We start from the raw sequence: 115,343 nt of genomic DNA, 5'->3' as shown, positions 1-115,343 counted from the left end.
CAGGACAACCCGGCTCGCAGGGACAGACAGGTTTGATCGGGCCGGGCCAGCCCTCCTATCGTGATCTTCCCAGCCAGCCAGCGGCGTCAGGGACATCCCTGGCTCCGCGTACTCTCAACGAGTTGTCTTCGCCAGCCCATTCACAAATCCCTCAGTCGGCACCGGGCCACATCCACTTACAATACAGATCTGGTGGTGAATCTTCAGGAGGTAGCCGTGGGGTTGGCGGGCCAGAAGCTCCGGTTCCTCACGCGGCCCTGCAGATGATTCCTGTGGTTTGTCAATTGGGCAGCCGGGGGGCTTGCCTGATTGAGGTGAGAAACACGGGAGTCGGAGCCGCCACTGGCCTGATTCTGGAAGTGGAATCCACACCGGCACTCCCGATTGGACTGTCCCAGGATTCCATGGCAGATTCCACGGCCCGGCACAATCACCGGGAAGATTCTCGGTATGATGCCTCTCAAGCAACACGACGCCTTTCCATTCCGGTCAACAATTTGAGTTTTGGGGAAACGCGTGAGATCCCCCTGCCCATCGATGCACAGACACTTGGCGATCATGTTCTCCGCTGCTCCATTACGGCTGGTGATCAACAGTTGGACGCGGTTTCAGGAACGGTGCGGGTCATCCCTCGCCATCTGGAATTTGAACTGATTGCCGCTGATCATCGCCTCACGGATTCTCCACTGGGAACATCCATTCGCGTGAAGAATGTCACGTCACAACCCATCACGGGCATTGGGGTGAAACTGGCTTTCGATGACGCTTTTGAAGCGACACGCCCCGGAGCCGCTCAGCAACGGGAACCCGGCGTGCTGGAATGGAAGATCGAACAGCTTCAGCCCGGTGAAGTGGCTTGGCTTCCTGCAGAATTTATGGGGCGTCGCGCCTCGCAGGAATGCTGCCTCCGAGCCAAGTTAAGCCGGAATGACATTCCGCTGGATCAACTTGATCATGTGGTGACATTAACCGATGAGCGTCTCCCCATGACGCTCGATATTCTGGATCGCAATGAACCGACAGCAGCCGAGAGCAGCCGCCCCGTGGTGCTGGTGGTTCGTAATCATGGCTTTGAACCCGCTCAGCCAGCCATCGGTATCGTGATTCCTTCAGGCTGGCGGTTGGCGGGTGTGACAGACCCCAAGCCAACCCGTCAATGGAATGTCAGATCCCGTTCTGGCGAGTTGCTGCTGATTCCGTCCACCACGATTGAGGCGGGAGAAGCCGCTGTCATTGGCCTGGATCTTGTCCCCCATGCACCGGGAAATGCAGATCTGGTCGGCAGGCTCTATATGGACTCCCGTCAGACGCTTCGTCAGGGAAATGGTGCAATCGCGCCGGATCTGGAAATCCATGAAAAACTGGCCGTCCATGCCGCTTCGCGTTAGACCCGTTTCCGGGTTAGTGTGGCGGCGTAGGGACGTCATTTGCTGTTGCCAACACGTTTTTCGCTGGAACCAATCCGTATTCCAACAATCAATTACGCTTCGTGTCATGCTTGCGTATTTAAGCATTTCACGAAAGTAACGCATTCTGGCGGCGTACTTTCCCATTCATTTTTGAACAGATGTCGTCCATACGCCGCCACAATCCCCCGAACGGGGGGTTAAGCGGCTTCAAGCTGTTGTTTCGGGCCGAAGAATTCGTAGTGGATTCGGGAATCTTCCACGTGATGTGACTTCAGTCCCCGTTCAACCTGCATCATGAATCGGGCAGGGCCACAAAAATAGAACTCCGTATCTTTCGGACTACGGGACACCAGTGATTCCAGAAACTCCTGATCAATCATCCCTTCACTATCACAGTGAGCCAATTGAGCGTCGTCGGCCAGCGGCTGACTATAGCGGATGTGGGTCGACAGATGGGGACTGAGATCCGACATCGCTTTGAGTTCGTGCCGGAGGGCATGAGACTGGCTGTTGGTCGCTGCATGCACGAAATGAATGGGCTGGTGCGGGCCATGATGCACCACGCTTTTTGCCATGGAAATGAGAGGCGTTACTCCGATTCCGCCAGCAATAAAAACCAGTGGTTTTGTAGCTGCGACAGCCGGATCGAGCGTAAATTCCCCACAGGGCGGGGCGAGCTGAATCACATCTCCGACATTCACCTGATCATGAAGGTGGTTGGAGACCAACCCCGCCGCAGTCACGCCATTGGCGGCTGGCTCGCGCTTCACACTGATCCGATAATGGCCCAATCCGGGACGATCAGAAAGACTGTAGTTACGGGGGGCAATCAGGTTCGTCACACCAGAATGTCCCTGTGCTTCCGGGTTTTGAGAGCGAACCACCTGAGCGGGATCAATCTTGACGGTGATGTATTGCCCAGGAAGAAAGTGGGCCAATGGCTGGCCATCCACAGGTTCAAAGTAAAACGAGGTGACGGTTTCACTTTCAGGCACTTTTCTTGTCACAACGAAGGGACGATATCCCGTCCATCCGCCAGCTTGAGTGGCCAGTTGTTGATAGATTTCTGCTTCCCGACGAATCAAAATCTCAGCCAGCACGCCATAGGCATCGCCCCAGGCCCCGATAATATCGTCGGTCGCTGCTTCGCCCAGAACATCTCGAATGGCGATCAGCAGATATTTTCCGACAATCGGATAATGTTCAGGCTGAATCCCCAACGAACAATGCTTCTGAGCAATCAGTTCCACCGCCGGAAGCAATTTTGAAAGCTGATCAATAGACGTCGCATAGGCAATTACGGCATCTGCCAGCGCCCGCTGTTGTCGGCCCGATTGCTGATGCGCCGGGTTAAAGAAAGCAAACAATTCGGGATGAGCCGTGAGCATCAAATGATAAAACCGACGGGTAATCGCCTCGGCGTGTGTCGCCACAACCGGGGCTGTCGCTTTCACAATTTCCAAAGTGCCAGGAGCAAACATGAGAGCGCTCTCCTTGAAGAAATTTGCTGTTGAAGTTTCCTGAACGAATCACGGGAAGTGGCAGGGGCTGACCAACACCAGAACAATACCCATTGATTTCTACATGTCAAGGTGTAGAATCAAGCATCGACGACAAATGAGGCTTTCATGATTCCGAAAACAGCGGAGTACGCGCTACGTACTGTGGCTTGTCTGGCGGGAGCTGCCGATCAGGTGGTTTCTGCCGATGAGCTGTCGTTGCGCACGCAGGTTCCTCGCAGGTATCTCAATACGGTGTTGCAGGATCTTGTCCGGGGCGGAATCGTCCGATCGAAATCGGGGCCGGGCGGGGGGCACACATTGATTGTTTCTCCCCATGAGTTATCGATTCTCGATGTCGTGAATGCGGTTTCACCTCTGGAGAGGATCCGGAGTTGTCCTCTGGGTCTGCCATCTCACACCCATCTTTGCCCTCTTCATGAGCAATTGGATAAGGCTTATGCCGAGACAGAAAAAGCTTTTGCAGGAGTGACTCTGGCCCAGATTCTGGATTCGACCAATGGCGTTATTCCGCTCTGTGATGTGCCACGTAGCGCGTAAGCGCGTCCTCTCTGGACTCTTCAACTTTGGCAAGCTCCACCAAGGCTCTGGCACAGGCGGCTTCTGAACCACCCGGTGGCCAGGAGGCTTGCAGAGAGACTTGAGCATCGAGAGAAAAGCCCAGTTTGGCGGCCACACTCCGCCCGATGAATTCCCCTTCTCCCGCCAGAACAATCAGGTTCAGGGGCCTGTTCTGCCGGGCGAGCACAGCGCGGGCCGCCTGTTCGATCTGCTGGCACTGAGACTGTGCCGCCTGCTCTGCGATGATGAGCAGATTCTCTTCGCCCAGTTCTTCGACATCGGCACACCATTGCCGGGCAATACGGGCCAACGCCCATTCACGGGTGGCGGGCCGTCCGTCGGCCGTTTCACGATCAGCGGGATTATCTGCACAGACTTTCAATGCCAGGTAAACATCATGACTTGTGGCGAAGAATTCAGCACTGGCGGGTATTGAAACCTTCCCCCATCCGCTCAATTCCCCAGAAAAGACTGGCAACATCGCCCCCAGGGGAGTCCGTCGGCTGCCAGTGTAAACCAACTCACCCGCTGCCAGTCGCGTCAGGTCAGTTCGTCCAAGAGAACAGGGCTGCCCATTGCAAACGGGGATGAGATCAGCCGTGGTGCTGCCGATATCCAGCAGGAGATGAGGCTGTGTCGGGAACATCATTCCCGACAGACTGGCCAGCGCATGCCAATTGGAAGCGGCTGTCAGCAGAGGCTGGGCAACGGCTTCGTGGTGACTGACAAACCGGCCGGTCGTCTGCCAGTATTTCACGGGCAGCGCATGAGCCTGCTGCAATGCCACTTGCTCTGCAACCTGTTCAATCGCCTGACAAATCGCATTCACACCCACGGTTTTCGAGGAGTAGCAATCCGCCAGTTCCCCGGTCATTGTCACCAGTAATTGCCGGGCGGGTGGCAATCGCTTCAACAGTCCAGCCAATCGGCTTGCCAATTCTTCCGGCGATTTCCATAACGCAAAACGTTCATGCAGGCTAAAGCCCGATGAATGATATGCCTTGAGATTTGCCCCTCCGATATCCAGCCCGATACTAGCTGAGATAGGCTGTCTATCTGGCGGATGGATCGCCTCATCACCCCGCATTATTGAACAAGGCCGCGCGTCAACGACAGGAAGGCCGTTTCCAGATTGACTTCCTCTTCACGGAAGAGAGTCAGCTTAAAGCCATTTTCAATCAGCGCTGAAGGAATGGAACTGTAATCAAGAATGTCCAGTGCCAAAGTTGCCTGGATGGTTCCTTTGACGATTTCGATCTGAGAAATCTGGGGATGCTGTTCGAGTAATTTGGCGGCCGCTTCGGTTCTCTCCAGCACGCGAATTTGCAGGAGAATCTGCTGGCGGGCTTTGCGCATCACTTCATCGACATAGCCATCAACAATCAGATGGCCTTTCTCAATCATTCCGACCCGCGTACAGACATCCGCCAGTTCAGGAAGAATGTGGCTGGAGACGATGACCGTTTTATTGAGTTCCCCCAATCGCTTAAGCAGGTTACGGATTTCAATTCGGGCGCGAGGATCAAGGCCACTGGCCGGTTCATCGAGCAGCAGCACTTGCGGTTCATGAAGCAGCACGCGAGCCAAACCGATCCGCTGTGTCTGACCACGCGAGAGCTGGTTGACCATGGCATCACGCTTGAAGCTCATGTCGACCAGTTCCAGCTTTTCTTCGCAGATTTTGCGACGTGCCGGCCCGGCAATCCGGTAAGACGCGGCAAAGAATTCGAGATACTCCAGCACGGTCATGTCATCGTACACGCCAAAGAAATCGGGCATGTAACCGACCAGCCGTCGAATTTCTTCCTGATGGGTATAGATGGATTTGCCGCAAACGTAAGCTTCGCCGTAATCGGGATTGAGCAGCGTGGCCAGCATTCGCATGGTGGTCGTCTTGCCGGAGCCGTTAGGCCCGATGAAGCCGAACACATCCCCTTCGCTCAGGCTGAGATTAATCTCATTGACGGCGATCAGATCGCCGTATCGCTTGGTCAGTTGCCGGGTTTCAATCACGGAACATTCTCTTTCAAAAAGCCAGCCGCAAGTTCTCGGTCAATGTTGCGGAGAGATCATTCTCGAACCGTCATGCCGGACGACCTGCGAGGGCCAGTCTGGCGATTTCTAAGTCATCGAACCGGATTAAGGTTTGAATTTGGGAAGTGGTGCGAGATCACCCGTATTGGCTGCCACAGGAAGCAGGCAACGAATGACGGTTTCATGCCCCGCCGAGGTGACTTCAATTTTTGATTCCCCCACCGATTCCAGTTTGAGGGATGTTGCGGGGGCTGCCAGCCGCCCAATCAGAATCGCCCGGCCCAGCCGCAACTGTGCGGAAAGATCGGCCTGAGGCATAAGTTGATTGGAAAGCCCGGTATAAGACGTTCCACCAATGTCTTCGTGGAATGAAATCATCCTGAGAATGTTGACCGAATCGAGATCCAGAGGATCATAGGCGGTCTGCTCGACAGCAATTGTTCCGCCAGCACTGGAAGACGTATCCGCTTTCACCGTACGAGCACGGGCACCGGTCAGAAACCCGCGTAATTCACGCTGGATCACACCGGGCTGATCCACACGCCATAACGCATTGGGTTTCAACGGCACAATGCCATTATCGCTTTTCGAGTCCACCGCACGATAAAGCCGATTTCCATGCACAATGACCCAGTCGGTCAATTCCGTGGGAAAACGGTGCTGTATGGTTCCTGTCAATTTCCCCAGGCCGGTCGTTGCCAACTGTGCTTCAATCAGCGGTTCCGTCAATTCAAAGCGGCTGATGCCCGTCAACATCCGCACGCCCCAATGCTCCAGTGGAAGCCCGGTGACGGTTCCCTGAACAAGGTTGACCTGATAAGGAGCATTCGCAAAGAACGTTCCCGCAGGTCGCAATAAACCTCCTAATGTATCTTCCGGTGGTGCCCACCATGTGATCACCGGCTTCTGCGCAAAAACGGCAGGCATCTCATTGATGGCCTCCTTGCTGGAAGTCGCCCCCTTGTTGGAAGACACTTCTTTGGTGGCAGATGCTTCATTCGGAGTCACGTTTTTCCCGACTGGCCAGGTTCGCTCTCCCTCGACATTGAATCGGCCTGAGCGATCACTATAGACCGCGTAAAGGCTTGAAATGCGTCCCACGCCAGACACTGCATCGTAGTCCACGACATCCAGGCCACGGAAGCTTGAAGGAAGAGCATTGGTGCTGCTGGCCCAGGCAAAGATTCCCAGCGACGCCAGCACCACCAAAGTGGGATAAGTGATCCATGTCAAAACGGGACGCTTCAATATTCTATGCACAATCAGGTAATCGATCGGCCCCACCAGCACAATCAGGCCCAGCAGCAAGGCCAGGAATACGCCGGTCGATGTCCGGTTCACCCCCGGGAACTGCTCAACACTAGCCCCCAGTTGAGTCGCCAGATCTGAAATTCCCGTTGTGACAAGCTGCCGGGAGGTTGTTCGTTCATTTTCCGCTCGAGAAACCGACTCAGTGGCCAGATGCTGCCAGAACTCAGGCTGTGCCGTCCACTGCGCCAACGGAGGAAGGGTGGGATCGAGAGCCAGCACGCTGACGATCCCCAAGCCAAACGGAATGCGAGCCAGCAACAGATCATCACGACTCGCCGCCAGAGGTTCTCCTCGCTTGGCCAGAAAACGGACGATTGATGTTCGGCCTGCTGTCGGAATCCGTGAGTCCCGGGAAGCCAGCTTTTCTAATGAACCCAGCTCTCGGACGATGGCGGTTTCTGTTGTCAGCTCAATGGGTAACCATTTCTCCAGCCCACGGGAGATCATGGCTTGCCGGGTCTCGGCGGGAGCATCAGCGGGAAGAGCATTTCCCGCAGCGAGTGAAAGCGTTGTCCACAGGGAACCTCCCATCTCGACCCAGGATTTCAGCAACTGGCTGGATTGGGGCGAAAACTGGGCATTCCCCGCCGCCAGCAGGTAACGAACACTGGCGAAACCTTCGAGCGTGACAGGCAATTCGGAATCGTCATGGAGATGAAGCACAAAGAGCGGCCCCCGGCTGCGGGAACTCCCTGCACCATTCAGGGCATCCAGCATTTTTCGCGAAGCCTCCGGCAGCCCCACCGTCACGACAAACCGGTCAGTTAGAGGTAAGCCAATCGCAAACTGGGGTGATGACCCCGCATCAACGCGAAAGGAGGGCAGCCGCTGTCCGTCAGCTCCCTTTGGCTCCACCACAATGAATCCATCAGGGCGAGAGAGCCGGACAATCCCGCGCCACTTCTGATTTGAATCCTGAAACATCGGCGTCGAGACCAAAGAGCCATCAACGTCGGCCGTCGCGAGGGAAATGGCTGTTGTCCCCTGCGGAACATAGCTGTCAGTCAGGCGGCATTCCGTCCACAACCCCGCTTGCCAGGCCCCATCGATCCCCACAATCAGTGGGGGCGCGGCCTGGGGACTCTCGGGCGTTAGCTCAGATGCCGATTGTTCGGCCATGAGTGTCAATGGAAATGCGAATAAGCAAATCCCAGTCATCATGGCAAGCATTAAGCAGCGAGCAGCCAGTCGCAACGTCCTCAGGGAGTCATCCCCCGGAAACAGCTGTTCGTGATCTTGTCGACGCAAGCGGGAAGGTTCGCTCAAAGGCATCAGTCAACTCGGTAGGAACCGACTTTCACTCTGTAGTAACCGAAATCAATGCGGCTATCTCAGGAATCACATTGAATCAGCATAATTGAGACCAACGAAACAGGAACACTGCGGCCCCCTCGTCAGGAGGGGCGAAACATAGCTCGTGCCGTGTCACGGCTTTATCTTGGGGTTTCATGCTTAGTAGCGTCCTCCGATGTCGGACTTGACTACCTGTTCAACCCCGCTTTTAAGCTTTGACGCAGCACTCGGTTGTAAACCGAACTCAGGTGGAAAACGGAACTCACCGTATGAATACAGTCTGAATACGGTGAGACCCCTTAAAAAACAAAGATCATTCTGTAATTCTCCTGGCATCTTTCCTGCAGATTGTCTTTAAAGGGATTTCCCATGAATCCAATCGTCAAGCACTGTACCCAGTGCGGAAAGCAAATGGGAATCGAACAGCTGGCAGGTGGTCTGACTTCGCCAAATTTTCGCGGAATCCACCCACATGATCGAAGCCTGCTGACTCAGGAAGCCATTGCTGGAAAATCCTCATCGAGCTGGCGATTCCTTGCCGTAAAGCTGACTTGCGATCTGGCGTGAGTTGCAGATCGATCTCAGGGAAATTACACTTCTCCATTCCTCGGCAGCCTCACTGAAATAGTGACGCTTCCCATCGCTGACGCCAGCGGCACTTCATTCGCCGTAACGGTTTGATAAATTTGGAGTTAGATTGTGTCGATCGACAAAAGTCTTAAACGCAAGGGGCGCCTGGCCCGCACACGAAATGTGTTGAAGCGGAGCGAACGCATCCTTCAGATGATCGGCGAAGAAAAGCTCAGCACGGAAGAAAGCCCATTCGGTCTTCCTAAGCTTCGCATTGTGAAGATGGTCATCGGCAAGAAGAAAAAGAAGAAGACAGCCGAAGACAAGAAAGACGACAAGAAGAAGACCGCCAAGAAGAAGTAACACTTCTTTCTTGCAATTCGCTGCGTAAGCGGTTGACACAAAACAGGTTCCGAGTTCTAGACATTACTGGAGCCGGGCTGGTTTGTGAAAGCCGCTTATCGACGATCAGCATTAAAAAGCCCCGTCTGGCACCCTGCCCAGATGGGGCTTTCTTCATTCCACCACTGCCAGCTCACTTTTCTGCTAACCCGCTTTTCTTGTCACTCGCTTTTCGTGTGGGGGCCTTTCGCCGCACTTCTGCGAAAATGGATTGGCAAATTTCTTTAACCTGGAAATCTCTTCGCTTCATTCGTTTCCATCACTCAACTCAACGGGAGATTGCTCCGATATCCAGAAGACAGTCAGCCCCATTCAGGCCCCATTCGAGAGCCAGGAGGGCTGAAAACCGATCTGGAGTGAGCCATGCTACGAACAATCAGATATGTGGGCGGAAAATTCGTTCGTAGAAAATTGCAGAAGGTTGCCGATCGCTATCTGTCTCTCTGCAATGACTGTGCCCGCACGCAGCAGGAGACGCTTTCCCGCATTCTTTCGTTAAATGAAGCCAGCCAGTTTTCTAAAAAGTTTGGGCTGACCGCGCAACTCTCGCCGTCTGAGTTTCGCCACCGCTGGCCTGTCGGCGATTTCGAGAGCATTCGCCCTGCTGTCGAACAATTGAAACTTGGCCGACACGATGCCTTGCTAGGCCCGAATAATCCCCTGCTCATGTTCGCGCTGAGCAGCGGCACAACAGCAGAATCAAAATACATCCCCATCACCCGGCCATTTCTCGACGATTACCGCCGGGGATGGAATATCTGGGGCCTCCAGTTCTTCAATGAACATGAAGCGGCTAATCGCCTGGATATTGTGCAGCTTACCAGCGACTACGACCAGTTCCGTACTTCTGGGGGAACCCCCTGTGGGAACATCAGTGGTTTAGTCACGAGCATGCAGAGCCGGATCGTCCGGTCGATGTACACCGTCCCGCCAGAGGTCGCCAAAATTCGCGATATGGAGGCGAAAAGCTACATCGCGCTGAGGTGCGCCATTGCCAATCCTCATGTGGGAATGGTCACGACAGCCAATCCGAGCACACTCATTCGCTGGGCACAACTGGCGGACGAACACCGTGAAACGCTGATTCGCGATATCTATGACGGCACCGTTCATCAAATGAGCGCCATCCCGACTGAATTACGGCCTGCCTTCCGTAAAGGATACTTCCGTCGCAACCCCCGCAGAGCCTTGGAACTGGATAAGCTCGTCGCCAATTCAGGCACGCTGATTCCCGGAGAATTCTGGCCTGAGTTGCAAGCCGTCGCAGTCTGGACGGGCGGCGCCGTCAAGCATTACCTCCCTGCGATGCGGAAGCTCTATGGCAACGTCTCTGTCCGTGATCACGGACTTTCCGCCAGTGAAGGCCGCATGACCATTCCTCTCGCTGGGGAAACCAGTTCTGGTGTGCTGGATATCGGCACGCACTATTTTGAGTTTATTCCCGAAGCCGAATATGGCCGTCCGCATCCCGTGATTCTTGAAGCCCATGAACTGGAAGAAGGTCACAACTACTTCATCCTGTTGACGACCACCTCGGGCCTCTACCGCTATGATATTCGGGATGTCGTCCGTTGTACGGGGTTCTATCGCCAGACACCGATGCTGGAGTTCCTGCACAAGGGAGCTCACATCTCGAATCTGACCGGCGAGAAGATCTCTGAATCACAGGTCGTAGATGCCGTTCATCATTCGGGCAAGAAACTGCAAGTCGATGTGGGCTGCTTTACGTTGTCTCCCGTTTGGGGATCACCACCCCGTTATCGCTTGCATGTGGAGCAGAACGAGGTCGGCGCCCATCACCTCGATCTGGTCAAAGCCATCGACGAACAACTGCAGGAAAGCAACTGCGAGTACCGGGAAAAGCGCCAGTCAGGCCGACTTGATCCTGTGGATGTTGCACTTCTGCCCACAGGAACCTGGCAACGGTTTCGTCGCGAACGGCTCAAGCGACCGGGCGGTTCCGCCGAGCAGTACAAGCACCCCTGCCTCGTCCCTGACCTGGCTTTCAGCGAGGGGTTGGTGAGAACAGAAAAATTGAGCCGCGATAGCTAAAAGCCAGCCCGCAAGCACTCCAATCCTTCTCCCTGAGGGAGAAGGTGGCCGCAAGGCCGGATGAGGGGGGGGGCGCGTGGCTCGCGATGAAAGAGTGGCACGTTGCTATTGGCGAAGTCTGATTGATAGCTATCTGAAATATAGAGGCTAATGACCCTCACCTCGGCCCTCTCCCGCAAGCGGGAGAGGGAGTTCAAATCCTTCTCCCTTGAGGGAGAAGGTGGCCGAAGGCCGGATGAGGGGGAGTCGCGTGACTCTCGATGAAAGGGAGCCACATCGCCATCGACGATGTATGATCGATAGCAATCTCAAATGCAGAGACTAATACCCCTCACCCCAACCCTCTCCCGCAAGCGGGAGAGGGAGTTCAAATCCTTCTCCCTTGAGGGAGAAGGTGGCCGAAGGCCGGATGAGGGGGGAAGCGTGTGGCTCTTGATGAAAGGGAGCACATCGCCATCGAAGATGCCTGATCGATAGCAATCTCACAAGCAGAGACGAATACTCCTCACTGAGGTTGTCGATGAGAATCTCGAAATTCTGGAGAATCTGAAACCCGGAAGCCACTGCCATGGTAAAACCGGTTAGTCTTTTGCCTTCCCTATTCGCCGATGTGCCTCTAGTGCCGTGTCACGGCTTTGTCTTCGGGTTGATGTCGCCGCAACGTCCTCCGTTGTCGGACTTAACAACACAAGAGACCCGAATTTCATGCTTTGACAATGCACTAGGGAAGGCCCTGGTTTTACGCCTCCTCAATTTTTGAAGACCGTTTTTGAAGACCGCGTGAAACGGAAAGACACTACCGAGCTTGCCTGCTTCTGAGGGTTTGTGACATGCCGCGCTCCACTGTTTCCGTAATCCCTGCAACCATGATTGCCGTGCCCATGGCTCCTGTGATCCACCGGGCATCTCAGCACCGCCGCTCGTGGGGCCAGAGGCTGGCCTTGTTTCTGTTGGCTGCCGGGGTTCTGGTCAGTGGAAGCCTTTCGGTCTCAGCTCAGGAAGAACGGCCAGGAAAGTCTTCAGGCACATCAACCCGTGTCGACCAGCCGTTAATGCTGTTGCAAATTGCCAGCATCGATCGACTGGAACAGAATGGGCAGGCCCTGTTCACGAAGTGCGAACGGCTCGACATGATCGAAGCCATGACCCTCTGGATCAAAAGTGATCTTAAAGAGCTTAAGGGGATTGACCGCACGAAACCATTGGGAACGATGTTCTATCTGGGCGACACATTGACCGATCCCATATGGCCAGCCATGTATGTCCCTATTACCAATATTGACGAGTACCTGAGTTGGGTTGCCAGCCTGGGGATACCGGGCACGACTATTCGGAAAGCGGAAAACCAGAGTTATCACTCGGTTTTTGAATTAGGCAACAGTACCGATGAGCTTTATGTCATTGAAAAAGACGGATATATCATTCTGGTGTCTGAGGAATTTCAAACAACTCGCAACTTCCCTGATCCACTGAAACTGACTGACCCCTATGCCAGCCGTTACGACATCAGCTTTAGTGCACTGAGCAAGAATGTTCCTCCCGGCCTGAAAAGTGTCTTTGTCGAGTTTCTCAAAGGAACCGTTCGCGCCAGTCTGCAACAGCGTGACTCTGAAGGCGAAGCCGAGTACAAGCTGCGCCGGCTCGCTGGAGAAGGTGGCCTCAAGCAGCTTGAGCGATTTATTAGCGACACCGAAGAAGTCACTATCGGTGCCAAACTCGATCGCGACACATTGGTTGCTAAATTTGAACTCGATATCGCCGCAGTTCCCGATAGTAAACTCATGAAAGCCTTTAACGCCTTCCCTGGTCGGCATAGCCAGTTTGGCCGCTTACTAAATAACAACACCACATTGACAGTCGGCGTCTCAACCATCCTCGAGCCTGATCAACAGAAACTCCTCAACGAAACCTGGAATACGGCTGAGAAGGTCATTGCCAAAGAAATTGCTAAAGCTGTCGCTGAGGGTAAGCCCGGCCAGGCTCCCGGCGATGCTGAATACTTTAACCCCGTCTTTGCGGCACTGCGCCGCGGAACAGAAGCCGGGCTGGTGGATGTCTTCGTTCAGATGGTGGGCGATAAACGCCAGAATTATCAGATCACCGGTGGTGTTCGCCTTCCCGGAGGCGAAGAGTTTCCCATGGCGTTTCAGCGGCTGGTCAAGATGTTCAAAGAACGTCAGCCGGAAGATCAAAAACTGCAGGCTCTGGAATTGGATGTGGCCCGCATCCTCGAATTTCCTGTTCACCGGGTTCCGCTCGACAAAGGGGGGGCCAATCGCCGCCTCTATGGGGAAGATGGTGGTGAACTCGCCTTCATGGTCACACCTGAGGCTCTCTGGTTCGCAACCGCCAGTACGGGCCAGTCCATTGCCGTTTTAAGAAAGACCGTCGAAGAGTCCGCTCAGCCAGCAACGAACGCAGGGCCAGCAGAGCAAGCTCCGATTCTGGTTTCCGCCGATGTTTCCCGCTGGGTCGATCTTCTTGAACGACGGGGAAAACGCGTCGATGAGTTCAATGAGGAAGCCGCGATCGCCTTTGAAAAATCAGGCCGGAATGTCCAGTTCCGCATGCGCCCCACTGGCAATTCACTCAAGCTGCAACTTGAAGTAGACAACGGACTGGTGAAGTTATTTGGTCGAGTCATCGCCCGTCGAGTCAAAGGGGCTGAACTCTAATCGGCCCCTCAGGAATAAACGGTGCCTGTGGTGGCTGGCCTGTTGCGTTATCACCTCTAACCACGCGGGTGGCATTGCTTGTGGATCGTCTTCAATCGCGAATGTTCCACATGCGTGTAGATCTGAGTGGTGCGGATACTCGCGTGCCCCAGAAGTTCCTGCAAAGCACGAATCTCGGCTCCATGGGCCAGCATGTGTGTCGCAAACGTATGCCGTAGTGTATGGGGCGTCACATCCTGGCTCATGCCGATCCGTGCCGCATAGCGTTTCACCAGTTTCCAGACGGTGATTCTGTCGATGGATTTGCCGCTGCGAGACGTCAGCAGCGGGCTGTCGGGAGCAGTCCCTGCCCGTGCTGGTCGTTCGCGTGCCAGATAGACTTTCAAGGCTGCGACCGCGACCGGATTCAGCGAGACAATCCGCTCCTTATTCCCTTTTCCCCGGCAGCGGCAATAGCTCTCATCCAATTGCAAATCCCGCAAGGTGAGATCACAGACTTCGCTCGCCCGGCAACCCGTCGCATACAATAGCGCGAGCAGGGCACGATCCCGATAAGGACACGGATCTTGTGGTGAGGGAGCATCCAGCAGCCGATTGATGGCATCTTCACTCAAGACTTTTGGCAGATGCTCCCACAATTTGGGAGAGTTCAGAAGATCGGCAACGCTCTCCTTGAGCACCCCTTCGAGCATCAGATAGCGAAAGAACATTTTCAACGAAACAAGGTGCCGGGCAATTGTGCTTGTGGCCAACTTCATCTCATGGAGAAATCTCAGATAACCTGAAAGATCCTGCAACGTGGTATCGGTAATACGAGCGACGCCCGAATCTTGAAACCATCCGCCAAAACGGATGATGTCCCGCTCATAAGCCAGAACCGTGTTGCGAGCCAAGCCGCATTCGCCCTGTAAATAAGCGACAAAACCTTCGATATGTGTCGATGGCTGCGTGGTCGGGATCGCGCGGGCGGCAGAGTTCTGAACAGGCTTAAAGCGTGGCGGCATGACAAACTCCCCGGTGATCGCTGCTCTGCTCCCACCAGTATCGACCGGAGAAGCTCACGGAATTCGGGAAAGCCGCTCATTGAGGCCAGATGGCAGGCCATTTTTGCGGTTTTGGCGATCAGAGAGACTCTTCCGCATCGGAAGCTGTGGCACACTTCAATCGAAACCAGATGCGTAACACCGCTTTGGTAAAGGATTTGATGTGCGGCAATTTTTTTATGCCGGCATGGAGCAAAGGATTCAAACATCGCATCACCACGACGAGCCACTTGCGTTCGCCGCAATGCGACACCAAAGGCGAGGGAGGTTCTTTCCCTCAAATTCAGCGGATCTTGTACAAAAAAACAGGATTTCTCACGATGGGGGGTGGCGAGGTGTCAGTTGATGTTGCCAGCATGGACTTTCCCTGCGCTTGTTAAATTTTGTATACTTTGGTTTGTGAATTTTAGGCATGGATGCCTCTCCCTGAGTGGAGGCTATTTCGCCCATGCAGGCATCGCTCCGACTTCTGCACAAAACCGCGAACATTCAAGAAGTCCGGTTATTCGCTGAGACGGTGATTGGGCGTGCGCCTGACTGTCAGTTGAAAATTGCGTCGGCACAAATCAGCCGGCGACACTGCCGGATCATCATCCAGCGAAACCAGGTGAGTGTCGAAGACTTAGGGAGTTCCAACGGGACTCTCGTCAACGGAGTGGGCATTTCACCCGGAGAAGCCGTAATTTTGCAGCCAGGTGACGAAATCACGATTGGCCCGGCTCAGTTTGTTCTCCAGATTCAAGGCATGTCAATTCCGGTCAGGAAGGCCCCACTGGGCGAAATGCTGGTTGGTGCCCTGAGTTCTCTCAGTTCGACAATTCTTGGCCCCCCCAAGACGCAGCCAGCGCACCCGCCATCCATCGGATCATCTGCTGACGTATCCCAGAGCGCGGGCCATGACCGAGAATTGGGCATGAGTCTGTTAACGACTCCCGTAGCGCAAGATGTGAACGAGCAGGAAGCTGAAACGACCATCCCGAGTGAATCGATTAAAACTGATAAAGCTCAGGCTCTGGATGAACCGCCCCCCCTCAGTGGGGAAGTTCGTTCCACCTCAAGTTCAGCTCCTGCTGAACGAATGGTCGATCCTCCCGCCCGCCTTTTTGATTCCAGTTCATCGGGTTTTCATGACATTAACAGTGAAAAACCGCTCGATACCGAAGCGACTGATCACCAGCATCGGCATGCTTCTGAAGAGTCTCCCGCTGCTCCAAAAAATTCCCAAGAAACGTTCGACGACAATTTTGCCCAGTTTTTAGAACAGCTCGATTAGCTCGCACACTCAGAGTCTATCCGGGAAGACTCCCTCTCGCGGGAGAGGCCAAGGATGAGAAGGCTGGGGTGAGGGCCGATGAACCGGTCGTGTTTCCAAAGCCAATACCAATCCCCTCATCCGGCCTACGGCCACCTTCTCCCTCGAGGGAGAAGGGTTTGAGCGTTTTCGGATAGCCTCTCAGCATGCCATGCTTGCTGCTCTGAGCTGTCTATTACACTGCCTTTTCAGCATAAAACAGCCGGGGCCTTTTTCAAAAAAAAGAGAAAGGCCCGGCATCAAAACGGCATCTCTCCGGAAGCTTCAAACCTGTTTTGACAAGTGAAGCAACGAGTCATGAGCAGGCCAACGAGCCTGCGGACGAGTTGAGTCACCTACCAAGGCAAAGTGGCCATGCCACTAATCCCAACTGAGAGTTGAGGCGCTTTGATATTCCGTCACTCGCGTTTCAAAGAAGTTTTTCTCCTTGGAGAGATCCATCGTCTCACTCATCCAGGGAAATGGGTTGGATGAACCATACTGCGTTGGCAAACCAATACGTTCCAGCCGGCGGTCGGCAATAAATTGGACATAGTCGCGGAAGAGTTCAGAATTCAAACCCAGAATGCCGCGTGGCAAAACATCCATGGCATATTCAATTTCCAGTTCCACAGCATCTCTCACCCGCTCGATCATCGACTGCTGGAATTCTGGTGTCCATAAATCGGGGTTTTCATTACGAATGCCATTGATTAAATCGATCCCAAAATTCAGATGGATAGTCTCATCGCGGAGAATGTACTGAAACTGCTCTCCAATGCCCGTCATCAGATTACGACGATGGAACGAAAGCACCATGACAAATCCTGTATAGAAGAAAATCCCTTCCATAATGAGATAGTAACCAATGAGATTTTTCAGGAATGCCTGAGCACCTTCAAAAGTTTCTGTCGTAAAGGATGGGTCGAGAACCTCTGCCGTCAACTCCATTTCTAATTGATCTTTACGGGCAATGGCAGGTACCTCGTGGTACATATTAAAGACTTCGCCTTCATTCAGTCCCAGGCTTTCCACAATATATAAGAACGTGTGAGAGTGAACAGCCTCTTCAAAGGCTTGTCGCAACAAATACTGGCGACATTCGGCATTGGTGACATGCCGGAAAATTGCAAGCACCAGATTATTGCCCACCAGGCTCTCTGCTGTAGAAAAGAACCCCAGGTTCCGCATGATGACCCGACGCTCGTCAGCCGTCAGCTTGCTTGATTTCCAGGTCTCAATATCTTTATTCATTGGCACTTCGGTTGGCATCCAATGATTGGCGCAACCATTGAGGTAGTGCTCCCAGGCCCACTGATATTTGAGCGGCATCAACTGATTCACATCAACTTGATGGCAGTTAATCAGACGTTTTTCCCGAGCACTAATTCGCGAACTGGGAATGGAACCAGGAGCTTCTGGTGTAAGAAATGCAGCATCATTAAAAGACATCGACAACTCCGTCGTCATTGGTAGGGATGAATATAAAGGTCTGCAATGTCAGGACAGCCAGGCGAAGAGGACGAAAAGGCGGCCATACCCGACTACTGGCATGATTCGCAAGTCGGATCATCGATAGGGCATGTCTGAGCAATCGGTGCAGCTTCCAATTCCCGATGAATTTCTACATCACTGGAACTGCTGCGGTTCTTCATCCACTTCGGCTGAACCCCAAAGCGATTCACATCAAGTGTCGACTTCTCCACTTGAGTTGCTGCCAATGTGCGGAGGTAATAAGTCGTTTTAAGACCTTTCTGCCAGGCAAGCATGTACATTTCATGCATCTTACGTCCGCTAGGCTCTGCCAGATAAAGATTGAGCGACTGTCCCTGATCAATCCACTTCTGTCGACGGGCCGCACACTCAATCAGCCATTTCGGCTCAATCTCGAAAGCCGTTAAATATCTCTGTCGGATTTCTAAAGGAATGCGACCGATGTTTTGAATCGAGCCATCATAGTATTTCATCTCATCCAGCAGTTGAGCATCCCACAGGCCTAGTTGTTTCAACTCTGCCACAAGGACTTCATTCACTTGTGTGAATTCGCCGGAAAGGTTGCTCTTGGCATAGAGATGTTTATAAGCAGGCTCAATGGACTGGGAAACACCGATGATCGTTGAGATAGTGGCTGTCGGAGCAATCGCGAGAACATTGCTGTTTCGCATCCCGTATTGAGCTACTGCATCCCGTGCTGCCTGCCAATTCAATGTTGATGACCGATCAACAGGCACGTGCTCTTGGCGTTCGTCATCAAGAAACGCAAGCGTGTCGATCGGCAAGAATCCCCGCTGCCACTTGGAGCCAGCATATGTTGAATAGGTGCCACGTTCTTTGGCCAGCATGGCCGACGCTTCAATCGCAAAACAGGAAATCGCCTCCATGCTGCGATCCGAGAATTCAATCGCATCATCACTGGCAAAGCTGATGCCCAACTTGCACAAGGCGTCTTGAAATCCCATTAAACCCAACCCGATCGGACGATGCCGGCGGTTGGAGGTGCCAGCCTCAGCGGTCGGATAAAAGTTGATGTCAATCACATTGTCCAGCATTCGCAATGCGACCGTCACAGTGGACTTTAACCGTTCCAGATCGAGTTGGCCGTCCACAATATGGTTAGCCAGATTCACTGACCCTAAATTACAAACCGCTGTTTCGTCGGCTGAGGTATTAAGTAAGATTTCCGTACAGAGATTACTGCTATGAACCACACCGACATGGTCTTGTGGCGAGCGAATATTTGAGGGGTCTTTGAAGGTGATCCAGGGGTGCCCCGTTTCAAACAGCCGGGTCAGCATTTTTCGCCATAATTCAGCCGCTGAGATTCGCCGGAACAGTTCAATCTCACCTTCATCGGCCAATCGCTCGTAATGCTCGTAGCGTTCTTCAAAAGCTCGGCCATAAAGGTCATGCAAGTCAGGGACTTGATCGGGACTGAATAGCGTCCACTGCCCGTTTTGGCGAACTCTTTTCATAAAGAGGTCGGGAATCCAGTTAGCGGTATTCATATCATGAGTGCGTCGCCGGTCGTCTCCAGTGTTCTTTCGCAGATCCAGAAACTCTTCAATATCCAGATGCCAGGTTTCCAGATAACTGCAAATCGCACCTTTTCTCTTGCCGCCTTGATTAACGGCGACAGCTGCATCGTTCACCACCTTGAGAAACGGGATCACCCCCTGGCTTTTGCCATTTGTCCCATGGATGTGGGCGTTGGTCGCACGAATATTTGTCCAATCATTTCCCAGTCCACCCGCCCACTTGGAAAGCATGGCATTGTCAGAAACCACTTTGAAAATGTGGGAAAGATCATCACTGACCGTGCTCAGATAGCAAGAACTGAGCTGAGGATGTGGGGTTCCGGAGTTAAACAGAGTTGGTGTGGCGGATGTGAACCGAAATGTCGACAGTGTATTGTAAAATTCAATCGCGCGGTCTTCTCTCGCCTGCTCCTGCAGCGCGAGACCCATGGAAACACGCATCCAGAAATACTGAGGCGTTTCAATCCGGCGACCATTGACGTGTAGCAGGTATCGATCATAGATTGCCTGGAGTCCCAGGTAGCGAAACTGACTATCTCGCTGAGGCTGCATTGCCGCCGCCAGGCGAGTCAGATCGAACCCTCGAAGCTCAGGCGTCAGGCGACCGGCACGAACGCCATCAATAATATAATGCTCAAACTGATCTTGATGAAGACGGTCGAGAGTCTTTGCATCCGGGGTTTCCCCCAGCGACTCCTGATAGATCACATTTAACATCAATCGTGACGTGAGGATATCAAAAGCGGGGTCGCGCTCAATGCGAGACCGGGCGGCAAGGATTTGGGCACGGTAAATATCATTAATAGAAATTCCATCAAAGACGGAACGCAGCACTTCCTCGGCCAGTTCCTCGATATTAACGGCTTCTTCCAGTCCGCGTGCCGCTTCCGTGAGGCGCTTTCGCATCCGCCACTGATCAAATGGAACTCTCGTCCCATCATTGAGGGTTACATGCACGACTTGTGGTGATGTGTTGACTTCTTCGCCACGAATGGCTCGCATCTTCGCGTGTTCAGCACGATAGATAATATAGCGACGCGCCACGCGGTATTGACCACGGGCCATTAACCCCATTTCGACAAGATCCTGAATTCGTTCAACATCAATGCCACTTGGCTGACTGGCTAAAGGGGCAATATCATCAACCACAGATTGCACGACGCTTGCGACATCTTCAGCGGCATCTGTCTCGAGTGGCTGGCCATCAGCAAGATTTAGCTCTGCCCGAAACGCATTAGATATCGCATTGTGAATGCGGCCAAGTTCAAAGGAAACGCTTCGACCATCACGCTTCCGTACGATCCATTCGTGGGGGGCACGTCGCATAAGAAATGACCTCTTTCTGCATCGTATTGATACAGTCTGGCGAAGTCACCGGTACTTACCCGTAAGTAGGGATCGAGGAACCTGATTGCGTCGCATTGACCGATCGCACACGACACTTGTCGCAAGGACAAGGCATTTTTGTGAATAGAGTGTGTGATCAGTCGCTGGTTGCGCGCGCAGACATTCAGACAATTCATCCTCGACCGCCCTTTCCCGAGAAGGTTCGGTGAACAAGCGACTCAGGCCGATGACAGACAGTCATCGCAATCCTGTGAACTGAGTCACCCAGTTGCTGGCAGGTCTTCGGACTGACGGACATTCAGCATCTCATCGATGCTGTTTTCTACTGGTCAACGCTTCCCAACTCTGTGAAGTCAGTGCCTCTGTTGACGGTCGTTTCCGCTCACCGCTGCCGGGCAGTTCCGGAATTTCACCGGGATTCCCTCTTTTGGAAACCACATCATCTTGTGGTTAACCAGCAACGCGGCTCAACATACCGACATGGGCTGGCTTCGTCAATCAAATGTTGACGACTCAAACCAAGATGATTTGAAGTCGCCAGACATCGCTGAAAAGTCAGACTTACTTGCGCCATTCGCCCAGGCAAACACATCTTCTCAGAATGTTTTTATGGGATTGTCCAGAGGGTTGACTCCCCCGAAAAGTCAATCCACCAGATATGGCCCGGCGTAGACACCACTGGAATAATCGTTGCTGGTTGTCCCGCTCCCGCGACCCAGTTTGAAATTGTGGTAGGGGGCAGGCTGAATTTTCACATAGTTCAAAGTGGATGAAAAATTCACTTCAGTCACGACGGCCCCGACCCAGCCGACAATTACAAAATTAGTCGGTATCTGCAAGAGATCTTTAGCAGTTGTAATGACACCAGGGATTGTCGCATAGAGAAAGAGGATACGTGGCTTTCCAATAGATGCTGTCAACTGCTCTTTTAATTCGATAGGTAAATAGTATTGACCAGGAACAGAAAATGGGGTCTTCAATGTTGACCCTGTACGCCCATTGAGCGCATTGACGCCTGACACATCCTGAAAGTCCAGCCCGGTGATCAGTTGGCGTTCCAGTCTCGCAAGATTCATCACCAGTTTTGAGGAATTGGCCTGTTTACCTAGATCTACAATCACCATGTTTCCCGGTAGATACTTCACGCCGGTAAGCTTGGGGATGATAGGAATGATTGCCAGCGTTTTTTCGAGTTGATGCGGAAGAAACAGTCCTTCCCAGACACCATCCGGCCCACCGGAAATCGCCTCTTCTCCGTGATCATAAGTTTGCCGATCCATGATCATCAGCGGATTGCCAGTCAAGTCAAACGGCACACCGAGTGGGTCAAGGACCTTTTTCCCTAATGCTGTCGTCAGAATGTCGAGTATCGTTATTTTTGATAGAAAATTGCCAATATCATAAGGTACGACCTTATTCGCCAGTGTGTTACCTATCCTCATGGCAGACCAGATGGTGGCATCGACGGCAATGGGCAGAATCTCAGCACCTTCACCGATTTCTTCGGCTGGAAAAAAGGCGGCCGTTGCTTCCCGTTTCAGGTTAGCCACGTTGTAACCCGCCAGTCGAGCAAAGGTCATCGTCAACGGGCTGTTGGATTGGCCATCCCGACGGATTGTCACGCGAACGGCGTTGGATATTCCCGACCCTCCGCCAGCAGGAATGAGCACGCCGGTTTCTGAGTTAAAAGATGTGGCAAAGAACTCGATGTCGCTTGCTTCGACAGCCAGTTTTCGGCCTTGAGCCGCACCAGGATTCAATTCGGTGATCGTCTTTGCGGTGGCTCTGGCCAGGTCATAGTCGGCTTCAAGGGCTGAAGGCACCACCGAATGGACGAGTGAATGAGCTGCGGAAAGGGCCGCCGCATCAGCAGCCTGTTGAAGTTGGGCATTGGTCATTCCAATCATCCCCACATCAACCACCATCGCCACGAAGAGCAGGATTGGTGGCAAGCAGAGGGCTGACTTGAGTGCAATCACGCCACGCCGCGACGACCATTGTAGAGGTATGGCTCGTATTTGACTTTGAGTCGCTGATCGCTGTCGTGATTTTTGCGGTGTCATTATCACATCCTCTTACACCCGCTTCGGGTCAGTGTGCGCGGCATAGCTACGTGATTTGTGCTGAAAATTCCGGGGATTCATGCTGCCGGAACACGACTGTTTAGAGGGAAACCGCATGAGATACGAAGCCATAGAGAGCCATGCTCTCGTTATTCGTGAGTCATTGAACATTGGCTCTTGAGTGTGACCGCTTTGAGAAACTCACCCGGTGAATACTGTATATGCGAAACCGGAATGGCGGCTTTGACCGTCACGATGTCGCCGGGACGAGCGTTCTCGATGAGGTTTTGAGCTTCCTGACGATCCACCAAGACTGAAATCGTGAAGTTATCAACGCCAGGAGCGATGGTTTCTTTAATCTGCTTGCGTGTTTGCTCAACAATTGTCGCGGTGGTGGTGCCTTTGATAATGGCCCGTCGGCAATTATCCCGCGTCGCGGAAGTCAGGAGCTGGCTGACCGAAAGCGCCCGGCTGAACTCAATTGTCCCCAGAATCAACAGGACAAAAATCGGTGCGACAAGCGCCATTTCCACAGCGGCAGCACCTTGACGAAAGCGGTGTGTATGAGGAGCGTGAACTGTTCGGCCGCAAGGAAGAGAATTCAGTCTGTCGAAGTCACGTTGCGTTATCATCATGCTGTCTCTTACGGAAACAAGGGTCGTTCCGAGGAAACATACATTCCACCTATCAGCCAAAGCCGGAATGCCAGCCTTCTCCCTCTATTTTGTCAGCATTGAAGGGTAAAGACGCGTTCGTTGTGTTGTCTTCGCTTAAACAATTTAATGGAGTTGCCTCAGATGATTGAGTGCCAAGCCAGTTTTTAGTCAGCAAGACTCGATGTCGAGGCGACCTCACTCCTGCAAGAAACAGCACTTCAGCAGGTAAAACCCTCGCCGATTAAATGAGAAGACTTCCATGGCCGACCAGAGTGGGCATCGACGTCTTTAATACGAATCACAACTTGAAATGGCGCGTTGGCGATCGCAAAAAATGCTTGCTCAAAGCCGCAAGCATGGTACACAATGCGCCGCACATAACGCGTCGTTGAATCCCGGGATCTGTCTCAGACGGGCTTGTTTCTATTTGCCCAGATCTTGTTCGATTCTGACGGCCTCTTGAAGTTGTGTCGCAACAGATTATGGTGCGGGGGCCGCGAGGGCTTCTTTCAACACCCGGCCATCGGCCTGCGGGAGTTTGATCCCCAGGAGATGGGCAATGGTCGGTGCTACATCTACATTGCGAACCATCCCGGGTGACTTCTCGGTTCCTAATGTGGCGCCTGCCTGAATTCCACGGCCTGCCATCACCAGAATCGCGTTCATTTTGGGGTTGGTGGAAAGGAATCCATGGGTTCCCAGGGTGGTATCGCTGGCCACAATGGATTCTTCACCAGTCGCTAAAGCGCTCATGCCATAGCCATCCTGAGCCACCAGAATCAGGTCGGCCATGGCGGGGTTGTCAGCAGGGTCGGGCAACCCCAGAGCCGCATATTCCGCAGGCTGGACGATTGCGGCAATACCCTCATGATCTTTGAAAAGTTCGATCACTTTTTCCCGATCTTGAGCCTTGGTATCAGGAACGGTCAGGTAGACCATCGCGATACCTCCTTCGGGAATGGCATAGGCACGCGCTGATTCCACACGATTTCCCGCTACCGTCAGCAAGCCCGCTTCTTTGAACTTGACGTTCGGTCGAATGCTCTTGGGAATGCTGATAAAGCCGTGATCCGCAGTGACGATGATGGTGGTGTTCTTGCCATTGGGAGAGTCTTCAATCGCATCGATAATTCGCCCCAGGCAGGTATCGATATAGGCCACCGCCGCATCGCCGCCGGTTGTGCGGGGGCCATATTTATGATGAGTCCCATCCACATTGAGCAGGTGAATCGTCATGAAATCTGGCTGGCGATGTTTAATGACATAGACGGCGGCGGCTGTCCACATATCATCACGGACGGTGCCGCTATATTTATAAAACTGGCTGATCAATTCGTCTGAAAGGATATTGGCGGCTTTCAATTCCTCCATCAGCCGCGGTGTCGTGTAGCTAAAGAACTGAGGAACATCGGGCATGTTGTCATCAACGCTCTCGATGTTCTTTGTACATGGCCAGTTAATTCCGGCCGTCGAAAGCCCGGCCTCTTTTGCAAAGTCGAAGAGAGTGGGAACTGCCACTAAGGCCCGGCCATCCTGTTGAGCATTGGTCTTCGGTGGAAGACCCAAACCGGGGCGTTCCAGAACGCCGTTGAACAGCACGCCATGGGTGGCAGGCGTTAAACCGGTGATGAGAGTGGTATGATTGGGCCAGGTGACAGACGGATTGGAAACGGTCATTCCTTCCGCCGCGACCCCTTTTTCTGCCAATCGACGAAGATTGGGCATAGAAACACCGGGGTCACGCAGGAATGTCGCCGGAACGCCATCGAGCGTAATCAACACAACAGAGGGACGATCAGCAGGTGAAGTGCTGACTTGAGAGATGGCCGCCTTTTCGTCGCCAAGGGCGATGGTCATCAAGCTGGCAATGCTTGCAAAAACGACGAATGTGCTTCGGAGCGAAGCCTTCAAAACGCACGTTGTGTCGACGAGATCCAAGCCAAACATGGGGAAACCTTTTGGAAGAACCATCGGGGATTCAGAGACATCCCCGCCGGAAATGACAGCAGGGCCGTCCCTTGGCAATCGGTAAGAACCCAAGAAGCGTTGCATGGGTAACTTAAAAAGACAACCCACAGCAATGCCACGTTTTTGTCTGGATGTTCGAGGCGTTGTGTTGTCTTTTGTTAATGGACGTCAACACGTGTTCAAACCTGCTTTTAATTCTGACGGAACACGAGTTGTTTCTCTGCTCCTGCCAGGGCAGGGACTGTGTTGAACAAATGCGGGAGGAGGGACTCGAACCCACACGCCTTGCGGCACCAGATCCTAAGTCTGGCGCGTCTGCCAATTTCGCCACTCCCGCGAGTGTTCTTAAGCAGGCATTTGAGTCGTTGCCCGTTGCCTCTGCTCAAGTTTGACGCCGACATAATAGCGTTTGGCAATACTGCTTGTCGAATGAGGGATGAACATGCTCGCCGGCTTCAAAAAAGCCCCCTCGTGCCGTGTCACGGCTTTGTCTTCGGGTTGATGTTGCCGCAGTGTCCTCCGTTGTCGGACTTAACAACAGAAGAAACCCGAATTTTAGACTTTGACAATGCACTCGTTCGTGACATGTCTTCCCGTCGCTCCGTTCTCCACAGGCGTTAATCGAACTTGATCATGCCGACGGGGGAGGTTGGGGAAGACCCGAGAGCCGTATTTGAACTAGACGGCCAGGTGCGAACTTCTTGGGCCGGTATCGTGCGGACGGCTTTCACCGCATGCACATGATTTTTCGTAGGAATACGGTCGGTCAGTTCTGACCAAGGGATCGCCACTTCAAACCGCCAGCACTCCTCATCGCTCACCACCGCGACAAACCATTGGGGATTCCACGACGTCCGTTCCCAACAGGTGTCACGCGTGGCCCCTGATTCTGCGATTTCCAAGTGATAGGCGGTCACATAATCACGATCGATATCCAGAGAAATTCTGACCCGATCCAGCCCCTCTAATGGTGCGTCGTGGCTACGGCCGCCCATTTCTACGGGTGATGCGGCGTGGCCGGGATGCCGCGTACATTTCCCTGCCAGATAGAGATGTTCGGCGTCGTAACTGAACATCACAAAGTCGCCGGGTTCTCCGGTAGTTTCCAGGGTTGATGTGCCGTTGCGTTGCAGCTTGAGATCCTGTGCCGCTTCCCAGCATTCATCAGAGAGCAGGCCATCCAGCAAGGGGCGGCTTTCTGCCCGTCGGCACATGGCGATTGGCCCGGGAGGTGCCCCGGTGGCTGATGTTAACCACAGTTCCATGGCGGCAATCTGTTGAATCAGATCATGGGAAGGCAAGACTTCCTGCTCGGCATTCAACACCTGCTGTTGAATGAGCAACATTCGATAGACCGAATCGGCATCACCAAAGGAACCACGATGGCGCTTGAGGGCTGCGACAGGAAACTGAAACTCAGGCGTGCGATAAAGTCGTGGCTGTTGCATTTCGAGGAGTGAAAGTAACTCAGCGGCCTGTTTGAGACGTCCCTGACTTTGTTCATCCAGATAGTTGCGGCCGCGTGACTGCAACTTGCCAGTGGCTGATGCCTGAATCACTGGAGATTGGCCAATTCCGTTCAAGCCCCCTTGTTCGCGGGTGATTTCTTCGCCATTGGCTCCGACCTGTCGAATCATGGGTTGGATGTTGGCCATCGTGCGAATGGTGGTTGAGCCTTCCAGCCGGCTGCGTTGAAACGACACTTCCTGACTTGTCCAGTTGTGAACCAGCCAGCGCAGGGCGGTGGTTCCTTCGGGTGTCCCTGGGTAGCGCCGGATTAATTCCAGTTGAATCTGCTCATAGAGTTCATAATTGTCGACTTCCCGGTAATCACGGGCCAGTTGAGCCAGAAAGGCGGCCCCTTGCGGTTCGGTGAGATCAACCAGAATCGGCCCGACCTGAGCCAGCATCTGACCTGCAATGCGGGAATCGCTTAACTGCTGTGACGTGAGGGCTTCGACGTTTCTCAGTTTTTGAGCGGCCTTCATTCGGCGGGTGAGAATCGTATCATCCACTGGAGGCAACGATCGTCTGGATGCTGATCCCGGTGAGATCGATAAGCCGGAAAAGAAATCCTGCTGAGCGGTCGTTTCGACGGGAGGGAGAGAGCCAATGCCGCCGATCAACTGGGTGGGCGTGAGTCGGCGGAAGGCTTCCCGCTGCTGTGTGCCTGCCCGGAAAATCTTCAGCAGTTCATCCGCACGAGTGGCCGCCGTTTTTACGGAAATACCTGTGCGAGGCAGGAATTCAAAGCCGTCTAACTGGGCGTCGCCGACACTTCCATCCGGTAGCCTCAGCAGGACGCGAGCCACTGTCCATGGTGCCAGACAGAGCACCTCTTGCTGTTCCAGCAGTCGTGTGGCATCTGCGGCCAACGGGACAGCCCGGCACATGGCAGCAAAGAGGAGTTGGGCGACGGCATCATCTGGTGCGGGCTGATCGATCACGACGACATCGGGCCGCCATGTGCGCAGTTGCCTGACAATCTGGCCGACAAGAAACTCGGGCAGCTTGTTTTCTGTTTTTAACATCCAGTCTTTGAGAAGTGCTTCGCGGTGATGCTCCATGCCGGGTGTGACAATCGGGAAGGCCCAGCATTCTTCCAGAGCATTGCCACCGGCAGTCAACACGGCTGCCTGCCGGTCATCTTCTGCTGAAGATTGCCGAACAAGCCCTCCATCGCGTTGCTGCTGGCGATCCAAGCCGGCTGTCATCAACACGACATTGGTGCGATATCCCTGTTCGCCGCCAGATTTGGCCAATGCCCAGGTGGAAATGCGTTCGGCTCTGGCGGGGAGCAATGTCAAGGCTGCCCGTCTTCCGCCGCCGCGAAGGGCCTGCCATGTTTTTCCCGAGTTGGTTGTGCGAAGGATAAGTCCCAGTTGACCCACGGCGTAACCTGTGGCCCCCTGATTCAATTGTTCTTCCGGGCCATGGACAAATCGGATGGCTTCCAGAGGCAGCGTCTCACCGGTGGGCTGACTTTCCCATGTGGCGCCTGCATCAGGAGTGTGCCAGATCACTGAACCGGGTGAGCCTGCGATCCAGGCGTGCTGGCCCAGTGCGTAGACGCCGTGAAAATCCATTAGTCGACGTGTGGATGAAGGGAGTGATCCCGTGGGAACATCCCAGACCACGCCTCCCGTCGAAGACTTGAGGATCGTGGCCCCGTCGCCCACCAGCCAGGCGAGTTCTTCTCTGGTGGTGGCTGAGCCACGGATGGTACGGCGGTTGTCACTGGGGAATCTGGAAGGCAAAAGTTGTTCATCGCCCACGAGCGACAGGTTCAATTCACGACCAGCGACAATCCCTATCCGTCGAGTGAACCATGAGGCGGTTTCCCACTCGCCTTGTCGTTGTCCTGCGAGAGATGTCCAGGTTGTCCCGCCATCGGTTGTTCGCATGACTCCTGTGGCCGTTTCGCCCGTGGATTGAACGAGAATCGCGGCTTCATCGAGATCAAAGAACTGGATGTGTCGAATTGCCGGGAGTTGGCCTTCTCCCAGTTCGCGCCAGGTGATACCGCCATCCATGGTCAGCAGGAGAACGCCCGTCGATAAGCCAGGCGTTGACTCACCGACATGCCCTGCCACCCAGCCGAGCTTGTCGGACACGAACTGCACAGTGCGTAGATGAATGGGCTTTGAAGAACCGGGAATGCTGGCTTCGGAGAATTGCCAGTTGTTGCCGGAATCATGGGAGATCCAGACGGTGCCACGATCCCCGACAGCAAAGACATGCTGCTGACCGACTGTGCAGATAGCATGGAGTGTTGCATCGTCCTGTGTCGGCGAAGCGACTGATGACGTGATGGCATCGCTCGCCATGACGTTGTTCAATCCTCCGCAACAGAGGCTGGCCCACACCATGAATAGTGGAAACATGCGGCAGACGAGGAAATCAGGCATGGGGTGATTCTCGATGAGACGGCACGAGGAGCGGTCGAACACCTTCTTTAAAAGGAAACACGCCCTGTGGCCTCGTTGTCAGCCACCTGATCGACGGCAAAAGGATCTTCAAATCCCTTTGAGGAATTGGTCGGAGTTGCTGCTGACTTTGCTGTTGATTTCGCGGGTGCTCGAGCGGCCCCATATTCGTTGGCCATTTGACCGGGCATAACCGGTGCCATGCCACTGGAAGCCTGCATGCCATAATTCATGTTCGCAGTCCGATTGGCTGCTGCCTGAGATACTGGTGCACGTGAGGCCTGAGCCTTTGCTGATCGGCCTGAGGTCCGGTGGGATTCTCCACACGAAAATTCGTTGCTCTTGGCCGAACCCAGGAAGGGGTCTTCCATGTTCTTGTGCATGGCCGAACATCCCACCAGCCAGGCAAACGCCACAGCCAGCATGAGCCACTTCATGCTCCAGAGAACGACAGGCCGGGGATGGAAGTGACCGATCATGGGCGATCTTTCAAAGGAGTCGATTCCAACGGAGCAGAACCGGAGACAGGGAGAAGAGAAGCATCGGGCGAACCCGGTAACCGACGCAGGGCGTTGCCTTTGCGCAACTGATCGAACAGTTCGCGGCCGTGATAACGACGGTTGAACTGATCCGGATCGAACAGATCGGGCTGGATGCTGCGAGAGATTTCGCGCGTTTTTTCTTCTGATAATAACTGGTTGGGTTGACTGATATTTCCCGGCAAGAGACCACCGTCGAGTGATCGCTCTATCGGTGTGGCTGGCCCTGAGGGAAGGATTCCGGGGGCGGCTGATTCTGAGACAGGGAGTCCTCCCGGCGACTGAGGAATTTCGCCCGAGGCGACTTGCATTTGTCCCGAATAGATCGGGTCATGAGCTTTGGTGCCGCCTACTTCAATCACGTCGTTCATTCGGCCACTGACGGGTGTCTGATTGGCTGGTGTCTGGCCGGAAGTAAAACCTGCCTGGACAACTTGCCGCTGTTGGGCCAGCCTGGGGTTCCGCTCGGTCGCATAGGTCATGACCCATCGTTCCAGAGTGGCTGTCTGTTGTTTGCCAGCGGCGCCCACAAATGGAGGCTGCTTTAATCCTCCATGAATATTGCGGGCTGCTTCGAGCAGTTTGCTTTGAGAGGGATTCTGGAGGTCGATATATTCGGCCACGGTGTTGAGATTTCGCTCGGCATAGAGTCGATGGCGTCCACCTCCTACGCGCGTGGTGTCCAGTTGAAATGCCGAACTGGAGGCTGGCCCATGGCAGCTTCCCAGGCCGCATTTGTTCATCAGGATGGGATGGATTTTCAGGGCGAAATCGGTCGCTGTCGCCTGGGAAAGCCCGCCCAGCGATTCCACCACCTGGACATCGTAACCGGCCCGATCAATGGCGGGAGCGTTTTTGATAACTCGCACCGGGTCGAGCATTTCTTCGACTCGCATCAGCAATCGGCGACTGGCAGCGCGGTCAGGCTCCAATTTTAAAGCCATGCGGATTTCCTCGCGGGCTTCGCGATAAAGCCCATGAGAAATGCACCATTCAGCAATATCCAGATGCTCGTCGGTATCAGGAATGCGACTTCCCGGTTTTGTCCGTTGATCGCGCATTTTGCGATAGGCTTCGGGAAGAGAACTGGCGACGCATTCGACCTGATCTTCGGGCATCGTAATGCTATGAGCACCCCGTTCGATGGAGTAGCCGCCGGCAATTGGATGGATCTTTCCTTGCAACACTTTCCGTGTTTTCAGCACCAGCACAGTCGTTCCGGCAGACGGCGCATCGTTGGCCAGTGAACTCGATAAGAGTGTCACAGTCAGGATGGTCATTCCGAGTGTGGTGGCACGCCAGAAAGTCATGGGTTGATTCAACGAGAGAGGAAGGAGTCGACGCTGAGACACTCACGAAATGGTGGTCGCAGGTCATGCACGAATGACTGATTGATCAACAGGACAGGGAGTGGTGTGGAAATGTGGTGTAGAAATAATGATCGAATGATCGGGGAGGGGCTGGTGAGGAGTCGACAGACAGATCAGTTGATGCCAAATCAGTAGCGGGACGCAATCGCGTCATCACATAGGAAATAGCGATCAAGAGAGATTGAGAAAGGGAGGTGAGAAGTCAGCGGAGGAGTGTTGTGAGTCGTTGACAGAGTCAAAATTCAGACAGGAATGTGCGGGATAGCAGAAGTCGAAAAACGTGGCAAGAGGTTTTTGAAGAGAAAATCAGCAATGTTGTGATGAGATTCAACGGGAATTTAAGGTTCAATGACCACTTCTGACCCGTTCACCAGATAGTCATACACTTCGATGGCGTCGGCGTTTTTGAGTCGAATACATCCACGGGACGCGGCTTTGCCGATGCTGTCGGGTTCAATCGTTCCATGAATTCCATAGCTGTTCCCCAGACCCAACCAGCGAGGGCCCAGAGGGTTCCGGGAATCTCCGCCTTCGATGACACGCCCTTGAGGATCGGTGTATTGAGGGTCAGCAATTTTCTCAAGGACAAGCAGTTTCCCCTGAGGCGATGAGCGATCCTGACCAATGCCCACGTGATATTGTTTGACGACATACGACTGCAGATGAATTGTCAGCTCAAAGCGAGACAACGAGACGTGAGCAGAGAACGGGCCACGCACCACTTTGAGCTTTTTCCCCGCTTGAATCTTGCGGGGATCGACGCCGTTCAATCGCGAAAGATACTCCCATGAAAGCTGATACTTGCCAGCTATCTTTCGCAGTTGATCTCCCGGTTCAATCGTGTAGGGTTCAATGAAGTGAGGCTGTGGTTGTTCAAAGATGATCTTCGCCGTTTGCTCCAGTTCTTTCTGGAATAAAGGGCGTTCAGAGACTTCAGACCAATACAGTTGCGACAACTGTTTATGAGCCTTCAAGACTTCTCCCGCCGATAGCAAATCTCTAGCCTGCTGCAACAAGGCATTGATTGGTGCCCCTGAAGTGGTGGCTCCTGCTGCAGACTTTTCCTGATTCGCCTGTGGACCGGGCGATGACGGTTGGACTTCGGAATGTTGATATTTCTCGGGATGTGCCAGCACGGTGGTCAACGTTTCCCGGCCCAGCGGCTTTCGCTGATATCGCGTGGGGATTTCCTGAAGCTGCCCTTCGGAATTGCCGGACATCGTCACAGGTGGCGCGTTCTGAGGGGGAGGTGGTAACGCTGACGTGGCCAATGAAGGCAATACCAGCGGCATCTGGCTGATGTGATTGACCTCGCTCGTCGTCGTCGGGGGATCAACTTCTGGATTCGCTGTTGTTTCTGTTGTCTCTGTTGGCGTTTTGTCGGGACGAAATTCGGCTCCGATCAGTTCGCCGGTGGGGACGATCCCCCATTGGACGTCCAGCCGGGGCCAACTGAATTGCCATGCGGCCCAACCACCAACAACGAGAATTGCCAGTCCTGTTCCCCAGGACGTCAGCATATGTATCAGTCGGATATGTTTCCAAGGACTCACGAACTGACCTCCCTGTCAGCTTCTCAGACGTGCCGGCTTCTTGGGCCTGGCACGTTTTCAGCCTGTTCTGCAATGGGATATTCGTTGGGTTTGGCCCGAATTCCGATTGAAAGGGATATCCGAAATCGGCAATTCTCACCAGTCGAATTCCCGCAAACTGTCAGGACAGAGTGGTTGTCCACCGGGCCTTCTTGGCTGTTTTCGTTCTCTGTTATTCCTCTGTTTTGGCTGGAGTGCTTTGAGACTTTAACACCGGCAGTGATCGAAGTTCTGCCAGTGTCTTTAATTCGGCAGGAGTCAATGCCCGATCATAGACCGCGACACCGCCAATCCAGCCAGTGAATCCAACGCTTTTTGAGCTATGAATCACACGACCAATCGTGAATGGCCCGCCACTGCCATCATGGGGTGGAGAGTAAAGATCATGAGGATACCACCAGGGATTCAGCCGTAATGCCGCCAGTTGTCTGGCAGCGACCTGCCATTGTCCGTCCACTTTCTGGAATGTGACCTTCACTTTTGTATAACCGAATTCCTGAAGCTCCACTCGCTCGTCGGGTGACTCGCTGAGCACTTTTGTCGTTAGCGGCGTTTCCTCGGGCGGGTTGTAGAATTGATCGGGGGGAAAGTCCGGGTTTTCTCCGGCCTGCAATCCCGGTTGACGATGCAAATGTCCTTGAAGCCAGGCATTTGCGGCAAATGAGAGCAAGCCGTCTTTCTGAGGATTTTCCAGCCAGCGATCACCCGCACGGCCATTCAACCATCCTGTCAGCTGATCCTGTTCATGATCAAATGTCATTGCAAAACATTGCCACGAAGCATCGAGCTTTTCCTCAGAGGAATTGGCTGCCACCTTGGGTGAAACATCAGCCGAGTTGCACTTATGTAGTGCGTAACGGTTGAGGAAGGAACTGGCTCCATTTTCCGACACATGCCCGCATGCCGCGCCTTCTTTGTTCAGGCCTGCGAAGAGTGCATATTGGCGCTGGCCCCGCTGGACGTTTTTGATCCTGGCCGTGCTCTCCTGCTTGAGATCTGTCCCTTCGTGCCAGATTCCGGCCAGAGCATGATTCCCGCTTTCACGAATGGCCCAGACAACCACGGTCACGGACTTCCCCTGGCCTTTAATATCAAGGGGAGAATCGTGTAAGCGTGCACGCGGCACAGAAAGTAAAGGCCTCAACGTGGGGTCGGTTTCATGACGAATGAGAATTGCCTGTCCAAACGGGCCACGTCCTGAGAGTGGAAAGTCAGCATAAGTTGCCGCCCGGCCTTCCCCCCAGAAGTCTTTGACATAGTTCATGGCGTCGAGTGGATATTCATTGGTTACGCCAGTGGGAACATGGGCTGTGAAACGTCGCTCGCCCTGATTTTCCCGCTTCTCAAAATCCCAGAATGCCACGCAGCCCGGCATTCCTGTCACCGTTGCCACACGTTCGTGAGCGACCTCCTGAGCCAGACCCTGACTCAATAGAAAGCACAGGTTCATCAGAAAGCACAGGCCAGTAACAAACATTGCAGAACGCATCGGTAGTGAATCCTGAACTGATCGGCTGAATGTCGCATATTGACACTCTTTTCTCTGCTTCACCGGGACGAATGTCAATCGATGAAAAGGATCTGGCACTCACGCTTTTCACCGTGGGAACGGAGAAGGCTTCAAAGCATGGGAAATCAGGCAACGCCATGGGGGGGGGACGGCAGGACAAGGGACGTGAGAAGACCTGTTATCAGTGCTCAGTTCGGCCATATCCGCCGGTGTGCTCTTCAAATATCCCTGTTCAGTCCCTTCAACGCAACTTCTGCCGATTCTAGTTGCCGAAGTGGCTGGAATGGTGGTTGACCTGATTCGGCCCGATGAGCGATATCACCCGACAATCGGTGCGTTCCCGGCCGGTGTGATTGCCTCTGTTAATGTTTTTCCCGCCTCGACTCCCGTCTTCGCAGCCATTCTTCTTCGCTCCAGACCATCATTGGCCACTTCCTTCTGAGGACTTGGCCGCCCTCGATGGTGCTGATTTTTCTGTACAACAAATGACCCTGCCTGCCATCTCTTTGGTCTTGAGTCTGCCATGGCTTAAAGACCAGAAACAGGATGACGCTATGCCTTTGCTGCCCTTGAATTCCCATCTCACGACCTCTCACTCAGTTGATCACACGGGCCATGATGCCGTGTTTTTGCGTGATGCGGCGTCTCTTCAGAAAGTGGGGGCGGGTGGCCGGTCACTTTGGCAGGTGAGTTGGTGGCGATGTCTGGGAATGGCCGCTTCGCTGGCGTTGACCACAGGTGGTGTGGTGGGCTGCGCGAACATGGTCGAATCGCGGGCTATTGAGAAGTTCGCTGCGAATCTGGATGCTGCCAACCTCGCAGCTCTGAAGACGACATCGTCCAATGATTTTAACAATAAGGCGTTGCGAACCAGCGATGCGATGGACGATCTGAAGATTCTCAAACTTCCTTCGGGCAAGAATGAGATTGTGAAAGTGGAGGATCTTGACCCGAAGCGGAAACGGGTCACCGTTGAAGTGGGTGAGCAGAAGAAAGAGATCTTTTATGAACTGGTCTTTGACGAGAAATGGAAAGAATGGGTCGTCGACGACATCTTCATGAAGCAGCGAAAAAAGGGAGTGACGGCTTACAAATCGGTGATTGAGCAGATGGATCTGCTTCTCAGCGTTCGTGAAGCGGTTGAAGCCTGGAATGAAGGCGATACCTCCACCATGTGCGAGCGATGCACGCCGGAATTTGCCGCAGCGATTCGCAATCTCCCCAAGGAGTATCGCACCGAGTTGACCAGTTATGTGGCGGGGCCAAAGCGTTCGTCGAAGTCCAGCAAGCCGGAAGCGTCTCTGGATGATAAGACCGCCGTTGTCCGGATGCCTCGCGAGCGTGGTGAAACGGTCTGGACTCTTCAATTGCAGGAAGGGCACTGGCTGGTCAGTGATATCGCCATTGATTCCAAAGAAGAGGTTGAGCAGATCCCTTCCGTTTACAAGCAGGCATTGGCAGTGTTGCGTTGTGTGGAATTCCTGGATGCCTATGCCACTCATGACCGCGAAGTGATCAAGCCCTTCTGTACCAGCGAGTTCTATGAAGGAGCCATCGCTCTGGGTGAACTCAAATTGGTGAACCTGCCTCGCCCCTCGGATGAAACACACAAGATTGAAGTCAAGGTGCAGAAAACGCGTGCCGACTTCACTCTGACGGGGAAAGAAAACGTCGTCCACGTGGCAATGCACCGCCAGGGTGGAGATATCGTTATTGGCGATCAGCCACCCGTCTATGAAGCGAGTGAAGTCTCGATTTATGACATGGCCACTGGCCAGGAACAGCATCTGACAGCCGTTTTCACGGCTCAGGCCATGCTCGAACTGTTTGTCGATGCCATGTCGCAACGCGATGTCGTGACATTACGGCAACTCTCAACATATGACTTCACCAAGCGGGTCTGGAACAAAGTCAACGATCAGAATCTCCCGGGGTTGCCACTGGAGGTCTTCGACAAGCCGGAAATTCAAGTCATTGGCCGGAAGTTTGAAGGGGCACTCACACGCTTTTATGTCATGCAGGATGGCCAGGAACTCACTTATTATCTGCGTGAGCAACAGGGCCAGTTCCGCATCGATGATGTCGAGTGGAAAATTGCCGGGCGACCGGCTTCAGTGAAGTTGACTTCCGAACTTCTGCTACCCCTCCAGAACTTTGCTTGTGCCATTTCTCTCGGACGAGACCCCTCCTATCAGCAAGCGGCTCTCGACGGATTGCAGAAGTGCTGCTCCAGCGAATTCAACCGCGTGATCTGGCGGCAAACCAAGTTCGTGCCTAATTCCGGGATGTCGGCAGACACCTTCATGGCCGCCGATCTGAAGTCCATCTCATTGGGCGAAGCGGAAGCAAAAGTGGTTTTGGGAGATCACCGTTTTGGTGCGGAAGTTCATCTGCTGAAAGAAGGCGAGCAATACGCGATTGATGACATTGTCCTGATTGCTGGTGCCGAAGAGTCGCAGCGGTTGGATTTGCGACGCACCCTGCGAACACAGTTGGCCGAAGGGACAGCCCAGCCTCCCGTCATGCCTGTGCGTGAAGAAAAGATTGGCAGGTTATCACCCGATGGTCAGGTGATGCACGATAGTCAGGTGGTGCCTGCGGGCGGATTGGATCTGCTTCCCGATGAACTGCCAGTTGAGAAGCTTCCTGCTCAGACGCCAACAACTCCTCCGGCTTCCCCACCGGCCAAGCTCCCTGTTGAACCCATGATGAAGTCGAATGTGTCACCACAGTCTTCGATAAGAAACGTCTTCTCGGAAGAGGCTTCTCCATCGACCGGATTGCCCGCTCAAAGTGAGGCAGTGTTGGAGCAACCGGCTAAACCCGTTCCAGTGAAGCCAATCGCGACTGTCACAAAGAAGCCGGTTGAAGTCAGCAAGCCTGGTGCGAATGCAAGCTCTGGCACTGGCAAGTCCACTGTCACATCCTCTGGCGCATCGACAGCCGACTGGGCGAATGCTCAATTCGACGCGGCTTTTGGAGACACGCTTCCTCCTCAGCAAGCCGAACCCGTGGTCACCACTCCCTGATTGAGTGGCGTTGCGTCTCATTTGTTGATCAGTGCATCGTTCAGGAGAGGCGGTCGATTTTTACGCTGGCGGTCATTTCCAGATGGTCGGAGGCCAGTCCGCTGAACATGCCTGACACCGGCATGACTCCCCGGGGATGCAGGCTGACACCCACCACAATGTGCTTATAAGACACTGCTTCTCCCAGTGTGGGATCAAAGCCCAGCCAGCCGAGAATTGGCAGATACACCTCAGTCCAGGCGTGCATAGCCGCCCGGCCTGCTTCTGAGGCAGGGCAATCGAGATAGCCACTGACAAACCGCGCAGATAATCCCATGGCCCGGGCGGCATCCATCATCAGTGTCGCCAGATCACGGCATGAACCCGTCCCTAATTCCAGCGTCTGGGTCGGCGTCTGGACACCTTTGGCATCCCGCCGTTGATAACGAATCTTCTTATTGATGAGCGTGCAGAGTGTCATCAGCATCGCTTCCGCATCTTCTGCCCCCGTAATCTCGGGGAACTGCCGTAGCCAGTTGTTGACAGCCAGCAGATCATCGGGATACGAAACCCAGTGATAGGTCTGAGTGATCGGCAATTCCAGAACGTCATAACTGACCGGCAGGGGAATGCGCCACGGTTCCCAGGGTTCTTGCGGTGGGAAGGGAGCGATTCGCTGAACCGTGACCTTACTATGGACTTCCAGTACAGAAGAACTGGCCGTGAAATCGACGATCGCGACCGAGTTATTATAGACATCGCGCGACCAGACCAACCGGTGAGCGGGGGTAATGATCAGTTGCAACGATTCCACATGAACATCGTGTCCTTCGCGTGGGCGCAACACGAGACGGTGGCGACCAAACGAGACGGGCCGCCGATAGAGATAGGTCGTTTTATGCTCGATATTAATTCGTGACACAACTGCTTCCTAGCGAAAGTCCATTTCGACTGAGTTGCGTTCGCCCCAGTGGCTCAAAATTCTGGTTGGGGGCTAATTGGCAATCGACGGTCATGGAGGTGCATTGCACGCGTCCAAAAATACTGGCCACGGCTGAATCGGCAGCATCACGGCCTGTGCCAATCCGCACCAACCCGTTGAGAGGGGCCAGGCGTGTGGCATCGAACAGAAACCATTTCCCGCCGACATGACATTCAAAACAGGCGTGAAAGTCTGGCGGATTGAGTTGATACGCATAACCGGAAAAATACCTCGCCGGGATATTTAATGCCCGGCACAGAGCTATCCCCAGATGAGCGAAGTCACGGCACACGCCCGTTCGTTGCGTGACAGTGTCGTAGGCCGAAGTTTCTGAATCCGTGCTGCCAATGACGTATTCCACGTTGTCATGAATCCAGTCGACAATCGCCAGAACTTTGTCATAGCTGTTGGGAATCTGGCCAAAGAGATCCCACGCCAGGCGGCTCAGTCGATCAGATTGGCAGTATCGACTGGGGAACAGGAAAGGAATTGCGCTGCGATCCAACTCACTTACAGGTGTCTGATCAATTGTGTCGGCAGGAATGATCTCATGGCTGCAATCGACAAGGGCGGTGTAGTCGATGGTAAACTGCGCTACAGACCCTGTTTCCAGGCGGATGTAGCGACTGCCGCTATCTGCTAATTGAAACTCTTCCCAATACTGTACCTGAGGTTGAATCGATAAATTTTCCTGGAGGATTGTCTGCCCCGAATTCTTTTGGGCAAGAATGTTGAGAATCAGCGTGGAAGGGAAACGCACCGTGTATTCCAGATGCCCGGAAACTTGGAACTTCATGATACCCCGCGCTCCTCTCAGAGGATGAAAAACTCAACTTACGGTCACGATCAACGCCTGAACTCGTTTATGAACATCGACAAAAGAATCAAAAACGACGGGTGTTTCCCAGCTTGACTCTCGCCCGTATTTTCAGAAATTGATCGGCAGCGCCATTTGAACACCGGCTTTGAGCTTAAAGCTTAACAGGCCTGAAAGACGGTGATGACCATAAAACGGTCTGGTTGGTGAAAAATTACAACTGATCAATCACCAGGAGTGTCCGGTCATCCGATGCTGGGGCCTGTTCGGTGAATTCATCCACGGAATGCAGAATGGCGTCGCGCAATGATTCTGGCGAGCCGGTGGTGACCTGAATCAGCCGATCAAATCGTGCCAGTCCATAAAGTTCTTCCGCATTGGCAGCCTCGACGATGCCGTCGGTGTAGATCACCAGGCGGTCGCCCTGCTCCAGATGAGTGGTGGCATTCGTCCATTCCACCGAGGTGGTAATTCCCAGCGGCAAGGACGTGGCATGCTCCAGTGATTCGATCTGATGGGTCTTTTTTCTCAAAAGACGCGGAGGGTTATGACCCGCAGATGAATAGGACAACTGCCGGGAGTGCGGGTCATAAATGGCGAAGAACGCGGTGATGAAGTGGTTGGACTCGTTGGTATATCGGTTGGTGAGATGCTCATTGAGATGCCTGAGCAACTCACCGGGTTCGGAAGGAGGTTTGGATAGCATGTGCGCAATGCAATGCGTCAGCGCCATCATGACGGCAGACGGTGTTCCATGCCCACTGACATCGGCCACGAGAATTCCCAGCAGGTCGTTGGGGTAATTAAAGAAGTCGTAGTAGTCACCACCTGCTTGACGTGACGTTTGATAATGGGCGGAAACTTCCAGCCCCGCGCGTCGGGGAAGTTCTCTGGGCAGCATGGAGCGTTGAATGTCGGCGACAACCTTCAGTTCCCGTTCCACTTGCTGGTATGCCGCATCGAGTCGCTCTGCCAGAACGAGATTCTGCGTGGCCTGACCAAACAGATTGGCAACCCACACACGTTCGGGCAATTCATCTGTCGAGAAACTGCGCGGACTGGTATGGGTGATGATCACCATGTTTTGAGCACTTCCTCCATCGAATAGAGGGATGGCGATCAGACTGCGCTGGCCATCAAGAAACTCATAAGAAGGATCATCAGGCGTCACGCTAAATTCATCGAGAATCTGCGGTTCATCTGACCAGATCAATTCGGCCAGCAACCCGCCTTTGAGATGTGGCAAGCGCTCCGGTTCTTTCCAGGGATTCACGTCTTGAGTCCAGTTGCTGAACCGCGTTACCCGTACTTCGCCCTGAGGGAGTTCCCGGCGTGAGAGGGAAATTCGTCGCATGCCGGGCATCAATTCAACCATGCGTCGAGCGTATGACTTGACCATGGCCTGCGGATCGCGTTCGCGACTCATCTCCCGCATCATGTCGACAATAGTTCGCAGGCGCTTTTGCCACTCCTGTGGAGCGCCAGGAAAGATCTCATTGAGGGGTGTTGTCACGGGAATCCCTTGATCGCCATCACTGAAGCTCGATGGCATGCCCAATACTCATTCAGAGCCACCAGCATGCCCGATTCGAGCGATGGCGTCATCCCTGGCCAATTCAATTCTGATTTGGCAGGCAAAGCCATGAACAAGAGTGAGCAGGCCAACGAGCCTGCGAAAGATTCCCGGGAGGAGGGAGGAGGGGTTATTTGGGGGCAATCAGTTGTTCAGGTTTGACGAGATGAAAGTAATGCCCGTGATCAGCTGTGACGATGACCAGAGACTCGTTCCAGTCGCTATGCTTTTCCACCCAATCGGTCACCACACGGACGGCGTTATCACCGCTTTGGACGGCACCGATTGAGCAGTCGAGATTGTTATCGTGGTTGGCCCAATCGACCTCGCCGGCTTCGACCAGTAACCAGAACGGCTTCTTCCGCTCAGTCAATACAACCAGAGCCGCTTCTGTCATCTGCGCCAGCGTGGGGTTCTCGTTCAGGTCAGCGCGGGTGTATTTCTCGGCTTTACCAGACCGGCCGGGTGCAGGCTGGAAATCACCATTTGCAGTCGCAAAGGGGAGATGACCTTTATAAGCGCCCACGCCATAGAACCCTAACAATCGCTGGTTGTTTTTCGCAGCCGACTGAGCGACTTCTTTCAGGTGCTTCGCCCCATTGACACCGGGAAGCCGCTCGGCGATGGCGTACTTGCCCCTCTGTTTGACATCGACTTTCGCTTTGTCGGCATCGGTGAAATAGAGATTGCCCGGAACAAAATTCTTTCCCTGAGCCGATGCGACTGTGGCGTCGGTTCCCGCTCCACCACCGATCACAATATCCATCCCTGTTAAAGGTTCTTTGGGATGAGAAATCGAAGGTAGGCCGACCAGGTCGCGCGTGAGATCCTGATAGTCATCGCGATCCACATTATGAGCATAGGCGCAAGCGGGCGTGGCATGGGAAATGGGAACGCTGGAGACAACACCAACCAGCCATCCCGCTTCCTGACGATCATGGGCCATCGTCTCGATCAGGCTGCCATCGGGCATGGCATTGACCGAGTTGTTATAGGTTTTCTTTCCCGCAGTCATGCTGGTCGCTGAACTGGAGGAGTCGGTGTAAGCATGCTTCACCCGCTTATCTGATGAGGACGCGACGGGATACTTGGGATCAGGGGCGACCGACCAGGGATACTCACCGGCCCGCGTGACATCGAAGCCGCCCAGCATTTTTCCGCCAGGATTCAGGACGGTTTGCAGGTCGACATCAATATTGGTGCCTTCGTTATGGGGGCTGGTGACCATCCAGCCAAATTCCGACGTGCCACCCGCGGTGTAATCCTGAAAATGGAAGCCCGTCCCTCGCCCCTCGCGATAAGCAATGTTGTTGTTTTTGTAGATGGCGGCATTCCAGGTAGTCTGCCAGTCCATGCCATCGAATACAATCAGGAAAATATGCTTTTTACCAGCTTTGACTGCTGCCATTTGCAGATCATAAAGATTGGTCTGATCGCAATAATCAGCCGTAGGATTGACGGTGGCTTCTGGAAGAAAACCATAGATATTGCGGAGGGCCTGTTCCGAGCGATAGGCGCTATTTTTCCCCATGTAACCCGACAATTCTGTCGGACGCGGCGCAGCCCCGTTATCTGGAGAACCAACACGGGTTCCAAAGGTGTAAATGGGAATCAGGCGGTTCGAGTGACTCCCCCAATGGGTGTACTTTTCTGGCTTATAACCCCAATGACCGAAATCAGCCTGGTCGCGGCCGATGGCTTGCGTCTGGAGTTCCCGAATGTGATCGGAGGCCACGGCAGGGTCGGCTCCAGACACGGATGGCATTGTCAATGCTGCGGCCAATCCCAGAGCAGCCACAGACAATCCTGCGACACCAGTACGGATGGTCGGTGACTTGATCAAAGGAAGAAAGGCGGTCATGGGAACAGTCATGGAGCGGCGATTCTTGATAGGCCCGACAAGCATGCCAATTCAAACAGCTCGAACTTGAGGTCTGGCGTTGCAAGTCAGCAGGATTGGTAGGGAAGCCCAGTCGTGATGGGCCATCATAAAGGAGGGAGATCAAACACAGGGGCAATTCACGGCCTGTGATTGATGTTTTACACCAAAAATCCGACATCAGACTGACAATCATCGGCGTGGCATGCAAGTGAGATACGCCGAAGAGGCTTCCACGTGTGAATAATCTCAGGAATTTCACACAGAGGTCAGACTGGAGATTCCCATGAAATCTGACCGGTTAAGCCATGGGTAGTGACCAAGTCAACATGCCTGCGGACGAACTATCAGTCAAGAACAGGAAAGACCTCTCCACTACAGTCCGTAGGAAAGCACCCACAAAGCGGCAAATGCGATCAGCATGGCCACCAGAATTGTGGTGCAGAGCCGGAAGGCTCGCTTCAAAATCACTACGGGCAATTCGTAGCGGCTGGCGCTATAAACCAGGCTGATGGCAATGGAGAGAGGGAGCAGATACCAGGTCGGCACAATCTCGGCGAGCAGCATGACGATTCTCTTGTCGATGGCTGGAAAGAATTTGGCGAGTCATCAAGGGAAAGAACAAACGGGAAATTTGCTGCCGAAGCCGCAAAGCCCTTCATTCCGTCAGGCTTCTGATCGATTGTGTAAACGGTGTTGTTGCGATATTTCGCTGCCAATGGGGAGCGATGAGAGAAACACAGCACCCGTCACTCCTCTCTCTCTGGAGTTGGCGGCAACGGGTGAAGCTGTCATCGGGGTTGCAGTGGGTGTGGCCGCATTGGGTGTGGCAGAGTGAGACGTCTGTGGCGATCGGTCTCGCGGCTTTTCATCACCAAATCCATAAGCTGGCCCCTGCACACAATCCCAGATGGCAAACAAGTTCAGCAGGCCGGCGATCAAAGTAAAGACAACGGCCATATCGTACCGCGGGCCGAGTCGGCGATAGATCTCGTTGAGCGTTGCCCGATCTGGCGGCGCTTCAAAGGAATCCATGAGAGAGCGGGGGGTCGTGCCGATCAATAGCCTTTGAAGTTCAGGGTGATCGTTGGGGCCGCGATCGACGCTGACTTCGACCGATCGTCCGCTGCCGCCGCCAATGGGAGCGCCAAGCAGGAATCGCTGCCCGCCCAAGGGAAGATCTACCTCGCGATTTCCCACAGTTCCCTGGAAACGACCGCTCAATTGATAACCAAACGCCATACGCTCAGAGCCGATGGTGAGAGTTCCTTTGGCGGGGCCGCCCACACCATCGCGGCCGGGGCCGATGGCTTTTAATTCTCCCTCAAAGGGGATGGTGATCGTCGAACCCAGCGTGCTCAGATCAATGGCTCGGTTCTGCGGATTAGCGGCTCGGATTCCCTGAAAATAGGCCGGAATCGCGATGGCTCCTGACAAGAGTTGTGTCGCGTACCAGACGGTGGGCAAACGAGTTTCGGCTTTGTGATAGACGACGACTCCTTCGCCCATCCACAAGCCACTGATGAAAGTCCCGAGAATACAGAAAAAGTAAATCGCCCCTTTGAACCAGCGGCCCTGATAAAAATGGCCGGCTCCCGGAATCAGAAACGCCAGAATGCCTGCCACCCAGGGATTCGCTTCCAGCCACAGGGCAGGGTGTTCTGAGGGAGATCGTTCGCCGGCAGCCAGCAAAGGTGTTGATCCCGCTGTGATGGAACCACCGAGCTGACTCGGAGTGGCGTTCAATTCGATCATCTCATCCCTGCTTGCATGACGTGGAACAATTCAAAATGAGGCGGCAAATCCTCCACAAACATGAGGGGATTCGTCTGTGCGGTCAAGAGCGAGACCATCCACTGGTGCGATGTCTCGACCTGGTGAGGGTTTTCGATTTCGTCAGGTTCTCAAATAATGACCTGCCATTCATGATGCGAAGCATAAGCATCCGCCACGTTGCTGACCAGCAGACTCTGAGACTCCGCGTCGGTTCATGAAAAACTGGCGGTGGTTGTGAGAAATTTCGGTGGCCATTTCTCTTCAACGAACGGAGCAATTCACGCCGAATCCAATTGTTGGAATTCACGGGACATTGTAGCTTCGCCAGTCTCGAAAGTTGGCTGAGAGTGATCTCCATCGAGTCGGCCCCAAGTGATGACGGGAAGAAAATCTCATGATGAAGCAGCAAATTCCATTTCTGAATCAAACCGGTGCGTCAGGACACACACTCATCAAAATCGCGGATGGTTTGAAGCCCGGAGCCATGCGAGGGCCACTCATGCCACGATTGATGTTCGTGGCGGCCTTGCTGGTGCTCTGGGGGCCAGGGGCCACTCTGGGGCAGGCTCAGGTGCTGTTACAGCTGAAATTTCGCAAAGGGGACAGTTTTCAACAAACGGTCACCACCCGGACAGTTTCTGGCGGGAAGGTGGCAGACAAGGACGTGCAGACCACTCTGCAACAGGAAATGCTCATCACGACCAAGGTGGACGGTGTAACGGAATCTGGCGACGGAAATCTTTCGCAGGTGGTTGAGCGGGTCACGCTGGATATCGACCTGCCTGGTAACAAGTCGATTGCTTACGACTCAAATCAAAAGGAATTCACCGATCCCATTCTGGCCTCACTGAGCAAAACACTAGGAAAGCTGGCGGGAGCACGCTTTGAATTCACCACCACTCCTCATGGGGAAATTCTCAACTTCAAAATGCCGGAAGGGTTTGTCGAGGCGATTAAAAGTCAGCCGGGAGGAGCCATGATGGGAGATGGTCTTTCGGAAACTGGCCTCAAGCGCATGTTTGAAGAAGCGGGAGTGATGCTGCCGAAAGAAGCCGTCAAGAAGGGGGAGACCTGGAAACGGCAGACAACTATTAAGTTGCCGATTGGCGAAGTCATTAGTGATTTGACCTATACCTATGATGGGCCGGAAAATGACTCACTGGAACGCATTGTGATTTCGGGTGACGTGACGATTAAGCCTGCCGAGAAATCGCCGCTGTCGCTTAAACTGAATACGACAGAGATGAAGGGGTTGATCCTTTTTAACCGGGAACTGGGTCGCGTGGAGTCAAACGCGATTTCGCAAGTGCTGAATGTCACTGTGGCGGGTGGCGGACAATCCAATGACTTGAAGATTGAAAGCCATGTCGAAACCAAAGTGATTCCACCCAAGGAATAGAGGCCATCGCTTCCTGCCAGTGAATAGCAGATTCTGGTGTCGCATGCTCACTACCTGTTGAGGTGAGCATGCGGCCTGCCTGATTTTGTGGGCGAATGCACGCGACTTTCTGTGGAAGCGGAATCAGTAGTGCGGTGGCTTTTCGTCGATGGGACGATCAGGGTCAACCGGAGATTCCAGCGCCAGGACTTTGCCTTCCAGCTTTCCCAGTTGACGATGCGTGGCGCGTAGCTCCTGCTGCAAGGATAACAGGACTTCGTGCATCTGCTGCACATCATGCTGGAGATGGGCCAAGGCCATTTCGATGGCAACGATTCGTTCATCAGAAGATGGTGCAGTCGACATGATTTGGAGCATCCGCGTGAGACTGATAGCCAGCAGCAAAAAAAGTGATCAGAGGGGCAAGTGGCATTCTATCGCAGGGCGTCCAGTGCTCGTAACCGGAGGGCCGAGATCGACGGAAGCAAGCCACCAAACAACCCCATGAACATGGCCAGCAGCAAGCCTGAGAGCAACGTGGTGCCGGTGATCGACAGTTCTAACACGACGGATTTGCTCCCCCCCTGGGCACCGGAAACGATGCTGTTTGCTGTCCACCCATCAGCGAATAAGCCCAGAAGGCAGCCTAACAAACCGCCGAACAGAGCGAGCAAAAGCGACTCCAGAACAAACGAAATCAGGATGTGACGTCGCTTGAATCCCATCAGTTGAAGGACTCCAATATCTTTGATGCGCTGTGAGACAGCCGCATACATGGTGTTCATGACCCCAAAGCTGCCGCCGATAGCCATGATGGAAGCCACCACAATAATGGCGGCCAGAAATTGTTCATTCGTTTGAGTGAGCTTTTTATAGTACAGCGATTCAATCTCGGCACTGAGTTGGGCTTTGCCGTAATCGTTATTGAAAAAGTTCTTGAGCTTCGCTGCTGTCGCATTGTCCGCAGTTTTGGCCACCAACGTGGTGTAGTTTGGTTTACCGAACATCGGCCCGGCAATGCTCTGCTTCGCCCAGATTTCCGAGTCGAAAGCAGAGCCTGTTCGCTCCAGAATTCCTGTCACAGACCAGACCCGGTCATTCAGTTCAAAACGGTCGCCCACCTGATACGACGGGGCAGACTCTTGAGAAGACTTGGCGCGATCTTTGGCCATTTCACCCGCAATACCAGCGCCCAGTACCACCTCAACCATCGGAGCCGCATCAGCATCGAGCGGGTCAGGGCGAATCCCGGCTTCTGAAAACCATTCTCCCGATTTCAGCGTCATCCCATGGACAGTCCCCGCTAACAGAGGATCAGCCAACCCACGGATCTGCAAAAACCGTCGTTTCACTTTCCCGTCAGGAAGCGGAATGCTTTGTGCCGCCAGCAAATAGGTTTCACGGCTGACCAGTGGGGTGCCATTGTCTCGAAGAATCCCTGGCTGGTTCGCGATATCTGAAGCATCAACAATCGCCAGACTGCTGAACGCTTCGTCAATGGCTCCTTCCGCCAGAATCATCAGGTTGCCTGGCTGGCCGCTGCTCTCTGTCAGCTTATACATCCCGTTGACGAATGACTGCATTACGGTTAGCAGTCCGATCACCATCGTAAAGGCCAGTGCCGACACTAATGTGTTCTTCCAGCGAACCACCATATTGAGAATGTTATACATCACGGGGACGCGATTCATGACAAACAATAACGCCAGGAGCGTGCCCATCCCCCAGGCGGTAAATGCCAGCCATGACGGAATCGCCCAGGAATCAATAGAGATCGCAAGAATCAGGCCCGTTGGCATGGGGCAGGTCTTTCCGGAATGACGCTGGCTGGTGAACGCCAGAGAGTTAATATCTGGTATTTATTTATGTTAATACTGACAAGGCGTTTATGTGCCGACGTTCTTCTCGACATATCTCGCTACGTCACGCGACTGAAAACATCTGACACTTTGACAGTACGGGCTGACCAGGCCGGAATAAGGCTTCCGAGCAAGGCGGTTCCTCCCCCCATCAGCGTTCCCCAGAAAATGGCGCTGGGCGGAACCTCGAATGTCGGAAGGAAGCCAATCTTAAAAGGAAGGCCACCCATCCAATAGTTAATCACAAGAAAGGTGCCTATCGAGCTGGCCAGTCCTGCTGTCACTCCGATTAATAGCGCCTCGCCAATCACGAGAAACAAAATTTGAAACGGTTGAAAGCCAAGTACCTTCATAACCGCAAATTCTTTCTGCCTTTCGCGAACGCTAATACTGATGGAATTCGCAATCACGAGCGCTAATGTTGCCATACAGGCCGGAGCGAGCAGAAAGCGCGCTCCCCAGAGCAGGTCGGCATAAGATTCAAGGAAGGCTCCGATCCCTGAAGAGGCCGTTTCGACTTTAACAGCGGGATAGGTGAACTCTGGCGAGTCGGTGATTTGCGTGGCGACCTGATTAAAAGCTTCGCGCGAGGGAACCTTCAACCACGCCAGATTGAGCGATTTGTCAGCCAGAGGATGTGGCGTTCCTTTTTCCCGCTGATACTGATCAAGGGCAGAATTCAGATAGTCTCGGCGAAAGGCTGTGGTTCCGTCATAACGTCCGGCGGGGAAGGTGCCGACAATCTCCAACTCGAGATTAATCTCTTTATAGTTACGGCTGTAGAGCGTGATGCGGTCGCCAATCTTTCGTTGAAGCATTTCAAGTTTTTCGTGGCCGACAATAATCCCCCGCTTATTCGCTTTAAGTCCTTCAACAGCGGCAGAAAGTTCGCGGTGGTCGGCTGAGCCAACGGTCAGTTCATCCAATTCATCCATCATGGTCATGATCTTTTCAGGCTCCATGACAAACGCGAACAGAAAAGAATTTAAATCACGATTGGCCGGATCGGAATCTGTTGTACCTGCGAAAAACCCCCAGGTCATATAGTCAGTCGGCTTAATGTCGTCTTTCTCGCGCGCGCCTCCTTGTGAGAGGCCATCCGCATAGCGATAGGGCAATTGGCTGGGGATCTGCCATTTCTCCGTCACGATGAGTTTGAAGTTCGACGTTTTCTCTTTCGTGATTTCGTTCAGATTGACTAGCACGGTGTTTACTAAAGTGACAACCAGCACGAGCGCGATCGTCCCCAGTGCGGTTAAAATCGTGCGCAAGGGGTTACGGAACGTGTTATCGAGAACCAGCCAAAGCAGACGAAAAGTCAGTGCGATGGTGTGCATATTGATATCGCCAGAAGTCGCAAGTCAGTAGTTATTGGAATGTCGGGCAGTTCCAGGGAACTGCGGTCATTGTGATTGAGTCGACTGGCCTTTATTGAGGCCGACTGAAATCTCAGGTCATCGGTCTCAGGTCATTACGATGGCCCGTTTGGTTTCTGTATGGATCACCTCTTCGACGAGTTGTCCTTTTTCCAGATGGAGTGTGCGATCCGCGCGGGCGGCAGCTTTCGGGTCATGCGTCACCATGACAATGGTTTTATTTAATGAGGATTTCAGTGCGACCAGGAGAGCCAGAATTTCTTCGGCGGATTTGCTATCGAGATCCCCGGTTGGTTCGTCCGCAACAATCAGGGCGGGGTCAGTGACCAGCGCGCGGGCAATGCCTACACGCTGTTGTTGCCCGCCAGAGAGTTGTCCCGGCCGATGGTGCATACGGTCGGAAAGCCCGACAATATCCAGAGCCATCTCGACCTGTTGTTTTCGCTGGGCCGATGTCATCGGCAAAAGAAGTAACGGGAGTTCGACATTACGATAGGCCGAGAGCACTGGCAGAAGATGATAAAACTGGAACACGAAGCCAATGTTTCGTGTTCGCCAGGCGGCCAACTGGCCTTCGGAAAGTTTGGAAATGGGTTCGCTTCTCACCCAGACTTCCCCCGAAGTCGGTCGATCCAGCCCGGCGATCAGATTGAGAAGAGTCGTTTTTCCAGAGCCTGAAGGCCCCATCAGCGAGAGAAACTCACCTTCAGGGACTCGCAGCGACAATTCATCCAGCACGTGGACTTCCTCGCTTCCCCGACGAAACGATTTTTTCACGTGATCAACGACAACGCAATCCGTTCGGGAAGCCATGGAGGAAACCTTTGTCTGCGCTAAAAAAGCCCAAACCTTCAAACTTTGGCACATCAGGCATGGGGCCATTTGCCCACAGTCATTTCTGCGTAGAAATAGAGACTCTGTTATAGCAGCCGCCGTTTCGAGAAACCTGTTTGGATTCCAAATACTGAGTGAAGAACAGGAATGACACGAAACGTCAGGCCACATTTTCAGCCGACCTCATCTTGTCACTGATTATGTGAACTTCGGTGAAGTAATTTCCTTCACAAGACCTGTCGGTTTGCGCATGATATTTGGCAATGGCTCGCAAAACTTGGTGGGTATGGCAGAAGTGAAGGGGGAGTGATGGGAGACCAGCAGGCCATGCGATGGTTCGCTTTTTCATATCGAGAGAGATTCCATCTGGCTTTGATCACCAGATTGGCCCCCCTGGCTTTGACTTTGGCAGGGATGGGATGCGGCGGGCAACCCCAGAAGACGGCTGCCACCCCCTCACATGGGCAGGTCTCTGGACAGGCTGATAGACAGAGTCAGGCAGCCCCATCACCAGTGAAGGCCACTGTTGTCGTGAGTGCGAACGGTCTCTTTCCTGAAAACCTCCGTGAACAATCGCTCACAGGCCGACGGGGGCGCACACTGCGTGTTGTCTGGAAAGAGGCCGACGAATCCACTTCCAGCGAAGATTCTGAGGCTGTCGCTGAAGAACCAAAGGCAGCACCTGCTGAGGAGATGCCATCAAATACAACCGCTGCCAAATCGATGACAACCGGTGATTCTCCCGACCAGCACTGGTGTGTGCTGGTCGATGGTGAACCTGTGCGAAGCGAAGCGGGAACATTGCTGGCGGTTCCTTGTGAGTTACGGGTGCTTCCCGGAATCCATCAAGTGGCTATTTCTCGACCAGGCGTCAAGGACATCCTGCAGGAAGTGAGCATTCGAGACAATCAGATTGTCTCTTTCGACAGGCCAGAAGACTCTTCAGCAGGTGTGTCGTCTCTGGATGGCCCCTGGTTTGACCTCGGGCCGGGAGAATTCAGGCCTTTAGAGAGTGTGAATTCACAGGGGCGCGAGTTTGATCCGTGGTTGTCGGCTGATGGTTGCACACTGGTTTTTGCTGGCGATCGCGCTGAAGGTCGCGGGATCTATCTGTCGACTCGCCCGACCACTTATCATGATTTTGAAGCTCCTCAGCTGATTGATGTGACTCGTTCGAGTGAAATGCCCGCTTCGCCGGTGCTTTCGCCCGAGGGATTGAGTCTGATCTATGTTCATCCCGCGAGAGCACGGATCTGGATTATTGAACGAGCTGATCTGGATGAACCATTTATCGAAAAGAAATCATTACGAAGCATCGATCGACCCGGTGTTGAGTGGGATTGTGCCCAATGGATTCCGCCAGTGGTTTCGCGCAGTCCCCAGTCGGCTGCCATAACAGATTTTGGTCAATTGTTCTGGGTTGAGCGAACGGCAGGTCGCAGCCAGTCTTATGGCGCGGAAGCCGCTTTGATCCCTGATCTTGCCAAGGCAGACGCGAAGCCGGTGGGGCTTCCCGGAGAGATGCCGTGCTTATCGGCTCAAGGTGATCGGCAATTCGTTTTATCAGAGGGCGTTCTGCACCGTTATCGCCGAGACAAAAGCCAGCGTGGCCTTTCTGATTTGCGATTTCAGACTGCGGAAACAATTGGAACTCTTCCAGAGTCGTTCCCGGCTTTGTTACCAGGGGGGCGTGCCGGATTTGTCAGCCATGACGAACAGTGGCTGTTGACCACCGTCATCTCAGCGAATGACGCCCCCAATTCTGGTGAGCAACCCGGCGACCTCGTGGCCATTCGGTTAACAGATGGGCCGCAATGGGGGCCACTTCTGGTAGGAAACTCGCTCGAACCATTGGCTGTTGCACAAAATGTGACGAATCAAAACGTCACGACTTCAGAATCGCCATTGGCGGAGATGTTAACGGAAGAAAATCCAACCTCAGGCCCAGCGACACCTGCCGATCCTCCGGAAGAAACCCTGTTCGGAACGGTAGACAACCCAGAGATGCCTGAGTCGAAAAAAACGCCGGCTCCGGCCATTGCCTCCGCGGTTCCTGCACCACTGAGTTTGTTTGACCAATACACCACCAGTTTCTCAGCTTTTCAGAAGGCACTGGCCCAAAGAGATTTCGCAGGTGCTGAACAGATTTTGAATGATGCCGAAGCTTCACCAAGCGGTGACGCATTCCGGCCCATGATCTCGGTTGATCGAGCCTGGCTGAAGGTTCTCAAAGAATTTCGTGATTCGCTGGAAAAAGGGTTGGCAAAATTAGAACCTGGTTCGACGGTGCGAATTGGTTCCGCCAAGCTTGAGTTGGAAGGGATCAAAGAGGGCAAGCTTCTTCTGAAAACACGAATTAAAATGTTGGAGAAGCCCCTTTGGGAAATTACGTCCGGCGATCTCATCACCATGTCAGAACAGGTCGATGGCGGTAACACTCAAGGCGCCGCTCTCAAAGTGTTGGCGTTTGTGAAAACTGACCCGACGTTGCCTGCTCGTGTGGTCGATTTGTGGAGTGACCGCGCGGGTCCTTCCGGTCAGGAGTTTCTTGAAACATTCGGCGTTCGCTCGCTGGAGTTGGGAAAGCTGGCGATACGAGAGAATCGCCTCCCCGAGGCCATTCAGAATTTTGATGCCTCCGTCGCCATTGGCGGAGGCGCAGGCGTCACTGCTGCAGCGGAAAAGGCCAAATTATATGGTCTGGCCAAGTGGAAAGTGATGGGGAAACGCCAATGGGAGCAGGGGGCAGACAACGAATGGGCCGCTGATGCTCAGAGGATTGATGGCGCCTATCTGGTTTCTGAAAAGGACTATGAAAACTTCGTGTGCGAGTTTGAATGGAAGGCGGACAAGCCGGGGGCACAAGGCGGCCTTTATTTCCATTATGCCGGTGAAGGGAATCCCTTCGATTTTGGCTACAAGATCCATCTGGCGGGTGATATGGATCAAAAGGGGCTTGATCAATTTTCGACAGGTGCCTTGTTTGGCTCGGATGCCCCTACGAAAAAGGTTGCCAGAAAGAATGTTTGGAACCATTTTCGTCTGACCGTGGTTGGCCCCAAGACCACGGTGGAAATCAACGATCAGGTCGTTCTGGAAACAGATGTCCCAGTTTCAAAAGCCGTGCCACGCGGATATCTGGCCATTGATGGCGTGGGCGGTTCGTTCCGCTATCGCAAAATTCTGGTCTATGAAACCAGTTCAGAGAGCGCTGCCCCTGCGGCCACTCCCGCGCAACCTGAGAACCCTTAATTTCCACTGGTTGGCAGGTTTGGAAATGCTCAACGCAAGTTATTTTGACGAGCGACTGCTGCCGCTGCGACGGCTAGTTGATCGCAGCGTTCATTTTCGGCGTGGCCAGCGTGGCCTTTAATCAGCTTGAATTGCACCTGATGTTTGGCCAGTAGTGCGTCGAGTTCTTGCCAGAACTCGACATTTTTGACCGGCTTGAAGGCTTTGCCTTCTCGCCGCCGCCAGCCGTTAGTTTTCCAGCCAGGGAGCCATTCGCTCGACCCTTTGGCGACATAACTGCTGTCAGTCACCACTTCCACACGCGAACGGTTTTTGAGAACTTTGAGTCCCTCGATAACCGCCTGCAACTCCATCTGGTTGTTTGTTGATTCTGCTAATCCACCGCTCCCTTCCCGCTCTTTTCCTGAAGCGGGGTGACGGAGAATATAGCCCCATCCCCCGGGGCCGGGATTCCCGCTGCATGCTCCATCTGTGAAAAGCTGCACGAAAGGCAACTCTCGCAGGACAGGTTCCGGTGCAGGGGAGTTCTCAGAGGACATATCAACTTTAATTTCTGGAGCTGCCAGCGAGAGCATTCGCGCGACAGAAACCCAAGTGCAGATTTGGGCAGAATGTCAGTAAGGAGAATACAACAAGCCGTACCTACACCGCCCAAGTTCTCACTATGAGGAGATCACAGATGAGAAAGTGGTGCAAATGGACGTGATCATAACGTCTTCATCAACCAGTGTTAGATCGAGCCGACAGGCCCGATCAAACAGAATGGGACTGTTAACGCTCGCGGAAGATAATCCGACCACGATTCAGGTCGTAAGGGCTGACCTCGACCTTCACTTTGTCACCTGGAACAATTCGGATGAAATGCTTGCGCATTTTGCCTGCGACGTGAGCCAGAACCTCGTGCCCATTCGACAACAGGACTCGAAACTGCGTGTTGGCCAGCGCCTCCACGACGTCGCCATCCACTTCGATGGCTTCTTCTTTCGCCATAACTCTTTGCCCGGCCTTTCGTTAACGAAAACAACCTTAAAAAACACAACACCCTGCAAGAATTCTACCCAGCTGTCTTGCAACCTGCCACCGGTGCCGCCCATTAAGAAATGATGACATCGTGGACAAAGTGACTCCATGATTGCCTTCCAAACCCTGCTGCTATGGAGGTGATTCTGCAATTCAGGTGAAGGGTCACCCTCCCCGCTCTCGTTTTACTCGGCGAATACTGGCAGTATGGAACCTTTGATTCTCCATCGGGAGGCTGTGCGTGACAGATGCCTGCCTCACGAAGATTCAGCAGTGAAATTCCCCCACATGCGGGACTCCCGTGTCTGCAGTTCAGCCAGAGGATCGAGAATTTCCGGATGCCACGTCTCATTCACAGATACGGCCCGTTACTCCTTTCCAGCCTGCCGCTCGTTGCCGCGATCGGAGCCGGTGTGCAGGAATGGATTTCACAACCTGCCTTCAGCGCCTTAGCCTGGTACACCTCTGTCTGGGCTTTCGTGAGTTGGGCACTGGCTTTGGGACTGCTGCTCCGCTGGGCTAATCAGAAGAAGCTCTTTCCGCACCCTTCGATTCGAGTCCCCTCCGGCAGTTCGGGCCATGATGAAACCGCTTGGGAAATTGTCCGAAAAACTGAAACCACCTTTGATGAACAACTGACCGCCAACTCTGTTTTAGACGACCGGATCAAACTGCTGGCCCTGAACGTCGAACAAATGGCCATGTCCATTGCGCAGGTCTATCAGCCCGGCATCAGCAAACCCTACAGTGATCGAACCGTCATTGAACTGCTGGCCATGGTGAGCCTTTCGGCACGTTCACTGCGCCATTGGTTAATGAAAGCCATTCCCGGTGTTGGCCTGCTCAGGATCAACGAGGGGACGCTGTTGCTGGGCGTTTCCGATCTTTATCGCCGGCGGCAGATCCAGATTGATCGGATTGCCGCGGTGATCTGCGGCGTCATGTTCATGATTGCCGCCATTCTTGGAACGGTACTGGATTCTGAAGTCGGACTGGTCATGGCCCGCGGGATGTTCAGCTTCCTGCTCTTGATCGTGATCCCCCGTTTCTTCTGGCGGCAATCTCACGAACGAATTTCCAAAGAATTCCTGCACGCAGTATTGCTGCAAATCAGCGGCGAAGCGGGGGCCTTGCTCATTGAACTTTCCAATGGTGGCTTGAGAAAAGGCACCCAGCCTTATCTGGAACTCGAACGGCAACTGGCTCGCTTACGGCCTGCCCCGCGTCCCACATTACCCACAACCTGGCGAGTCTGGTTAATTTATCTACTACTTATCGTGCCTTATTTATGGCTGCTGGTCGTGGGGACATACGTCCTCATTGTCGATCAATGGTGGATTCCCCTGGCCGTTCTGGCAGCCATTTCCTGGAGTGTGGCTTACTTTTGGAAAGCCTGGCGGCCAACCTCTCAGTTGCCGTCCGCTCACCTCCACCAGATCGAGCAGAAAGTGCGGTCGTTCGCCAAGGATCAGCCCTGGCCTCCATCGCGAGATCTGCCTGTCACTCTGGCCGATCTTCGCCGCCTCATGAAACTCGTTGGCACAGAACTTGGCCCGATTGGCCGATGCCAACTTGAAGACCTCACCTTGCTGGAAGCGTTGCGAGCCACCGAGCGATTGGCCATTGACTTTGAGCAGGTCGTCGCCACCTGGCCGCTGTCATCATCACTCACGATTGGTCAGGCGGAAAGCTGGTTCGTACGTGCGACACAAGTTCAGCAATCCTATGAGCAATCAAAGCCATTTCTCGAAACGCTGGGCAAGACATGGAATGCCGCGCGCTGGCTGAGAGCTTTATCACCAGCAGAGATGGTGAAAAATATCGGCTGGACAATCGCCGCCGACATTGCAGGACATTTCGCCAATCAATCTCGTGAATGGGTAGAAGACTGGATTCGTGGACAATATGTCCTCTTCTGGCAACTGACCGGTGCTCGATTGATCGATGCTCAGACCGGCCATTGGCGGCCAGCTCCTTTGACACTCGGAACGACGGGAACTTTGGTCGCCTCCCCCCTCGCAACGCCGGAGAAGGCCAGTTCCTCTTCACTCCCTTCCGGGGCACAAACGGACGCGCCCGGTCAATCCGGTTCAGAAAGCCACTGGACGGAACAAGCAACAGCCAACACCGTCACATTGGCGATTGTGGGGCAGGTGAAAGCCGGGAAGTCGAGCCTGATCAATGCCATCCTGCATCAACAGGCCGCTCTGGTCGATGTTCTGCCTGCCACCTCGGGAGTCTCGACCTATCGCTGCCATCTTCCCTTCTCCGAGGGAACCGTGACGTTGCTCGACACGCCCGGCTACACCGACGCGGGCCTCTCTCCACAGCAATATGAGGCGATTCTGGGAGCCGCCCGCAGTGCCGAAGTTGTCTTACTGGTGATGGCTGCCAACACGCCCGCGAAAGAACCGGATGTCCGCCTGGTTCAGAGACTTCACAATTATTTCGAGCAGCACCCCACACAGCGGAAACCGATTCTGGTGGGGATTGTCTCCAAGATCGACCTCCTCCGGCCTGTCAGAGAATGGTCGCCCCCTTACCAGTTCCTGTCCCCCTCTGCATCCCGGCCTAAAGAACTCGCCGTTCGCGAAGCACTGGCCTATCATCAGCAATTACTTGGAAAAAGCATCAGCCATTGGATCCCCGTCGCCACACGACTGGAGACCGCCACCACAGACAAGGCCAGTTCAAACACTCAAGACCACTCGGCCCCTGTCGACTCGACGCCGTTAGCAGACTCATCCCGGCTCTTTGGTGTGGATGAATACCTGATTCCTTTGCTAGTGGCTCAACTTCCCGACGCTCAAGGGTTGATGTTGCTCAAAGCCCACCACGCTCGCCAAAACAATTGGCGCAGCTGGTGGGATACCGCCCGCAATGAAGGAAAGAAACTTCTGAAAATCCTCGAAGCCGCCTCACAAAACCAGCCCCCCCCTTGACGGTGCCCTTACGGGCTTCGTGGCGGCGTATGCGGGTCGGTTGTTTGTTCACGAATGGGTCTTACTCCGCCAGCCCCTTGCGGGGTTTGTGGCGGCGTATGAGGGTCAGTTGTTCATCCACGAATGGGTCTTGCGCCGCCAGGGCGCCGGAATTAATGCTGTTTCGCGCAACAAAGGGTGGTAGGGTAGAGAGGCTTCGTTTTGGGTGCACCTCGCAGGTTGAGGTCTTTTTCGCCTGTGATTCCGGACAGAAGGCTCTCTCTCGGCTCGGTCAGGGCCACCCTTTGCCAACAGGAAATTCTTCCTGCTGGCGGAAGCGCCGATTGTGGACGCTTCCCTCGAATTCGAGACTGACAAACAGTCAAACAACAGATGCAAACTGCTCACGCAGAACACCACTGATGCCCGACTGAATGTTTTTTATTGGCACTTATTCATTCGCCACTTCTTGTGACGAGGGAATGCCAACACAATCACGTTTGATTCAGCCCAACACTGAATCAGACAGGCCGACGGAATGTTTTTCAACGAGGGTGACTTCGTGGAGTGATGTTTCGTGGATTGGCCCTGATCTCTGCTGGAATTTTCACGGCCCCCGATTGCTCGAAAAAGTGGTCGGGGGCCCCCTTACGGGGTTTGGGCCTATCGGCCGGGACGTGGGCTAAAGATCCGCGGCCCCGTTGTGGCCGCTCCTTCCTTGCGCCTTGCGGGGTTTGGGGCGGCGTATGGGGGCCGGTTGTTCATCCGCGAATGAGTCTTACGCCGCCGGGGTGGTGGTGTTTTTTGCAGGGGCGGTTCGCGGGTGTTTTAATAGAGCTGGTGGGTTGCGCAAAGCCTTAACCCACCCTACTATTTAATAGCGTCTCTGGCTACTTGAACGTTGGGAGTTGGTGCATTGCGCTGCGCTTCATGCACCCTACATAGATGCTTACGCCGTCAGAGAAATGGTTGGTTTTCAACACAACCGCCCTCCCATGATAGCGTGAAACAAGGAGTTTGCTCCTTCGCCCATTCTGATGGGAGAGGGCCGGGGTGAGGGCGAACCGCTGTTTAAAAGATATTAGCTGCACCCGCTATGAACACACGCCGGATATCTATCGCCAAGAATTTACTATGTAGGGTGCATGGAGCGCAGCGCAATGCACCAACTCGGCTAAAATCAAACCCTAAACAACCACCGCCCTGGCGGCGTAAGCCCCATTCGCGAATCAACAACCGACCCCCATACGCCGCCACAAACCCCGCGAGGGGACGCAGTGCCGGGTGAGGTTTTTTCTGTGGGCTTTCCCAGTGTAACGACGTGCCTGGGTATTTATTTGCATAGCAAAGGTAATGATCGCTATTTTAGCTCCGGCTCGCCCTCACCCAGCCTCTCCCATCGGAATGGGAGAGGAGCAATTCAATCAATCCCAACGAGAAACTTCTCTCTGGCGGCGTAAGCCCCATTCGCGAATGAACGACTGACTCGCATACGCCGCCACAAACCCCGCGAGGGGGGCGTAAGACCAAACGTGGATCAACAACCGACCAGCAGGCCAACGAGCCTGCGGGCCTTCGCCCACGACCCGGCCGATAGGCCCAAACCCCGTAAGGGGAATCTTTGGTGGTTTCTGTTACGATGAGCCATCAGGATGGGTGTGTTCCGTGGGAACTTGATGTCTCTAACCTGGTCTGAATCAGCGTATTGCCATGCCTTCTGCGACTCCGCTTTCTCCAGCAGATGAAGCCATTCTGGCCGAATTGATGGATCAACTGCTGCAGCGATTGCAGCAAGGGGAAACCGTTGACCTGGATGTGACTTGCCGCAATTTTCCTCGACTGGCCAGTGAATTGAGGCTGCTCTGGGGAACCCTCCTTATGACTGAAGGGCTGGCGGCCAGTTCTCAGATTGATTCGACCGATATCGCTTCTTTTGAAAAGACGTCATCTCCAAAGGAGTTATTACCGACCACGGAAAACTCTGCCTCTTTCATTTCCCCTGAAGAGGGAAACTTTGGGCAGTCGATTACGCAACTTTATGATCTGGCTGAGGCCGACCAAAGTTCGGCGACTGCCTGGGCCGCCCTTTTGGCTCAGGCCGACTTTGCCAAAAGACCGTTAGCATCTTTCTTAGCCGATGGCAGCCAGCAACCTCCGCAAATCAATGATTATGTTATCATTGAAGAACTTGGTCGCGGTGGAATGGGCGTGGTTTATCGCGCCCGGCAACGATCCCTCGACCGTATTGTCGCCCTCAAGATGATTCTTCAGGGACGCCTGGCGTCTTCTGTCGATATTGCTCGCTTTCAAGCGGAAGCAGAATCAGCCGCCCGGCTTGACCATCCGCACATTGTCCCCGTTTATGACGTGGGGATGTTTGAAGATCGTCCGTACTTCAGCATGAAGTTCATTGAAGGGTCAACGCTTGCCCAGAGGATCACATCTGGCCCGGTTCCCAATCGTGAAGCGGCTGAATTGCTGCTGCCTGTCTGCCGCGCCATTGCAGATGCTCATCGCAAAGGTGTCCTGCACCGTGATTTGAAACCATCGAATATTCTCATCGATCCTGATGGCACGCCTTATGTCAGTGACTTTGGGTTGGCAAAACGGATTTCAGTCACCGGCAGCGATAGTGATCTCCCTGCAACATTGACACAGAGCGGAGCGATCCTGGGCACGCCCGGCTACATGGCTCCCGAACAGGCGGCTGGAAAACGGGGAAATGTCAGTACGCTCACTGATGTTTACAGCCTGGGGGCTGTCTTGTATGCCCTGCTCACCGGACGCCCGCCATTCCAGGCGTCTTCTCCCGTGGATACGATTCTGCTGGTGCTGGAGCAAGACCCGGTGATGCCGCGTGTGCTCAATCCCAAGGCTGATTCTGACTTGGAAATGATTGCGCTGAAATGTCTGCAAAAGCCGGCTGACCTCAGATACAACACAGCGGATGATCTGGCCGATGATCTGGAGGCTTATCTTCATAATGAACCGATTGCAGCCAGATCGTCGCATTTCACACAGGTTATTACCCGTGCGTTTCGTGAAACACATCATGCCCAGGTTCTCGAGAACTGGGGGCTGCTCTGGATGTGGCACAGTTTTGTGGTGTTACAACTGTGCCTGATCACCAACCTGATGCACTGGAGTGGTGTTGAAACACGCTGGCCTTATGTGGCCTTGTGGTCAGTGGGCGTGGGCATCTGGGCTTTCATTTTCTGGGAACTGCGGCGACGATCCGGCCCGATCACATTTGTGGAACGTCAAATCGCCCATGTCTGGGCAGCCAGCACCATTTGCAGCACGCTTTTATTCTTCATTGAATGGATGATGAACCTGCCTGTGTTGACGCTTTCTCCCGTGCTGGCGCTGCTGGCGGGAGCCGTCTTTCTGATTAAAGCCGGTGTTCTTTCGGGGAAGTTCTATGTGCAGGCGTTCGTGCTTTATGCCACCGCGTTTGTCATGGCCGCAATGAAGCGCTGGACGGACTGGGATCTGGATCTCACGCTTTATGGCGTTGTGGTCGCCTGGAGCTTTTTTGCCCCAGGCTTAAAATATTATCGCCAGCATCTGGCCGATTGAAAATGACCGGTGAAACGAGGTGCCTGCAGAATCAGTGGCCGTCAGACTTTCACCAATGTCCAACGTCCGGCCAGGTATCTCCAGCACAATAAACCGCAGCGGAGCAGGTTGTCGGCCCCCATGCCAATCCAGGCTCCAAACAGCCCATAATCCATGAAAATTCCAAAGAACCAGGCGACAGGAACCCGCACACAAAAAGTGCCCAGCAACGCACACCACAGAGGAAACCGTGTATCGCCTGAGCCGCGCAGGGTGCTGACCAGCACGATCAAAATGGCATTGGGAACCTGATAGCAGGCCATCAATCGAAATGGAGCCACTCCCAATTCCTGCACTTCAGGATCAATGTGCATCTGCTGGTAAATTTGTGGGGCGAACGTAAAGAAGACAATCGACATGATCGCGGCATAGAGCGAAGCCTGCCCCACAGCCGCTAACCCGGATGTTCTTGCCAGATCCGGACGCTGGGCACCCAGGTATCGACCGGCCAGACTTCCCGAGGCAATACCGAATGCGACAGCCGGCAGATAAGACAGCGACTCCACCCGCACCCCCACAATATGGGCGGCAAACGCCGACTTGCCCCCTGTAACGCGGGCAATGATCATCAGAAAAAGAAAGTGGCCCATAAAGGTGGCCAACCCATCCATGGCTGCGGGGCCGCCAATTCGCATCAGGCGCAATGTGGTTTCTTTGCGAAAGACAAACTCTCTCCGCAATAACTTTAGTGACGCCCAGCCCGATGTCAGGAACCATCCCATCAGGAGGGCACCGCAACCTTGAGCCGCAACGGTTCCGTAAACGATCCCATTCACGCCCAACTGAGGAAACGGCCCCAGGCCATAGACCAGCGACGTCGAGGCAATGATGTTCACCACGCTGGTGAGGCTCAGCACATACAGAGGAGTGCGCATATCGCCCACGCCTCGCAGGCAGGCGGCACCAATCAGTGTCCAGGCCGAGAAGATTTGCCCACGCGAATCAATTTTCAGATAGCCCACAGCAATCGCAGCGGCCTCACCTTCCAATCCCAGCAGCCACGTGACATGGGGAGCCAACAGATAAAGAATGGTCGAGACGGCAACGCCCATGCACAGCGCCAGAGCCATGGCTCGTGAAGCCATCATGCGGGCCTGCTCCATCTCGCGAGCACCCCAGTAGCGTGCAATCAGCGCTGTGGCTCCCACCCCCACCAGTCCAAAGACCATCGAGGCCATCCAGCTGACATAGGCGGCCAAGCCAATGGCGGCAGTCTCTGTTTGCCCCAATCGCCCGGAGAGATAGACATCAAAAAAACCGACCGAAAAGTGAAGCACCTGTTCGAGAAGAACAGGCCATGCCAGAAAAATGACGGCCTCATGCGCCTTTCTCCAGCGGTGCTTGCCCGAAATTTCAGGAACGGTCTCAATGGCCAAAGCGGCAGCTTCGCCCGAGTCAGACCCATCTTTGAGAAGCGGACGCATTGGATCGTCTGCCGGAATTGCTTTTCCTGTATCGGTTTGTGGCGATAGTGACATCCGCGGGATCTTCTTGCTTCGCAACGGCAACCATCGTCTCTGGTCGATTTCACGCGGCGCATGGTGCCGACAAAGAGATCATAGCGACTTGAGGGAAAACCATCCTGGAAGGTTCACACGCAAATTTCACTCACAACTGTTGCATCAGCACGCTATTATGTGACGCTGGTGTTCTTGTGATCCCGATGAACAATTTGTGCCAGCAAGAACGGCCCTGATCGATTTCTCATCCCATGAGCACATGGGGGATCTCCGACATATGACAATTTTCCACGATCTCAGAGTCCTCTGTCAGACATTGATCTGTCCGACCCTGAACCGCCAGACATTGCCCCGCCATACAATTTGTCTTGTGGCCACTGTTCGCTCACAGGGTACGGTTCGCTCACTTTGCGGATGGTTGTGTCTCGTTTTCATCGCGTCATCACTTCTGGCAGCACCAAATGTGGGGCTTGCCGACGACACACAGAAGGTTAAAGACCAGTCCGCAAAGGAGTTCTTTGAAGCCAAAATCCGTCCCGTTCTGATCAAAGAATGTTACTCCTGTCATTCCAGTCAGTCGCCGGTTTTGAAAGGGGCTTTGAACCTGGAACATCGTCAGGGCTGGCAAGTTGGCGGTGATTCAGGGCCATCGATTGTGCCCGGTAACCCTGATGACAGTCTACTGTTGTCGGCCATGAAGTTTGATGGATTGGAAATGCCGCCAGCGGGACGACTTTCCGATGAAACCATTGCCGACTTTGAAGGGTGGATCAAAGCGGGAGCAGTCGATCCCCGGGAAGGGAGCGGCACCAAATCTCAGAACGCCCCCACCAGCGGGATGAGTGTCGAAGCCGGTCGGCAGTTCTGGTCATTTCTCCCCTTGAAAGAGACCCCATTCCCCGCGGTTCAAATGACTCAGTGGCCAGTGGCGGCAGAAGGATCGTCCGCCCATGTCACCAGCCATATGATTGATCGCATGATCCTGGCGCGACTGGAAGCCGCCAGCTTGACTCCGTCTCCCGATGCCGATGAACGCACGCTGGTTCGACGTCTCTATCTCGATCTGACGGGGCTGGCTCCCACAGTGGACGAACTCGCGGCCTACCTGAACGACCAGCAACCCGGACGTTACGAACGGCTGGTCGATCAGCTCATGGAGCGACCTGCATTTGCCGAGCATTGGGCTCGCCGCTGGTTGGATGTGGCCCGATATGCCGACAGCAATGGATCAGACTTCAACGCCACCTTCAAGGAAGCCTGGCGCTATCGGGATTATGTCATTGATGCCATTCAACGGGATCTTCCTTACAACGAATTCATCCGGGAGCAGATTGCAGGGGATTTGCTGGAAGCCGACAACGAAGACGATCACATCAGAAAACTGATCGCGACCAGCTTTCTGATGATCGGCCCGAAAATGCTCAGCGAGCGCGACAAGGTGAAGCTGCAATTGGATGTCGTCGACGAACAGCTCGACACACTCGGCAAAGCTTTTCTTGGGATGACGATGGGATGTGCACGTTGCCACGATCACAAATTTGATCCTGTTCCCACAGCAGATTACTACGCCATGGCAGGCATCCTGCGCAGTACGTTGTCGCTGGAAGGAGAGATCATCAAGTACGTTTCCGATTGGCCCGAAACGCCTCTCCCGGTGACTCCCGAACATCGTTTGGCCCTAGATCAATTTGAAGAGGCCCGCAAGTTACTGAATGGCCATCTGGCAACACTGAAGAAACAGCTCAGTGGCTCTTCGGACAAAATGGCCAATGCGCAGCAGCTCGATCTGGGAATTGTCATCGACGATACCCAGGCAGAATTTGTGGGTGAGTGGAAGTCAAGCACCCTCTCAAAGCCGTTTGTTGGCCAGGGATATCGGCATGATGACAACACGGCTAAAGGCGACAAGTCAGCGACATTCCGAACGACGTTGCCCGCCGCTGGAGAGTATGAGGTCCGCGTGGCTTATGTCGGCAGCAAGGGCCGGGCGAAAGAGATCCCCATTGCCGTTACCCATGCCGAGGGAGTGTCAAACGTTCTGCTCAATCAGCAGGTTCCGGGATCTCTGGGCAACCTGGTTCAGCCGATCGGTCGCTTTGAATTTCTGGCTGATCAACCCGCCGAAGTGGAGATCACCACGCAGGGAACGTCCGGCCATGTCCTTGTTGATGCTGTTCAATGGGTGTCTGTGAAAGAGATTGAAGCCCATGAGCAAATGATGAAGAAAAAGGTCAAGGCCGAGGTCTCTGATGAGAAGATGGTTCAACTCAAAGCCGAGTTGAAGCAGATGGAAGGGAAGATGGCGGAGTTGCTGAAATCAGCCCCTCCTCCTGCACCCAAAGCAATGGCGGCCCGTGAGGCCAGTGAAATGGCCGATTGCCCGATCTGTATTCGGGGTGAACCGCACCAATTGGGAAAAGTTGTCCCCCGTGGCTTCCTGCAAGTCGCCTCATGGGACAAAGCTCCTTCGATACCGGATGGCACCAGTGGCCGCAAAGAACTGGCAGACTGGATTGCTCATCCCCAGAATCCGCTGACCGCCAGGGTCTATGTCAATCGGATCTGGAAATCGCTGATGGGGCACGGCCTCGTTCGCACCACGGACAACTTCGGTGTCTTGGGAGATACGCCCACTCATCCAGAATTGCTTGACGCACTCGCCCGGCAATTTTTGAACCAGGGCTGGTCGACAAAAGCCCTGATTCGTGGCATCGTCTGCTCCCGAACCTACCAGCAATCTTCCGTCTTTCGTCCTGAAGCCGCGAAGGTTGATCCTGAAAACAAACTTCTCTGGCGATCCAACCGCCAGCGTTTGTCAGCGGAGTCCATGCGTGACAGCCTGATCCACCTGACCACCGGTTTTCAGCCTCGTCCTGAAGGTTCCCCGGTTTCACAATATGGCAAGCTGATCTCATCGAATGTTCCCGGCGGCGCCTCTGCCACCGTGTCAGAGAAAGATGTGCGGACGATCTATCTTCCCGTGATCCGCGGGGAAATCTCGCCCATGCTGGCGGTCTTTGATTTTGCTGATCCCGACTTCGTTGTTGGCGAACGCTCCTCCAGCACGGTGCCCGCTCAGGCGCTTCTGATGCTCAATAGCCCTTTTGTGAAGCGGGCTGCTCATCATCTGGCTCAACAAGTGATTGAAGACTCGCAAGTCCCCAGTGATGGCCGAGCCACTGCGATCTATCAGCGTCTCCTCAGTCGACCAGCCAGTGAAGACGAAGCCCTCGCAGCAGCTCAATTGGCCGGTGCAGGTGATCTGGCGGGTTGGACACGTGTGGCTCATGCCATCATTGCCTCAACAGAGTTTCGCTGGCGCGATTGAAAACAGCAGGTCAGAAGACTCCTGAAGAAGACAGAGTAAATAAGTGATGAATAACAACGACAGCCTCTCCGCTTCTCGTCGCGCATTTCTCTCGTCTCTGGGGATGAGTCTGGGAGGACTCTCTTTCAGCACGGGATTATCGCGATGGGCGGGAGCCTCAGAGGCGACGAACGAGGCTACTCCTACGATCACATCGGGAACGCCTCACTTCCCGGCTCGGGCCAAGCGGGTAATCTTCCTGTTCATGCACGGCGGTGTCAGCCAGGTCGACACGTTTGACTACAAACCCGCACTCGCAAAATTTGACGGCAAAACGCTTCCGTTCCCAGCAGCCGCCAACATCGATGCCAAGCCCGTGCTTATGCAATCCCCGTGGAAGTTCGCGCAACACGGCGAGTCCGGCGCGTGGTGTTCAGAACTCTTTCCACACCTTGCCAAACAACTCGATCGGCTGTGCATCATCAAGTCTATGCACAGTCGTGGGCAGTCCCATGGGCAGGCCGTTTGCATGCTGCATACCGGGAGTGACAACCTGGTACGCCCCTCGGTTGGCGCCTGGGTTTCCTATGGGGTGGGTTCTGAAAACGCGAATCTTCCCGCCTATGTTTCGATTGGCCCCTCAGCAGGTCATGGCGGCCCACGCAATTATGGCGCAGCGTTCCTTCCCGCCATTCATCAGGCCACAACCATTGGCCGACAAGGAAAACTGGGGAACGGCAAGATCGATTTCCTGAGCCAGGCCACTCCGGAACAGCTCGAACTGGTCAAAGCCATTCAGGATATGGGCGAGCGACACCTGCAACGTGTCGGCCCTGATCCCCAGATTCAAGGGGCCATCGAGACTTACGATCTGGCTTACCGGATGCAGGCCGCTGCGCCTGATGTGTTGGATCTTTCGCGAGAAACCCCCGCCACACAGGCTGCTTATGGGATTGGCCAGAAAGCCACCGATGAGTTCGGGCGTCAATGCCTCTTGGCACGTCGTCTGGTTGAATCGGGTGTGCGGTATGTGGAACTCTCGACGGGGAACGTCTGGGATCAACACGGGGGATTGCGATCCGGGCACACGAAAAACGCTCTGGCGGTTGATCAACCCATCTCGGCTCTGCTCGACGACCTGGATCAGCGCGGCATGCTGGAAGACACGCTCGTGGTCTGGAGCGGAGAGTTCGGACGAACGCCCATCGTTCAAGGGAGCGATGGCCGCGATCATCATCCGCAGGGATTTACCGCCTGGATGGCGGGGGGCGGCGTGAAAGGGGGCTTATCCTGGGGGGAAACGGATGAACTGGGATACCACGCCGTGAAAGATCGCGTCCATATGCACGACCTGCATGCCACCATGTTGCACCTGCTGGGCCTTGATCACGAACGTCTTACATTCAAATACGCCGGCCGAGACTTCCGCCTGACCGATGTGCATGGGCGGGTTGTGAAAGAGATCTTCGCCTGAAAGTCATCGCTGACTCAGGCACGGCGCTATGAATGAGAGTCTATCGGGGAATACTCCCTCTCTCGCTGGCGGGAAAGGGAGTTCAAATCCTTCTCCCTGAGGGAGAAGGTGGCCGAAGGCCGGATGAGGGGGAGACGCGTGACTCTCGGTGAAGGGGAGCCACGCCATCGACGTCGTGTTATTGATAGCTATAAAAAACACGAAAGACTAAATACCCCTCACCCCAACCCTCTCCCGCAAGCGGGAGAGGGAGTTCAAATCCTTCTCCCTGAGGGAGAAGGTGGCCGAAGGCCGGATGAGGGGGGGGACGCGTGACTCTTGGTGAAAGAGAGCACATCGCCATCGACGTCGTGTTATTGGTCTCTCTCTGGAACACAGATGCCTTCATGCGCCGCCCCGAACCCCGCAGCCGGTTAAGGGGGGAACGCGCGACTCTCGTCGCCTTTGGTCTCTTCAGGAGCAGATTTTCAGAAATTGTTCGTTGCCGGTCAGTTTTGCGTAAGCATCGCTTTCGTGAAGCGTACTAATTGATTGGCGACTCCTTTCGAGAGTCAACAAGTTCACCGGCCACTTTCGAGGAGGCCTTTGCATGCAGACTCTTCCTTTTAATGCCCAATTTGCTCAGGATTTGATTTCCCGGTTGTCGCGACGCGGGGCCACTGGCATTCAAGGATCATCCGTGACGGGCAAATCTCACACCGGTCGGCAAACCCTGATCGTCCCCGCCACTGCACGAACGGTGGAAGGGCAAGAAGCAGACGCCACGCGAGCCGAAAACCTCCAGCGCTTGCTCACCATTCAAAAGTGGGCACGTCTGCTGGACGCTCGCTTCACCATTCCCGGAACAAGTATCCGTTACGGTTGGGATTCGATTATTGGTCTGGTTCCCTGGGCAGGCGATTTACTGACGGGAGCCGTTGGCGGATGGTTGGTGTACCTGGCTTATCGGGCCGGGGTTCCGCAGTCACTGCTCTTTCAGATGATTGTGAACATCGTCATCGATTTTTCGGCCGGCAGTATTCCTGTGGTGGGAGATCTTTTCGATCTGGCCTTTAAGGCTCATATCCGAAACGCCCTCCTGATTGAGGCTTATTTGAAAAAAGAAGGCGTCACAACCGATCGCAGTTCCTCCTGAATTCCAGGCATCACTTGGCAAACCAGGGGTTGTTGATTTTTCTCTGACACCCATCGCGCGGAGATTGTTGTGCCGGAAGTTGACGGTGCCTGCGGGATTTCCGCGGAACGACGCCTCTCAAGTGCAATCGGGGAGCCGCACTCGGGAAAACGATTGCTTCCTGTCATCGATCAGGGCAGTCTGAGTCTGGTCGGTGGCCTCTGCCGCTGAGAGTTTTGGCTGCTGACAGAACGTGTCGGTCGTTTGGCAATCAGTTCTGAGGGTGTAAACCCTTTTGCCGGGCTGCCAGAGGGGTTTCCAGCGATGATCTGCCAGCAGATTCGATGTTTGGCATGCCCTGTGCTTTTGGATGATACGGAATCACTCCCAAGCCTTACTTGAGGCAATCACCGACTTCATAAAACGGGGATTGGCAATGGCCTGTCTGATGGCCGCTCTGAATGATTGACCTGTTAAGACCGTGTCGGAAGGGAAACTTGTGTATGGCATCTGAACTTGAGATGAAGTCAGCAGTGCAGGCCGGGATGGGGGCCATCCCGCACGCCGATGGTGTGGCGTTTCGAGTCTGGGCACCACACGCTGACTCGGTCGCGGTGAGCGGCACATTCAATGATTGGGACGCCACCAGCCACGCCATGCTCAGGGAGGAAACGGGGAACTGGTACATCGATATCCCCGAAGCCAAAATTGGCGACGAGTATCTTTACGCGATCAAAGCGGGTGAGAATGAGTTCACACGGATTGATCCTTATGCCCGGGAAGTAACCAATTCAGTGGGTCACGCAGTGGTCGCCGACCCTGAATTCAACTGGCAGGAGGATGATTTTCAGCTTCCGCCAAAAAACGAACTGGTGATCTATGAATTGCATATTGGCACGTTTGCCAAGGACGCCAGTGAAGATCAGCCAGGAACGATCTCAGCCGCAACCCGGCAACTCGATTACCTGAAGCGAATCGGTATTAACTGTGTTGAGATCATGCCCATCGCCGAGTTCGCGGGCGATTTTTCCTGGGGCTACAACCCGGCTCATATGTTTGCCGTGGAGTCGAGCTATGGTGGCCCGCGAGCTTTCAAAAAGTTTGTTCGGGAAGCTCACAAGCGGGGTATCGGCGTCCTTCTCGATGTGGTTTACAATCACTTCGGCCCCAGCGATTTGAGTATCTGGCAGTTTGATGGCTGGAGCGAAAATAACCTGGGCGGCATCTATTTTTACAACGACTGGCGTGCTGAAACACCGTGGGGGCAGACCCGTCCCGACTATGGGCGTCAGGAAGTTCGTCAATACATCCGCGACAATGCCATGATGTGGATGGAAGACTTCCACTGTGATGGCTTGCGATTTGACATGACCCTTTACATGAGGAATGTTCGCGGCGATGGCGATCCCGGTGGTGATCTCCCCGATGGCTGGTCTTTGGCCCAATGGGTCAATTCCGAGGTGACGGGAAAGTTTCCTCATGCCATCACAATTGCCGAAGATTTGCATAACCATTCAGGGATGACGTTATCCACGGGCGATGGAGGGGCTGGTTTCTCCGCACAATGGGACGCCCAGTTTGTTCATCCGATTCGGGAAGTCCTGATTCAACAGGACGATGCCGATCGCTCTTTGGAAAAAGTTCGCGGAGCACTCTTTGCCAGCTACAACGGCGATCCGTTCGAGCGGGTGATCTATACGGAATCGCATGATGAAGTCGCCAACGGAAAGGCCAGAATTCCTTCCGAAATCATGCCATATGAAACACGCGACTGGTTTGCACAGAAGCGTGCGACCTTAGGGTTAGCGCTGGTGTTGACAACGCCCGGCATTCCGATGGTCTTTCAAGGGCAGGAGTTTCTGGAAGACGGTTGGTTCCAGGACACGGTGCCGCTGGATTGGGAAAAAGCTTCGGATCTGCGGGGGATTGTCCGCTTATTCCATGACTTAACGAAGCTACGACTGAATCGCCAGCAGATTTCCAAAGGGCTGACCGGTTCCGGGATCAGGGTGCTGCACGAGCATCATGAAAATAAAACGTTCGCCTATCACCGGTGGCACACGCTTGGCATCCATGACGATGTGGTCGTGGTGGTCAATTTCTTCCGTGAGCCACGAACGGTTGAAGTCCCGTTCCCGCATGCCGGCCAGTGGTCACTGGAACTCAACTCAGATTCCAGCCTTTACAGCCCCAATTTCGCCAATACACCGGGGATCGAAGAATTGCACCTGTCAGAAGGCGACGACACGTCAGGCTACCCGGCCCAAGTAGAAATCGGCCCTTACTCAACGCTGATCTTTTCAAGAAAAGGCTAAAAGTTTGTCCGAAAAAACGCCCTCTCCCGCTTGCAGGAGAGGGCCGGGGTGAGGGTCTGATCATCTCTCCGCGTTTCAAGTAGCCTCTCAGCGATTTAACATCTGACTCCGATTGGCCTCCGTTCGTCAATTTCGTTTTTGTCGTCTAATGCGTAGACTCTGGAGGAAGATGTCCTGCGGGTGATTGTCGCCCGTGTGGGATTGCCGGCCCTGTTTGAACGAATTCAGATCAAGTCTGAATGACTTCAACTCAGGTGGCTGGTCTGGTTTCACGCATGGCCCACAGGCCCATGTTTTGCAACGGAGCGATTTGCGATGCCCAGTTGTGTGCTGGCTTATTCTGGTGGTTTGGATACTTCGGTCATCCTGGGCTGGTTGCAGGACGAAGGTTATGACGTACATTGTGTTTACGTCGATGTGGGGCAGCCTTGCGAGGACCGCGAAGCCATTCTGAAGAAGGCGCACGATTGCGGGGCCAAGTCGGCCCGGATTGTTGACGCTCAGGAAGAAATGTGCCGCGACTTTGCCTTCCCTGTTCTTCAGTGGCAGGCCAAGTACGAAAACATTTATCTGCTGGGAACCTCGATTGCCCGGCCACTGATCAGCAAGGTTTGCCTGCAGGTCTGCCGCGAAGTGGGGGCCGATGCTTATGCCCACGGTGCGACGGGGAAAGGGAATGACCAGTGCCGATTCCAGCTGGCCGCCGAAGCGCTCAATCCTGATATCAAGATCATCGCTCCCTGGCGCATCGAGAAGTTCCGCAACGCATTCCCCGGCCGCACCGAGTTGATCGCTTATTGCGAACAGAAGGGCATTCCCGTCAAGGCGTCGGCGGCCAAGCCTTACAGCTCTGACGAAAACTGCCTGCATATCAGCTACGAAGCCGGCAAGTTGGAAGACCCCAACGTCTGCGGCGTTGATATCGTCGATTTCGGGATGACAGTTTCGCCTCAGCAGGCACCCGATGCTGTGGAGTCTGTTTCGATTCAATTCGAGAAAGGGATTCCTGTTGGCGTGAACGGCAAGCCTCTTTCCCCGCTGCAAATCGTGCTGGAACTCAACAAGATCGCTGGCCGCAATGGCGTCGGTCGGATCGATATTGTGGAAAACCGATTCGTTGGCATGAAAAGCCGGGGTGTCTACGAAGCACCGGCGATGACCGTGCTCTACCACGCTCACCTCACGCTGGAGCAACTCACGCTTGACCGTGATCTGGTCAACCTGCGTGATCGTCTTTCGCCGGAAGTCGCCCAGATGGTTTATTACGGTTTCTGGTACGTCTCCAAGATGGATGCCCTGCTGGCATTCATTAAAGAAGCTCAGCAACCCGTGACGGGTGAAGTGGTGTTGGGACTTTACAAGGGGAACATCATCAATCAGGGCCGCACCAGCCCGAACAGCCTGTACGACGAAGCCATCGCCAGTATGGAAGGTGGCGGGTCTTACAATCAGACGGATGCCGAAGGCTTCCTGCGAATCATGGGCCTCCCCAGCCGCGTTCAAGCCAAGGCCCGTGCCCGGAAGTATTAAAAGTCTGTCTGTACGTCCTCAGTCCTTCTCCCTTAGGAATAAGGACTTGAACTCCCTCTCCTGCTTGCGGGAGAGGGCTGGGGTGTGGGTCTGATCATCCCTCCGCGTTTCAAATAGCCTCTCCGAAAACACAGCCTCTCCCCTCGTGGGAAAGGCTGTGTGCCATACTTGCAGCAGCTTTGGGCAAGCATGTTTTTGAGATCATCAATGCGCTATTTCAAGTTGCGTTCATATAAAGAAGTGCACTGACGTCTTGAATCCCCACGCTCGGAAGGCAAATTCCATTGACCGGCAGCAGACTCTGGAGACGGGCGGCTTCATCTGGCATGATAAGCAAAGGACATGAATCCTGCCGGAATCGCTGACTCTCGGGAGATTGTTCGTGGCTGCCGCCGTGAGTCTGACTGTGCCCATTGAAACGCCTGAGAACGTGCGACTGGCCTATCGGCTGGCTGGCCCGGCGTTGCGGAGTATGGCTTACGCCATTGATTACCTGATCCGTTTTGCGTTGATCGTTGCAGGTCTGATCTTTTCAGCGATCGTTTCTTTCGTACTGCCGGGGTTTGCCAGTGGCGGTTTTCTGTTGGCCCTCTTTTTTGTGGAATGGCTGTATTACATTCTTCAGGAAGGATTCTGGCGCGGGCAAACAATTGGCAAAGCGTTTGTTGGCATTCGAGTCATTCACACCAGCGGCGCCCCGCTGACACTGTGGGGAGCCATTCTTCGCAATCTGTTGCGAGTGGCCGATATGCTGCCCATTGCCATGGTCTTTGAAGAAGCCTCATGGCTGGGTGTGCTGCCTTTATATGGCCCTGGTCTGATGGCCATGATGCTGACAACCCGTTTTCAGCGGTTAGGAGATCTGGCTGCCCAGACGATGGTTGTGCAGATTCATCCGCTGACATTGCCCACCGACCCGATCATCCTTGATCGCATCGCGCCGCTGGAACGTAGTGAGTGGAATGGATTTGCCCCGGCTCAAGCCCTGCTCTCGACGATCCGGCAGTTTCTCGGTCGTCGTTCGCGCCTGACGTATGAACGTGGTCATCAATTGGCCGGTCAGCTTGCGTTGGCACTTTGCGAACGGATGGATTATCGCGGAGATCGTCATCAGGTGCATCGCTTTCCCATGGCATTTCTGGCACGTGTCTGTGCGACGTTCCAACGACCTGCGGAACAACCTCCCACGCATCCTTCGCTGTTAAGAAGTGACTCGAAAGCCTCAAGGATTCAAGCTTCCTCGCCATTGGAATCTCGGCCATCTCCCAGCTTCTTTCGTGCCACTGGCTCGCGCTCCGCCGAGGTCACACTTCAGGCTGATGAACCGGGAGGGAGGGAATGAATCGGTCTCGATTTCTTCAGCAACGCCAGCCGACATGGAAGCGATTCGAGAGATATCTCGTGCGTGTGGAAGCCAGCTGGAGCCAGCCTCTTTCTGTGGGAGAATCGTTTGAATTCGCCAAAATGCTGCGTGAGTTGGCTCACGATCTGGAAGTCGTGCGGACGCGCGACTGGGGATTGGATCTGGACGAGTATCTGAATCGACTTATCGCTCGCGGGCATGATTTTTTTCACGCCCCGCGCAATCGCAACTGGCGTCAGGCGGGCCAATTCCTTCTGGGCGAGTTTCCGCGTCTGTTTCGGAAATGGTGGGGCTATCAGCTGGTGGCCTTGCTGCTGTTTTTCGGCCCGTTGTTCATCACCTGGGCATTGATTCAAAATGAGCCAGCGCTGGCGGGACGATTACTCTCGTGGGAGATGCTGGAAACATACGACCAGATGTACTCAGAGAACGAAGACGACACACCCGATGAAATGTCGATCCTCGACTGGGGACAATTTGGTGAAGATCGATCGGCCATGGCTGGCTTTTATGTCCAGCACAACGTGGGGATTGCGCTGCAATGTTTTTCTCGGGGCATTCTTCTGGGAATCGGGACGATCTACACGTTGCTATTCAATGGAATTGTGATCGGTGCCACCGCAGGATATGTCCTGTCGCTGGGACATGGGGAACGGTTTCTGAGCTTTGTGGTCTCGCATGGTTCGTTCGAGTTAACAGCCATTGCCATTGCAGGCGGGGCAGGCCTGTTGATGGGTGATGCGATAGTACATCCCGGATCACAATCCCGTTGGGCGGCGCTGCAAGCCCGAAGCCGTGATGCAGGCAAACTGGCGGCTGGAGCAGCTGCCATGCTGGTGGTGGCCGCTTTGATTGAAGCCTTCTGGTCACCTTCACCCATGGCTGCTGAGTACAAGTATGTCATTGGGGCCGCCTTGTGGTTCGCCGTCGTGTTGTACCTGGGTTGGGTTGGGAGACGAACGGCGTGAACTCAACCATCCCCTTGATCAACGCGGAACATGCGTCGGCTGCTCATCGCCATTCCACTCGAAGGACAATGAGTCCCGGGAATGTCGAAGCCGGAATACGCCAGCCGGTTATCGAATTACGTGGTCAGTCGCTATGGAACGCCCTTGATCTGGCATTCAAAGCTTGCCGATGGCAATGGGTGGGGTTGCTGGTGACAGGGCTGGGCTTTGCCCTTCCCGTCGCGTTTCTTGTGAGCTGGCTTTCCAGACAGGACGCTCGCTTCGCCTGGATGGCGCCGGCCATCTGGTTCCTAGCATCCGGGCCTCTGGGAGTGATTGTGGCCACCACGATGGCCAGTTTGCTGATGGGTTATTCAGATAGTTTCTCTGAAGCGATTCGTCAGGTCACCGTTCGCCAATTGGGTTTTTCTCTCATGCGACGAATGTTGGCGTTCGTTGGTTTTGCGGGCTGTCTGATTGGTGGGCCGATGGTGGCTGTTCACCTGTCATTTCGAGCTGAGAACGAGTTGCTCGAATCGCGTCGCGCCGCTGGGCATGAGCATCAACTGAAACGGTTGATTCGTGACCGCTACTCGGACTTGCTCATGGAGGCCATCCAGCTGAGCCTGTGGTGTGCGGCTCTGGCGATGGTGCTCTTTCTGACTGGTGATGTCCTGTTTCAAGTCTGGTTCGGGATGTCCTATTTCCTGGGGCCAGCCATTCAAATTGCCCAGGGACTCAGCGCCACCGGAGCTGGATTCGGCGAGATCTGGCAAGCGATCTGGGCTTTCCTGCTGACCGATCCCACCATCTTGTTGATGGAGACGGTCTGCGTGCTAGCTGCTTTTGTGATAGGCCGCGTGGCCTGGCTGTGCGCGTATGTCAATCTGCGAGTCATCTCCGATTGCTGGGATCTGGAACTGGAGATGGCGCAAGCTTCGGCACAACTCAAAGCCGACACACAAAGGCTTGGTCGCCGGACAATACCTCAGTCAGGAATGACGGCACGCGATGAAGTTCCCCCGCATCATTCAGAGTCTCATCCAGAGCATCACACAGAATCTCGCCAGAGTGTCTCCGCAAAGCATGACGTCGTGGCGGAAATCCCACCGACGGTGCCCGTTTCTCAGGATCATCAAACAGGTCAACTTCCATTGCTGGTGCTATTGCTCGTGCCATGGGCCACAGATGTTTCGTTGTCATCCCACGTGATGGCTGAGGATAATTTCCCTGGCGGGGCATCCAACCGTCCCGCGGCGCATCGCATCATCCCGGAAGCACGGCGTGTCCTGGAGCAGCCCGAATTTCGCTATTTTGATCATTTTCAGACAGAGGATCTGGAAGGAATCGACAAGTTTCGTCAGAACGCGGTTTCCTCAGAAACCTCTTCCTCAGATTCATCAGGGTCTTCATCGCGATCAAACAAATCGGGGAGAGAGACGGGTCAGAACTCTGGACGAGGGTCAGACACGCAACAGGGTTCTTCCCGACCAGGGAGTTCTTCCAAAGAGGGGACAAGCGGGCAGGCCAACGGACGGGGAGAGCGCAGCTTCCCCGGCTCTTCGCGAACCTCTTCAGGTCGAGAAAAAGAGGGAAGCGATGGTCGATCTGCCAGACGAACGCGTCCTTCCCAGGGTGGTGAAGGCTCACAATCCCGGAGGTCGTCGGCATCATCTTCGGGCAGTCGCTCAAGGGCTGAATCACAGGCTGAATCGAGGTCATCGAGCCGCCGGTCAGCAAGTGACGCCTCTCCCGCGTCACAGAGTCCCAAATCAGAAAGTCCATTTTCATCGCTGTCTGGAGGGCTGGGCGCCTTAGTTCAGTTACTGGCCTATGGAATCATCGGCGCGATCGTTGTGGCCATTCTTGGTGCGGTGATCTGGTCGGTCATTTCGGCTTTTCAACGACGATCCGAGGTGGAACTGGAGAGCAGTGACCAGATTTCAGTTCAAGAGATTGATGTGGAACCGGGGTTGATCCCCGCAGATCTTTACCTTGCCAAAGCCGATGAATTGGCTGCCAGTGGCCGCTACCGTGATGCCATTGCCCAATTGCTGCTGAGCGGCATGAGCTATGCCGAACGAAATGGGCTGGTGCATTACCGCCGGGGGATGACGTTGCGGGATTATCAGCGAGGTATGGGAGTTGACGCCACGTTATACCGCAGCTTTTCCGAGGTGGTGGGAGTCTATGAGCCGATGGGGTTTGGTCGTCGCCCCGAAACGGTCGAATGCTGGGAAACCGCTCGTGCGGCTTATGCCAATTCATTTGAGCGTCTGATCATGGGGCAACCGCTTCACCCAGCCAGATCCTCAGATTTGCCCACAGAATTTCCCACAGACCATCGCGAGCCGTCCATATCGCCATCCGTGATACCATCCATGACGGCAGCCACGCAGGATGACGAGGTCAGCTCATGAGTATGGCGCCTCTTTCACCGCCACGTGGCATCCCGGCTGCTGTTCCATTCAACGGCAAAAAGAAGCCTTCAAACCGCATTCGCCCATTGATCAGGCAACCGTGGTTCTGGAGCAGTCTGTTCTGGGGCAGTCTGGTGATGGGTGGTTTGTTGTTGCACGTGTTCTTCCCCAATATCAAGCCGCCGGGAACCGCCACGAGTTACAGCGCCACGGCTGATGGATTCAAGGCACTCTTTCGGATCCTGTCTCAAGAGGGAGTCGCCACCAGATCAGAAGTTCCGTTAACTCGTGTTTCTGAAGTCTATGATCCTTCGACAACCCTGCTGCTGATTCTGAGTCCGCCACGTCCGCTTACAGCGGCAGAGTGGGGCAGCCTGACGTCATGGGTGAGTCGAGGAGGTCGATTGGTCTATGCCATGGCCCCGGAACAGGCCGATGAATGCCCGCCACTGGATGTCTCTCTGGTCACAACCGGCGGCCCGGCTGACGACCGTGTGCCGATCAGCACAAGCTTGCCACTTCGGGGAGATTTCCTGTGGTGGAGCGAAGGGGAGGTTATCAATGCCTCTGAAGAAGCAGTGCTGATCTCACAGGATGGTTCCCCCCAAGCCGTGCGGCTGTCGATCGGGCGTGGCACGCTGGTGCTGGTTGCTGGCCCCTGGATTTTCTCGAATCAGTTGATGAGCTATGGCGACAACAGCGCGCTGGCCTATGAACTGATTCAAGCAGCCAGCGAGAATGGATTTGACCGTTCTCTTGAAATTGTCTTTGACGAATCGCTGCACATTCAGGGGACACCTCAAGTGGCGGGCGTTCTGTTTCAGCCGCCGCTTCGAGGGATCGCGATTCAGATTCTGGTGGTGATGTGTCTTTATGGCTGGTGGAACAGTTGTCGTTTTGGCCCGGTTCAACCCGTGCGTGAAACTTCACGACGAGAGATTTTAGCACACACATCGGCGCTGGGGATGCTTCTCTGGCGTGCCCCGCCTCATGCGGACGTGCTGAACCGCTATTTGAAATACTGGTTGGGTGAATTTCGTTTATGGAATGTGGCTTCCCGACGTCGACGGTTGTCTGGTCTATTGAAGCAGGCGTCGCCAAAACTGGATGACGCGGTTCAGAAGATCGAGGCGGCGGAAGCGGCCACGCAAGCCAGTTCGATCACCCGCCGCGAGATTGCCAGGCATATCTGTCAACTGGCGGAACTGGGCTTGGACTTCAACCGGGTGCATATCAGAAGGAAGAACTCTGAGTCCTCAAATGACACTTGATCCGGTTTGGCTTATGAGGTGACAAAAGCCAACACCGGAAAGACGAGTTTCGCCCTGCTCTCAGCCAGAGCGAGAGAAACGGGAACGATAAAAACGCCGAAGCGTCGTCCCCCGCCTGCGAACTCGGGGGACGACGCTTCTCTCACAGGAACAGGCACGTGAATCGTGATTGTTGACTGGATTTAAAATTATCGCGGTGTCTGCGGAATGCCGTGGGATGATGGCTCACGTGTGGGGATGGGTTCCCACTCATCACGAGTCGCCGTTCGAGGAATCACACCTGGGCCAGCGACCGTTCGTGGAGCAGGAATCGAAATGGTGGGAAGTTCGAGAGTTTCAACAGTTTTTAAGCCCGAGTGAGAATTGGGAACCGAGTTCACCGTTGCTGACTGGCGGGTGGAAGTCTTTGAGGGGAGTGCTTCAGCAGGCATACGAACAATCCTCGGCTCAACCAGCGGCGCTGGCTCAAGGAGGATTGACGGCAATGTCTGATTGGAATCGGCGTTCTTAATGGCTGCGGGTTTACCAGCCATTGAACGAGCAGGCGACGGCGGAATCAGTGAGTCTCCGGTAGGGTCATTGACCGCCAGATGACGTACTTCTCCGTAAGGAAATGAAGGGATTTGTGTGGTTTCAACCGGCGCGACAGCAGGAGGCCCCTGGCAGTCGCAAGGTTCAGTGGTGCTTGATGTTGCGCTATATTGTGGAGGCAGATACGGGCGATTGACGCTCGCATGGGCCGGCCAGTTGCAAGTGGCGCAGCTCGACGATGGTCTCCACCAGTTGCGGGTCAACTGGGCTTCGGCAGTCGCCACGATTCCGCACCATAACCCGCAGGCCAAAACGGCCAACTGGCATTTTGCCCGGAAGCGTTGCTGAAACATGGATCGTTCCATCCCGGAGGGGAAATTGCCTGGAGATTTGAAGAACTGTTCTCCTGCATGAATCTCATCGGCCAGCCCCTTCAGGCAACTTGAGAAAATCTTGAATTCTTTTTTTCAGATCGTTGCAACCCCTCTTTTTTGCCCGGATTTTCCAGTCATAGGATCATTTCCCTTCAGTGCCCCTGCCAATTGAAAGGGAAAGCCAGAGACGACCACCAGTCGATCAAGAGGCTTTTTTCCGATTCGTTCTGAGAGATTGACGCCCCTGACTCGCATTGCCGGGCGAACTTCATCAGTCTGGGAGTACGTTTCCCGTGGTCTGGCCACTCTGTCCTGACAGGTTGATGAACTTGTTCTGAAGAACTTGTCCGCTGGCGGGTTGGTCTGCTCACAGCCTGTTGCATCATCTGTTTAATGAGTTTGAAGCTCCCTTGTGGTGGAACTTCTGAGTGCTGCGTCCTTATTTCATATGACAAGTGGCCATGTCAGCTGGGTATCTCATCGAGTTAGGCCACGACCTGAAGCGAGGTTTAGCACGCCTGCCACCCGCAGTGGCTCAGCGTCATGCGGACTTCATTCTGAGTCGTCAGCGGCCTGATGGCGGCTTCGGTGGACGGGTTCAGTCTCTCGATGGAGAGCATCTTCCCGCCGATGAAGATGCTTCCGATCTTTATTACGCCGCTTTCGCTGTCAGGTCTTTGGTGGCTTTAGATTCCTTCTCGACAGAAGCCGCTGCAAAGTTGCAGCCTTGGCTTCTCAAGGTCTGGTCACCTTCACTGAATGTCATTGATTTGGTGAGTTGGCTCTATTTGTCCGCAATGCTCGAGCTTGAGCAAAAACTCACGACCACCAGCCTGTCTGAGACCAGCATTCCCCTTTCCAATGAATCTGGGGCGAAAGAGCTGTCACCGATTCCATTGGCCAATGTGTTGGCAGTTGTTAATGGGATGGAGCAGTTGCGACGCCCTGATGGTGGCTATGCCAAGTCGATGGAGGGAGCTTCCAGCAGCACCTATCACACGTTCTTGGCAGCCTTGGCTTATGAATTGACCGGGCAATCTCCGCCCGCCATCGACGGGATCCTGCGGTTGGTGAACGACCGGCAGCGCGATGATGGCGGTTTTGTAGAGATCGGCCCCATGCGACGCAGCGGCACTAATCCGACAGCAGCCGCAGTGGCGTTATTGAAAATGTATGGCCACTTGACCCCGGCTTTAATCAGTGATGTTTCAGGCTTTCTATCAGATGTTAAGTCTGGTGATGGAGGGTATCTCGCCAACACCCGGATCCCTTTCCCCGATGGCCTTTCCACGTTTACGGCTTTAGTGACTTGCCGCACAATAGGGATTGAATCTCCCAGCCCGCTGCGTCGTATCGGGGGATTCCTCAAGAGTCTGGAAGTTCCCCAAGGCGGATTTCTGGCGGCAGGCTGGGATCAGGAAGCCGATGTCGAGTACACCTTCTATGGCCTGGGAATTCGGGCCATTCTGGGACTGGAGTCCCTGGATCGGGAAGCTGCCCAGCCAAATGCTTGAGCAGCGACATCTTGTCGTGAATTGCTAATTTTTCGAGCGAGCGTCATGCGGATTGGAAATGTCGGAATTGCCCATGGGATCACACTCGCTCCCATGGAAGAGCACACCAGCCTTCCCTTGCGGCTGGTCATGAAGCAACATGGTGCCAGCCTGGTCTGCAGTGAGCGGATCGATGGGATCGATGTGGCCCAGCGAGATAAGCGGGCCATCAAACTGCTGGCCACCACAGCCAGCGAACGCCCTGCCGTCGGACAGATCAGCGGGAGCCAGCCGCAGGAAATCGCCGAAGCCGCCCGGGTGATCGAAGAACTCGGATTTTCGATGGTTGATTTGAACTTTGAATGTCCCATCAAACGGCTGGTTGGTCGCGGCGAAGGAGGGGCGTTAATGGGCCAGCCCTCAAAAATTGCCGAACTGGTGGCCGCTGCGACGAATGTGGTTCGCATCCCTGTCACCGTGAAATTAAGAACCGGGCCGAAAGCGGGTGAAGAGACGGCCGTGGAAACATCCCAGCGAGTTGAGCAAGCGGGCGGGGCTGCAATTATTCTCCATGCCCGTAGCGTAGAACAAGCCTATCTGGGCGGGCCGGACTGGTCGCATGTCACTCAGGTCAAAGAGGCCGTTTCAATCCCTGTGATTGGCAGTGGAGGAATTCGCACAGCGGCGGATGCGATTGAATTCATGAAAAGTAGCGGCGCCGATGGTGCCGCGATTGGCCGTGGTTGCCTGGGGAATCCCTGGATTTTTCAACAGGCCCGCTCCCTGTTATTGGGTGGAGGCGCCGTGCGTGAACCCTCTCCGGCAGAACGAGGCAAAGTCTTGCTGGGCCTTGTCGAACATGAGTTCGAGTTTTATGGCCCGCATCTGGCGACCCGCCGCCTTCCAAGAACCGCCTGCTATTTTGCGAAATTCCTGCCCACGTTCAGCGAGTTCAAAAAAGAAATCCAAACGATCCGCAACCTTCCCCAGTTCCGCCAGCTCGTCCGCGACCGCTTTCGTTGAGCGATAGCAGGAGAAGTCTCATCTAGCCCATCGATCCTGAAGACAGTCTCGCAACGAGAAACGCCGATCCAGCGATCAACGGCATTCACAGATAACCCTCAACCCCACACGAGCATGCTGCAAGCAGCCTGGTGCATTGTCAAAGTCTAAAATTCGGGTCTCTTCTGTTGTTAAGTCCGACAACGGAGGACGTTGCGGCGACATCTACCCGAAGACAAAGCCGTGACACGGCACTGGCAACACGTGCCGGGAGCGAAGTCATTGGCGATTACTGAGTTCTTGGAACTCTGTCAAATCACGCCAAGCATAAATGATAGCATGTGCCCATGTTGGTATAAGTGCTTATTTGTGCCGAATTTATTGGGTAAGACATGCTTTGTCCTATCTGTCTGTTATCCTGTCGGTGACTTCCATCAATCGCCACACCCTCCTGGACTTTGCAATTTAACAATAGGTAGTCTCGGAAGACTCCGTAGGCGATTCACTCCACCTAATTGAAGTGTTCGCAAGAACACTGTATGTTTTCGTACAGAATATTCAATCCCAACATCGACTTATCAATGCGGGCCAACGCTGATGACAATTCGACATCACTTCTATTTATACGTCTTTTTGTGCACTTTCTGCACACTTCCCGGCTGTGGAGGGTGCAAAACTCCCGAGAAGCCCCCTGAAAAGCCCACAGAAAAACCCGCAGAGGTCGCCCCGGCTGATCCTGCGGCTGAGACACCTGAAAACCCCGAAAAAACCGCAGAAGCCGTCCCACCTGAAAAAGGTCCCGCCGAATCCACGTCCACGCAAACGGCCAATGAGCCGGCTTCATCGGCAGAATCAACTGTCGAAGGCAACTCACCCACAACAAACTCTCCCGCTTCATCGAGTGAGAAAGAAGCCAGCACAACTTCTGCTGCCAATCCAGAAGAAAGCCCTTCTGGCACATCGTCATCAGGTGGCGAACCGGCGAGTTCTCGCAAGCGATTCAACCCGGCAATGTCACTATCCGAAGCACTCGCTGAAGCCAAAAATCTCGAAGCCCGTGCCGCCACAGCCGAGAAAAAAGACAATCGCGTCTCCGAACTGTCACTCGCGACTCAGGCCTGGCAACTCATGGGCCAGTTTCCCGAAAACGCTGAGGCTCGCCAACTGCGCGGCAGGCTGGAAGCTCGCATCGAAATAGCCGCCAAAGCCGTCGGTGCAAATTCCTCAACAGCCGGCAAAGGCGACGACATCAAGCTGATTGAACGTTAATCGCTTTCTCGCGATCAGGACATCGTCTTTCTAGAGACCGCAAACCAGATTCCTGCTGGAAATCCTGCTCAACAGACGGCCTCTGTTCGCTATTGATATTTAGCTATTTACTATTAATTTTCGACTCATTCTGATCGCTACGATATGAACCGCGCCGTCACGATTCCCCGCACCTCGACTTCGCTATTGCCCCGAGTGACTTGCCCCCATTGCTGGGAGAAGTCACCGCCGCAGAATCTGCTCTGGGTCTCGGAACATACCGATCTCATGGGCGATTTCCGTCTTGGCTCCGAGCAACAGCGCCGTTTTCCGGCCACGCGTTTCACCGTCAATGGCGAAGCCCTCGATTCTCGCGGCTTCCCGTGTCACCAACTCGCCTGCCCAAAGTGCCATCTCAACATCCCCCGTTCAATGCTTGAACTGGAGCCTCTTTTTCTTTCGATTTTCGGGGCACCCGCCAGCGGTAAATCCTACTTTCTTGCTGCCATGACCTGGGAACTCCGGCGAACACTCTCACACCGCTTCCGCATGAGCTTTGCCGATGCCGACCCGGTGATGAATCAGCACCTCACCGAATATGAAGAATCCGTCTTCGCACGTTCGGATGGCGAGAAGATCGTCCCGTTGGCCAACCTCATCCGCAAAACAGAAGAGCAGGGCGATCTCTATGACAACGTGAAATTCGGCAACCAGATCGTCAGCTATCCTCAACCCTTTATTTTCACGCTCCAGCCCCAGCACGATCACATTCGCAGTGCCTTGGCTGAGCGATTGGCGAAAACCATCTGCCTTTACGACAACGCGGGGGAATCATTCCAGCCCGGCAAGGATTCCGCAGCCGCCCCCGTCACCCGACATATGGCCGAATCGCGGGCGCTCTTCTTTGTATTCGACCCCACACAAGATGCCCGCATGCAGAAACTGATCACTCAGTCAGGTTTGCCAACCTCACGTGCTTCCTTAAAAACCATGCGGCAGGAACCCATCCTGCAGGAAGCCGCTGCCCGTATCCGCCGGTTCGCAGGTCTCCGTCCTTCCGACCGCCATCGCCAACCTCTCATCGTCATTCTCACGAAGTTCGATGCCTGGTGGAAACTGCTCGGCGAAAACGTTCTGGGCGAGCCTTTCCGCAAGGTGCGTGTCTCGACCGATAATCCTCTGGAAGTGGAAGCGCTTGATGGAGAAATGATTCGCGAGCAGTCCCAGCAAGCCAGAGCACTCCTGCAACAGACCTCCCCCGAAATCATCGCCGCTGCCGAAGGCTTTGCTGAAGACGTCACCTATATCCCTGTCACCTCGGTCGGCTGGAATGTCATGGTCGATCGCAAGTCAGGCCAGCAGTCCATCAAGCCCGCTGATGCGGCACCTTATTGGGTCACCATCCCGTTCCTCTATAGCCTCACACGAGCGGTTCCGGGAGTCATTCCCGCTATTAACTTGCGATAAGCGTTTTTCATTCAACTCCCGGCTAGCCTCCTGATCAGTCGCCAGCCAGTTCTATAAATGTGGTTTTGATAGATATGACACAAGAACTTCTCTATACCTCCGCTCCTCGGGGTCTCAAACCCGGCAGCCGGGGGTTCTGCACCGTCCTCAGTACACAAGGGATGTCGGCCCCACTGGCGACCGCGCTGGAAGGCCTCTCTGGCTACCGTCCTCTCTTTCCCGCCGACAATGCCCAAACCAACCGCAATCCGGTCAACTGGTCACACCTGCGGTTGAACATCGGCGGCCAGTCCCTGCACGTCCTCTCGCGGATCGCCGATTACGGCCTCGATTATTCTCAACGGGCCAACAAGCTGGCCCATCATGTTGTGCTTGATCGGAAAGAACTCGTCCCCGCCGGCCCGGCTGCCGTTTTGGGGATTGGCAACTTCTCCCGCACTGGCTGGGAAGGTGAACCTCGGCTGGTCGCGAGCGGCCCCAAACCTCAGGGGGCTGTTCTTTCTGAAGGAGTCTGCCACAACTGGCAGGCCGCCACGGGGGATGCGGGCTGGGCGGGTGTTGTCGCCGAGTCTTATTTGAAAGATCCTCTCCGGCCCGTGATTCTCCTCTTCGCCTCCGGCCAGGAGATTCTCCCCCTGATGGCAGAAGCCATCTCGCTCCTCCCGCCGGAAAAACGCTGGGAAGTCACTTTCAGTACCTACTTCACGGGGCTGGCAGCGGGCACGCAGTGCGCGTGGCGGGCCATGATCCACGACTCAAAGGAAGCCCACGACTCGTTGAGATTCGCAAATGCTCTCCGCATCGACCTGACAAAACCCCTCCCCCTCGCCACCGGCGGCGATCTGGTCGAAGCCGCCAGAACAGGCCACCGCCCCAAACCCACCCACACACCACCACCCCAACTCGAACCAGTCCACTTACTGGAAGAAGCCGAAACGCCTGCACAGAGCAGGCTGCAACTTCCGGTTCAGCAACAGCCTGCTGCTGTAGAAACATATGGCCTGGAGCGACCTCTCCCCGCCGCCTCAATAGTTCCTACTTTGCCGAACAAATTAAGGGCCAGTAGTAACAAGCGAAAAAGCAGCCGATGGAAAGGCATACTCCTTACGGCTTGCCTGCTATTAGTGATTTGCGGAGCAGGGGCAGGCTATTACTACACGACTATAAAACCGACACGCTCCGACATTGCCGAAAAGTCGACAGAAACTGGAAACGAAGGCAAAGCGCGAGAGATTCCAAAAGAAATAGATTCTCCGGAAGCCATTGATGAGACAGCTACACCTGCCAAACCTGCTATAGGAAGGACTTCTGGAGTAGAACTTGCGGCGACTCAATCAGATGTTATCGGCTCCGTAGAGGAATCACCAAAAGAAAAAAATGGGGATGGGGTCGTTGCTGACAGCGGCAAAGGCGGCAGTGCAGTGGGCTCTCCAATGAGTGGTGACAAGAAGACAGCTAGCTCCACAGATGCGGCAAAACCAACGTTGCCTTCTACAAGCGACTCGACTTTTGCCAACGGCAATAACCTCGGAGCAACCACTGCTAACACTTTTAACAGCAATCAAGAAATTAATCATCAAACAGAAATACATGATAGATCTGTGCCAAAAATACCTTTGTACGAAAAGAGGAATGATTCCGTTACTAAAGAAGCCGAGGGTGATTCAGGCCCTACACAACGCGATGTGGAAAAATACGTTCAGGATAAAATGCCCCAGTATATATTTTATTCTCCAGAATGGCTATCGCTTCATGCCATAGAAGCGCCGTTAAGAGAATTATCCGAAAAAAATCAACCCGATAAAAAATACGCACAGGAGATTCGCATTGAAGGCAAAGAACCCTCTGCAGGAGTGATTGCTAGACTCGTTAAAAATTTGGAGCCGCATAAACGAGATTCAGAGATTAAATTGGCGATGGTTGAGTTGATGTTAGTGAATAAATCTGCCGACTTGGTGTGGTGCTTGTTGGTAGAAAACAGGAAGGGAGACGGCGGTATTGTCCATCATCGCTTTCAATCCCCTCGCCAATCTGGTGCGGCAATTCCTCCCGTCACAATTAAGATTGGTGCTTCCGGATACATTTCAATTCCAGAGCAAATCACATCCAAAGCAACCCTGCAAATAAAAGATGTGATTGTCTCAATTAATAGCAAAGAATATGTCGTCGATAAAGATAAAATAGACGTAACATCCAAGAACAGTTGGAAAGCTATTATTACCAAAACTACCTTTCCAGAGGAACACGAGTCTCTTTTCGATGATATTAATTTTTTTAATTCGGAAGTGACTATCAGTGTACCTGAGTCTAAGAATGATGGGCAAAGGAAAGATTCGCAAGTGAGTATTTCCTTGTTGAGAAATACATCACCAGCCGAGAAGGCTAAGGAACTGATCAACAAGAAAATTGAGAAGCAAGTGAACGCTGCTTGGGGGGAATTGTGCAAGCAATGCGATAAAGACCAAGTTCTTTATTTTATACGTAACACTCGCATAGACTTTAGCGCCGGTTCTAGTGGCTACAAGTTAAACACCAAAAAGCCAATTGACATACAGGCTGTCGAAAATCTGATCAGCATGCTAAGTACAGATAGAAAGACAATGTCGGAGTCTAAGGAGAAAGATCCCGACAAGAAATCGAAACTAGATCGTTACGACAAAGGCATAAACGCAATTAAAGATCTGAAGGAGAAGTTCTCCGAAGTCAACAAAATGGTGGCTGCTAGTGAAAGCTGTGTAGATGCGATGAGTCAAGTTGAAATTAAGTCGCTACGGCTTTATTACGACGTGTTTCCTGTTCCAGTAAAGGATGCAAAGGAGACCCAGCTTAATAAGGGTGTTTCCGTTGACCTTGTAACGATCGGTAGTGCTGGCCCTCCGACAACTCGCTACAACCCTTCTACTTCATCGGAGGCCCATAATGATTGAACTCCAGCGCCTCATTGATAGTCTTCGTAACTACCTGCAACGAGAATTTCTGGATCGTTCTGACGAATTGATGGAGATGGTCTCTCAATACTCCTCCACCTGCCAGGAATCCAATTCCCGGTTGCGGGATTGTGATGATCTGCTCAAGCGCGGGCTGCCGACCGAAGCGGTCTTTCTCGCCAAAGCCGAGCCAGACCTGCTCGACACCATCACGCTCCTCGACTTCCCCGAGAAGCACGAACTGACCGAGATTTGTGAACTCTATTCAATTTCCCAGCCGGAACCCCTCTTAATGGAGGTGGCCGAGGTGTTGCAGGAAGCCTACGCCTCCCGCGAAGCGATCCAGCCCCTCCTGGCCCAGCAGCAGCAGCTGGTACTGGCCCGTAAGCCGCTCCGCGAACGAATCGGCCTTCTCCGGCAACTGCGTGATCTCGATCCCTTGGCTCCCTTCTGGGAAGATGACCTCCGCGAAGTCGAAGCCCATCGTCTTCGCGAAATCGTCGAAGAGGCTCGCCACGCCAGTTCTCAGGGAGACGTCCCCGCCCTGCAATCTCTCCTCGCCGAAGCCCAGTCATCTCAATGGCTGAAAACGGTGCCGGCGACCCTGATTCAGGATCTCAAAAAACGGGGCCGCGCGACGCTCTCGCAGGACGGCCGCGCCCGCATGACCGAACTGGCCGATGAACTGCACGCCGCCTACATGTCTCAGGATGTGGCCCAGGCCCGAATCCTGCGTGACGAATGGCTGACCAAGCAGCGCGTGGTGAAAGCGGCGGCAGACGATCCACTCGTGGAACGTGTCAGCCCGATTCTGCAATGGCTGGACGATCTCGACCGCGTCGAAACGGACGACCGCAACTTCCAGCGGGCCGTCCTCCGTCTCGAGCAACTCCTCGGCGACGATCAGGCCACCATCGATGATCTGAAAAAAGCCGGCACCGATCTATTAAGGTTCGAGCGTTCTCTCCCTGCCGGGTTGGATGTGCAGTTCAACCAGAGAATGGAGCGGCTGGAACTCGGCCACTCTCGCAAGCGGCAAGCCATTTACGGGGCCGCCGGGATTGGCACGCTGGCCGTCGCGGCCTTGTTCGGTGTCGTCATTTACTTTTCCGTTCAAGCCGATCAGGCGAAGAAACTTGCTCAAGCCATTCAACAGCATGTGGAAGCCGGTCAATTGAGCCAGGCGCGCGAACTCCTCACGGGGCAGCCCGAGTATTTTTCCTCGACGGAATGGCTGGAAGCCCGCAAAGGGTTGGTTGATGCCGAACTGGCAGAGGAAAACCGTCTTTTAGAATGGAACAAATCGCTGTCAGAAGCGAAGTCACAATTGGAAGCCGTCTCAGCCAACATGACGCTGGCGAATCTTGCTCCCATCGAAGCATCGATTCAAGCCGCGAAAGAGCGTTCTGTCAGTGAAGAGGAAAAGACGGCCGTGCTGGTGGTGGAAGGGGACTGGGAGCAGAAAAAGGCGATGACCCGCCAAAACCTGCAAACGGCTTATCGTGAAAAGCTCGCAGCCGCATCGGCAGAAGTGCAGGCCCTGGAACGCCTCAAGAATCTTAATACCACCGCCGGCCGCGAGTCGATGGCTCAGACCGAACAGTCTTTAGCGGCACTTCAAGCCACCCAGGCAGGCGTTTCTCGTGACTTGACCAGTCAGGCAGAGCTTCTACAAACCCGCCTCGTCAACGCCCGCGCCCGGGCCATCGAGATGGAAACAGAAGAACGGCTTCTTTCAGCCATCACAAAGGGAGCCTTTCTCCCACCGGCGATTTCGCTCACTGAAGCAGATGGTCAGCGTTTTTCAGAAGCACTCAAGGAGTTTGCCAGGAATCTGCCAGAGCATCCGCGAGCCACGATTTTCACTGCAGCGGCTGATGTCTCTCCATTACCCGCAACGATTGCTCGCCGCCAGCTTTCGCTCCGCTGGCGAGGGAAGCTGATGCCAGCCTCTGACGACGATGCCGCCGAGCGAGCCAACGAGGTGACGGCATTCCTGGCCAAGTATCCTGACTGTCCCGACCGTGTTGTACTGGGGCGGTATCTCAAATGGCTCAACTCGCTGCAGTTGCGAAAGGCCGAAGATGGCGATGAAGACGAAGGCATGATTCAACAGGCGATCCGGCTATTTTCTTCAAAACTGATGTCGGAAACCTACACGCTCACTTCGCATGGCGGTACGAAAACTTACTATTTAGAAGCGGCTCATGAAAATAAGTATGGCAACCCTCCCGGCTTCACTCATCTCGTCGGTTTCAATGGGGAAGTCAGGAAGATTTCGCTCGATTTTACCGAATTTATACCGGCACCAACGGCACCAGCTCCCCATGAGATGTTTGCAAAAGATTCCCGCAAATTGTTGATGAGCATCCATCTGAACAATTGGAATCAGGTTTTCGAGGAGCGATCTCTCCAGTTGCTCGAAGACACAAAAATCGATCCATTCCTGCGGTATCTACTTCTCTACAAACTGGTCGAGTTTGCAGGACGGGGTGACAGCCTTCTTGAAGAGGAACTCCGCCCCATCAAGCGGCATCTCGACGAAGCCGGTATTGACCGCACTGTGGCATGGATGGATCCAGGCAACACGCGGGCTAACAAGGCCCGGGAATTAGCGACCGACTGCCTGAAGAGTTTACCCCCCATCAAGGATTGCTATCAGAAATATCTGGAGAAGCGGGCGGAGTTTGAAGCGGAGTTGTTCATCGAGCCGTTCCCCGTGGGGTGGCTGGAGCGTGTAGAAAACAACCAATGGGCATGTCGTACCGACTGGGCTTCTGACCATGATCACGACTTGCTGGTGATCGCTTCAGGAAGGGGGCCGGGTTCCAGTAGCTGGAAAAAAATTGGCGAAGTCAGGAACAAGACAATGAAGGTCGATTCGACCATCGCCGCCCCGCATGGCGAGCCTGCGATTATCTATGCCCTTCCCCGAAAGAAGGCCACCGTCGTCACAAAGACACCATAGGCACGTTGTCTTTCATTCACTCTGCCTTTCTTTCATCTGTATCATTCACTCTATCGAGGTCTTCTTCAAGCCATGATCACGCATCTTTCCCTCGGTCTATCGAGGTTTCAACGATGAGCACAGAGAGCGATGGACGATACTATATCCGCTCGCGAGGGCGTGTGACCGGCCCATATACGATAGAGCAGCTTCGTAGCTTGCGGACGCGCGGGCAGTTTGGCCGATTGCACGAGATTTCCGAAGACCGCCAGACCTGGAAATCAGCCGCTTCGCTGGACGCCTTCTTCGCGGCACCATCCCCCCGCGCCGCGAGAAATAGCGCGGCCAGCCAGTCAGAACCTCAAGCAGACACCTTCTCGATCCCCACCGGTTCGCCAAGTCCCGGCCCCGCATCGACAAGCGCGGGATCACCCCTGCCGATGAAAGCCGTCTGGCACTACGCCATTGGCAACCAGCCTTACGGCCCCGTAACACTGCTCGAAATCCGCAATTTGATCGATATCGGCCAGCTCAAATCCAAAGATCTGATTTTTCGCGAAGGGCTGGAAGACTGGCAGCCCATCTCTGAAATCCCCGAGTTTCAGGACGCTGCTCCGGGAAAAGCCAAAAGAGGAAACAGCCAGGTCGGCGGCCAGGCCTGTTTCTGCCACGCCTGCGGCCAACCCATCGACTCCCGAGCCGAAATCTGCCCTCAATGCGGTGTCTCCCAACGTCATCACGAAAACCGGCATGCAAAGAACCGAGTCACGGCAGCATTAATCGCCTTCTTTCTTGGTGGCTTCGGTAGCCACCATTTCTACCTGGGAAATACGGTACTGGGCGTTGTCTATATACTCTTCACATTACTCGTCATTCCTGTATACATCGGAATCAATAACCCCGACCTGGCTAACTTCCCGGAAATTGAAAATTGGATTCTCATTTTGTGGGCTGTCCCATGGGTCATCTCTACGATTGAATCCATTGTTTATCTGACGATGTCCGACGCACGTTTTCAGCAGAAGTATGGCAACGCTTAGCCTTTGAGTTTGACTAACGTACGGAAAGTCCCTGTCTATGAGATTGGCCAGTTCCCCGGCTACAGATGTAATGATTGGCGAAGCAGACCCCTCAGTCGCTGAGGCCGTCTCGTGGACACAAAACGACATTGAAGAACGTTTAATGTTCCGCGGAGGCCGGTTCACCAAGGTGAACTCGTGGTGCTCGTTTTTACTGGCTGCCCTATTGACGATCACCTTCTACGCCGCCCTCTTTCCCTGGCGCGAGAGTCTGTTTGGCCGCAGTTTCTATGAACGCGGAGAAATCCCCTACTTTATCGCCTTCTTCTTTTTCTGGTCGCTGGTCGTGCTATTAATTAAATGGAGAAAACTGAGCCTGCAACGATATGTCCTCCGGCTTCCCATTACCCCCGAAGACCCTGAATGGGTGTTGACACCGCAAACAGTCGACGCCGTTCGTGTGCGAATTCATCAGGCAGTCGATGATCCCCGTCAGTTTGTGGTTTTCAATCGCATCCTCACCGCACTTTCCAACTTGCGAAACCTGGGTCGCGTCACTGATGTTGAAGAGATTTTACGCGCCCAGGCCGATACAGATGAATCCGCAATGGAGACCAGTTTTCTCTTGCTGCAATCATTCGTCTGGGCCATCCCGGTGCTTGGCTTTATTGGAACGGTTGAAGGACTTTCTCAGGCCATTGGCGGGTTTGGGGATGTGCTGGCATCGACGACTGATTTTGAACAAGTCAAAGGAGCGTTAAAGGGTGTCACAAGTGGCCTCTCGACCGCTTTTGAAACCACGCTTCAGGGTTTGGTGGCCGCCTTGGTTATCCAGCTAGGTATTACCAATCAGAAGAAAAGTGAGGAAGAATTTCTAGATGCCTGTAGTGATTATTGCGGACGCCAGATTATTGGCCGCCTGAGAATCATGCCTTACGAAGCTCAGGAGGAAAGACGATGAGTCGTCGCGGACGTTCAGGGCCGGCAATTTCACTCTTCGCATTTCAAGATATTATTACCTCAGTCACCGCGATTTTGATCGTCATTGTCCTGCTACTTGTGCTGGATCTGGTTCAGCGAAATAAAGCTCAAGCTAATCCTGTCGATCAGGTCGCAAGCAGCTTGAAATCACGGATCGAGGCCTTACGTGAGGAACTTCAAAGCCTTGAAGAAAAAAGCAATCTTGGCACAGCATCTGTCAAGCAGGTGTCTGATGTCACAGAAGCCACATTAGGGGCCGATATTGAATCTTTTCAGGCAAAGATTGAACAACTGACCGCCGCAATTCAAAAAGCACAAGAACAACTGGCAGAGATCGAACGGCAACTTAATTCCAGTGAATCACTGATCACCGCGACGGAACACCTCGCGGAAAAAGCCAAATCACTGGAAGACAAAACTCAGGAGGTCAAAGCCGAGATTGAAGAAATCCAGTCGCAGGATCGCACGGTCTTTACAGCCCCCAGGGGCTTAAGTGGCCCTGGTTGGGTCATGGTTATTGAAGAAGACCGTTTACAGATCGCACCGATGGGCAAGCCCATGGTTCCGATCACCTTTCAAAGTTCTGGGGGAGGGCTTTTTAGCAAGAGTCTCACTCAGCAATTCATGGAATGGAATAGCAAACAGAACCCTCGGATTAGCTATTGGCTGTTGCTCATCCGCCCCAACGGTTCTGAGACCTTCTCCGCACTGCAAGATCGCCTCGACAGTCAGAACACAGCCTTCGGATTTGATCTGATCGATTCCCAACAGATGATCATCCATCCTGAACGTGGAGCCGCACTCTGATGGGACGTCGTCGTAATTCTAATCAAGACAGTCTGGACTTATTGCTGGATACGATTTGCAACACTTTTGGCGGCGTGTTGTTCATCGCCATTCTTGTCATTCTGCTGTTGCAACAGACGTCACCGAACAAATCATCGGGCGAGATCCCGCAACTCACCGAGTCGGAATCACAGCAAATCATTAACGATTTCAATCGGCTACAACTGCAAGTCTCTCTCCTGCGTGATTCGACTAAATCCCAGGATGACCTGCTTTCACAGTTTTCTTCCCCCCTGCTGCAAAACCTGCTTGCCCAGCAAGAGGAGCTAAAAAGCCAAAGGAACTCCTTACAGAAAGAACTCGACAATACCAATCTCGCAATCCTCAAAAATCTCGAGAGTAACGGCAAGCTTGAAGCGGAACTGAAGGTCCGTGAACAGAAGGTGAAAGACGCCAGCGTCACACTCAAAAACACTCAAGATCAGTTGAAGCAGGAAATCGCCGGACGCACCAAAGTTTCCAAGACCCCCGTTCAGAAAGTCGCCGGCTTTAAATACTCCATTGGCTTCATCATGAGGTATGGAAAAATCTATCAATGGCATAAATATGACCGGCAGGGAAACCGACTCGGGCTTAATACCGATGATTTCCTGGTCGTATTAAGCGAAACGGATAAATTAACGACGACACCTCACCCCTTACGTGGTATCGATCTGAGCGATCGTGAGGCTGCCAAGAGCAAATTAGCAAAGTCACTTGAAGCGTTCAGTCCTCAAAAATATTCGATCACCTTGGTGGTACGCCCTGACTCCTATCATGCGTTCTCTCAGGTACGCGATGCTTTGGTCGAGATGGGATTTGATTACCGCCTGATGCCAATGAACGAGTCTGACCCCGTGGCAGATCGTGGCGGTTCAAACACAAAAGTCCAGTAGCTCCCTTTTTATTGAAGATGTCCTCTTTTCTCTCGCTTCTACACACCTTCGATCTCTTGAATGAGATCTCAACCTGGGCTGTCAACCATGTCCGATCAATGGCGCGTCAAACTCGGCACGAAAGCCCATGGCCCCTTCACGGTCGCTTCCTTGGAGAAGCTCATCAGTTCCGGGAAAGTGACGCGAGAGACTTTGATCTCTGAGAGTGCAACATCGGATTGGGTGCTCGCAGGATCAGTCCCCCAGTTTTTTGCACCAATCGAAGTTGCTGAAGACTGGGATGTAGAAGAGGATTCAGACCTGCCGTTGCCACCCCAGATCATGCAGAAAAAAAAGCGACGGGATCCCTCCGATAGCAATATGGGGGCTTTGCAAGTTCAACAAAGCGATCTGCCACGCAATCTGACACTTCTTGAGGTGCTGTTCGACTCTGATTTCAAACAGTACGCCACACCCATGCTCGTCAAAATGGCGTGGAGAGTCGTCGTCACTATTGTGGCCTTGGCGGTTTTCGTCTCCAACGCCATCACAATCTTTGGCTTCTTCCAGATGATGAGAATGGGAGAAGCTTCGCCGGCAGAGCAGTTTGGAATGCTGCTATTCGTACTGCTCTATCTCTCTCTGACCGTTCTCGGTGCTGTGGTTGTCCTGGTTTACAACCGGATTCTTTGCGAAATGGCCATCGTGGCTTTCGATATCTCAGATTACTTGAAAAGCATTGACAGAACGCTCAAAAAAGCCAGCGAATAATCCACCTGCCGACTTCGAGTTCGTTGCCGCAAGGGAGTCCCGTTCACCAGCAGTCCTCTTGCCGTTTCTGACCATTCGTCCGCAGGCTCGCTTTTCTTGAAGGCCACCTTTTGCATGGAGCGTGGCAATTGGTAGTCTTTTCTGACAGCAGGCTATGGATGTCCTTAGCCGATTTCGGCAGCGATGGGCTGGCTGCCATCAGCAGAGTGGTGTTGTAGACTGTCAGCAGTGAGAAAAGAGGGATTCACCGCCTTTCAGATGATGATGAGGAGGCGAGTCTTCGTCTTTGACCGGGTGCGGTCTATAAACCACGTTTCAGGGAGTCGCATCGTGTTGCAGAGTTCTCTCGTGAGATTTGCCCGCCGGGCAATGGCTGTTGTGATGACATTAGGTGTAATAGGAGTGATGATGGGTGCCGATGGAGAAGTTCCCCTGCCAAAGTTGCCAACGGGGGCAGGTGCCGTGGATGCGAATGCACCCAAGACTTTCACCACGACCAAGTCAGGGTTGAAGTACCGCATTCTTCGTGAAGGAAAAGGGGTTAAGCCCAGCGCAAAAAGCACCGTCACGGTTCATTACCATGGCTGGCTTGATAGCGGCAAAGTTTTTGACAGCTCCTATGATCGCAAGGAGTCGATCTCGTTCCCTCTTGATCAGGTGATTAAGGGCTGGACGGAAGGGATGCAACTGGTTGGTGAAGGCGGGATGATCGAGTTGGAGATTCCCTCCGAGTTGGGCTATGGCACTCGCGGTGCCGGCGGTCTGATCCCCCCCAATACGAAGCTGCACTTCCTTGTGGAAACACTGAAGGTCAAGTAACCCTCACGACCGTTTGTGTTCTGAAAAGCCCTCCGGTTAGTCAGCCGGGGGGCTTTTTCGTTGAATGAGAAACCTTCATTGAATGGGAGTTCGCCACTCTTTCAAGAGCTGATATCGTTCTTTCGGCGAACTCGACAGCCTGCTCGGGAATTCACCTCTCATCACTGCGATTGAGTAAATCCTTATCCCTGACAAGTGAGCAGGCGATTTCTGTTTCTTGTAAACAGACACAAAGGTATGAACGCACAACCATATCTTACGATCAATTGCACCGGTCGCTGTTCCTTGATGTGAATTTGATGAAATTTTTTTCGGTAAGTTGTCAATCGCTCTGGACAACTACCTTCATCAACAAAAATCTTGAGTGACTTCCCAGACCGATTCGACCTCATTCGCCCGACACCTTTTGATTGCCCACTCTCTTCAGTCGCTTTTCTTGCGCTTAATTTTGGTGTGTCGTCCGCTTTGTCTTCGGGAGCTTTTATGAAGCCAGTTCTCATTCACGCCCGTTCGGGCAGTCGTGCGGCGTTTACGCTGATTGAATTGCTCGTCGTGATCGCCATCATTGCCATTCTGATCGCGTTACTGCTCCCTGCCGTCCAGCAGGCTCGTGAAGCCGCTCGAAGAACGCAATGCAAGAATCATCTCAAACAGTTGGGGCTTGCGCTGCATAACTATCACGACACCGTTTTGCAGTTTCCGCCTGTCTTTATTTATCAAACGGATACGACACAGTGTGCTGCCAATCCCTGTAACGAACCTTCGTGGGGTTGGACGGTCATGATACTCCCTTATCTGGATCAGGCTCCGCTTTACAATAGTCTAGAAGTCGGGCCAGTCACTCTGAAAAGCGCCATCGGCAATACCACCAAGCGGGCCTTGCTGCAAACGCCAATGGCCTCTCTCCGCTGCCCATCAGATGTTGGCATCGCACTGAGCGCCCTCGGAATTGCAGGTCAATTAACTTCACGCACCAACTATATCGGCGTCAATGGGACTGGCGTGCGAACCTATATGGTCAGTCAAGCTGGCATCTTTGGGAAACGAAACGTCGGCACCAGAATTCGAGATATCATCGATGGAACCAGCAACACCATCATGGTGGGTGAGCGGACTTCAAAGCTCAAAACGAATACCAATGATACGTATTCGCACTGGGTCGGTGTCAGTGAAGGAAATGTCGATAATAGCGGATTCAAAGGGGCGCTGGAAGTCGCCGGGTCGACCGGCTATCCGCTAAATACTCCTCAAGGTGCCAGTTGGATGTTTCAATCCTGGTTCAGCAGCAACCATACCGGTGGTGCCCATTTCCTGATGGGCGATGGCTCCATTCGTTTCGTCAGCGAAAATGTTGACCAGAGGCTCTATAACAACATTTCTACTTTCGGCGGTGGTGAAGTGACCGGCGAGTTCTAGTGGCATGTCACTGCACGACTGCGTTGTCCACACTAAATATTAGAATGATGCAAGTCGTAAGCCCGGCTACGACGGGCGTTTCCGCAATCGCGTCCCCGTAAATTAAGCCCTGACAGGGCATTAAAAAAGTCCAGGGCACTCGATTTTCGACACGCCGAATTTTTATACTGGAATCGTTGAATATAAAGGTTCGCTCGATGTCTCATAAGTTATTCGCGGTATTGCTACTCTTCGCCTCGATCACAGGTTGTGGCTCTGCAGGGGATCGTCCTGAATTAAGTCTGGTTCGCGGAAAAGTGACGCTGGATGGAGTACCGGTGGATGCCGCCACGGTCTATTTTCAACCAGCGAACGGTCGACCATCCTTCGGCACCACAAATAAAGATGGTCTATATCAGCTCATCTACCTGGCCGACACCCCGGGAGCGATCCCTGGCACGCACGACGTCCGGATCACGACTGCAAATGTGATCGAAGACCCTGGAACAGGACAGAGCAAAATGGTACCGGAGCGGCTTCCTAACATTTATCATTCCAAGTCCAACCTGAAAGCCGACGTCAAAGCGGGGAGCAATGACATCGCGTTTGAATTGAAGTCGGTGCAACGCTGACTCTTCGTGGCAGCCAGGCATCTGGCGAGCGAATCAGATAGGATGCTTGTGGGGCAGATCTTGATCTTCACGGCAAGCAAGCGAGCATCATCATGCAGGACGCTGGGGCCATTCCGGCCGGTTCACCGGCCATCGCCTTCAAGGAGTGGGCAGCGATCTGTATGGCTCTCTGCTCGGGAAAGCAGTCAATCATTCTCCGTAAAGGGGGGATTGATGAAGGGCCAGAGGGGTTTCAACCGCAGTACCCCGCGTTCTGGCTGCTCCCGACACAGTTTCATCAACAGCCGTTAGACTTAACCCCCGAGGGGGCGAAGTTCATCGAGCAGGCCTCAATTCTACAACCTCCGCCCGGGCAGATCCTGCTCCCGGCTTACGCGCAGGTTCTGGAATGTCGCAAGCTCACCGACTGGAACGACGTGATCGCATTGGAAGGGCAACATTTCTGGAGTGAAGGAACGCTCATCAAGCGATTCACTTACAAATCACCGGGATTAACTTACTTTCGTGTGCAACTCACGATCCCACCCCAGCCTCTGCTGTTGCCCGTGTGGCCTGAACTCGCCGGGTGCAAGAGTTGGGTTCCCTTGTGCTGATCAAAACGTGCTGATCGAATGTGCTGAAGATCTCGGTCGCGAGTTTCTTCACGACACGCGCAGAATCCACACCTTATACGGATCCCAAGATTTAACGGCGCAATATGTGTCATGCTTTCAGCTTTGGGCAAGCATGTTTTTGCGATCGCCAACGCGCTATTTCAAGTGGCGATTCAAATTACGCATCTCTCAACGCGCCATTGATTTCTGGAAAGCGTGCAGGAAGCAGAGAGCAAGCCACACACCCGCCAGACAGACTCCCAAGCATCCGTCCCGAAGACGTCGTCAGCGGGTGGTTGGGAAATTCTCAAGCCGTAACGCGGGAACATGACCCGCATTCGGTGGAGGCCGACCTGGCAAAAGCCATCAGCGGCCCGGCGGTTGTCAGTGCCCCAAAGCTGGGGCAGATTCCGGGGCAGTTGGGGCAGAATCCGAGGCACGCGAAAGCCATCAGGACGCCTCACGAACTGGCAACCAGTTGCCATAAAAGCGAAGGAACCCCACAAAACAAGCTGTTTTGCAGGGTTCTGACATTGACTGATGAGGCAGGCAAAGTCTGGAAAATGGACGATAGAGGACTCGAACCTCTGACCTCCACGATGTCAACGTGGCGCTCTAACCAACTGAGCTAATCGTCCGACTGAGAGCAAAGTTAGTCGCCGGCAGCGTCTGATGCAAGGGAACCGGCGTTTCTCAGGAGTCTTTCAGGCAACTTGCCAAGGTTGCCCCCCGTCAGAGCGAAAGAAATTTTTTCCAGAAGCAAAAAACAATGGGGTTTGCACCACAATCCAGCATGAGAGCCAAGGTTTTGCGCACAGAACTTCCAGCCAGATCGTCATTCAAAAAAACTTTCCCCGGCCTCACAAAATCATTTGCCTCCCAACAGGCAACATGAATCGTCGACTTGATGGTCTCTGAGAAGAGATTGTTCATTGACAGCGTCACTTGACGATTTGCCCACACTCAGAGGTCGCTGGCTCTTATTTCGCAGAGAAATGACCAAGAACAGCAACGCGTTCACATTGTGTTCACGAGGCCATGACCCGGCGACAATCGGGACTTCGCTTCATGCCATCTGGCTGGTGAATCAATTGACGCAAAGTCTGTGATAGTACAGACCAATGGAGATCACACAGGTCAAGCAAATGGCAGCCTCTCCCGACTTCGGCACATTGATTGCTTTGAAGCGATGTGTGGTTTTCATGCCGCCCCTACGAAGAGACTGACTAAACGTGAGGCCATCGGCCCCTTGAGCAAACTGAAAGCCTCCAAGCCCCCTTGGATCGATGTAAGTCTTCAAGGTTAATCGGAATGCTGCTTCATCGTTACCAAGCCATTTTTTTCTAAAAGACTCAGCGTCAATGATCGTTGAAGTCTTAAGCAATTTTATTCTACGAATTAATCAGCAATTTCCTCTGTGGGCGCATGCGTGATATGCAGCGCTAAGCATTTGCTATCAGCGTCTTTGTTCTTTTCGGTCAGTTTTGCATTCTGGAGAGATCTATGCGTATGAATCGTTCGGCGTTTACATTGATTGAGCTATTGGTGGTTATTGCCATCATTGCTGTGTTGATTGCGCTGTTGCTGCCGGCTGTTCAGCAGGCGCGGGAAGCGGCTCGTCGCACTCAATGCCGCAGCAATCTCAAGCAGATGGGCTTGGCACTACATAACTACGAAAGCACTTACGGCGGATTTCCGACCCGAACCACCGGCTTGAACGCAAACCCGAACTCCAAGCGGCATGGTGCTCAGGTTCGCTTGCTTCCGTTCCTGGATCAGGCTGCACTTTTCAATCTCTATGATTTCCGTGAGCACTGGTATATGCCAGTCAATGAACCTGCGATGAAATTTTCAGTGCCGGTCTTTCAGTGTCCCTCTGTGGCGACTAGCCATATGGATGCGACAACATTCACGGTCAGTTCGGTTTCCTACAGCCCGGTTCGGGCCACAACAGACTACGCCGAGAATCGCGGAGTCAGTAAGTTTCTCTGGGTAACTAATGGCATGGTCGATGCCGATACGGGCGCTGCTCGGGAAGGCCCCTTCGAGAGCAATTTTGCCGCTTGGCGAATGAGAGATATCACAGATGGATTGGCCAATACAATCTTCATTGGTGAGCGAGGGGCCGCACCTCTTCGATTTGACTTGGGTAAGCCCAGTACGTATGGAGAGTTCATTCCAAACACTGGCATGCTAGATGACGATCTTGGCGGCGGGGGATGGGCTGACTATCGGCAGGGTGTCCTGATGGCCGGTGCTAACCCGGCAACAGGTGGCAGGAATGGCGGTGGTCTCACATCGACACGCTGCGCACTAAACTGTACGAACAACGCTGAATATTACAGTTTTCATGAAGGCGGTGCTAATTTTCTGTTGGGTGATGGCAGCGTCCGCATGATCTCCGAAAACATTGCGATTCAGGTTATGGCCCGACTGTTAACGGTTGGTGCCGGTGAAGTGGTGGGTGAATACTGATCTCATTTAACCCCGTCGGTTTTCAGATTCTGGCTCACGATTTGCAATGAAGTGAAAGGTGGGTCAATGGCTGCTGGAGTCGCTTCCAGGTCGATCCACCTTTTACTGATTTTCTCAGGAGTTGTTTGTGAAATCTCAACGCGCTGGATTTACGTTAATTGAATTGCTGGTGGTCATCGCGATCATCGCCATCCTGATCGCACTGCTTCTTCCCGCAGTTCAACAGGCACGGGAGGCCGCTCGTCGGACTCAATGCCGCAACAATATGAAGCAGCTAGGGTTGGCTTTACACAATTATCACGATAACCATCGTTGCATGCCCGCCATGTTTTATAGCAACTACGTCCTGCTCGGTGGCGGATCTTCGACCGGTGCAAGTTATGGAACACCGGGTTGGGGTTGGGGGACAATGATTCTCCCTTATCTTGATCAGGCACCTCTGTACAACAATTTTCAGGTAGGGTCAGCCCGGCTGTCGTCCACCTTCAACGTCACGGTCAATGGCCAGACAGTGACGACAAAATCACTGGCGCAAACGCCTATGGCGGCTTATCGATGCCCTAGTGATACGGGGCCGTCATTGAATGCCAATCGGGCTGACTATGGCACTTCCAGCTACGGTGCCAACTTTGGCCCTGCCACAGACATTGGCATTCAGTCTGGTGACGATGAATGGCGGATTTACTATGCCGGCCGCAATACAGGGGTGTTTGGATTCAACTCCTCGACCCGCATTCGCGATATCACCGACGGCACCAGCAATACCGTCATGGTCGGTGAGTCATTTACCGGATCAAATGGAACCACCACAACAACGGGTGAGTTGATCACATGGCAAGGTTTTGTTTGGGCTGGACGCGGTCCGTCAGCCACAACCGCCATAGGAATCTCTCTTTGTGGCAATGGGATTCCAGCCAGCACTTATGCTTCACAACGCCGAATCAATGCCCGGTCTGGCCCTGATGGTTATGGCTTTGCCAGCCAGCATGAAGGAGGGGCACACTTCACCATGGGAGATGGTTCAGTCCGCTTTATCAGTGAAAACACAGACCTGACGGTGGTGGATCGCATTTCAGGGATGGCCGATGGACAAGTCGTCACCCTGGAATAGCAGCGCAGACGGAATAACAGAGCAGCCTCAATGCAAGCACGGTAACGGTCTCTCAGTCAACTGAAAGGCCGTTACCATTTATTTAATAATCTGTATTTCATGATTATTTCCTTTACTTACTCTACCAAAGGAGTTTGCCTCGTGCAGATCTCTTCCCGGGCCTGCCTTCTGGTTCTTGCTGTCGTTGTTTTGAGTGGGGTGCATTCATCACTCTCAGCAGCCGAGCCAATTCGCGTGGCGATTTACGATCATTCGGATGGGTCAGCAAATGGCCCTAAAAATCTGATGAAATTCCTGACCAAAGAGAACGGCTTTAACTCTTTTAAAGTAACTCCCGAACAGATTCGTGAGACTGAAATCCTTAAGGAAACGGATGTTTTAATCATTCCGGGAGGTAGCGGAAGCTTACAAGCCAAGAAACTGGAAGAGGCCGGGCGCGAGAAGGTGAAAGAATTCATTCATCAAGGTGGCGGATATGTAGGGATCTGTGCCGGCTCTTATCTTGCCAGCTCAGACTATAGCTGGTCATTGCATATTCTCAACGCCAAAGTCGTTGACCGTGCCCACTGGGCACGAGGAACCGGCCCGGTGGAATTGGAAATGAAACCCGTGGGTAAGGCGGCTCTGGGCGAAGCGAATGACAAGATTGGTGTCTATTACGGCCAAGGCCCTTTATTGGCTCCCGGCAACGCGGAAGATCTGCCAAACTATGAACCATTGGCACTCTACGCCACAGAGATTGCCAAGAAGGGTGCTCCGACAGGGGTCATGATCGGCACCAGTGCCATTGCCCGGGCCAATTATGGAGAGGGACGCGTTATTTGCTACAGTTGCCATCCTGAAGGAAAGTCAGGCCCGCAGCATTTAATCAAGGCGGGGGTTCGTTGGGCATCAGGGATCGATGAACTGCCAAAGCCTGTGGCTTCCCCTTTGAAACTCAGTAATTCAGATAACACTCAAGTCGACTAAATTTCATACCCGGGCAGATGGGGATGACTTTGAAAGTCTCAATTGAGGGCAGAGCATGCGTTACCCGGTCAGTTCCCTGGCTCAATGGCCTTGTTGGGTCAGCTATTGTTTTTTGAGTTTTGTTGGAATTTCTTTTCTGGCAACGGACTGCATGGCGCAAGCCGCACCTCCGAAAACATTAAGGGGAGGAAAGGCTCAGCAAGGTGAGTTTATCACTATCCGTGAAGGGACACTTCCTTTAATCCTTTCAGCTCCACATGGTGGGGAACTGGATCTTCCGGATTCCATGCCAAGAGAGCGAAAGAGCGGAGGGAGTCGTTTTGTTACAGTGCGCGATATCCGATCGAGCGAACTGGCTGAAGCGATTTCCCGTGAGCTAGAAGCTGAGCTTGGTCAAAAGCCTTATGTCGTCATCCTGCGGGTTTCAAGAAAATATCTGGACGCCAATCGCGAGGCGGACTTCGCTTATGAATCCGTAGAAGCTCAAGAAGTTTATGATCGCTACCACGGTGCTATTAACGACTTCAAAAAAGCCATTCTGGCGAAGCATCCTCTGGGGGGAATGTTAATTGATGTGCACGGCCAGGGCCGGGAAAAAGCTGTTGCCTTCCGGGGTACCAGAAGCGGAAAAACGGTTTCCGCGTTAACGAACCGGATTGGCAAACCTGCTGCTCCCCTCTATTCAGCTGCGATGGAGAAGTCTGGGATTCGCATGATCCCTCCTTCTTCAACCCCGGATACCCAAGAGGTGGAATTCAATGGTGGAGAGATCGTGCTGGCTCACGGCAGCCATGTTCCCGGCGGTGTTGATGCCATTCAAATGGAGTTTGGCTCCGACTTACGCTCCAAAGAGGCACTTCCCCAGACAGCCAAAGATGTGGCCAAAGGATTAACCGAATTTCTGAAAACTCATTACGGCGTGGTGAGCCATAAATAGTAACGGGATGAACCATCAAAGCCTTTCGCCGATGCCTCGGCCATCACCTTCAGGGTTCGCAGGAAATTTCCTGAAGGCTGCTTGAACCGGTTTGTCAATCGATGCAGGGCTATTTGAGGGAGATTTTCATAAGATCATCCTGGGTAAATTGTTCGCCTCGGAGACACATTCTTCATGCTCTCGGGTGATTGGGAAGGTACACTTTGACGAATGAGACCGACGTGGAGAAATGGCTTTCCACGAGCGGCTGGATTTTCCCGAAATGTTTCACCGGTTTTCCGAGAGTTACGCTTCATGCAACTGGTTTGTCCACGTGCCGCATTGGCAACCGCGTTTACGGTTGTTGGTGCCGTTGTTCCATCCCGCACTCCGCGAGAAATCCTGAAGAACGTCAAGCTGGATGCAGTGGCTTCTGGCCCCGCGTCGACTGCTTCGGCACAACTGACGGGAACAGATGGTGACGGTACAAGCGTCCGATTTCAGCTCACTGACGTTGATTGCAAAGTCGGCGGGAGCGCCCTGTTGCCCACGGCCCGCATGGCCTCCATTCTTCGCGAAGTGACCGATGAAATGGTGTCGCTGGAAGTGATTGGCGATGCCGTCTGGTTACGGTCAGGGGGTAGCGAGTTCCGCTTATCGGCTGAAGACCCCGCTGATTTTCCACCTTCGCCCGAATTTCTGGAAGAAGACTATTTTGTGATCACCGCGGATGTCTTTCGCCGGCTGATCAAACGGACGATTTTTGCCACGGATTCCGAAAGCACCCGTTACGCGCTCGGAGGGGTTCTTCTGGAAATCTCCAGCGATCAGATTCGGATGGCAGCCACTGATAGTCGTCGTCTGGCAGTGGCCGCTGGGCCGTGCACCATGGAAGGTCAGCCCGTCAGTGGCAGCCAACAGCCGGTGGTTCCTTCCAAGGCGATGTCACTCATCGACAAGTCACTGACGGATGACGCTCAGACCGTTTGCCTGGCCATTCATGCCAATGATATTGCTGTTCGGGCCGGCCGGGCGACCATTTCGACTCAGTTGGTTCAGGGGCGATTTCCGGATTACCGCAAGGTGATCCCGACTCGCTATGAAGCAGAAATCGACTTGACCACATCAACATTTCTCTCAGCTGTCCGGCAATCCCAGGTGGTGACAAACGAAGAGAGCCGGGGTGTGGATTTCACGTTCGGCGACGGGATGCTCCGCCTTTCGAGCCGAGCCGCCGATATCGGACAATCCAAGATTGAACTCCCCATCGGTTACGGTGGTGCAGAACTGGCGATTCGTTTTGACCCTCGCTACGTCGCTGACTTTTTACGAGTGCTGGAGGGTGGGTCGACTGTCCACCTAAAATTGATCAACGACGAAAGCCCCGGCGTGCTGACCACTGATGATGACTTTACCTATGTCATCATGCCGCTCAGCCGCGATAACTGATTCCTGTTTGAAATCGTGTATCAGCGGTTCATCACATCACGCCCGATTTAAGCTGCCTGGCAGGCTTCTTCAAGAGCCGGGCAGCTTTTTTCATTCATACACAATGCGGCAATCTGGCAGACTCTCAAGAAACACTTTTCCATAAGGTTTCGTGCGGACGCGTGGATCCAGAATGACGACCATGCCGCGATCCGTTTTAGTGCGGATCAACCGGCCAAATCCCTGCTTGAGTTTGATAGCGGCTTCGGGAACCTGATACTCCATAAACGGGTTTCCTCCCCGCGCGCGAATTGCCTCAACGCGTGCTTCCAAAAGTGGGTGATCCGGCACGCTGAAGGGGAGCTTCGTGATGATCACGTTTTGTAGCGCATCTCCCGGCACATCGACACCTTGCCAGAAACTGTCAGTGCCAAACAACACCGCGGCAGGATCTTTGCGAAAACGTTCGAGCATCTGCGAACGGGGGAGATCGCCGCTTTGCGAGTAGAGCGAGAGATTCTGTTGAATTAACCATCGTGTCAGGCGTCGTTCGCAGTTTTGCAACATCTTGTAGCTGGTGAAAAGCACGAACGCCCGTCCCGATGTCTCCGCGACATATCGCTGAATCTTTTCACAAACGGCGAATTCATAGTCTGAAGGCGATGTTGTCGGGTCGGGCATTCCCTCAGGGAGCACCAGCTTCATCTGTTCCTGGTAATTGAACGGGCTTCCCAGCCGCAAGCTTTGTGATCTGGTGAGTCCCAGTCGTCCCTGGATGAAGTCGAAGCTTTGCTTTCCCACGGCTAGCGTCGCGCTGGTCAGGATGACCGTCGGAACTTTATTGAACAGTTCCTCGCGAAGCACGGTTCCCACTTCAATCGGAGAGCAGCACAGTTTGACCCGTTGATTATGAGATGCTCCCGAGACTTCGACCCAATAAACGCTGTCGCCGCGGGAATGCTCCAGCCATTGCGAGATTCCGCCTGCCATCGTTTGAAGTCGCTCACTGGCACTGACGAATTCAATTTTTTCTTCATCCTGCTGGAGTCTGGCAGAGAACTCGGCCAATGTGCTTGAGAGTTTACGCAGTTCGTTGGAAAGCGTGTTCTCAATGGGCATGGGCGTGCGAACCCGGCCATTGGTCAAACCCGTTTCCTGCATGCGCCGGCGGATCTCTTCAAAGAAGCCATAAGCTTCGTACTTGATAGCCGTCACAAATTCCCGCTGAGCCTCTAACGGATAAGCAGCGAGCAAGCCCTTCTGAGTTTTTTCGTTGAACAAACGATTCAACGTATACTCGAACTGGCCACTACTGATTCCCAGTCCCAGATGATCCGCAGCGACTTGTTCCAGAGTATGGGCTTCGTCGAAGATGACCGTTTCATAATCGGGGAGCAGACTGGCTCCTTCACGACGGAGGGCCAGGTCGGCACAGAATAATGCATGGTTAACCACCAGCACATCGGCGTTCCAGACGCGCCTTCGCGCTTTGTAATAGTGGCAATCGCCATACGTGGGGCAGTTCTTGCCGAGGCAGTTGCCGTGCTCACTCCGGATCTCATCCCAGACCTGAGAATGAGGTTTGAAGTCCAGCCCAGCCAGGCTGCCATCATTCGTCTCCCCCACCCAATTGGCGATTGAACGAATCTGGTTTTCCGTTTCGCTGGTGGAAAACAGAGAGCGTGACTTTTCCAGTGCCCCTTTCAGTCGCCGAAGACTGATGTAATTGGAGCGTCCTTTGACGAGCACGGCCGAAAATTCGACCGGCAGAATGGAATTGAGCAGTGGCAAATCGCGGTTGATAAGTTGCTCTTGCAGGCTGATCGTATGCGTTGAAACAATGACCCGACGCTTTCCGCCACTGTCGCTGGCGGTACCTTGCCGTGCTGTTGCAGCGAGAATTGCAGGGACAAGGTAGGCGTAACTCTTTCCAGTTCCCGTCCCTGCTTCAACGATAAGATGCTCACCCGCCTCAATGGCAGAGGCCACGGCGTGCGCCATCTCCAATTGTTCTGATCGCACTTCATAGTGCGGCAGCCTGCGCGCCAGAAAACCATCCTGGCCCAGCACATCGTCAGCCGTCAGTTCCACGCTCGGCATTTCCCCGCAAGAGCAATCACATCAGTTGTGATCATTCGACAAGGATACCAGACCAGGGTCATCAGCGTTATCGAACTGCAAGTGTCTATCCGGCGACTCTCAAATCCTTCTCCCTCGAGGGAGAAGGTGGCCGCAGGCCGGATGAGGGGGAGTGCGTCGCTTTCGATGAGCGGTTGCCTATTACGATGAGAAACACGGAGGGTAAATCAGCCCTCACCCCGGCCCTCTCCCGCCAGCGGGAGAGGGAGTATCTCGGACAGACTCTCACAGCATTACGCCATCACACGCTCATAAATCTTGCGAATTTCGGTTGTCATATGGGCATGATCAAAGTCTGTGCGAAAAAGCTCCCGGCCCCGTTGCCCGAATTGTTCTCGCAGAACAGGGTTTGCAAGTAGCTTTCCAACCGCCTGAGACAGCCCGGCAATATCGCCACGAGGCAGGAGGTATCCCGTTTCTCCGGGACGCACAATCTCGCTCGCGCCATCAATGTCGTAGCTGATGACCGGTTTCCCTGCGAGCAAGCCTTGTGGCAGAACACGGGCTAACCCCTCCCATTCGCTGCAATGCACCACCACATCCATGGCATGAATCAATTCTGGTATGCGGGCCGGTGGCACTAATCCGGTGAAGACAAAATGATCTGTCAGGCCAAGCTTCGCGATCTCTGCCTCGAATTGCTCACGCAGAATGCCGTCTCCCACCAGAAGAAACCTGGTGCGTGGTTCCTGGCGAACAATTTCTGGAGCAGCCTCAATCAGATACTGATGCCCTTTGAGGTGAAACAGGCGTGCAATTTTTCCCACGACCAGATCATGCTCTGCCAAACCCAGTTCGGCACGCACTTCTGATCTGGAACGAGTGGGCTTGAGATATGGCTCGACATCAAACCCACTGCGAATCGTAGTAAATTTCTCACGAATTGCCACACCCGCCGCCACATATTGATCGGTCATGGCATCGCTGACACTGATGAAGTGGGCCGTCTGCTTCCCGGCTCGTCGTTCTAGCCATTGGTAAAGGTGATAAGCAGGCCATGATTGACCAAAATGAAAGGCCGCGCCATGAATCGTATGGACGACCGGAACCCCTGCATCAAACCCGGCTTGCCGTCCCATGATCCCGGCTTTCGAGGCATGGGTATGAATCACATCGGGTTTCAAATCGCGGATCAGGCGGCGCAGTTCCCGAAAAGCCCGCCAGTCCTGCCAGGGCCGGATCGCGCGATGCAACTCGGGAAGCACAATCAGGCGGGCGCCGGATCTGGCTGCCCGTGTTTCCAGCGAGCCTTCCGGCCCCAATCCCGGCCCGGTGACGAGAGTGACCTCATCACCAAAGAGCCGTACCTGATCTTCAACATTGGAAACCGTATTCTCCTGAGCACCACCAATGATCAGCCGCGTAATGAAGTGCAGTGTGTGCATATCGGATCAGGTTCTGCCGGCTAGAATGCGAAGAATAACAAGCAATGATTGCAAATGTGAACAAAAGACGGCTCTCGCGTCCCGACGAAAGTTACAGACGATGAACGATTTTGAGAGTCGTCAGCGATCCGAAGATAAGGTCGGCCATCATCCCCATCGATAAAAAACGGAAAGAGTATTGAAGGATGTTTTGGCTGCTTACCGCAGTATAATCGTTATTCCCGGAGAATTGAGAGTACCTCGATTTCCATGGGATAATCTGCTTGATAACTCATCCAGTAGCTGGCGTGAGCCTTGATCTTCAAGCCTCAGCAGTGAATAATGTTAGCCCCCGCAAGCGGAATGAGGTTTCGCGGGATTTATTGGGAGGCGGCCTGATCCGCCCATGCGGCAGGGAACTCCTGCCCGTTTTTCTGACACATCACAAAATTGGAGCACCACTGATTTTGGAGAACCACAGTGTTGGAATTACACAGTGCTGGAATGCCACCGGGTTCGTTTCAGTCCGTCGTGATCCGAATGACCTGATTTTAAGGGTGACTTTCCAGAATTGACTGGTGAATGCTGTTTGGTCGTCATGTGTGAGGAGCAGCATTGTTGCTAAATCGGTTGATTTTTTGAGTCTGCCAGCGAAAGTCCAGTGGACTGCTGTCGGTCTTCACTTGTTGGCGGATTGCTGACAGGTCAATCAATCTTAAGTTGCTGGCATTTATTAAGTTAGAGATGGAAAGATATGTTTGAGCCACGTCTTTCCAGGGTTGTACAAGCTGGGCTGGTTTGAAATCGACTCATTGAACGAAACAGGCAAAGACAAAGAAGCGAACTTTTAACAAACGTTCCCGCTTGGTTTTCACGGGGAGAGATGCCGATCAGGTTCGGCAATCTCCGAGAAACTCATGACGGGAGAGATGTCCGTGAACGAGAGTTTTCGAGGTTTTATGTCCTAGCGACGCCACGAACTTGGCATTGAGTAATTGATGCCCAAAGGAGGGTTTTGATGGAACACTTGGGTCAGCATGTGATTATTGAATTGTGGGGCTGCAACAGCGGGATCGACGACGCCGATCTGATGAAGCAAGCCATGTTGGACGCGGTCAAGGCAGCACGGGCAACGCTCTTGTATATCGACGTTCACAAGTTTGATCCGCAGGGAGTGACGGGTGTCGCTGTTCTGACGGAATCCCACCTTTCGGTTCATAGCTGGCCTGAGCATGGTTATCTGGCAGCTGACGTTTTCACTTGCGGCAACACGACTCGTCCCGTAGCCGCTGCGGAAGTCTTGTGCCAGTATTTCCAGCCTTCGCAAGTGGATGTCCAGGAAGTGATTCGTGGGGTCAGGCCAGAAACCGGTGCCAAGCCGTCGCTGCGCCGCAAGAAGCTCAATTACCAACCAGATGCCACCCCAGAGTTGGCAGCGCCCATCGGCTGATCACTTGGCGACAACGACACTGCTGCTAAAAATAACGACCACAAGCCCACCCCAATCCGAGGGTCGGGCTTGTGGCGTTTTTAGTGGTAACGCCCGCTCCTCTGAAGGCTATTTCTCCCTCAAAACAGATCCAGTGAAAAGAATTTCCGACGTGTGCGGCTATTACGCTACTGGCTTAGTGCTGCGTAGCGGCGGACGACTTCACGGGCGCTGCGCAAGCCATCAACAGCGGCGCTGACAATGCCGCCGGCATATCCCGCGCCTTCACCAATGGGATACAGGCCAGGAACACCGGGGGCTTCTCGCGTCACACGATCACGGTCAATCCGCACGGGGGAACTTCCCCGCATTTCAGGGCCAACCAGAATCGCGTGCTTCAGAAAATTGCCATGAAATTTGGCATCCATCAATGGCAGACTTTTGCGAATCGCTTGCGTCACGACAGGCGGTATCACCGCATCGAGAGCCAGAGGCTGAGTCCCTCGCTCATAAGAACATTCCACGCGATCCGAAAGAGCCGGGGCTTTCGCTTCGACAAAATCCTTCGCTCGCTGCACGGGGCAGAAATAGGATTCTCCCAGCAACCGAAAAGCGGCGGACTCGTATTGCCGCTGCAAATGGACGCCCGCCAGAGGATGACTTGAACCGAACTCATGTGTCTCCAGTGTGACCATGACACCGCTATTGGCAAACGAAGTGTCATGGCGGCTGTTGCTCATTCCGTTAGAGCAGAACATCCCCGGCTCAGAGACACTGGGGATTATGATTCCGCCCGCACACATGCAGAAAGTGAAGACATCACGTGTGGATCGCGCTTGCAGGGTGTAGTCGGCGGCTCCCAGCATTTCGAGGTATTCGGGCTTGCCGTATTTATGTTTGTTGACCTGCTCCTGAGGTTGCTCGATCCGCAGGCCGAGTTGAAACGCTTTTTGCAGAATCGGAACACCTTGTTCCAGAAGAATCTCATAGGTGTCGCGGGCGCTATGGCCAATCCCCAGGATCACAATGTTCGATAACATTGGCCCGCTGGAAGTATTGATCCCGACCACCTGACCATCGCGCAGGATTAAGCCTTCAAACCGGCAATCAAAGCGGTATTCTCCCCCGAGTGCCTCGATCTTTCGTCGGAAGTTGCGGCAGATCATGGGGAGCTTGTTACTTCCCAGATGCGGGCGGTTTTCATAGACAATCGACTCTCGGCCGCCGCATTCGACAAAACGTTCCAGCACCCAATCGACATCGGGGCCTTCCATGCGACACGTCAGTTTTCCGTCGCTGAAGCAACCAGCTCCCCCTTCGCCAAACAGGTAGTTATTTTCGCGGTCAAATTCACCACCTCGATCAAACTCGCGTACTGCGGGCACACGTTCTTTGACGGCTTTGCCACGTTCAATGACGATCGGTTGATAACCTTTGAGTGCCAGATAATGAGCTGCCAGAAGCCCCGCCGGGCCAGAGCCAATAATCAAAGGGCGTCCTGATAACTGGCGTCCACCGCCAGCAGGATCATCAAAAGGAGGCGGGGCGAAGAACATCAATTCCGGGCCAAGGCGTTTCTTCAAGGCCTTGGACTGCGCGAGATCACTATCGGATTCGACAGAGACTGATGCGGTATAGACAAAATTCAGATCATCCCGCTTGCGCGCATCGAGACTGCGTTTAAGAATCCGATACTGCGTCAGTACCTCTTTGGGTAGCCCCGAAGCACGTGCCAGATAGCGGGGAAGTTCCGACTCGGGAGTGCCGAGCGGCAAACGAAGATTGGCGATTTTCAGCGGCATGATTTTTCGGCAAACAGTGCGAACGAGTTATGTCCGGATGCCGTAAATATCTTCATTTTGCTGGCTTGGCACAAGTCGCTGGCCAGGGAAGTCGAAGATCTTCCCTTTTGATAGCAACTCGTGTGGAATACCTCATTCATGAGCAGGCGCGGTATAACCCTGAGCTGATTTCCCAGGCTGGAAAGTTTGAAACATCAAGTCATCCGAGAAATTCACCAGAAGCCGTCTGTCGATAATCGAAATTGGTTACCATGCCTCGAAAAAAAGCGGTTCTTAAAAGCACCAACTCTCGAACTGTCACTGATAAATACTCCGAAAAGCCTGCCCGGCGCTGCTCGGAAGTGACCCCGGAGACTTTATTGGCTCTCGAGACCGGTCAGCTTGCCACGCGAAATCTCGTCGAATTTCTGGCCATGGATCTCCATCGGCTGTTTGAAAATCTCCTCATCGATCAGAAAATCCAGCAGACGGATTCGCTGATCAACGAGGCGGAAACCTTGCGGGCGCTGGGCGTCATGCAGCGCGTCCGAGGGCTGGGAGATTTGCTTTATCGTCATCTCGCTCCTCAAAATCAGGCCGGAATGATGGCCTCTCAGTTAGCCGGGCACCCTTCTGACATCGCCCGAATCTGGTGCATTTCGCTAACTCAGGGGCCTGAAACCATGACGTTATCGAAACGGCTGACCGCGATTCGACCTTTTGCCACCGATGCTCACTTCGGGGTTCGAGAATGTGCCTGGATGGCGGTTCGTCCGGCCTTAATTCAGCAATTGGATAAGGCCGTTACGCAGTTGAAGTCTTGGGTCGTTTCGACAGACTCCAATATCCGACGGTTCGCTATTGAAGCCATGCGGCCGTGCGGTGTCTGGTGTGCCCACGCCCCACGATTGAAAATAGAACCAGAATTGGCATTGCCACTGTTGGAGCCACTGAAAAGCGAGCCAGCTCGTTATGTGCAGCTCTCCGTGGCGAACTGGCTGAATGACAGCAGTAAATCCCAGCCAGATTTCGTGGAAAATCTTTGCGATCGCTGGATGAGGGAATCGCCAACGACTCAGACGAAATGGATCGTCAACCATGCCCTGAGGACGCTTCGCAAGCAAGGCAAAACAAGTTAACCTTTCTGCTTTATGAAGGAAGCCGCAGGGGGCTATTTGCCTTCGCTACTGCTGGTCTTCCGTGACAATAAGGCTTCAAATTCGGGGTCTTCGCGAAGGGCTTTCAGGTCATGGTCTTTCCTGGCCCAATCGGCATCGTCAAAGCCTTTATCGAAGCTGGCTTTCAAATCCTGCAAGGCTCGATCCCGATAACTCTTGATCACCTGCTCATCCATCATTTTATTGCGGGCTGTCTCCAGTGCCCGGCTGTAGACACATGCTGCATTGTAGAGGAATTGATCATCCTGCTGATGTTTGTCGCGAATGTCTTCCAGGGTTTTAACCCCCTTATTGAGTTCACCCGTGGAGACCAGACAAATCGCATAGCCCGTCACGGCCAGTGCGTTTGATGAGTCCATGGAGATCGAACGCTCAAAATCCTTGAGCGCTTCAGGGATCCGGTTCTCCTGCAATCTCAGGTTGCCGCGGCCCGCCCATGCCTCGGGAAGGAACTCGTCAATCTCGATGGCAATTTCATAGCAGTCCATGGCTGCTTTCTTCTGCTTCTGCTGCAAATGAGATTGTGCCTGGTAAATGAACTGATAACCGGGAGACCGCTGTCGCATTGATAGCAATGCCATGGTCGCGAAATTCCTCTGTTTCTCGTCTTTGGATTCATCCCGTAACTGGATCAGCAATTCGCGGGCAGCCGGTGTACCGACTTGGCCGATCATTTGCATGATCTGTTGCTGCATGTTGACATTGGTTTGTTTACGGACACCCTTTTCCAGAATCTGCAGCAGATCGGTGGGGGATTCCTGCATCAGTCCCTGCAGGGCGCTGGTCGCTTGTGACCAGTCGTCTGACTCAATCGATTTCATCGCCAGAGGCAAAAATTCGGGGGCTCGCATCTCCCGGAGTGCTGCGATTAATTGATTGCGTTCATGTGGCTTTAATGTGTCATACTTTTCAGCCAGCGTTTTCCCCAAGCTCGCATCGCCGATCGCTCCAATGAGCATCAGTGTGCTGGATTTGTCGGTATTGGCATCTAGTCGCGAGATCAGCTTGGGGAGGACACGCGGGTCGCGTACCTGTCGGATATACTGGGTCAAAGTATTGTCCATTTCTCCACGGTCGAGTGCAGCCAACGCATACTCAATCGCCAATTCCCGGCTAGCGCGGTCATGATTATTAGCGAGGACATCGAACGCCAGCTTCCGGTTGGATGTGTCGTCTCCTCGAACAGCCTCTTGCAGCAGTTTCTTGGTAACGGGATGTCCCAGTGCGACAAGGGCACTCAGGACATCGGATCGCAATTTGCCCTTCTCATCGTGAGTATTCTCAGCAAGTGGCCCTGCCCAGGCGGCCTTAGGGGTCTTTGCCATAACGGTAATGATCGGGGCTTTCCGTTCCATGCTGACTTGTCGCAAGAGCTTCAGCAGGAGTTCCTGATTGACGGCATAACGTGAACCACCCAGCGCGTCAGCGGCGTTGGAAATCTGCTCAATCGGCCCCTCAACGATGATCTTTTCAAGATGGGATCGAGCCTCACTTTCACTGAATTCTCCCAGTGCAAGGATGGCGGCTCTTGCCAGGGCAGGGTCGTCGCTTTGCACCAGAGCAATCACTCGAGGTAATTCTTCGGAAGGAAGCCGCGAGGCACCATGCAGCAGTGCCGCAGGCCGGGCTGTGGGATGTCCCGATTCCACTTCTTTGAGAATTTCAGTCTCGGGGAGTAGACGATAGGCATCTGACAATGCTGCCGATACGGCGTCGGTCACCGTCAAATGAACCACCGGCGATTTGCTTTGATTTTTGCTGTCCCGGAACATGGGCAGGTTGGCCAGTTGTAATTCCTGGATCGAAGCAGAAATTTCCGGAAGGAAATTCATCTGCGGACGATTCCCCGGCGGTTGCTGTGCAGACGTCAAGAGCCAGCTATGCAAGCTGGAATCCAGTTGCTTGACGGTCTCATCCCAGCCAATCACAACCCGCTCGACCTTTTTGAGAGCCAACTCATCCAGCGTACGACACAGATCCTGAGCATTAATGGTGTTCAGTTTTCCGGAGATATTGATCAACCCCAACGATTTTCGCGGGCCGATCAATTCTGTTCGGTGCTGCAACACGGCCCGCATCTGCTGGGTCACATTGACTGTGATGACACCTGATGACGTCTTCAAATCAATCGTGCACTCGGGAACGTTGTTATCCATCTCCAGTTTGCCAAACAGGAACCAGGCAGAACTGGCAGAAGCTGCTGGAATCGTCCATTCGGTAAACGGCTCAGCGGCTTTCAGAGGATAGGAAGTCCCTTCGTATTGAAACTGCATGGAGGCCAATCGCTTGGGCAACTCGACAAATTCGCGATCTTTGCCACCAAGATGAGCCAACACGTCCTCGCGGCGGATCGTGATGGGTTCTGATGTTCCGTTAATCAATGTCAGCTTGAAAACGTAATAGCGCTGCTGGGTGTTTCCATCGTTCCACCAGCCGTAATGCGCCACCTCCACCAGAGGGATCACCTGGTTTTTGAAATCGTCGATGGAAGGAACCGCGCGGGGGGCATCAAAGGATGAAGGACGATCCCAAGCCTGTCGTTTCGCCCATTCTTCCAGCTGCTTTTCGAGTGCTTCCGCAGAATTCGTTGTGGAAGGCTTGTTGTTCGACCCAGGTTGCGTGGATGAAGAACTGCCGCCCGAATTGTTGATGGTCGTTTTCTGGGTGATCCCGTTAACCACAATTCGGGATTGAGCCTGAACCACACGCTTTGCACCGGGATTGGCTCGCGGTTTTTTCGGGAGGTCACCAGATGCCCGAGCGACGCTGTTGACCCCCCATGCGAATCCAACTCCGCACAGGAGAATCATCAGTAGGCCGAAAGCCTGGCGGTGTGCGATTGTATTTGGAAGGCCAGAGTTGGCCGTTGATCTGCGGAAAGTTCTTTGCCACATTGCACAGTTACTCGTCTTCAACAGGCCTGTGAGAATTTCATGGGACAGTGGGAATTCAACGGGCCAGCGGGAAAATGATTCACGAGAAAGAGAGCATTA

Annotated in this window: 80 protein-coding genes, 2 tRNA genes and 1 riboswitch (1 of these 83 cut by a window edge); of the genes, 45 read left to right on the top strand and 37 right to left on the bottom strand. The window is 53.8% G+C overall.

What is annotated here, in order from left to right:
- A protein-coding gene (locus tag SH287x_RS14135) for a hypothetical protein (RefSeq protein WP_479514968.1) crosses the window boundary here: on the top strand, positions 1-1,388 show its 3' portion. 532 nt of this gene lie to the left of the window's left edge; only the last 1,388 of its 1,920 coding nucleotides appear in the window; its start codon lies beyond the left edge, outside the window; its stop codon occupies positions 1,386-1,388.
- A gap of 218 nt (positions 1,389-1,606) precedes the next feature.
- Here the strand turns inward: SH287x_RS14135 and hmpA are convergent, their stop codons facing one another.
- Positions 1,607-2,890, bottom strand: a complete 1,284-nt coding sequence (hmpA, locus tag SH287x_RS14130; protein WP_479514967.1) for an NO-inducible flavohemoprotein — start codon at positions 2,888-2,890, stop codon at positions 1,607-1,609.
- 147 nt (positions 2,891-3,037) lie between these two features.
- Between hmpA and SH287x_RS14125 the strand changes: the two genes are divergently transcribed.
- Positions 3,038-3,469, top strand: a complete 432-nt coding sequence (locus SH287x_RS14125) for an RrF2 family transcriptional regulator (RefSeq protein ID WP_479514966.1) — start codon at positions 3,038-3,040, stop codon at positions 3,467-3,469.
- On the opposite strand, the gene SH287x_RS14120 is transcribed toward SH287x_RS14125, so the two are convergent.
- The 3 genes from SH287x_RS14120 to SH287x_RS14110 form a co-directional block, all read right to left on the bottom strand.
- Positions 3,435-4,577 carry a hydantoinase/oxoprolinase family protein gene (locus tag SH287x_RS14120; RefSeq protein ID WP_479514965.1) on the bottom strand — a complete coding sequence of 381 codons (1,143 nt, stop codon included), beginning with the start codon at positions 4,575-4,577 and terminating at the stop codon, positions 3,435-3,437. The genes SH287x_RS14125 and SH287x_RS14120 overlap by 35 nt on opposite strands.
- Positions 4,577-5,503, bottom strand: coding sequence for an ABC transporter ATP-binding protein (locus SH287x_RS14115; RefSeq protein WP_479514964.1), 927 nt, complete (start codon positions 5,501-5,503; stop codon positions 4,577-4,579). Before SH287x_RS14115 ends, SH287x_RS14120 begins: the two co-directional genes overlap by 1 nt.
- A gap of 126 nt (positions 5,504-5,629) precedes the next feature.
- Positions 5,630-8,107, bottom strand: a complete 2,478-nt coding sequence (locus SH287x_RS14110; RefSeq protein WP_479514963.1) for a hypothetical protein — start codon at positions 8,105-8,107, stop codon at positions 5,630-5,632.
- A 390-nt stretch (positions 8,108-8,497) separates the two neighbouring features.
- On the opposite strand from SH287x_RS14110, the gene SH287x_RS14105 reads away from it, so the two are divergent.
- The 3 genes from SH287x_RS14105 to SH287x_RS14095 all read left to right on the top strand — a co-directional run bounded on the left by SH287x_RS14105 (position 8,498) and on the right by SH287x_RS14095 (position 11,152).
- Positions 8,498-8,695, top strand: a complete 198-nt coding sequence (locus SH287x_RS14105; protein WP_479514962.1) for a hypothetical protein — start codon at positions 8,498-8,500, stop codon at positions 8,693-8,695.
- A gap of 132 nt (positions 8,696-8,827) precedes the next feature.
- On the top strand, positions 8,828-9,061 hold the full coding sequence (locus tag SH287x_RS14100) for a small basic protein (RefSeq protein WP_479514961.1): 234 nt from the start codon (positions 8,828-8,830) through the stop codon (positions 9,059-9,061).
- Between the two features lie 402 nt (positions 9,062-9,463).
- Positions 9,464-11,152 (top strand): GH3 auxin-responsive promoter family protein, encoded by a 1,689-nt coding sequence (locus SH287x_RS14095; protein ID WP_479514960.1) that lies wholly within the window; start codon positions 9,464-9,466, stop codon positions 11,150-11,152.
- Between the two features lie 321 nt (positions 11,153-11,473).
- On the opposite strand, the gene SH287x_RS14090 is transcribed toward SH287x_RS14095, so the two are convergent.
- The gene (locus SH287x_RS14090) at positions 11,474-11,722 is read right to left on the bottom strand and encodes a hypothetical protein (protein WP_479514959.1); all 249 of its coding nucleotides are present in this window, start codon (positions 11,720-11,722) and stop codon (positions 11,474-11,476) included.
- 260 nt (positions 11,723-11,982) lie between these two features.
- On the opposite strand from SH287x_RS14090, the gene SH287x_RS14085 reads away from it, so the two are divergent.
- The gene (locus SH287x_RS14085; protein WP_479514958.1) at positions 11,983-13,827 is read left to right on the top strand and encodes a hypothetical protein; all 1,845 of its coding nucleotides are present in this window, start codon (positions 11,983-11,985) and stop codon (positions 13,825-13,827) included.
- 56 nt (positions 13,828-13,883) lie between these two features.
- Here SH287x_RS14085 and xerD read toward each other — a convergent pair whose 3' ends face one another.
- Positions 13,884-14,831: a site-specific tyrosine recombinase XerD gene (gene xerD / locus SH287x_RS14080; protein ID WP_479514957.1), complete on the bottom strand. Its 948-nt coding sequence runs from the start codon at positions 14,829-14,831 to the stop codon at positions 13,884-13,886.
- Positions 14,832-14,920: 89 nt separating this feature from the next.
- Between xerD and SH287x_RS14075 the strand changes: the two genes are divergently transcribed.
- The gene (locus SH287x_RS14075; protein ID WP_479514955.1) at positions 14,921-15,250 is read left to right on the top strand and encodes a hypothetical protein; all 330 of its coding nucleotides are present in this window, start codon (positions 14,921-14,923) and stop codon (positions 15,248-15,250) included.
- Between the two features lie 68 nt (positions 15,251-15,318).
- A complete protein-coding gene (locus tag SH287x_RS14070) occupies positions 15,319-16,143 on the top strand; it encodes an FHA domain-containing protein (protein WP_479514954.1) in 825 nt (274 codons plus the stop codon).
- A gap of 399 nt (positions 16,144-16,542) precedes the next feature.
- Here SH287x_RS14070 and SH287x_RS14065 read toward each other — a convergent pair whose 3' ends face one another.
- The 11 genes from SH287x_RS14065 to SH287x_RS14015 all read right to left on the bottom strand — a co-directional run bounded on the left by SH287x_RS14065 (position 16,543) and on the right by SH287x_RS14015 (position 34,146).
- The gene (locus SH287x_RS14065; RefSeq protein ID WP_479514953.1) at positions 16,543-17,613 is read right to left on the bottom strand and encodes a ribonucleotide-diphosphate reductase subunit beta; all 1,071 of its coding nucleotides are present in this window, start codon (positions 17,611-17,613) and stop codon (positions 16,543-16,545) included.
- Between the two features lie 92 nt (positions 17,614-17,705).
- On the bottom strand, positions 17,706-20,522 hold the full coding sequence (locus SH287x_RS14060; RefSeq protein ID WP_479514952.1) for a ribonucleoside-diphosphate reductase subunit alpha: 2,817 nt from the start codon (positions 20,520-20,522) through the stop codon (positions 17,706-17,708).
- Positions 20,523-20,799: 277 nt separating this feature from the next.
- A riboswitch (cobalamin riboswitch) is annotated at positions 20,800-21,017 on the bottom strand.
- A 170-nt stretch (positions 21,018-21,187) separates the two neighbouring features.
- On the bottom strand, positions 21,188-22,606 hold the full coding sequence (locus SH287x_RS14055) for a pilus assembly protein TadG-related protein (protein ID WP_479514951.1): 1,419 nt from the start codon (positions 22,604-22,606) through the stop codon (positions 21,188-21,190).
- 149 nt (positions 22,607-22,755) lie between these two features.
- A complete protein-coding gene (locus SH287x_RS14050) occupies positions 22,756-23,241 on the bottom strand; it encodes a TadE family protein (RefSeq protein WP_479514949.1) in 486 nt (161 codons plus the stop codon).
- A gap of 501 nt (positions 23,242-23,742) precedes the next feature.
- Positions 23,743-25,119 carry an alkaline phosphatase family protein gene (locus tag SH287x_RS14045; RefSeq protein ID WP_479514948.1) on the bottom strand — a complete coding sequence of 459 codons (1,377 nt, stop codon included), beginning with the start codon at positions 25,117-25,119 and terminating at the stop codon, positions 23,743-23,745.
- A 366-nt stretch (positions 25,120-25,485) separates the two neighbouring features.
- Positions 25,486-25,567: transfer RNA gene (locus tag SH287x_RS14040), tRNA-Leu, on the bottom strand.
- Between the two features lie 280 nt (positions 25,568-25,847).
- Positions 25,848-29,138 (bottom strand): YCF48-related protein, encoded by a 3,291-nt coding sequence (locus tag SH287x_RS14035; protein ID WP_479514947.1) that lies wholly within the window; start codon positions 29,136-29,138, stop codon positions 25,848-25,850.
- 47 nt (positions 29,139-29,185) lie between these two features.
- The gene (locus SH287x_RS14030; RefSeq protein ID WP_479514946.1) at positions 29,186-29,635 is read right to left on the bottom strand and encodes a hypothetical protein; all 450 of its coding nucleotides are present in this window, start codon (positions 29,633-29,635) and stop codon (positions 29,186-29,188) included.
- Positions 29,632-31,005, bottom strand: a complete 1,374-nt coding sequence (locus SH287x_RS14025) for a hypothetical protein (protein WP_479514945.1) — start codon at positions 31,003-31,005, stop codon at positions 29,632-29,634. Before SH287x_RS14025 ends, SH287x_RS14030 begins: the two co-directional genes overlap by 4 nt.
- A gap of 398 nt (positions 31,006-31,403) precedes the next feature.
- Entirely contained in the window at positions 31,404-32,618 is a 1,215-nt protein-coding gene (locus SH287x_RS14020; RefSeq protein WP_479514944.1) for a L,D-transpeptidase family protein, read from the bottom strand.
- A gap of 211 nt (positions 32,619-32,829) precedes the next feature.
- Positions 32,830-34,146 (bottom strand): hypothetical protein, encoded by a 1,317-nt coding sequence (locus SH287x_RS14015; protein ID WP_479514943.1) that lies wholly within the window; start codon positions 34,144-34,146, stop codon positions 32,830-32,832.
- Between the two features lie 304 nt (positions 34,147-34,450).
- Between SH287x_RS14015 and SH287x_RS14010 the strand changes: the two genes are divergently transcribed.
- Together SH287x_RS14010 and SH287x_RS14005 are read left to right on the top strand one after the other, a co-directional pair.
- Positions 34,451-34,609: a hypothetical protein gene (locus SH287x_RS14010; protein WP_479514942.1), complete on the top strand. Its 159-nt coding sequence runs from the start codon at positions 34,451-34,453 to the stop codon at positions 34,607-34,609.
- Between the two features lie 112 nt (positions 34,610-34,721).
- Positions 34,722-37,196, top strand: a complete 2,475-nt coding sequence (locus SH287x_RS14005) for a hypothetical protein (protein WP_479514941.1) — start codon at positions 34,722-34,724, stop codon at positions 37,194-37,196.
- A 40-nt stretch (positions 37,197-37,236) separates the two neighbouring features.
- Here SH287x_RS14005 and SH287x_RS14000 read toward each other — a convergent pair whose 3' ends face one another.
- From SH287x_RS14000 to SH287x_RS13975, 6 genes are all read right to left on the bottom strand, one after another.
- Complete coding sequence (locus tag SH287x_RS14000; protein WP_479514940.1) at positions 37,237-38,097, bottom strand: transglutaminase family protein; 861 nt, start codon at positions 38,095-38,097, stop codon at positions 37,237-37,239.
- Positions 38,084-38,953, bottom strand: a complete 870-nt coding sequence (locus SH287x_RS13995) for a transglutaminase-like domain-containing protein (protein ID WP_479514939.1) — start codon at positions 38,951-38,953, stop codon at positions 38,084-38,086. The genes SH287x_RS14000 and SH287x_RS13995 overlap by 14 nt, the downstream gene beginning before the upstream one ends.
- A 235-nt stretch (positions 38,954-39,188) precedes the next feature.
- On the bottom strand, positions 39,189-40,526 hold the full coding sequence (locus tag SH287x_RS13990; protein WP_479514938.1) for a PP2C family protein-serine/threonine phosphatase: 1,338 nt from the start codon (positions 40,524-40,526) through the stop codon (positions 39,189-39,191).
- Positions 40,527-40,677: 151 nt separating this feature from the next.
- Complete coding sequence (locus SH287x_RS13985) at positions 40,678-42,420, bottom strand: alkaline phosphatase (RefSeq protein ID WP_479514937.1); 1,743 nt, start codon at positions 42,418-42,420, stop codon at positions 40,678-40,680.
- A 381-nt stretch (positions 42,421-42,801) separates the two neighbouring features.
- Positions 42,802-42,993 (bottom strand): hypothetical protein, encoded by a 192-nt coding sequence (locus SH287x_RS13980; RefSeq protein WP_479514936.1) that lies wholly within the window; start codon positions 42,991-42,993, stop codon positions 42,802-42,804.
- A 99-nt stretch (positions 42,994-43,092) separates the two neighbouring features.
- A complete protein-coding gene (locus SH287x_RS13975) occupies positions 43,093-44,181 on the bottom strand; it encodes a DUF6677 family protein (RefSeq protein ID WP_479514934.1) in 1,089 nt (362 codons plus the stop codon).
- A 415-nt stretch (positions 44,182-44,596) separates the two neighbouring features.
- Here SH287x_RS13975 and SH287x_RS13970 point away from each other — a divergent pair, with 415 nt between their 5' ends.
- A complete protein-coding gene (locus SH287x_RS13970; RefSeq protein ID WP_479514933.1) occupies positions 44,597-45,601 on the top strand; it encodes a DUF6263 family protein in 1,005 nt (334 codons plus the stop codon).
- A gap of 123 nt (positions 45,602-45,724) precedes the next feature.
- Here the strand turns inward: SH287x_RS13970 and SH287x_RS13965 are convergent, their stop codons facing one another.
- From SH287x_RS13965 to SH287x_RS13950, 4 genes are all read right to left on the bottom strand, one after another.
- A complete protein-coding gene (locus tag SH287x_RS13965) occupies positions 45,725-45,946 on the bottom strand; it encodes a SlyX family protein (protein ID WP_479514932.1) in 222 nt (73 codons plus the stop codon).
- 68 nt (positions 45,947-46,014) lie between these two features.
- Entirely contained in the window at positions 46,015-47,379 is a 1,365-nt protein-coding gene (locus tag SH287x_RS13960) for an ABC transporter permease (RefSeq protein WP_479514931.1), read from the bottom strand.
- A gap of 119 nt (positions 47,380-47,498) precedes the next feature.
- Positions 47,499-48,776: an ABC transporter permease gene (locus tag SH287x_RS13955; protein ID WP_479514930.1), complete on the bottom strand. Its 1,278-nt coding sequence runs from the start codon at positions 48,774-48,776 to the stop codon at positions 47,499-47,501.
- A 126-nt stretch (positions 48,777-48,902) separates the two neighbouring features.
- Complete coding sequence (locus SH287x_RS13950; protein ID WP_479514929.1) at positions 48,903-49,628, bottom strand: ABC transporter ATP-binding protein; 726 nt, start codon at positions 49,626-49,628, stop codon at positions 48,903-48,905.
- Positions 49,629-49,958: 330 nt separating this feature from the next.
- Here SH287x_RS13950 and SH287x_RS13945 point away from each other — a divergent pair, with 330 nt between their 5' ends.
- Positions 49,959-52,901, top strand: coding sequence for a 3-keto-alpha-glucoside-1,2-lyase-like domain-containing protein (locus tag SH287x_RS13945; RefSeq protein ID WP_479514928.1), 2,943 nt, complete (start codon positions 49,959-49,961; stop codon positions 52,899-52,901).
- Between the two features lie 29 nt (positions 52,902-52,930).
- On the opposite strand, the gene rnhA is transcribed toward SH287x_RS13945, so the two are convergent.
- Positions 52,931-53,440, bottom strand: coding sequence for a ribonuclease HI (gene rnhA / locus SH287x_RS13940; RefSeq protein WP_479514927.1), 510 nt, complete (start codon positions 53,438-53,440; stop codon positions 52,931-52,933).
- A gap of 232 nt (positions 53,441-53,672) precedes the next feature.
- The gene (infA, locus tag SH287x_RS13935) at positions 53,673-53,891 is read right to left on the bottom strand and encodes a translation initiation factor IF-1 (protein WP_013112376.1); all 219 of its coding nucleotides are present in this window, start codon (positions 53,889-53,891) and stop codon (positions 53,673-53,675) included.
- Positions 53,892-54,259: 368 nt separating this feature from the next.
- On the opposite strand from infA, the gene SH287x_RS13930 reads away from it, so the two are divergent.
- Both SH287x_RS13930 and SH287x_RS13925 read left to right on the top strand, forming a co-directional pair.
- Positions 54,260-56,863 (top strand): GTPase family protein, encoded by a 2,604-nt coding sequence (locus SH287x_RS13930; protein ID WP_479514926.1) that lies wholly within the window; start codon positions 54,260-54,262, stop codon positions 56,861-56,863.
- A gap of 1,689 nt (positions 56,864-58,552) precedes the next feature.
- Entirely contained in the window at positions 58,553-60,421 is a 1,869-nt protein-coding gene (locus SH287x_RS13925) for a serine/threonine-protein kinase (protein WP_479514925.1), read from the top strand.
- A gap of 41 nt (positions 60,422-60,462) precedes the next feature.
- On the opposite strand, the gene SH287x_RS13920 is transcribed toward SH287x_RS13925, so the two are convergent.
- Positions 60,463-61,938, bottom strand: a complete 1,476-nt coding sequence (locus tag SH287x_RS13920; protein ID WP_479514924.1) for an MATE family efflux transporter — start codon at positions 61,936-61,938, stop codon at positions 60,463-60,465.
- A 259-nt stretch (positions 61,939-62,197) separates the two neighbouring features.
- Between SH287x_RS13920 and SH287x_RS13915 the strand changes: the two genes are divergently transcribed.
- Together SH287x_RS13915 and SH287x_RS13910 are read left to right on the top strand one after the other, a co-directional pair.
- Positions 62,198-65,248: a DUF1553 domain-containing protein gene (locus SH287x_RS13915; RefSeq protein WP_479514923.1), complete on the top strand. Its 3,051-nt coding sequence runs from the start codon at positions 62,198-62,200 to the stop codon at positions 65,246-65,248.
- A gap of 46 nt (positions 65,249-65,294) precedes the next feature.
- Positions 65,295-66,701, top strand: coding sequence for a DUF1501 domain-containing protein (locus tag SH287x_RS13910; protein WP_479514922.1), 1,407 nt, complete (start codon positions 65,295-65,297; stop codon positions 66,699-66,701).
- Positions 66,702-66,879: 178 nt separating this feature from the next.
- Here SH287x_RS13910 and SH287x_RS13905 read toward each other — a convergent pair whose 3' ends face one another.
- Entirely contained in the window at positions 66,880-67,089 is a 210-nt protein-coding gene (locus tag SH287x_RS13905; RefSeq protein WP_479514921.1) for a hypothetical protein, read from the bottom strand.
- Positions 67,090-67,290: 201 nt separating this feature from the next.
- Between SH287x_RS13905 and SH287x_RS13900 the strand changes: the two genes are divergently transcribed.
- The 7 genes from SH287x_RS13900 to SH287x_RS13870 all read left to right on the top strand — a co-directional run bounded on the left by SH287x_RS13900 (position 67,291) and on the right by SH287x_RS13870 (position 77,661).
- Positions 67,291-67,836 (top strand): DUF4112 domain-containing protein, encoded by a 546-nt coding sequence (locus SH287x_RS13900; protein WP_479514920.1) that lies wholly within the window; start codon positions 67,291-67,293, stop codon positions 67,834-67,836.
- A gap of 482 nt (positions 67,837-68,318) precedes the next feature.
- A complete protein-coding gene (locus tag SH287x_RS13895) occupies positions 68,319-70,130 on the top strand; it encodes an alpha-amylase family glycosyl hydrolase (protein ID WP_479514919.1) in 1,812 nt (603 codons plus the stop codon).
- 315 nt (positions 70,131-70,445) lie between these two features.
- The gene (locus tag SH287x_RS13890; protein WP_479514918.1) at positions 70,446-71,660 is read left to right on the top strand and encodes an argininosuccinate synthase; all 1,215 of its coding nucleotides are present in this window, start codon (positions 70,446-70,448) and stop codon (positions 71,658-71,660) included.
- A gap of 382 nt (positions 71,661-72,042) precedes the next feature.
- Positions 72,043-73,002 carry an RDD family protein gene (locus tag SH287x_RS13885; protein ID WP_479514917.1) on the top strand — a complete coding sequence of 320 codons (960 nt, stop codon included), beginning with the start codon at positions 72,043-72,045 and terminating at the stop codon, positions 73,000-73,002.
- Positions 72,999-73,991: a stage II sporulation protein M gene (locus SH287x_RS13880; protein WP_479514916.1), complete on the top strand. Its 993-nt coding sequence runs from the start codon at positions 72,999-73,001 to the stop codon at positions 73,989-73,991. Before SH287x_RS13885 ends, SH287x_RS13880 begins: the two co-directional genes overlap by 4 nt.
- Positions 73,988-76,390, top strand: a complete 2,403-nt coding sequence (locus SH287x_RS13875) for a hypothetical protein (RefSeq protein WP_479514915.1) — start codon at positions 73,988-73,990, stop codon at positions 76,388-76,390. The genes SH287x_RS13880 and SH287x_RS13875 overlap by 4 nt, the downstream gene beginning before the upstream one ends.
- The gene (locus SH287x_RS13870; protein WP_479514914.1) at positions 76,387-77,661 is read left to right on the top strand and encodes a DUF4350 domain-containing protein; all 1,275 of its coding nucleotides are present in this window, start codon (positions 76,387-76,389) and stop codon (positions 77,659-77,661) included. Before SH287x_RS13875 ends, SH287x_RS13870 begins: the two co-directional genes overlap by 4 nt.
- A gap of 188 nt (positions 77,662-77,849) precedes the next feature.
- Here the strand turns inward: SH287x_RS13870 and SH287x_RS13865 are convergent, their stop codons facing one another.
- Positions 77,850-78,545, bottom strand: a complete 696-nt coding sequence (locus SH287x_RS13865) for a hypothetical protein (protein ID WP_479514912.1) — start codon at positions 78,543-78,545, stop codon at positions 77,850-77,852.
- Positions 78,546-79,027: 482 nt separating this feature from the next.
- Between SH287x_RS13865 and SH287x_RS13860 the strand changes: the two genes are divergently transcribed.
- The 15 genes from SH287x_RS13860 to SH287x_RS13790 all read left to right on the top strand — a co-directional run bounded on the left by SH287x_RS13860 (position 79,028) and on the right by SH287x_RS13790 (position 97,560).
- Positions 79,028-80,080 carry a prenyltransferase/squalene oxidase repeat-containing protein gene (locus SH287x_RS13860; RefSeq protein ID WP_479514911.1) on the top strand — a complete coding sequence of 351 codons (1,053 nt, stop codon included), beginning with the start codon at positions 79,028-79,030 and terminating at the stop codon, positions 80,078-80,080.
- Positions 80,081-80,125: 45 nt separating this feature from the next.
- A complete protein-coding gene (locus SH287x_RS13855) occupies positions 80,126-81,082 on the top strand; it encodes a tRNA dihydrouridine synthase (RefSeq protein WP_479514910.1) in 957 nt (318 codons plus the stop codon).
- 576 nt (positions 81,083-81,658) lie between these two features.
- A complete protein-coding gene (locus tag SH287x_RS13850) occupies positions 81,659-82,330 on the top strand; it encodes a dihydrolipoyllysine-residue succinyltransferase component of 2-oxoglutarate dehydrogenase complex (protein WP_479514909.1) in 672 nt (223 codons plus the stop codon).
- Positions 82,331-82,474: 144 nt separating this feature from the next.
- Entirely contained in the window at positions 82,475-83,776 is a 1,302-nt protein-coding gene (locus SH287x_RS13845; protein ID WP_479514908.1) for a hypothetical protein, read from the top strand.
- Between the two features lie 74 nt (positions 83,777-83,850).
- Positions 83,851-86,703 carry a GAP1-N2 domain-containing protein gene (locus SH287x_RS13840; protein ID WP_479514907.1) on the top strand — a complete coding sequence of 951 codons (2,853 nt, stop codon included), beginning with the start codon at positions 83,851-83,853 and terminating at the stop codon, positions 86,701-86,703.
- The gene (locus tag SH287x_RS13835) at positions 86,696-89,671 is read left to right on the top strand and encodes a hypothetical protein (protein WP_479514906.1); all 2,976 of its coding nucleotides are present in this window, start codon (positions 86,696-86,698) and stop codon (positions 89,669-89,671) included. Before SH287x_RS13840 ends, SH287x_RS13835 begins: the two co-directional genes overlap by 8 nt.
- A 113-nt stretch (positions 89,672-89,784) precedes the next feature.
- Positions 89,785-90,690: a GYF domain-containing protein gene (locus SH287x_RS13830; RefSeq protein ID WP_479514905.1), complete on the top strand. Its 906-nt coding sequence runs from the start codon at positions 89,785-89,787 to the stop codon at positions 90,688-90,690.
- Positions 90,691-90,727: 37 nt separating this feature from the next.
- Positions 90,728-91,630, top strand: a complete 903-nt coding sequence (locus SH287x_RS13825) for a MotA/TolQ/ExbB proton channel family protein (protein ID WP_479514904.1) — start codon at positions 90,728-90,730, stop codon at positions 91,628-91,630.
- Positions 91,627-92,457: a hypothetical protein gene (locus SH287x_RS13820; RefSeq protein ID WP_479514903.1), complete on the top strand. Its 831-nt coding sequence runs from the start codon at positions 91,627-91,629 to the stop codon at positions 92,455-92,457. Before SH287x_RS13825 ends, SH287x_RS13820 begins: the two co-directional genes overlap by 4 nt.
- The gene (locus SH287x_RS13815) at positions 92,457-93,371 is read left to right on the top strand and encodes a hypothetical protein (protein ID WP_479514902.1); all 915 of its coding nucleotides are present in this window, start codon (positions 92,457-92,459) and stop codon (positions 93,369-93,371) included. The genes SH287x_RS13820 and SH287x_RS13815 overlap by 1 nt, the downstream gene beginning before the upstream one ends.
- A gap of 87 nt (positions 93,372-93,458) precedes the next feature.
- On the top strand, positions 93,459-94,121 hold the full coding sequence (locus SH287x_RS13810) for a DUF4282 domain-containing protein (protein WP_479514901.1): 663 nt from the start codon (positions 93,459-93,461) through the stop codon (positions 94,119-94,121).
- A 369-nt stretch (positions 94,122-94,490) separates the two neighbouring features.
- Positions 94,491-94,940 (top strand): FKBP-type peptidyl-prolyl cis-trans isomerase, encoded by a 450-nt coding sequence (locus tag SH287x_RS13805; RefSeq protein WP_479518710.1) that lies wholly within the window; start codon positions 94,491-94,493, stop codon positions 94,938-94,940.
- Between the two features lie 483 nt (positions 94,941-95,423).
- Positions 95,424-96,356, top strand: a complete 933-nt coding sequence (locus tag SH287x_RS13800; protein WP_479514900.1) for a DUF1559 domain-containing protein — start codon at positions 95,424-95,426, stop codon at positions 96,354-96,356.
- Positions 96,357-96,553: 197 nt separating this feature from the next.
- On the top strand, positions 96,554-96,967 hold the full coding sequence (locus SH287x_RS13795; RefSeq protein ID WP_479514899.1) for a carboxypeptidase regulatory-like domain-containing protein: 414 nt from the start codon (positions 96,554-96,556) through the stop codon (positions 96,965-96,967).
- Between the two features lie 92 nt (positions 96,968-97,059).
- Entirely contained in the window at positions 97,060-97,560 is a 501-nt protein-coding gene (locus SH287x_RS13790; RefSeq protein ID WP_479514898.1) for a DUF1802 family protein, read from the top strand.
- A 564-nt stretch (positions 97,561-98,124) separates the two neighbouring features.
- Here SH287x_RS13790 and SH287x_RS13785 read toward each other — a convergent pair.
- A tRNA-Val gene (locus tag SH287x_RS13785) sits at positions 98,125-98,198 on the bottom strand.
- 865 nt (positions 98,199-99,063) lie between these two features.
- Between SH287x_RS13785 and SH287x_RS13780 the strand changes: the two genes are divergently transcribed.
- The 5 genes from SH287x_RS13780 to dnaN all read left to right on the top strand — a co-directional run bounded on the left by SH287x_RS13780 (position 99,064) and on the right by dnaN (position 104,480).
- Entirely contained in the window at positions 99,064-100,035 is a 972-nt protein-coding gene (locus SH287x_RS13780) for a DUF1559 family PulG-like putative transporter (protein WP_479514897.1), read from the top strand.
- Between the two features lie 127 nt (positions 100,036-100,162).
- Positions 100,163-101,146, top strand: a complete 984-nt coding sequence (locus SH287x_RS13775) for a DUF1559 domain-containing protein (RefSeq protein WP_479514896.1) — start codon at positions 100,163-100,165, stop codon at positions 101,144-101,146.
- A gap of 141 nt (positions 101,147-101,287) precedes the next feature.
- A complete protein-coding gene (locus SH287x_RS13770; RefSeq protein WP_479514895.1) occupies positions 101,288-102,115 on the top strand; it encodes a BPL-N domain-containing protein in 828 nt (275 codons plus the stop codon).
- A 151-nt stretch (positions 102,116-102,266) separates the two neighbouring features.
- Positions 102,267-103,052 carry an N-formylglutamate amidohydrolase gene (locus tag SH287x_RS13765; RefSeq protein WP_479514894.1) on the top strand — a complete coding sequence of 262 codons (786 nt, stop codon included), beginning with the start codon at positions 102,267-102,269 and terminating at the stop codon, positions 103,050-103,052.
- Between the two features lie 294 nt (positions 103,053-103,346).
- Positions 103,347-104,480 (top strand): DNA polymerase III subunit beta, encoded by a 1,134-nt coding sequence (dnaN, locus tag SH287x_RS13760; RefSeq protein WP_479514893.1) that lies wholly within the window; start codon positions 103,347-103,349, stop codon positions 104,478-104,480.
- A gap of 90 nt (positions 104,481-104,570) precedes the next feature.
- Here the strand turns inward: dnaN and SH287x_RS13755 are convergent, their stop codons facing one another.
- Together SH287x_RS13755 and SH287x_RS13750 are read right to left on the bottom strand one after the other, a co-directional pair.
- Positions 104,571-106,559 carry an ATP-dependent DNA helicase gene (locus SH287x_RS13755; protein WP_479514892.1) on the bottom strand — a complete coding sequence of 663 codons (1,989 nt, stop codon included), beginning with the start codon at positions 106,557-106,559 and terminating at the stop codon, positions 104,571-104,573.
- A 272-nt stretch (positions 106,560-106,831) separates the two neighbouring features.
- Positions 106,832-107,983 carry a glycosyltransferase family 4 protein gene (locus SH287x_RS13750; protein WP_479514891.1) on the bottom strand — a complete coding sequence of 384 codons (1,152 nt, stop codon included), beginning with the start codon at positions 107,981-107,983 and terminating at the stop codon, positions 106,832-106,834.
- A gap of 997 nt (positions 107,984-108,980) precedes the next feature.
- Here SH287x_RS13750 and speD point away from each other — a divergent pair.
- Positions 108,981-109,412: an adenosylmethionine decarboxylase gene (gene speD, locus SH287x_RS13745; RefSeq protein ID WP_479514890.1), complete on the top strand. Its 432-nt coding sequence runs from the start codon at positions 108,981-108,983 to the stop codon at positions 109,410-109,412.
- Between the two features lie 167 nt (positions 109,413-109,579).
- Here speD and SH287x_RS13740 read toward each other — a convergent pair whose 3' ends face one another.
- Positions 109,580-111,193 (bottom strand): NAD(P)/FAD-dependent oxidoreductase, encoded by a 1,614-nt coding sequence (locus SH287x_RS13740; RefSeq protein WP_479514889.1) that lies wholly within the window; start codon positions 111,191-111,193, stop codon positions 109,580-109,582.
- Positions 111,194-111,444: 251 nt separating this feature from the next.
- Here SH287x_RS13740 and SH287x_RS13735 point away from each other — a divergent pair, with 251 nt between their 5' ends.
- Complete coding sequence (locus SH287x_RS13735; protein WP_479514888.1) at positions 111,445-112,311, top strand: DNA alkylation repair protein; 867 nt, start codon at positions 111,445-111,447, stop codon at positions 112,309-112,311.
- A gap of 32 nt (positions 112,312-112,343) precedes the next feature.
- On the opposite strand, the gene SH287x_RS13730 is transcribed toward SH287x_RS13735, so the two are convergent.
- Positions 112,344-115,160: a TPR end-of-group domain-containing protein gene (locus tag SH287x_RS13730; protein WP_479514887.1), complete on the bottom strand. Its 2,817-nt coding sequence runs from the start codon at positions 115,158-115,160 to the stop codon at positions 112,344-112,346.
- Between the last annotated feature and the right edge of the window lie 183 nt (positions 115,161-115,343).

Source organism: Planctopirus sp. SH287 (genome assembly GCF_056500625.1).
The sequence above is the reverse complement of the archived record's forward strand: the minus strand, read 5'-3'. Positions and strand labels throughout refer to the sequence as shown.

Coding starts and splice junctions, on each gene's coding strand:
- SH287x_RS13820 (WP_479514903.1), top strand. CDS start 91,627: ATGAGTCGTCGCGGACGTTCAGGGCCGGCAATTTCACTCTTCGCATTT.
- SH287x_RS13920 (WP_479514924.1), bottom strand. CDS start 61,938: ATGTCACTATCGCCACAAACCGATACAGGAAAAGCAATTCCGGCAGAC.
- SH287x_RS13855 (WP_479514910.1), top strand. CDS start 80,126: ATGCGGATTGGAAATGTCGGAATTGCCCATGGGATCACACTCGCTCCC.
- SH287x_RS13865 (WP_479514912.1), bottom strand. CDS start 78,545: ATGTTTCAGCAACGCTTCCGGGCAAAATGCCAGTTGGCCGTTTTGGCC.
- SH287x_RS13895 (WP_479514919.1), top strand. CDS start 68,319: ATGGCATCTGAACTTGAGATGAAGTCAGCAGTGCAGGCCGGGATGGGG.
- SH287x_RS13950 (WP_479514929.1), bottom strand. CDS start 49,628: ATGGCTTCCCGAACGGATTGCGTTGTCGTTGATCACGTGAAAAAATCG.
- SH287x_RS13795 (WP_479514899.1), top strand. CDS start 96,554: ATGTCTCATAAGTTATTCGCGGTATTGCTACTCTTCGCCTCGATCACA.
- rnhA (WP_479514927.1), bottom strand. CDS start 53,440: ATGTCCTCTGAGAACTCCCCTGCACCGGAACCTGTCCTGCGAGAGTTG.
- SH287x_RS13780 (WP_479514897.1), top strand. CDS start 99,064: ATGCGTATGAATCGTTCGGCGTTTACATTGATTGAGCTATTGGTGGTT.
- SH287x_RS14060 (WP_479514952.1), bottom strand. CDS start 20,522: ATGCGACGTGCCCCCCACGAATGGATCGTACGGAAGCGTGATGGTCGA.
- SH287x_RS13870 (WP_479514914.1), top strand. CDS start 76,387: ATGAGTATGGCGCCTCTTTCACCGCCACGTGGCATCCCGGCTGCTGTT.
- SH287x_RS14095 (WP_479514960.1), top strand. CDS start 9,464: ATGCTACGAACAATCAGATATGTGGGCGGAAAATTCGTTCGTAGAAAA.
- SH287x_RS13985 (WP_479514937.1), bottom strand. CDS start 42,420: ATGACTGTTCCCATGACCGCCTTTCTTCCTTTGATCAAGTCACCGACC.
- SH287x_RS13970 (WP_479514933.1), top strand. CDS start 44,597: ATGATGAAGCAGCAAATTCCATTTCTGAATCAAACCGGTGCGTCAGGA.
- SH287x_RS13835 (WP_479514906.1), top strand. CDS start 86,696: ATGATTGAACTCCAGCGCCTCATTGATAGTCTTCGTAACTACCTGCAA.
- SH287x_RS14015 (WP_479514943.1), bottom strand. CDS start 34,146: ATGCGTTCTGCAATGTTTGTTACTGGCCTGTGCTTTCTGATGAACCTG.
- SH287x_RS13925 (WP_479514925.1), top strand. CDS start 58,553: ATGCCTTCTGCGACTCCGCTTTCTCCAGCAGATGAAGCCATTCTGGCC.
- SH287x_RS13965 (WP_479514932.1), bottom strand. CDS start 45,946: ATGTCGACTGCACCATCTTCTGATGAACGAATCGTTGCCATCGAAATG.
- SH287x_RS13735 (WP_479514888.1), top strand. CDS start 111,445: ATGCCTCGAAAAAAAGCGGTTCTTAAAAGCACCAACTCTCGAACTGTC.
- SH287x_RS13880 (WP_479514916.1), top strand. CDS start 72,999: ATGAATCGGTCTCGATTTCTTCAGCAACGCCAGCCGACATGGAAGCGA.
- SH287x_RS13980 (WP_479514936.1), bottom strand. CDS start 42,993: ATGCTGCTCGCCGAGATTGTGCCGACCTGGTATCTGCTCCCTCTCTCC.
- SH287x_RS13830 (WP_479514905.1), top strand. CDS start 89,785: ATGAGCACAGAGAGCGATGGACGATACTATATCCGCTCGCGAGGGCGT.
- speD (WP_479514890.1), top strand. CDS start 108,981: ATGGAACACTTGGGTCAGCATGTGATTATTGAATTGTGGGGCTGCAAC.
- SH287x_RS14125 (WP_479514966.1), top strand. CDS start 3,038: ATGATTCCGAAAACAGCGGAGTACGCGCTACGTACTGTGGCTTGTCTG.
- infA (WP_013112376.1), bottom strand. CDS start 53,891: ATGGCGAAAGAAGAAGCCATCGAAGTGGATGGCGACGTCGTGGAGGCG.
- SH287x_RS13915 (WP_479514923.1), top strand. CDS start 62,198: ATGACAATTTTCCACGATCTCAGAGTCCTCTGTCAGACATTGATCTGT.
- SH287x_RS13800 (WP_479514900.1), top strand. CDS start 95,424: ATGAAGCCAGTTCTCATTCACGCCCGTTCGGGCAGTCGTGCGGCGTTT.
- SH287x_RS13905 (WP_479514921.1), bottom strand. CDS start 67,089: ATGAAGGCATCTGTGTTCCAGAGAGAGACCAATAACACGACGTCGATG.
- SH287x_RS13850 (WP_479514909.1), top strand. CDS start 81,659: ATGACAATTCGACATCACTTCTATTTATACGTCTTTTTGTGCACTTTC.
- SH287x_RS14050 (WP_479514949.1), bottom strand. CDS start 23,241: ATGATGATAACGCAACGTGACTTCGACAGACTGAATTCTCTTCCTTGC.
- SH287x_RS13825 (WP_479514904.1), top strand. CDS start 90,728: ATGAGATTGGCCAGTTCCCCGGCTACAGATGTAATGATTGGCGAAGCA.
- SH287x_RS14075 (WP_479514955.1), top strand. CDS start 14,921: ATGGCAGGCCATTTTTGCGGTTTTGGCGATCAGAGAGACTCTTCCGCA.
- dnaN (WP_479514893.1), top strand. CDS start 103,347: ATGCAACTGGTTTGTCCACGTGCCGCATTGGCAACCGCGTTTACGGTT.
- SH287x_RS14105 (WP_479514962.1), top strand. CDS start 8,498: ATGAATCCAATCGTCAAGCACTGTACCCAGTGCGGAAAGCAAATGGGA.
- SH287x_RS13960 (WP_479514931.1), bottom strand. CDS start 47,379: ATGCCAACGGGCCTGATTCTTGCGATCTCTATTGATTCCTGGGCGATT.
- SH287x_RS13910 (WP_479514922.1), top strand. CDS start 65,295: ATGAATAACAACGACAGCCTCTCCGCTTCTCGTCGCGCATTTCTCTCG.
- SH287x_RS13750 (WP_479514891.1), bottom strand. CDS start 107,983: ATGCACACACTGCACTTCATTACGCGGCTGATCATTGGTGGTGCTCAG.
- SH287x_RS14120 (WP_479514965.1), bottom strand. CDS start 4,577: ATGCGGGGTGATGAGGCGATCCATCCGCCAGATAGACAGCCTATCTCA.
- SH287x_RS13930 (WP_479514926.1), top strand. CDS start 54,260: ATGCCACGTCTCATTCACAGATACGGCCCGTTACTCCTTTCCAGCCTG.
- SH287x_RS13845 (WP_479514908.1), top strand. CDS start 82,475: ATGAACCGCGCCGTCACGATTCCCCGCACCTCGACTTCGCTATTGCCC.
- SH287x_RS14110 (WP_479514963.1), bottom strand. CDS start 8,107: ATGCCTTTGAGCGAACCTTCCCGCTTGCGTCGACAAGATCACGAACAG.
- SH287x_RS14065 (WP_479514953.1), bottom strand. CDS start 17,613: ATGTCTTTTAATGATGCTGCATTTCTTACACCAGAAGCTCCTGGTTCC.
- xerD (WP_479514957.1), bottom strand. CDS start 14,831: ATGCCGCCACGCTTTAAGCCTGTTCAGAACTCTGCCGCCCGCGCGATC.
- SH287x_RS13995 (WP_479514939.1), bottom strand. CDS start 38,953: ATGAAGTTCCAAGTTTCCGGGCATCTGGAATACACGGTGCGTTTCCCT.
- SH287x_RS13955 (WP_479514930.1), bottom strand. CDS start 48,776: ATGCACACCATCGCACTGACTTTTCGTCTGCTTTGGCTGGTTCTCGAT.
- SH287x_RS14090 (WP_479514959.1), bottom strand. CDS start 11,722: ATGGCAGTGGCTTCCGGGTTTCAGATTCTCCAGAATTTCGAGATTCTC.
- SH287x_RS13790 (WP_479514898.1), top strand. CDS start 97,060: ATGCAGGACGCTGGGGCCATTCCGGCCGGTTCACCGGCCATCGCCTTC.
- SH287x_RS14005 (WP_479514941.1), top strand. CDS start 34,722: ATGCCTTTGCTGCCCTTGAATTCCCATCTCACGACCTCTCACTCAGTT.
- SH287x_RS13740 (WP_479514889.1), bottom strand. CDS start 111,193: ATGCCGCTGAAAATCGCCAATCTTCGTTTGCCGCTCGGCACTCCCGAG.
- SH287x_RS13730 (WP_479514887.1), bottom strand. CDS start 115,160: ATGATTCTCCTGTGCGGAGTTGGATTCGCATGGGGGGTCAACAGCGTC.
- SH287x_RS13755 (WP_479514892.1), bottom strand. CDS start 106,559: ATGCCGAGCGTGGAACTGACGGCTGACGATGTGCTGGGCCAGGATGGT.
- SH287x_RS14055 (WP_479514951.1), bottom strand. CDS start 22,606: ATGACACCGCAAAAATCACGACAGCGATCAGCGACTCAAAGTCAAATA.
- SH287x_RS13815 (WP_479514902.1), top strand. CDS start 92,457: ATGGGACGTCGTCGTAATTCTAATCAAGACAGTCTGGACTTATTGCTG.
- SH287x_RS13975 (WP_479514934.1), bottom strand. CDS start 44,181: ATGATCGAATTGAACGCCACTCCGAGTCAGCTCGGTGGTTCCATCACA.
- SH287x_RS13765 (WP_479514894.1), top strand. CDS start 102,267: ATGGCGCAAGCCGCACCTCCGAAAACATTAAGGGGAGGAAAGGCTCAG.
- SH287x_RS13840 (WP_479514907.1), top strand. CDS start 83,851: ATGACACAAGAACTTCTCTATACCTCCGCTCCTCGGGGTCTCAAACCC.
- hmpA (WP_479514967.1), bottom strand. CDS start 2,890: ATGTTTGCTCCTGGCACTTTGGAAATTGTGAAAGCGACAGCCCCGGTT.
- SH287x_RS14045 (WP_479514948.1), bottom strand. CDS start 25,119: ATGACCATCGCCCTTGGCGACGAAAAGGCGGCCATCTCTCAAGTCAGC.
- SH287x_RS14085 (WP_479514958.1), top strand. CDS start 11,983: ATGCCGCGCTCCACTGTTTCCGTAATCCCTGCAACCATGATTGCCGTG.
- SH287x_RS14010 (WP_479514942.1), top strand. CDS start 34,451: ATGGTGGTTGACCTGATTCGGCCCGATGAGCGATATCACCCGACAATC.
- SH287x_RS13945 (WP_479514928.1), top strand. CDS start 49,959: ATGGGAGACCAGCAGGCCATGCGATGGTTCGCTTTTTCATATCGAGAG.
- SH287x_RS13890 (WP_479514918.1), top strand. CDS start 70,446: ATGCCCAGTTGTGTGCTGGCTTATTCTGGTGGTTTGGATACTTCGGTC.
- SH287x_RS13805 (WP_479518710.1), top strand. CDS start 94,491: ATGGCTGTTGTGATGACATTAGGTGTAATAGGAGTGATGATGGGTGCC.
- SH287x_RS13810 (WP_479514901.1), top strand. CDS start 93,459: ATGTCCGATCAATGGCGCGTCAAACTCGGCACGAAAGCCCATGGCCCC.
- SH287x_RS14035 (WP_479514947.1), bottom strand. CDS start 29,138: ATGCCTGATTTCCTCGTCTGCCGCATGTTTCCACTATTCATGGTGTGG.
- SH287x_RS14070 (WP_479514954.1), top strand. CDS start 15,319: ATGCAGGCATCGCTCCGACTTCTGCACAAAACCGCGAACATTCAAGAA.
- SH287x_RS14030 (WP_479514946.1), bottom strand. CDS start 29,635: ATGATCGGTCACTTCCATCCCCGGCCTGTCGTTCTCTGGAGCATGAAG.
- SH287x_RS13860 (WP_479514911.1), top strand. CDS start 79,028: ATGTCAGCTGGGTATCTCATCGAGTTAGGCCACGACCTGAAGCGAGGT.
- SH287x_RS13990 (WP_479514938.1), bottom strand. CDS start 40,526: ATGCCATCGAGCTTCAGTGATGGCGATCAAGGGATTCCCGTGACAACA.
- SH287x_RS13900 (WP_479514920.1), top strand. CDS start 67,291: ATGCAGACTCTTCCTTTTAATGCCCAATTTGCTCAGGATTTGATTTCC.
- SH287x_RS14025 (WP_479514945.1), bottom strand. CDS start 31,005: ATGACTTTCTGGCGTGCCACCACACTCGGAATGACCATCCTGACTGTG.